The organism is Mucilaginibacter corticis, from assembly GCF_007558865.1.
Taxonomy (GTDB): Bacteria; Bacteroidota; Bacteroidia; order Sphingobacteriales; family Sphingobacteriaceae; genus Mucilaginibacter; species Mucilaginibacter corticis.
Window position 1 is genome coordinate 1,208,291 of sequence record NZ_VLPK01000001.1, and the last position, 115,343, is coordinate 1,323,633.

General features: G+C 43.1%; 100 protein-coding genes (2 of these 100 running past the window's edge). 54 read left to right on the top strand and 46 right to left on the bottom strand.

Annotated elements, in window-relative coordinates:
* Positions 1–2,019, top strand: the 3' portion of a protein-coding gene (gene carB / locus FO440_RS05245) for a carbamoyl-phosphate synthase large subunit (RefSeq protein WP_144247164.1). It extends 801 nt beyond the left edge of the window; only the last 2,019 of its 2,820 coding nucleotides appear in the window; its start codon lies beyond the left edge, outside the window; its stop codon occupies positions 2,017–2,019.
* A 91-nt stretch (positions 2,020–2,110) separates the two neighbouring features.
* Here carB and FO440_RS05250 read toward each other — a convergent pair whose 3' ends face one another.
* Complete coding sequence (locus FO440_RS05250; RefSeq protein WP_144247165.1) at positions 2,111–2,524, bottom strand: single-stranded DNA-binding protein; 414 nt, start codon at positions 2,522–2,524, stop codon at positions 2,111–2,113.
* A gap of 55 nt (positions 2,525–2,579) precedes the next feature.
* Positions 2,580–3,623 carry an A/G-specific adenine glycosylase gene (gene mutY / locus FO440_RS05255; RefSeq protein ID WP_144247166.1) on the bottom strand — a complete coding sequence of 348 codons (1,044 nt, stop codon included), beginning with the start codon at positions 3,621–3,623 and terminating at the stop codon, positions 2,580–2,582.
* A 177-nt stretch (positions 3,624–3,800) separates the two neighbouring features.
* Between mutY and FO440_RS05260 the strand changes: the two genes are divergently transcribed.
* From FO440_RS05260 to FO440_RS05270, 3 genes are all read left to right on the top strand, one after another.
* Positions 3,801–4,100, top strand: a complete 300-nt coding sequence (locus FO440_RS05260; RefSeq protein WP_144247167.1) for an HU family DNA-binding protein — start codon at positions 3,801–3,803, stop codon at positions 4,098–4,100.
* Positions 4,101–4,106: 6 nt separating this feature from the next.
* Positions 4,107–4,964, top strand: coding sequence for a tetratricopeptide repeat protein (locus FO440_RS05265; protein ID WP_144247168.1), 858 nt, complete (start codon positions 4,107–4,109; stop codon positions 4,962–4,964).
* Positions 4,965–5,209: 245 nt separating this feature from the next.
* Positions 5,210–6,763 carry an Rne/Rng family ribonuclease gene (locus tag FO440_RS05270; protein WP_144247169.1) on the top strand — a complete coding sequence of 518 codons (1,554 nt, stop codon included), beginning with the start codon at positions 5,210–5,212 and terminating at the stop codon, positions 6,761–6,763.
* A gap of 418 nt (positions 6,764–7,181) precedes the next feature.
* Here FO440_RS05270 and FO440_RS24300 read toward each other — a convergent pair whose 3' ends face one another.
* The gene (locus FO440_RS24300; RefSeq protein WP_186292569.1) at positions 7,182–7,343 is read right to left on the bottom strand and encodes a hypothetical protein; all 162 of its coding nucleotides are present in this window, start codon (positions 7,341–7,343) and stop codon (positions 7,182–7,184) included.
* Between the two features lie 9 nt (positions 7,344–7,352).
* The gene (locus FO440_RS05275) at positions 7,353–8,135 is read right to left on the bottom strand and encodes a DUF6438 domain-containing protein (protein WP_144247170.1); all 783 of its coding nucleotides are present in this window, start codon (positions 8,133–8,135) and stop codon (positions 7,353–7,355) included.
* Between the two features lie 203 nt (positions 8,136–8,338).
* Between FO440_RS05275 and radA the strand changes: the two genes are divergently transcribed.
* On the top strand, positions 8,339–9,799 hold the full coding sequence (radA, locus tag FO440_RS05280; protein WP_144247171.1) for a DNA repair protein RadA: 1,461 nt from the start codon (positions 8,339–8,341) through the stop codon (positions 9,797–9,799).
* Positions 9,800–9,863: 64 nt separating this feature from the next.
* Here the strand turns inward: radA and FO440_RS05285 are convergent, their stop codons facing one another.
* Positions 9,864–11,249, bottom strand: coding sequence for a hypothetical protein (locus FO440_RS05285; RefSeq protein ID WP_144247172.1), 1,386 nt, complete (start codon positions 11,247–11,249; stop codon positions 9,864–9,866).
* A 316-nt stretch (positions 11,250–11,565) separates the two neighbouring features.
* Between FO440_RS05285 and FO440_RS05290 the strand changes: the two genes are divergently transcribed.
* On the top strand, positions 11,566–12,027 hold the full coding sequence (locus FO440_RS05290; RefSeq protein ID WP_144247173.1) for a DUF4920 domain-containing protein: 462 nt from the start codon (positions 11,566–11,568) through the stop codon (positions 12,025–12,027).
* Between the two features lie 110 nt (positions 12,028–12,137).
* Entirely contained in the window at positions 12,138–13,670 is a 1,533-nt protein-coding gene (locus FO440_RS05295; RefSeq protein WP_144247174.1) for a serine hydrolase, read from the top strand.
* A 5-nt stretch (positions 13,671–13,675) separates the two neighbouring features.
* Here the strand turns inward: FO440_RS05295 and FO440_RS05300 are convergent, their stop codons facing one another.
* The 5 genes from FO440_RS05300 to FO440_RS05320 form a co-directional block, all read right to left on the bottom strand.
* A complete protein-coding gene (locus FO440_RS05300; protein WP_186292570.1) occupies positions 13,676–14,149 on the bottom strand; it encodes an FKBP-type peptidyl-prolyl cis-trans isomerase in 474 nt (157 codons plus the stop codon).
* 33 nt (positions 14,150–14,182) lie between these two features.
* Entirely contained in the window at positions 14,183–14,653 is a 471-nt protein-coding gene (locus FO440_RS05305) for an FKBP-type peptidyl-prolyl cis-trans isomerase (protein ID WP_144247176.1), read from the bottom strand.
* Between the two features lie 145 nt (positions 14,654–14,798).
* A complete protein-coding gene (gene aspS, locus FO440_RS05310) occupies positions 14,799–16,544 on the bottom strand; it encodes an aspartate--tRNA ligase (protein WP_144247177.1) in 1,746 nt (581 codons plus the stop codon).
* Between the two features lie 129 nt (positions 16,545–16,673).
* On the bottom strand, positions 16,674–16,967 hold the full coding sequence (locus tag FO440_RS05315) for a type II toxin-antitoxin system RelE/ParE family toxin (protein ID WP_144247178.1): 294 nt from the start codon (positions 16,965–16,967) through the stop codon (positions 16,674–16,676).
* The gene (locus FO440_RS05320; RefSeq protein ID WP_144247179.1) at positions 16,940–17,191 is read right to left on the bottom strand and encodes a hypothetical protein; all 252 of its coding nucleotides are present in this window, start codon (positions 17,189–17,191) and stop codon (positions 16,940–16,942) included. The genes FO440_RS05315 and FO440_RS05320 overlap by 28 nt, the downstream gene beginning before the upstream one ends.
* Before the next feature lie 356 nt (positions 17,192–17,547).
* On the opposite strand from FO440_RS05320, the gene FO440_RS05325 reads away from it, so the two are divergent.
* The 7 genes from FO440_RS05325 to FO440_RS05355 all read left to right on the top strand — a co-directional run bounded on the left by FO440_RS05325 (position 17,548) and on the right by FO440_RS05355 (position 26,838).
* Complete coding sequence (locus tag FO440_RS05325; protein WP_246104175.1) at positions 17,548–19,938, top strand: TonB-dependent receptor; 2,391 nt, start codon at positions 17,548–17,550, stop codon at positions 19,936–19,938.
* 89 nt (positions 19,939–20,027) lie between these two features.
* Entirely contained in the window at positions 20,028–20,654 is a 627-nt protein-coding gene (gene pnuC, locus FO440_RS05330) for a nicotinamide riboside transporter PnuC (RefSeq protein WP_144248207.1), read from the top strand.
* 2 nt (positions 20,655–20,656) lie between these two features.
* A complete protein-coding gene (locus FO440_RS05335; RefSeq protein WP_144247180.1) occupies positions 20,657–21,766 on the top strand; it encodes an acyl-CoA dehydrogenase family protein in 1,110 nt (369 codons plus the stop codon).
* 80 nt (positions 21,767–21,846) lie between these two features.
* Positions 21,847–23,541: an alkaline phosphatase PafA gene (gene pafA / locus FO440_RS05340; protein ID WP_144247181.1), complete on the top strand. Its 1,695-nt coding sequence runs from the start codon at positions 21,847–21,849 to the stop codon at positions 23,539–23,541.
* A 167-nt stretch (positions 23,542–23,708) separates the two neighbouring features.
* Positions 23,709–24,992: a spondin domain-containing protein gene (locus FO440_RS05345; protein WP_246104176.1), complete on the top strand. Its 1,284-nt coding sequence runs from the start codon at positions 23,709–23,711 to the stop codon at positions 24,990–24,992.
* 146 nt (positions 24,993–25,138) lie between these two features.
* Positions 25,139–26,017 carry an oxidoreductase gene (locus FO440_RS05350; protein WP_144247183.1) on the top strand — a complete coding sequence of 293 codons (879 nt, stop codon included), beginning with the start codon at positions 25,139–25,141 and terminating at the stop codon, positions 26,015–26,017.
* Positions 26,018–26,034: 17 nt separating this feature from the next.
* Positions 26,035–26,838, top strand: a complete 804-nt coding sequence (locus tag FO440_RS05355) for an AraC family transcriptional regulator (protein ID WP_144247184.1) — start codon at positions 26,035–26,037, stop codon at positions 26,836–26,838.
* Positions 26,839–26,933: 95 nt separating this feature from the next.
* Here the strand turns inward: FO440_RS05355 and FO440_RS05360 are convergent, their stop codons facing one another.
* From FO440_RS05360 to rsfS, 3 genes are all read right to left on the bottom strand, one after another.
* Positions 26,934–27,572 carry a LutC/YkgG family protein gene (locus FO440_RS05360; RefSeq protein WP_144247185.1) on the bottom strand — a complete coding sequence of 213 codons (639 nt, stop codon included), beginning with the start codon at positions 27,570–27,572 and terminating at the stop codon, positions 26,934–26,936.
* Positions 27,573–27,692: 120 nt separating this feature from the next.
* Entirely contained in the window at positions 27,693–29,804 is a 2,112-nt protein-coding gene (gene ftsH, locus FO440_RS05365) for an ATP-dependent zinc metalloprotease FtsH (protein ID WP_144247186.1), read from the bottom strand.
* A 52-nt stretch (positions 29,805–29,856) separates the two neighbouring features.
* The gene (gene rsfS / locus FO440_RS05370; protein WP_144247187.1) at positions 29,857–30,231 is read right to left on the bottom strand and encodes a ribosome silencing factor; all 375 of its coding nucleotides are present in this window, start codon (positions 30,229–30,231) and stop codon (positions 29,857–29,859) included.
* Between the two features lie 48 nt (positions 30,232–30,279).
* On the opposite strand from rsfS, the gene FO440_RS05375 reads away from it, so the two are divergent.
* The 4 genes from FO440_RS05375 to pfkA all read left to right on the top strand — a co-directional run bounded on the left by FO440_RS05375 (position 30,280) and on the right by pfkA (position 34,305).
* Positions 30,280–31,059, top strand: a complete 780-nt coding sequence (locus FO440_RS05375; RefSeq protein ID WP_186292571.1) for a biotin--[acetyl-CoA-carboxylase] ligase — start codon at positions 30,280–30,282, stop codon at positions 31,057–31,059.
* Positions 31,056–31,511, top strand: a complete 456-nt coding sequence (locus FO440_RS05380) for a protein-disulfide reductase DsbD N-terminal domain-containing protein (RefSeq protein ID WP_144247188.1) — start codon at positions 31,056–31,058, stop codon at positions 31,509–31,511. The genes FO440_RS05375 and FO440_RS05380 overlap by 4 nt, the downstream gene beginning before the upstream one ends.
* Positions 31,512–31,519: 8 nt before the next feature.
* A complete protein-coding gene (locus FO440_RS05385) occupies positions 31,520–33,244 on the top strand; it encodes a protein-disulfide reductase DsbD family protein (RefSeq protein ID WP_144247189.1) in 1,725 nt (574 codons plus the stop codon).
* An 80-nt stretch (positions 33,245–33,324) separates the two neighbouring features.
* Complete coding sequence (gene pfkA, locus FO440_RS05390) at positions 33,325–34,305, top strand: 6-phosphofructokinase (RefSeq protein WP_144247190.1); 981 nt, start codon at positions 33,325–33,327, stop codon at positions 34,303–34,305.
* A gap of 75 nt (positions 34,306–34,380) precedes the next feature.
* On the opposite strand, the gene FO440_RS05395 is transcribed toward pfkA, so the two are convergent.
* Complete coding sequence (locus FO440_RS05395) at positions 34,381–34,908, bottom strand: 5' nucleotidase, NT5C type (RefSeq protein ID WP_246104177.1); 528 nt, start codon at positions 34,906–34,908, stop codon at positions 34,381–34,383.
* 136 nt (positions 34,909–35,044) lie between these two features.
* On the opposite strand from FO440_RS05395, the gene FO440_RS05400 reads away from it, so the two are divergent.
* The 7 genes from FO440_RS05400 (at position 35,045) to rplS (ending at position 39,207) form a co-directional block, all read left to right on the top strand.
* Positions 35,045–35,587 carry a 30S ribosomal protein S16 gene (locus FO440_RS05400; RefSeq protein WP_144247191.1) on the top strand — a complete coding sequence of 181 codons (543 nt, stop codon included), beginning with the start codon at positions 35,045–35,047 and terminating at the stop codon, positions 35,585–35,587.
* Between the two features lie 75 nt (positions 35,588–35,662).
* Entirely contained in the window at positions 35,663–36,187 is a 525-nt protein-coding gene (gene rimM / locus FO440_RS05405) for a ribosome maturation factor RimM (protein WP_144247192.1), read from the top strand.
* 146 nt (positions 36,188–36,333) lie between these two features.
* Positions 36,334–37,206, top strand: coding sequence for a hypothetical protein (locus FO440_RS05410; protein WP_144247193.1), 873 nt, complete (start codon positions 36,334–36,336; stop codon positions 37,204–37,206).
* Positions 37,207–37,210: 4 nt separating this feature from the next.
* Positions 37,211–37,411, top strand: a complete 201-nt coding sequence (locus tag FO440_RS05415) for a helix-turn-helix transcriptional regulator (protein ID WP_144247194.1) — start codon at positions 37,211–37,213, stop codon at positions 37,409–37,411.
* Positions 37,412–37,452: 41 nt separating this feature from the next.
* Positions 37,453–37,887, top strand: coding sequence for a VOC family protein (locus FO440_RS05420; RefSeq protein ID WP_144247195.1), 435 nt, complete (start codon positions 37,453–37,455; stop codon positions 37,885–37,887).
* Positions 37,888–37,968: 81 nt separating this feature from the next.
* Positions 37,969–38,640 carry a tRNA (guanosine(37)-N1)-methyltransferase TrmD gene (trmD, locus tag FO440_RS05425; protein ID WP_144247196.1) on the top strand — a complete coding sequence of 224 codons (672 nt, stop codon included), beginning with the start codon at positions 37,969–37,971 and terminating at the stop codon, positions 38,638–38,640.
* Between the two features lie 219 nt (positions 38,641–38,859).
* Complete coding sequence (gene rplS / locus FO440_RS05430) at positions 38,860–39,207, top strand: 50S ribosomal protein L19 (protein ID WP_144247197.1); 348 nt, start codon at positions 38,860–38,862, stop codon at positions 39,205–39,207.
* 259 nt (positions 39,208–39,466) lie between these two features.
* Here rplS and FO440_RS05435 read toward each other — a convergent pair whose 3' ends face one another.
* The 4 genes from FO440_RS05435 to FO440_RS05450 are packed head-to-tail and all read right to left on the bottom strand — an operon-like array spanning position 39,467 to position 42,093.
* Positions 39,467–40,129, bottom strand: a complete 663-nt coding sequence (locus tag FO440_RS05435) for a phosphatidylserine decarboxylase family protein (RefSeq protein WP_144248210.1) — start codon at positions 40,127–40,129, stop codon at positions 39,467–39,469.
* An 18-nt stretch (positions 40,130–40,147) separates the two neighbouring features.
* Positions 40,148–40,957 (bottom strand): phosphatidate cytidylyltransferase, encoded by an 810-nt coding sequence (locus FO440_RS05440; RefSeq protein ID WP_144247198.1) that lies wholly within the window; start codon positions 40,955–40,957, stop codon positions 40,148–40,150.
* Positions 40,954–41,166, bottom strand: coding sequence for a hypothetical protein (locus tag FO440_RS05445; RefSeq protein ID WP_144247199.1), 213 nt, complete (start codon positions 41,164–41,166; stop codon positions 40,954–40,956). Before FO440_RS05445 ends, FO440_RS05440 begins: the two co-directional genes overlap by 4 nt.
* Positions 41,167–42,093, bottom strand: coding sequence for a CPBP family intramembrane glutamic endopeptidase (locus tag FO440_RS05450; RefSeq protein WP_144247200.1), 927 nt, complete (start codon positions 42,091–42,093; stop codon positions 41,167–41,169).
* 42 nt (positions 42,094–42,135) lie between these two features.
* On the opposite strand from FO440_RS05450, the gene dusB reads away from it, so the two are divergent.
* A complete protein-coding gene (dusB, locus tag FO440_RS05455) occupies positions 42,136–43,146 on the top strand; it encodes a tRNA dihydrouridine synthase DusB (protein WP_144247201.1) in 1,011 nt (336 codons plus the stop codon).
* A 117-nt stretch (positions 43,147–43,263) separates the two neighbouring features.
* Complete coding sequence (gene apaG, locus FO440_RS05460; protein WP_144247202.1) at positions 43,264–43,650, top strand: Co2+/Mg2+ efflux protein ApaG; 387 nt, start codon at positions 43,264–43,266, stop codon at positions 43,648–43,650.
* A 74-nt stretch (positions 43,651–43,724) separates the two neighbouring features.
* Here the strand turns inward: apaG and FO440_RS05465 are convergent, their stop codons facing one another.
* Positions 43,725–44,819 carry a YXWGXW repeat-containing protein gene (locus FO440_RS05465; protein ID WP_144247203.1) on the bottom strand — a complete coding sequence of 365 codons (1,095 nt, stop codon included), beginning with the start codon at positions 44,817–44,819 and terminating at the stop codon, positions 43,725–43,727.
* An 89-nt stretch (positions 44,820–44,908) separates the two neighbouring features.
* Complete coding sequence (locus tag FO440_RS05470) at positions 44,909–45,637, bottom strand: zinc metallopeptidase (RefSeq protein WP_144247204.1); 729 nt, start codon at positions 45,635–45,637, stop codon at positions 44,909–44,911.
* A 97-nt stretch (positions 45,638–45,734) separates the two neighbouring features.
* On the opposite strand from FO440_RS05470, the gene FO440_RS05475 reads away from it, so the two are divergent.
* From FO440_RS05475 to FO440_RS05485, 3 genes are all read left to right on the top strand, one after another.
* Entirely contained in the window at positions 45,735–46,877 is a 1,143-nt protein-coding gene (locus FO440_RS05475; protein WP_144247205.1) for an NAD(P)/FAD-dependent oxidoreductase, read from the top strand.
* A 225-nt stretch (positions 46,878–47,102) separates the two neighbouring features.
* Positions 47,103–51,092: a T9SS type B sorting domain-containing protein gene (locus tag FO440_RS05480; RefSeq protein WP_186292572.1), complete on the top strand. Its 3,990-nt coding sequence runs from the start codon at positions 47,103–47,105 to the stop codon at positions 51,090–51,092.
* Between the two features lie 336 nt (positions 51,093–51,428).
* Entirely contained in the window at positions 51,429–51,671 is a 243-nt protein-coding gene (locus FO440_RS05485) for a hypothetical protein (RefSeq protein ID WP_144247207.1), read from the top strand.
* A 2-nt stretch (positions 51,672–51,673) separates the two neighbouring features.
* On the opposite strand, the gene recO is transcribed toward FO440_RS05485, so the two are convergent.
* Together recO and FO440_RS05495 are read right to left on the bottom strand one after the other, a co-directional pair.
* Positions 51,674–52,399, bottom strand: a complete 726-nt coding sequence (gene recO / locus FO440_RS05490; protein ID WP_144247208.1) for a DNA repair protein RecO — start codon at positions 52,397–52,399, stop codon at positions 51,674–51,676.
* The gene (locus tag FO440_RS05495) at positions 52,389–52,754 is read right to left on the bottom strand and encodes a diacylglycerol kinase family protein (RefSeq protein WP_144247209.1); all 366 of its coding nucleotides are present in this window, start codon (positions 52,752–52,754) and stop codon (positions 52,389–52,391) included. Before FO440_RS05495 ends, recO begins: the two co-directional genes overlap by 11 nt.
* Positions 52,755–52,846: 92 nt before the next feature.
* Here FO440_RS05495 and FO440_RS05500 point away from each other — a divergent pair, with 92 nt between their 5' ends.
* Positions 52,847–54,334 carry a peptide MFS transporter gene (locus tag FO440_RS05500; protein ID WP_144247210.1) on the top strand — a complete coding sequence of 496 codons (1,488 nt, stop codon included), beginning with the start codon at positions 52,847–52,849 and terminating at the stop codon, positions 54,332–54,334.
* Here FO440_RS05500 and FO440_RS05505 read toward each other — a convergent pair.
* A complete protein-coding gene (locus tag FO440_RS05505; protein ID WP_144247211.1) occupies positions 54,331–56,217 on the bottom strand; it encodes an alpha-amylase family protein in 1,887 nt (628 codons plus the stop codon). The two genes, FO440_RS05500 and FO440_RS05505, sit on opposite strands and share 4 nt — an antisense overlap.
* Before the next feature lie 399 nt (positions 56,218–56,616).
* Between FO440_RS05505 and ileS the strand changes: the two genes are divergently transcribed.
* The 7 genes from ileS (at position 56,617) to FO440_RS05530 (ending at position 63,878) form a co-directional block, all read left to right on the top strand.
* Positions 56,617–60,246, top strand: coding sequence for an isoleucine--tRNA ligase (ileS, locus tag FO440_RS05510; protein WP_144247212.1), 3,630 nt, complete (start codon positions 56,617–56,619; stop codon positions 60,244–60,246).
* Positions 60,247–60,630: a TraR/DksA family transcriptional regulator gene (locus FO440_RS05515; protein ID WP_144247213.1), complete on the top strand. Its 384-nt coding sequence runs from the start codon at positions 60,247–60,249 to the stop codon at positions 60,628–60,630.
* Positions 60,631–61,236, top strand: a complete 606-nt coding sequence (locus FO440_RS05520; protein ID WP_144247214.1) for a lipoprotein signal peptidase — start codon at positions 60,631–60,633, stop codon at positions 61,234–61,236.
* Positions 61,237–61,648: 412 nt separating this feature from the next.
* Positions 61,649–61,804: a hypothetical protein gene (locus tag FO440_RS24305; RefSeq protein ID WP_186292573.1), complete on the top strand. Its 156-nt coding sequence runs from the start codon at positions 61,649–61,651 to the stop codon at positions 61,802–61,804.
* Between the two features lie 43 nt (positions 61,805–61,847).
* Positions 61,848–63,146 (top strand): ammonium transporter, encoded by a 1,299-nt coding sequence (locus tag FO440_RS05525; RefSeq protein WP_144247215.1) that lies wholly within the window; start codon positions 61,848–61,850, stop codon positions 63,144–63,146.
* Positions 63,147–63,271: 125 nt separating this feature from the next.
* Positions 63,272–63,442, top strand: a complete 171-nt coding sequence (locus tag FO440_RS24310) for a hypothetical protein (protein WP_186292574.1) — start codon at positions 63,272–63,274, stop codon at positions 63,440–63,442.
* 70 nt (positions 63,443–63,512) lie between these two features.
* The gene (locus FO440_RS05530; protein ID WP_144247216.1) at positions 63,513–63,878 is read left to right on the top strand and encodes a hypothetical protein; all 366 of its coding nucleotides are present in this window, start codon (positions 63,513–63,515) and stop codon (positions 63,876–63,878) included.
* 561 nt (positions 63,879–64,439) lie between these two features.
* Here the strand turns inward: FO440_RS05530 and FO440_RS24315 are convergent.
* Together FO440_RS24315 and FO440_RS05540 are read right to left on the bottom strand one after the other, a co-directional pair.
* Entirely contained in the window at positions 64,440–66,236 is a 1,797-nt protein-coding gene (locus FO440_RS24315; protein ID WP_186292575.1) for a DUF6600 domain-containing protein, read from the bottom strand.
* Positions 66,237–66,357: 121 nt separating this feature from the next.
* Positions 66,358–67,803 (bottom strand): S41 family peptidase, encoded by a 1,446-nt coding sequence (locus FO440_RS05540; protein WP_144247217.1) that lies wholly within the window; start codon positions 67,801–67,803, stop codon positions 66,358–66,360.
* Between the two features lie 79 nt (positions 67,804–67,882).
* Between FO440_RS05540 and FO440_RS05545 the strand changes: the two genes are divergently transcribed.
* Positions 67,883–68,848: an isopenicillin N synthase family dioxygenase gene (locus tag FO440_RS05545; protein WP_144247218.1), complete on the top strand. Its 966-nt coding sequence runs from the start codon at positions 67,883–67,885 to the stop codon at positions 68,846–68,848.
* Positions 68,849–68,884: 36 nt separating this feature from the next.
* Here the strand turns inward: FO440_RS05545 and FO440_RS05550 are convergent, their stop codons facing one another.
* From FO440_RS05550 to FO440_RS05560, 3 genes are read right to left on the bottom strand one after another with little or no spacing between them, the layout of a single operon-like run.
* Positions 68,885–69,598 carry a 3-keto-disaccharide hydrolase gene (locus FO440_RS05550; protein ID WP_144247219.1) on the bottom strand — a complete coding sequence of 238 codons (714 nt, stop codon included), beginning with the start codon at positions 69,596–69,598 and terminating at the stop codon, positions 68,885–68,887.
* Positions 69,599–69,633: 35 nt separating this feature from the next.
* The gene (locus tag FO440_RS05555; protein ID WP_144247220.1) at positions 69,634–70,950 is read right to left on the bottom strand and encodes a gluconate:H+ symporter; all 1,317 of its coding nucleotides are present in this window, start codon (positions 70,948–70,950) and stop codon (positions 69,634–69,636) included.
* Positions 70,951–70,980: 30 nt separating this feature from the next.
* Entirely contained in the window at positions 70,981–72,696 is a 1,716-nt protein-coding gene (locus FO440_RS05560; protein ID WP_144247221.1) for an IlvD/Edd family dehydratase, read from the bottom strand.
* A 625-nt stretch (positions 72,697–73,321) separates the two neighbouring features.
* Here FO440_RS05560 and FO440_RS05565 point away from each other — a divergent pair.
* Positions 73,322–75,796 (top strand): glycoside hydrolase family 95 protein, encoded by a 2,475-nt coding sequence (locus FO440_RS05565; protein WP_144247222.1) that lies wholly within the window; start codon positions 73,322–73,324, stop codon positions 75,794–75,796.
* A 43-nt stretch (positions 75,797–75,839) separates the two neighbouring features.
* Here the strand turns inward: FO440_RS05565 and FO440_RS24320 are convergent, their stop codons facing one another.
* Complete coding sequence (locus FO440_RS24320; RefSeq protein WP_186292576.1) at positions 75,840–75,980, bottom strand: hypothetical protein; 141 nt, start codon at positions 75,978–75,980, stop codon at positions 75,840–75,842.
* A 217-nt stretch (positions 75,981–76,197) separates the two neighbouring features.
* Between FO440_RS24320 and FO440_RS05570 the strand changes: the two genes are divergently transcribed.
* A complete protein-coding gene (locus FO440_RS05570; RefSeq protein WP_144247223.1) occupies positions 76,198–76,473 on the top strand; it encodes a YtxH domain-containing protein in 276 nt (91 codons plus the stop codon).
* 69 nt (positions 76,474–76,542) lie between these two features.
* Here the strand turns inward: FO440_RS05570 and FO440_RS05575 are convergent, their stop codons facing one another.
* The gene (locus tag FO440_RS05575) at positions 76,543–78,018 is read right to left on the bottom strand and encodes a lipase maturation factor family protein (RefSeq protein WP_222103929.1); all 1,476 of its coding nucleotides are present in this window, start codon (positions 78,016–78,018) and stop codon (positions 76,543–76,545) included.
* A gap of 306 nt (positions 78,019–78,324) precedes the next feature.
* On the opposite strand from FO440_RS05575, the gene FO440_RS05580 reads away from it, so the two are divergent.
* The 5 genes from FO440_RS05580 (at position 78,325) to FO440_RS05600 (ending at position 85,556) form a co-directional block, all read left to right on the top strand.
* Positions 78,325–82,290, top strand: a complete 3,966-nt coding sequence (locus FO440_RS05580) for an MBG domain-containing protein (protein ID WP_144247224.1) — start codon at positions 78,325–78,327, stop codon at positions 82,288–82,290.
* Between the two features lie 119 nt (positions 82,291–82,409).
* Positions 82,410–83,282 (top strand): SDR family NAD(P)-dependent oxidoreductase, encoded by an 873-nt coding sequence (locus FO440_RS05585; RefSeq protein ID WP_144247225.1) that lies wholly within the window; start codon positions 82,410–82,412, stop codon positions 83,280–83,282.
* Positions 83,283–84,182 carry a helix-turn-helix domain-containing protein gene (locus FO440_RS05590; RefSeq protein WP_144247226.1) on the top strand — a complete coding sequence of 300 codons (900 nt, stop codon included), beginning with the start codon at positions 83,283–83,285 and terminating at the stop codon, positions 84,180–84,182.
* Between the two features lie 78 nt (positions 84,183–84,260).
* Positions 84,261–85,013: a sulfite exporter TauE/SafE family protein gene (locus tag FO440_RS05595; RefSeq protein ID WP_144247227.1), complete on the top strand. Its 753-nt coding sequence runs from the start codon at positions 84,261–84,263 to the stop codon at positions 85,011–85,013.
* A 96-nt stretch (positions 85,014–85,109) separates the two neighbouring features.
* Positions 85,110–85,556, top strand: a complete 447-nt coding sequence (locus tag FO440_RS05600) for a DoxX family protein (protein ID WP_144247228.1) — start codon at positions 85,110–85,112, stop codon at positions 85,554–85,556.
* A gap of 54 nt (positions 85,557–85,610) precedes the next feature.
* Here FO440_RS05600 and FO440_RS05605 read toward each other — a convergent pair whose 3' ends face one another.
* A complete protein-coding gene (locus tag FO440_RS05605; RefSeq protein ID WP_144247229.1) occupies positions 85,611–88,976 on the bottom strand; it encodes a TonB-dependent receptor in 3,366 nt (1,121 codons plus the stop codon).
* 422 nt (positions 88,977–89,398) lie between these two features.
* Between FO440_RS05605 and FO440_RS05610 the strand changes: the two genes are divergently transcribed.
* Together FO440_RS05610 and FO440_RS05615 are read left to right on the top strand one after the other, a co-directional pair.
* Positions 89,399–90,724, top strand: a complete 1,326-nt coding sequence (locus tag FO440_RS05610; protein WP_144247230.1) for a glycosyl hydrolase — start codon at positions 89,399–89,401, stop codon at positions 90,722–90,724.
* Between the two features lie 104 nt (positions 90,725–90,828).
* Positions 90,829–92,433 carry a TlpA family protein disulfide reductase gene (locus FO440_RS05615; RefSeq protein ID WP_144247231.1) on the top strand — a complete coding sequence of 535 codons (1,605 nt, stop codon included), beginning with the start codon at positions 90,829–90,831 and terminating at the stop codon, positions 92,431–92,433.
* A 105-nt stretch (positions 92,434–92,538) separates the two neighbouring features.
* On the opposite strand, the gene FO440_RS05620 is transcribed toward FO440_RS05615, so the two are convergent.
* The 8 genes from FO440_RS05620 to FO440_RS05655 form a co-directional block, all read right to left on the bottom strand.
* Positions 92,539–92,982: a VOC family protein gene (locus tag FO440_RS05620; RefSeq protein ID WP_144247232.1), complete on the bottom strand. Its 444-nt coding sequence runs from the start codon at positions 92,980–92,982 to the stop codon at positions 92,539–92,541.
* Positions 92,983–93,129: 147 nt separating this feature from the next.
* Entirely contained in the window at positions 93,130–95,601 is a 2,472-nt protein-coding gene (locus tag FO440_RS05625; protein ID WP_144247233.1) for an FtsX-like permease family protein, read from the bottom strand.
* 348 nt (positions 95,602–95,949) lie between these two features.
* Positions 95,950–98,250: a GH92 family glycosyl hydrolase gene (locus FO440_RS05630; RefSeq protein ID WP_144247234.1), complete on the bottom strand. Its 2,301-nt coding sequence runs from the start codon at positions 98,248–98,250 to the stop codon at positions 95,950–95,952.
* A gap of 32 nt (positions 98,251–98,282) precedes the next feature.
* Complete coding sequence (locus FO440_RS05635) at positions 98,283–99,026, bottom strand: hypothetical protein (protein WP_144247235.1); 744 nt, start codon at positions 99,024–99,026, stop codon at positions 98,283–98,285.
* Between the two features lie 161 nt (positions 99,027–99,187).
* Entirely contained in the window at positions 99,188–99,865 is a 678-nt protein-coding gene (locus FO440_RS05640) for a peptidoglycan recognition protein family protein (protein WP_144247236.1), read from the bottom strand.
* A gap of 130 nt (positions 99,866–99,995) precedes the next feature.
* Positions 99,996–101,432 carry a DUF3863 domain-containing protein gene (locus FO440_RS05645; protein ID WP_144247237.1) on the bottom strand — a complete coding sequence of 479 codons (1,437 nt, stop codon included), beginning with the start codon at positions 101,430–101,432 and terminating at the stop codon, positions 99,996–99,998.
* Between the two features lie 153 nt (positions 101,433–101,585).
* A complete protein-coding gene (locus tag FO440_RS05650; protein WP_144247238.1) occupies positions 101,586–102,470 on the bottom strand; it encodes a dienelactone hydrolase family protein in 885 nt (294 codons plus the stop codon).
* A 155-nt stretch (positions 102,471–102,625) separates the two neighbouring features.
* Positions 102,626–103,786 (bottom strand): alpha-hydroxy acid oxidase, encoded by a 1,161-nt coding sequence (locus FO440_RS05655; protein ID WP_144247239.1) that lies wholly within the window; start codon positions 103,784–103,786, stop codon positions 102,626–102,628.
* 215 nt (positions 103,787–104,001) lie between these two features.
* Between FO440_RS05655 and FO440_RS05660 the strand changes: the two genes are divergently transcribed.
* From FO440_RS05660 to FO440_RS05685, 6 genes are all read left to right on the top strand, one after another.
* Positions 104,002–104,883, top strand: a complete 882-nt coding sequence (locus FO440_RS05660; protein ID WP_144247240.1) for a helix-turn-helix transcriptional regulator — start codon at positions 104,002–104,004, stop codon at positions 104,881–104,883.
* A gap of 45 nt (positions 104,884–104,928) precedes the next feature.
* Positions 104,929–105,351: a hypothetical protein gene (locus FO440_RS05665; protein WP_144247241.1), complete on the top strand. Its 423-nt coding sequence runs from the start codon at positions 104,929–104,931 to the stop codon at positions 105,349–105,351.
* Positions 105,332–106,831, top strand: a complete 1,500-nt coding sequence (locus FO440_RS05670; RefSeq protein WP_144247242.1) for a redoxin domain-containing protein — start codon at positions 105,332–105,334, stop codon at positions 106,829–106,831. Before FO440_RS05665 ends, FO440_RS05670 begins: the two co-directional genes overlap by 20 nt.
* A 112-nt stretch (positions 106,832–106,943) precedes the next feature.
* Positions 106,944–107,498, top strand: coding sequence for a carboxymuconolactone decarboxylase family protein (locus tag FO440_RS05675; protein WP_144247243.1), 555 nt, complete (start codon positions 106,944–106,946; stop codon positions 107,496–107,498).
* Between the two features lie 63 nt (positions 107,499–107,561).
* Complete coding sequence (locus FO440_RS05680) at positions 107,562–107,975, top strand: nuclear transport factor 2 family protein (RefSeq protein WP_144247244.1); 414 nt, start codon at positions 107,562–107,564, stop codon at positions 107,973–107,975.
* Positions 107,976–107,985: 10 nt separating this feature from the next.
* Positions 107,986–108,864 carry a helix-turn-helix domain-containing protein gene (locus FO440_RS05685; RefSeq protein ID WP_144247245.1) on the top strand — a complete coding sequence of 293 codons (879 nt, stop codon included), beginning with the start codon at positions 107,986–107,988 and terminating at the stop codon, positions 108,862–108,864.
* A 36-nt stretch (positions 108,865–108,900) separates the two neighbouring features.
* Here FO440_RS05685 and FO440_RS05690 read toward each other — a convergent pair whose 3' ends face one another.
* The 7 genes from FO440_RS05690 to FO440_RS05720 form a co-directional block, all read right to left on the bottom strand.
* Positions 108,901–110,166 (bottom strand): sialate O-acetylesterase, encoded by a 1,266-nt coding sequence (locus FO440_RS05690; protein WP_144247246.1) that lies wholly within the window; start codon positions 110,164–110,166, stop codon positions 108,901–108,903.
* Positions 110,166–111,074 carry a hypothetical protein gene (locus FO440_RS05695; RefSeq protein WP_144247247.1) on the bottom strand — a complete coding sequence of 303 codons (909 nt, stop codon included), beginning with the start codon at positions 111,072–111,074 and terminating at the stop codon, positions 110,166–110,168. Before FO440_RS05695 ends, FO440_RS05690 begins: the two co-directional genes overlap by 1 nt.
* Positions 111,075–111,079: 5 nt before the next feature.
* Positions 111,080–112,534 (bottom strand): MBOAT family O-acyltransferase, encoded by a 1,455-nt coding sequence (locus FO440_RS05700; protein ID WP_144247248.1) that lies wholly within the window; start codon positions 112,532–112,534, stop codon positions 111,080–111,082.
* Positions 112,535–112,536: 2 nt separating this feature from the next.
* Complete coding sequence (locus tag FO440_RS05705) at positions 112,537–112,944, bottom strand: VOC family protein (RefSeq protein ID WP_144247249.1); 408 nt, start codon at positions 112,942–112,944, stop codon at positions 112,537–112,539.
* A complete protein-coding gene (locus tag FO440_RS05710; RefSeq protein WP_144247250.1) occupies positions 112,944–113,183 on the bottom strand; it encodes an acyl carrier protein in 240 nt (79 codons plus the stop codon). The genes FO440_RS05705 and FO440_RS05710 overlap by 1 nt, the downstream gene beginning before the upstream one ends.
* A 13-nt stretch (positions 113,184–113,196) precedes the next feature.
* On the bottom strand, positions 113,197–114,921 hold the full coding sequence (locus tag FO440_RS05715; protein WP_144247251.1) for an HAD-IIIC family phosphatase: 1,725 nt from the start codon (positions 114,919–114,921) through the stop codon (positions 113,197–113,199).
* Between the two features lie 179 nt (positions 114,922–115,100).
* A protein-coding gene (locus FO440_RS05720; RefSeq protein WP_144247252.1) for a YeiH family protein crosses the window boundary here: on the bottom strand, positions 115,101–115,343 show its 3' end. Its footprint extends 735 nt past the window's final position; the window shows 243 of its 978 coding nt (coding positions 736–978); the start codon falls outside the window, past its right edge; the stop codon is at positions 115,101–115,103.

Genomic DNA, 115,343 nt, shown 5'->3' on the forward strand with positions numbered 1-115,343 from the left:
GCTATCAAAATGATGCGCGCCATTGGTAATTTTGCCGGCGGCTGTAACGTACAGTTCTCTGTTAACCCTGCCGACGAAGCGATCATCGCTATTGAGATCAATCCGCGGGTTTCACGCTCATCGGCACTGGCATCAAAAGCTACAGGCTACCCTATCGCCAAAATAGCTGCCAAGCTGGCCATTGGTTATAACCTTGATGAAATTGAAAACCAGATCACCAAAACAACATCTGCTTATTTTGAGCCGACGCTGGATTATGTGATCGTTAAAATACCACGCTGGAACTTTGATAAATTTAAAGGCGCTAACCGCGAGTTAGGCCTGCAAATGAAATCTGTAGGAGAAGTAATGGGTATTGGCCGCAGCTTTATCGAGGCATTGCAAAAAGCCTGTCAGAGTTTAGAGATAGGCCGCGCCGGTTTAGGTGCAGACGGCAAGCAAAGCCGCAACCTGGACGAGATCATGCACAGCCTGGAGAAACCAAGCTGGGACAGGTTATTCCACATTTATGATGCCATGAGCCTGGGTGTGCCAATGGAGTCTATCCGCAAGGCTACCAAGATTGACCGCTGGTTCCTGAACCAGATCCAGGAAATTGTTAACCTGGAGACTGAACTGCGTCGCTACTCGGTAAATAATATTCCTGAGGATTTCTTGTATACCCTGAAACAAAAAGGTTTCTCAGACGCGCAGATAGCTTACATCCTGCACAATAACACTACCGAAGAGGATGTTTACCAGCGCCGTAAAGAATTAGGCATTAAGCGTGTATATAAAATGGTTGATACCTGCGCTGCCGAGTTCCCTGCAAAAACACCTTACTATTATTCTACTTACGAGGGCGAGAACGAGTCCATCGTATCTGATAAGAAAAAAATCATTGTATTAGGCTCGGGCCCTAACCGTATTGGCCAGGGTATTGAGTTTGACTATAGCTGCGTACACGGCTTATTAGCAGCTAAACAAGCCGGTTTTGAAGCCATCATGGTTAACTGTAACCCTGAAACGGTATCTACCGACTTTAATATGGCCGATAAGCTTTACTTCGAGCCTGTTTTCTGGGAGCATGTGCGCGAGATCATCGAGCTTGAAAAACCTTACGGGGTAATTGTTCAGCTGGGTGGACAGACCGCCTTGAAGATGGCCGAGAAAATGCACGAGCATGGCATCAAGATCATCGGCACATCATTTAATGATATGGATATAGCCGAAGACCGCGGCCGTTTCTCTGACCTGCTGAAAGACCTTGACATCCCTTACCCTAAATATGGCGTTGCCGAAAGTGCCGAAGAGGCGCTTGAAGTTGCTAACCATGTAGGTTACCCGGTACTGGTTCGTCCAAGCTATGTGTTAGGCGGCCAGGGCATGAGCATTGTTATTAATGATGAGGACCTGGAGAAAGCGGTAGTGAGCCTGCTTAAAAACCTGCCGGGCAACCGTGTATTGATTGACCATTTCCTTGATCGTGCATCAGAGGCCGAGTCTGACTCGATCAGCGATGGTGATGATGTACATATAGTTGGTTTGATGGAACACATTGAGCCTGCGGGTATCCACTCAGGCGATTCGTTTGCGGTACTGCCGCCGTTCGATCTGTCGGCCAACGTGATCAATAAAATGGAAGAGTACACCAGGAAAATTGCAAAAGCATTAAACGTTCGTGGTTTATTAAATATCCAGTTTGCTATAAAAGACGAAGCTGTTTATGTGATCGAGGCTAACCCCCGCGCGTCACGTACGGTACCGTTCATTGCAAAGGCATATGATGTACCTTACATTAATATTGCAGCTAAAATTATGCTGGGCACAAATAAATTAAAAGACTTTACCATCGAGCGTAAGCTTAAAGGTTACGCTATAAAAGAGCCGGTTTTCTCTTATGACAAGTTCCCTGAAGTTGAAAAACAATTAGGCCCTGAAATGAAATCAACAGGCGAAGCTATCCGCTTTATCCCTGACCTGCAGGACCCGTATTTCAGGCACCTGTACAAAGAGAAATCAATGTATCTAAGCAAATAATCCTACGCGTCCCGAACAGGGCGCAGACGGCATATAAAACAAAAGCGACCCGCATATAGCAGGTCGCTTTTTTCGTTTAATATAATTAGGTTTAAAAAGGAATATCATCCGTATGGCCGTCCAACTCGTCGGCCATTTTTGCTCCATGGCGAGGGAAAGCCTCTTGCTCAAAATCTGTTTTGCGGCCCAGCATGGTAAAGTTTTCGGCCACTACTTCTGTAGTGTACTTTTTAACGCCTTCCTTATCCTCGAATGACCGGGTGCGCAATTTGCCTTCAATGTAAACCAGTTTGCCTTTTTGTAAAAACTTAGCTGCTACATCTGCAAGGCTACGCCATAATACTATGTTATGCCACTCGGTTTGTTCCACCTTTTTGCCGTCTTTGTTAAAGGTCTCTGAAGTAGCCAGGGGAAAGCTTGCAACAGATACACCACCCTCTAACTGGCGAATTTCGGGGTCCTTGCCTAAATGACCAACCAGTATTACTTTATTTATTCCAGACATAGTTTAAATTGCACAGGTATAAAAAATAGTGCGGTATAAAAGTAAATATTTATTTCTAATTTAAAAAATTATCTAAAAATATAAAAATAGGTTTAGACAATGGGAGATTTTTTAAATTTTCTACTTTTATGAAAACCCAGTTTGGCTTTATTGCTATAGGTTGTTTAGCTATGCTGATAAATCGGATATATAAATGCTGGTGGGTTAAAACATGCTTTTTTACTGCGGATATTGCTGCTGTTTCAGGCTTGTCGCCAAAGTATTGCTTAGTTTCAGGCAGGGCAAATAATTCTTCGGGCGATAATAGTGTGCTTGTTTCGATCAATGGCAGATCATACATATTGGCCCATATATCGTTTTCTACACGTTTGTTCATCAGGATCTTATCGCCATCAACAAACAGGAAATAGTTAAAATAGCGCTGCTTTATTTTAAGCTTACTTAGTTTTACAGGTAGGCTGGTGGTAGCATTATGTGTGAAAGCGTAACAGCCTGTCCGCACCGGGCAAATGCCGCATGCCGGATTTTTGGGCTTGCATAACATGGCGCCAAACTCCATCATGGCCTGGTTGTGCAGCGCCGGGTTTTTCTTATTAAGAAATTCATTTGCCGTAGCCTGGAAAAGTTTTTTACCTGCGGTGCTATTAATAGGCTCGCTGATGCCGAGGTATCTTGCAAGCACCCGGTACACATTGCCATCAACCACGGCCTTCGGTTCATTTCTCGAAAAAGACGCTATTGCCGCCGCCGTATATTCGCCTATTCCTTTCAGTTTGATCAGGTCGTCGTATCTTTCAGGGAACTTTCCGCCATATTCATCGCGCACCATTTGTGCAGTTTTAAGCATGTTGCGGCCGCGCGAATAATAGCCCAGGCCTTGCCATAATTTTAATATCTCGCTTTCGGCGGCAGCGGCAAAATGGTTTACCGTTGGGTAATTTTCGGCAAAGCGATAAAAGTAAGGCAAGCCCTGTTCTACGCGGGTTTGCTGTAAAATCACTTCAGATAGCCAAATCATGTAGGCATCAGTGGTATGTCGCCAGGGCAGGTCACGCTTGTTTTGGTTATACCATTTTACAAGCTCGTCAGAAAAAATCATGTAGTACAAAAATAGCTTATTAAGCGCTTAACCTGATGACGATTGTAACCCTTATGTAGTACTTTTTACCATCGATAAAAAAAAACTGCCAATTATTTCGCTCTTTAGTAATAAAGCAATACTTTTGCAACCCCAAATAAGTTAAGTAATTACAAATTAAATAAAGGAAAATCAGATATGACTAAAGCAGAAATTATAACTGAAATCTCATCTAAGACTGGAATTGAGAAGGTTGATGTACAAGAAACAGTTGAGGCGTTTTTTAAAGTTATTAAAAATTCAATGGTTGGCGGCGAGAACGTTTACGTGAGAGGATTCGGAAGTTTTGTTGTGAAGAAGAGAGCCAAAAAAACTGCACGTAATATCTCAAAAAACACTGCTATAATTATACCTGAACATTTTGTACCAAGCTTTAAACCGGCTAAAACATTTGTTGAGAAAGTAAAAACAGGAAACAAAACAGCTAAAGCTAAATAAGACAATATGAATAAAAAACAAATAGTTGTAGGCGTGGCCATTGTGGCTATCATGGGCTATTTGTATTCATTGCCTGTTAAGGGCCTTATAAAAGCAGGTGCTGCGCGCGATAAAGCCCAGTCTGCCCCGCCACAGGCGATGGCAGCCAAAGCGGCATCAAACGTAACTGTCGAGATGGTGTCTGAGCCGGCTAAAACTGCCATAGGTGCAGGCTTGTCGGCTAAGATCACTGATCTTGAAGGACAATTAAAGAACGCGTCGGGCGATGCTGAAAAGTTATCGATCGACAAAAAATTAGCTGCCAGCTGGGACGATGTAAATCAGCCCGCGCCGGCAGCATTTTATTACCAGGCTGTTGCCCGCAAAGACAACAGCTATACAGCATGGTTAAACTCGGGCAACCGCTTTAACGACGCTTTAAAAATAACGCAGGATACAGCATTAACCCCGGCATATATTACCGGCGCCGTAGAAGCCTTTACAAATGCTTTAAAACTTAAACCCCAAAGCCTTGAGGCTAAAACGGGTTTAGGTGTTGCTTATGTAAACGGCGGTGCAAGCCCTATGCAGGGTATAGCTTTATTGCGCGAAGTTGTTGCACAAGATCCTAATAACATTAGCGCAAACCTTAACTTAGGTTTGTTCTCGATGAAATCAGGACAGTTTAACAAGGCCGTGCAGCGTTTTAAAACCGTTATTGCGCACAACCCCGGCTTTGAGCCATATTTTTACCTGGCCGAAACCTATAAACAGTTAGGCCAGAAACCTGAAGCAATTGCGGCTTATCAAAAATGCAAAGAAATGATGCCTGACCCTGCATTTGGTCAGCGTATCGATCAATATATTAAGGAATTAAAAAATTAACACATTAAAAAATTATTATTATGCCGAGCGGTAAAAAACGTAAAAGACACAAAATGGCTACCCACAAACGCAAAAAGCGTTTAAGAAAAAACAGGCACAAAAAGAAATAAGGGTTGCTTTTTAGCACCCTATTTTCCTGATTTTTTGCGCTGTGATGGCGCGCGTACAGTATTGTTTTTTACCCCTATAGTAAAAATTCAGTTTCCGTTATTTATCGGGATACTGTTAAAGAAATGGAGTAGCAGTTGATAAAAGAATTAATTATCGATTCATCCCCCAACGGGGCTACCATTGCATTATTACAGGATAAACAACTTGTAGAACTACACAAAGAGCAGATCAGCAACAATTATACTGTTGGTGATATATACTTGGGCCGTATTAAAAAAATAATGCCCGGGTTAAATGCTGCGTTTGTTGATGTAGGTTATGAGAAGGATGCATTTTTGCATTATCTTGATCTTGGTCCGCAGGTGCAAACGCTCCTTAAACTGACCAAGCAAGTGCGTGGTGGAAGTTACCAATCTAAGCTGTTAGATAATTTTAAGCTGGAGGAAGATATAAGCAAGGGAGGAAAGATCTCTGATATATTGACCAAAAACCAGCTTATCCCTGTGCAGATAGCAAAGGAGCCTATATCTACAAAAGGCCCCCGCTTAAGCTCAGACCTGTCTATTGCCGGTAGGTACGTAGTATTAGTACCCTTCTCTGAGGTTATATCTATATCTAAAAAGATAAAGAGTAACACAGAGCGTAACCGCTTGCGCAAGATCGTAGAGAGTATAAAGCCCAAAAACTTTGGTGTAATTATCCGTACCGTATCAGAAGGTAAAGGTGTTGCAGAAATGCAAAAAGACCTGCTTGACCTGATCTCGAAATGGGAAGCTTTCATGACCCGCCTGCCATCTGTAGAGCCGGCCAAGAAAGTTTTAGGCGAGATAGGCCGTACGTCTACCATTCTGCGGGATATATTGAATCCCGACTTCCAGAATATTTATCTTAACGATAACGCCTTGTATGAGGAAGTTAAGCAATATGTAAGGGATATCTCTCCGGACCTGGAAAACATTGTAAAGCTGCACAAACACAAGGAACCGTTGTTTGAGCACTTTGGTGTTGATAAGCAAATAAAAGGCGCCTTTGGCAAAACGGTTAATTTAGCCGGCGGCGCATACCTGGTTATTGAGCATACCGAGGCGCTGCACGTTATTGACGTAAACAGTGGTAACCGTACGGCCAATAAAGAGAACCAGGAAGAGAACGCGTACCAGGTAAACCGCGAAGCGGCAAAAGAAATTGCCCGTCAGCTGCGCCTGCGCGATATGGGTGGTATTGTGGTGATCGACTTTATTGACATGCACAAGCCAACCAACCGTAAGGATCTGTTTGACTACCTGCGTGCCGAGATGGCGCTTGACCGCGCGAAGCACACTATTTTACCGCCAAGCAAATTTGGGCTGGTACAAATTACCCGCCAGCGTGTAAGGCCCGAAATGAACATTGTTACCACCGAGGTTTGCCCTGCCTGCCACGGAACAGGTACCATACGCCCGAGCATTTTGCTGCTTGACGATATTGAAAACAACTTTAACTACGTTTTAACCGAGCAAAACGAAAAAGGCATTACCCTTTGCGTACACCCTTACATTGAGGCTTACATACGCCAGGGCTTTATCATGACACGCCAGGTAAAATGGTTCTTTAAATATGGCCAATGGATAAAGGTTAAAAGCAACCCGGCCTACCAACTTACAGAATTTCACTTTTTCTCATCAAAGGATGAAGAGATAAAATTATAATGTGCAGATATACGGATTTGTAAATGTGCAGATTCAAGAAGAGCAGTTATCTATAGGATGGCTGCTCTTTTTGTTTTTGGCCCGGTTTTACCGCTCCCAATCCACACCGGCATAACGAATATAACTGGTAGTAAAAGTAGCGTTTATCGGGTGTCGGGCAGTATGCCGGTAGTAAAAAATAGCGTTTATCGGGCATCGGCTCTTATGCCGGTAGTAAAAAGCACCATTTATCGGGTATGAGACAATATGCCGGTAGTAATAATTTTAGTTAATTAGTTGATTATCAATAAAATATCAGAAAATACACTCAAAGAACGCTTAAAAAAGATATTAGAGAAATTTAATTATTGGAGAGTTGATATCAAGGCAGGCAACTGATCAAATATACAAAAAATTGGCGGGAGCGGCAACAGTAAACTTATCTAACTAGCTTGCGGCCTGTCCTTTTGTTTTGATATAAGGTTGTTGATCTTACAATGGGGTGATCGCCTTTTACTGGTTCTGCTATTTTATTTTTAGGCGTGACCTTTTCAGTTGCTGTATAGGCATTGGGAATCCATTCTAAAGTTAATTTTTTCATGTTGTAAGTTTAATGATATTTCATCCCGTCATCTTCGTTGAACTCATGCTTTTCTTTATCCGGTAATAAGGTTATTTTTTCATAGGACGATGTCAAAAACTTTAATAGATTCTCTATAACCATTGGAGGCCAATTGGTTTGTACAATAAGCTTTTTGTTATTGTAATACAATGTTAAGTTATACGGAGGAGTATCATTTACATCTACTTTTTGTTTCCACCCCTGCATTTTTTCAATCAGGCTGTTCTGTATCAAATCATTAAGCGTGTCTAATTGCTTTGTATTAAGGCGTCCTTTAAAATATCCTTGATAGCGACCTGCATATTGTCCCCCTTTCAAGTAATATGTGCCATTATTATTTATATCTATGCTAAGCACAGGGCATGTACCAAAGCACTCGCCGGTATTAAGATGAATGCGCGTAAACCTTATAGCTGTATCTCTCAAAAACTTAATATTAGTAAAATGATAAGAGTTATTGTGCGACATTAATTTTGCTATAGTATCAGCAGGGCTTAATATAAAAGATTTATTGTCCTGATCTGATATCAGGAACTTAGCGCCCGAATGTTGTTTCGAAATAGGATCGCCAATAAATACAGTGTCTTTATTAATTTGATAGCTGTAAGTATGTAAATAACCATTCCAATCGGTGGCCATCCGATTTTCGTAGAACCTAATCCCGTCCAAATGTTCAGAAATCCATAAGGATGAGTCTATTTGGATATTTTGACTAAATGATATGGTGGCGTAACTCAAAAAGGCGAAGATGATAAGGAAGGTTTTTCTCATAACTAAAATTAGTTATTTCGCTGTATTTATATGCTGATTTAACAATAATTAACCAAATAGTTCATGTTACAGTTAGTAAACGAGTGTGCAATCATTTCACAGCAGGCACGCACACTTTTACTAAATTATTTAGCAAATATCTTTGCCAATCTCAATTTAATCTGCACATTTGCATATCTGCACATCCGCAGATCATCAACACCATGGCTAAAACCAAAATTGCTTATTTCTGTCAAAGCTGCGGCTTCGAGTCGGCCAAGTGGCTGGGTAAATGCCCCTCATGTCAGCAATGGAACACCTTTGTAGAAGAAGTAATTGAAAAGGACCCAAAATCTGTCCCTACCTGGAAAGTAAGCAGCACCACACAACAACGCGCCAACAAACCGGTTGAGGTGGCTGATATTACTTTTACCGAAGAGGACCGACTGCTTACGCCCGACAAAGAATTTAACCGTGTACTGGGCGGTGGCATTGTAGCAGGGTCACTGGTACTGATAGGCGGCGAGCCGGGCATCGGCAAATCAACCCTGATGCTGCAACTGGCGCTGAATATGCCCAACATTAAAGTACTTTATGTATCGGGCGAAGAAAGCGAGAAACAGATCAAAATGCGGGCGGAACGGTTGACCCCCCAGCCCCCTGAAGGGGGAGCTTTTGTTCAAAGTGGCGTAATTTCTCCCCCTTTAGGGGGTCGGGGGGGCGGAGCTTGCTATATCCTTACAGAAACATCCACCCAAAACATATTTAAACAGATAGAAGAACTGGAGCCCGATCTGGTGGTTGTAGATTCGATCCAGACGCTGCATTCGTCGCATATTGAATCAACGCCGGGTAGTGTGTCGCAGGTACGTGAATGTACGGCCGAGCTGCTGCGCTTTGCCAAGGAGAGTGCTACGCCGGTATTCCTGATAGGCCATATTACCAAAGACGGCGCCATTGCAGGGCCCAAGATCCTGGAACACATGGTTGATACCGTTTTGCAATTTGAGGGCGACAGGCACCATGTTTACCGCATATTACGCACGGTGAAGAACAGGTTTGGGTCGGCATCTGAATTGGGGATCTATGAAATGTTAGGCGAAGGCCTGCGTGAGGTATCCAACCCGTCAGAGATCCTGCTATCGCAACGAGATGAGCCATTAAGCGGGATCACCATATCGGCCACTTTAGAGGGCATGAGGCCCATGCTGATAGAAACCCAGGCGCTGGTAAGCACATCAGCCTATGGCACGCCCCAGCGTAACGCAAACGGCTTTGATGCCAAGCGCATGAGCATGCTGCTTGCCGTGTTAGAGAAACGCTGCGGTTTTAAACTGGGCGCACAGGATGTTTTCCTGAACATCACCGGTGGTATTAAGGTAGAAGACCCGGCTATAGACCTGGGCCTTGCCGCGGCTATTATATCATCTTACCAAAATATCCCCATCCCTTTTAAAACCTGTTTTGCCGGCGAGATAGGCTTATCGGGCGAGATCAGGGCGGTTAACCGGGTTGAACAGCGCATTGCCGAAGCGCAAAAACTGGGCTTCGAGCAGATCTATATCTCAAAATATAATATGCCATCGGCAGCGCAGGATAAAAAACGCATTGACCTGTCGCGCTATACCATCGATATAAAAATGGTGGCCAATATTGAAGAAGTGTTTGAGCTGCTTTTTGGCTGATACTACACAAAAAAGGCCGGACTATAGATCATAACCCGGCCTTCCTTGAACAGCTTTTCTTGTACTATTGGTTCGCTATAGTGATCTTGCGGATAACATTATTATTAAAATCGGCCACGTATAAATTGCCTTGCCCATCAAGCGTTAATGATTGCGGGTTGCTAAAACGTGCCGCAGCACCTACGCCATCGGTATAGCCTGACGCGTTTGCGCCGGCAAGTACATATAAGACCTTATTTTTTGTAATTTCAAGGATCCGGCCGTTATTGTCAGATATAAACATATTTCCCTGTGCATCCATAACAATACCATTTGGGCTACCCAGGAAAGCCGGGAAAACTAACCCACCCGCATAAGTAGTTACGTTACCTGCGGGTGTAACCATCCTTATGGCATTATTTCTGTAATCGGCTACATATAAATTGCCCGCCGCGTCTATGGTTAACGCTGCCGGGAAGTTAAATGCAGCGGTAGTAGCATCTCCGTCTACATAACCGGGTACTGTTGCCTGCGAGTAGCCGGTTGTAGCACGATAACCCACAAATGTGCTTACCACACCTGCCGGGGTTATTTTACGGATCAGGTTATTGCTTCTGTCTGCAACGTATACGTTTCCGGTTGCATCCTCAACGGTTGCAGTAGGGTTATAAAATTCGGCTTTAGCTGCCGCACCATCTAAATAACCTATTATAGTGTTACCTGCAATGGTGCTTACAACGCCTGCAGGGGTAATTTTACGGATAATGTTGCTGCCCAGATCGGCCACATAAGTATTTCCCTGCGCGTCAAAAGAAATTCCTCTGGGGCCGTAAAACTTGGCTACAGATATATCTCCGTCCATGTAACCTAAATCGTTGTTAATATGAGTGCTTGTTTGCCCGTCGGTAGTTATGTTGCGGATAGCGTTATTAAACGAATCGCTAACGTATAACAAGCCTGTAGCCGCATTAAAAGCAATATTTTGAGGTCCGTCAAACAATGCAGCGGTACCTACACCTTCTGCATAGCCGCCGGTGCCTGCTGTGCTGCCTGCAAAAGTGGTAACCGTACCCGTCGGTACAGCGTCGGTAGCCAGCGTCTTAAATGTTATTGTACTGCTGTAACCGGTACCTGCTTGATTAGTAACCCATGCCCTTATATAATAAGTAGTATTAGGTGTTAAGCCGGTTATTGTATTTTGCCAGCGTGCACCTACCGTATCGCTAATTGATATATCGCTGGTGGTTGGGGCTGAATTTGTAGAACTGTAACAAAGCCCGTTTGCCGTAACATAAACAGACCCGCCGGTACGCGCGCCTACAATTACCGAGGTTGATGTCAGCGAGCTTATTATCGGGTTTATTGCCGGGATAGGTAATGGCAATGGGTTATTGTTATTTTTATTACATCCTGATACAATAACAGCTATAAAAAGTATAAATAAAAAAGAGCCTTGTAGCGATTTTTTCATGTGTGTAAATGGGTTATTTCAATTTCGTTTAGTCCGTCCCGGCCTTTTATACACCGTCAAGATCCTGTTTTATGCGGATGCAAAGATAGTTGTTTATTACGGCTTTAAAACTAAACTGTTATTTATGCCTTTTCGTGCTTTAAATAATTTTTTAAATATAAATCATTCATGGATATTTAAGTACAAAGCTGTTATTAGGGGCCGATTTTTAACAAATATTAACATTCGGCGCTTTTCCTAAGGTGCCTATCAGCCACTTTATGTTATTTAAAACCAAGCCTAAGCCTTACTGTTGTTTACATAAACAGTAAATATTATGAAAAACTTATTGTTAATGATTGCTCTATGCGCCTGCTTGCCTGTTATCGCCCAACAAAAAGCAGCCTTACCACACGGGACAGTTTATGGTGTAAAACCCGGTGGATCGGCACCCATAGCGGCCGAAAATTTGGAAACTTACATGGACAAAAAAACACGGATCAGCACTATCATAAAGGGCCGGATTATTCGTGTAACAAAATCAAAAGACGGTTGGTTTGATATTGACGGGGGTAAGGGCAAGGTTATAGCAGCACATTTTAAAAACATGGGTATTAATTTACCGGTAGGCCTTAAAGGAAAAACCGTTTTGGTTGAAGGCGTAGCCGAAAAACAATTTATAGCCGACGATCTGCAACACTTTGCAGGCGATACGGTAAAGGGCAAAAAACAACATACCGTTAAGACCAACCCGAAGCACGGCCTAACGTTTGAAGCAACAGGCTTGATGGTGGAGTAAACATTTTATGGCATATTATTAAATAATGAGGCTTCCTGTTTTGCGTTAAATTAGTACTTTAGAAACATTAGTGAATTAGTACTATCTGTATACCCATAATTTAATACGCCATGAAAAAGTCCCTTGTTTTATTGCTGAGCTGTGTTGCATTTATAACGATAACCCACGCGCAGAACGTTGACAGGACCTCATTTATAAAAGACAGCATTGATGTATATGTAAACCGGGCGCTAACAAACTGGCGCATCCCCGGCGTGGCCGTTTGCATTGTAAAAGATAATAAGGTAGTGTTGATGCGAGGGTATGGCATTAAGGAACTTGGCTTGCCAGACAAGGTTGACGAGAATACCCTGTTTATGATAGGCAGTAATACCAAAGCGTTCACGGCTACCGCTATTGCCATGCTGCAAGAGCAAAAAAAACTATCATTAGATGATGATGTGACCAAGTACCTGCCATGGTTTAAGCTGGAGAGCAAACCAGCGACAGAATTACTTACCGTTCGCGATCTGTTATGTCACAGGCTGGGTTTTAAAACTTTTCAGGGTGATTTTACTTTTTATAACAGTGATTTATCACGGGTACAAGTAATGGAAAGGCTGGCCCAGATGAAAGCTACTTACCCTTTCAGGACTAAATGGGGTTATACCAATTCAGCTTTTTTAACCGCAGGCGAGATCGTTGCTAAAGTATCCGGTAAGCCCTGGGAGGCTTATTTGAGAGATAATATCTTCTCTCCGCTTGGTATGTACAATACGCTGGCACTTACTACAGAAATGCCAAAGTCATTAAACCGTACCGTTCCGCATACGCTGATAGATGAACGGCTGAGCGCTATCCCCTACGGGCAATTAGATAATATGGCGCCGGCAATGAGCATATCATCGTCAGTAAATGATATGAGTAAATGGGTGCTTGCCTTATTAAATAATGGTAAGGTTGGAGCCAGGCAGGTTATACCCGAGGCAGCCATTATGGCAACCAGGCAAGCACAGGATATTGTTGGCCCGGTACATCATTTAAACGGCGAAAATAATTTTGAGCTTTATGGATTGGGCTGGTTCCTGCAGGATTATGGCGGCCACCGCATCGTAATGCATGACGGCGGTGTAAGCGGCTATGTATCGTCAGTCACACTTGTACCGCAGGATAACCTGGGCATTATTATATTGACCAATACCGACGAAAATTCGTTTTTTGAAGCATTGCGCTGGGAGATAATGGATGCTTATTTTAAACTGCCTTTTCATAATTACAGCCAGGCCTATTTAACCGCTTATAAAAACAATGCCGGTGCACAGCAAAAAGTATTGAAAAAGCTGCGCGATTCGGTAGCGTTAAATTTAATGCCCGCTCAACCTGTGGCTAACTATACCGGCAAATATCATAATGAGTTATATGGCGATATGACTATTACAAACGGCACAAACAATGATTTGGAGGCACGATTTGAACATCATCCAAAAATGTTCGCTAAACTACAGCCCTTGGGTGGAAACCGTTTCTTCGCCACTTTTTCTGATCCGATATATGGGAGATCTGTTATTCCATTCACCTTTCAGAACGGGCGGATAACAGGCGTAAAAATAAAAGTGGCCGACTTTGTTGAAGCCGACCCTTATGATTTTAAGAAAATAAATTAACGCCTTTAATTATTAAAGCCCTGCAGGGTGATATTGAATATCAATGGGGTGTTTGCCTCTATATTGGTAGTTCCGGAAGTACCAAAAGCCAATCCTGATGGCACATATAAGGTAATTGAACCTCCTGTGCCTATAAGGGGTATACCTACCTGCCAGCCTTTTATATAACTGCTTAAAGGTGCAAAATACCGGCTGCTTTGCGACTCAACAAAAGAGGTATCAAAAAGATAGATAGAATATCCAACCGTTACATTTGAGTTAATTGTGGGGTGCGGACCTGTACCAGGGTTAGTGATTATATAATAAACCCCTGACGGATCTTTTGTAGCATTTGTTATACCGTTTGAAAGAAAATAATCCTGGATAGCATTATCGTCGGCAATTGCCTGTTGTGTGTCGCTAAAAGGGCTTTGAACAACTTTTCTGCATGAAGAGAAAGCTACAGTAACAAGGCAGATAAGTAAAAAATATTTTTTCATTTGTATAACTTTCATTTAAATATTAAATATCGCTTATTGGGCGGCAATGCCGTTCAAATCAACCGTGTAAACTAATACAGAGTTGCCAGGTATGCCATTTTGTGTAGCTGTACCATAAGCATAGCCTGATGGTATAATTAATAATATACGGCCCTTATCGCCAATTTTTGGTATACCTTTTTGCAGTCCCGGTATAAATGTGTTTAATCTGCCCAAAGCGCCATCAACAGTGCCGATAACAACTCCGTTAAGATATTTATACGTATAGGTAAGTTGTACTGTTGATTCTAATGTTACCTTACTTGTATCATTCCCCGGCAAAATAATTTGGTAATAAATTCCCGATGGATCACGCTGCGCGGAAATGTTATTTGCTTTTATGTAGTCCTGTATTTTTTGCTCATCAACAGCCGCTTGTTTTGGAATAATGCTGTCTGACTGGATCTTTTTGCAGGCAGTTAAGCCGATAAGCAAAATGCTAAATAGTATAAGGTGTTTTTTCATGCGGATTTTCTATGCAACTATACTTAAAAATATAACAGGGCTTTAAAATTTAACATTTTTTAGCATTTGGCCAAAACTACAAAATATTATTCGCCGTTATTGTAGCCATAACGGCAAAGCGTAAAAACTATTATACCCGTTAAAACTAAAGCGCTGTTTTAATTTTCAATTCGTTTAACTGCGCGTCGGCTATGGTTGACGGCGAATCGATCATCACATCACGGCCTGAATTGTTTTTAGGGAATGCTATTACGTCGCGAATTGAATCAAGCCCTGCGAAAATAGAGCATAACCTGTCAAACCCGAAGGCTATACCACCATGCGGCGGCGCACCATACTCGAACGCGTCCATCAAAAATCCAAACTGTTTTTGTGCCTCTTCTGTACTGAACCCTAAGTGCTTAAACATTAATGCCTGCAAGGCACGGTCATGGATCCGGATAGAACCACCGCCAATTTCAGTCCCATTAATAACCAGGTCATAGGCATTTGCCCTAACGTCACCCGGATTGGTATCCAACAGTTCAATGTCTTCAGGTTTTGGAGAAGTGAAAGGATGGTGCATGGCATGATAGCGCTCTGTATCTTCGTCCCACTCCAATAGTGGAAAATCTAATACCCAAAGCGGCGCATAAGTATTTTTATCGCGTAAACCTAAGCGCGAACCCATTTCAAGACGAAGTTCATTAAGCTGCTTGCGTGCTTTATCAGCGTTGCCGGCCAAAACCAGGATCAAATCACCTGGCTCTGCTTCAAATGCTGCTGCCCAGTTGGTCAGGTCATCCTCGCTGTAAAATTTATCTACCGACGATTTTAAAGTACCATCAGTATTATAACGGCAATAGATCATGCCTGTAGCGCCAATTTGCGGGCGTTTTAACCATTCGGTCAGCTCATCTATTTGTTTACGGGTATAATCGGCGCAACCTTTAGCGTTGATACCAACCACCAGTTCGGCATTGTCAAATATGCCCAGGCCTTTGCCTTTTACTATATCATTCAGTTCAACAAATTGCATCCCGAAACGGATATCCGGTTTATCTGAACCATATAAACGCATCGCGTCGGCATACTGCATCCGCGGGAAATCATTAAACTCAATACCTTTAACCGCTTTAAACAAGTGGCGGGTAAGGCCTTCAAAAATATTCAGGATATCTTCCTGGGTGATGAAGGCCATCTCGCAATCTATCTGCGTAAATTCCGGCTGGCGGTCGGCACGCAGGTCTTCATCCCTAAAGCATTTAACGATCTGGAAATAACGGTCGAAACCGCTTACCATCAACAACTGCTTAAAGGTTTGCGGCGATTGCGGCAAAGCGTAAAATTCGCCCGGGTTCATGCGGCTTGGTACAACAAAATCACGCGCGCCCTCAGGTGTTGATTTGATCAATACCGGGGTTTCAACCTCGATAAAGTTCAGCATATCCAGGTACTTGCGGATCTCCTGCGCCATTTTATGGCGCAACACCAGGTTGTTACGGATAGGGTTACGGCGCAGGTCAAGGTAACGGTATTTTGCCCTTAATTCTTCACCGCCGTCAGTTTCATCCTCGATCAAAAACGGCGGGATTTTAGCCGCGTTCAATATCTCTATATCACTAACAGCAATTTCGATCTCGCCGGTTGGTATTTTAGCGTTTTTATTGGTACGTTCAATTACTTTACCATTCACTTTAATAACAAACTCACGGCCCAGCGTACGGCTAAGTTCGCGCAGGGTAGCGTCAGATTCTGTGTTCAATACCAGTTGGGTTAATCCGTAACGGTCGCGCACGTCAATAAAAGTTGTGCCGCCCAGGTCGCGCGATTTTTGTACCCATCCGCATAAAGTTACTGTTTGGCCTAAATTATTGATATTTAGTTCGCCGCAAGTATGTGTTCTTAACATGGTAACGTATTTTATAAAGTTTGCAAAAGTAGTGTTTTGATTTCGAAATTCGGATTTTCGATTTCGAATTTCATTAGGTAGGATATGATATAGTCAATATTCAGATGAGACTACGTTTTTGATTATACGTTATAATTTGAGTTTTTGAGGATTACGACGACTATCCCAAATAGTTAAGATTTTTATATGATCTTCGGCAATCTGGTAATAAATAAGATAGGGCTTAGCTATTTTTATTTTAATGGTAGGATCATTGGTTGGAATTCCAAGATCAGGATACAGAGCAATATGTTCTGTCCTTTCTGAAAATAATTTAGCAAGCTTTATACTGTAAGATGCGGATTTATTCCTGTTAAGCCAGTAGTCGAAGATATCAAGCCTATCTTGGTCGGCCTTTACTGACCATCGTACTTCTTTAACCATTCGTCGACACGCCTGTTTGATTCTTCATTAGTAATCCATTGTCCGTTTTTAAACTGCTCCAGCCCTTCGTTAACAGCATCAATCTCTCCCTGGCTCAATATGTAAGGTTCGTTATTAATCTCTAATTCAAATTCTAAATTACGCGCGATACTATCTAACAACATTTCGTCATCAATGCTGTTGATTTGCGCGATTAATTTTTCCTTTAATTCAACTACTGTCATAACCGTGTGCTTTACCCAAATTTACAAACTAATCGGTCAAATCCGAAAACAAACACCCGATATCCAAAATAATAAATACCTTTGCCCCATAATTCTCAAGGGGTGCCTTGTTTTGGGATAGCAAAATATCGCTGCAGCATATTTTACCAAACTGAAAGACAGGCTGAGATCAAACCCAGCCCCCCGACCCCCTGAAGGGGGAGTAAATGGTTAAATGTCGTTTATTCCCCCCCTTTAGAGGGCCGGGGGGCGCACCTGATCCGGGTAATGCCGGCGTAGGGAGAGGTAATAAGTTAAGTGTACTGCATGTTCAACCCTGGCGTGCAGATGGTTTAACGTTTTTTATTAACACATAATTGAAAAATTTATTCACGGCATTATTTGCCCTGCTGTTGCCTGTCCTGGCATCGGCCCAATTCCTGGTATCCGGGAAAATTACTGACCAGCAAACCGGCGAAATACTGCCCGGCGCTACCGTCACCATTCAAAATTTAGCCATCAGCACCATGAGTAATGCTGCCGGCAAATACACTTTTAAAAACATAAAAAGCGGCAATTATACCGTAGCCGTAAGTTATCTGGGCTATAAAACCGGGCAGAAAGAAATAACGGTATCGTCAAACGCCCGGCTTGATTTTGCGCTTATCCGTAGCACAAATGTAACCGAAGAAGTTACCGTAAGCGCTACCCGCGCATCGGCCAACTCGCCCACGGCATTTACGAATCTTACAAAAAAAGATATCGACAAAAATAACTCGGGCCGCGGCTTTGAGTACCTGCTGGAACAAACACCATCAACTGTGGTAACCTCAAACGCGGGTGCCGGCGTGGGTTATACCAGTATCCGCATCCGCGGATCGGACCCTACCCGCATTAATGTTACCCTGAATGGCATCCCGATGAATGATGCCGAGGATCAAGGCGTTTATTTTGTCGACCTGCCGGACCTGGCTTCATCTGTGGATAATATCCAGGTACAGCGCGGTGTAGGCACATCAACCAATGGCGCGGGAGCTTTCGGCGCAAGTATCAATATCCAAACTACTACCCGGCGTGATAGCGCTTATACCGAATATAATGGCTCGGCTGGTTCGTACGGAACCGTAAAAAACACCATTAACCTGGGTACGGGTTTATTGGACGGCCATTTCAGCTTTGACGGGCGCTTATCAAACATGACATCAGATGGTTATATTGATCGCTCGGCATCAACCTTAAGATCTTACTTTTTAAGCGGGGCATACTATGGTAAAAACAGCGTATTGCGGTTAAACGTGTTTGGTGGCTATGAACAAACCCACCAGGCATGGGATGGCGTGCCCGAGGATAGCGTGAAGTTTGGTAACCGTAAATATAACGAGCTGGGATATATCGAGTCGACCGGACAGAACTATAAAAATCAGACCGATAACTATAATCAAAACTATTACCAGTTGTTGTATAATAAGCAGATCAGCCCGCAATTGTCATTTAGCGGGGCGTTGCACTATACCCATGGCTACGGTTATTATGAAGAGTATAGAAATAATGATGCCCTGAGCGATTATCAAATTACCCCCGTAACCGTTGGCGGTACTGTGATCAGCTCGACAGACCTGGTGCGCCGCTTATGGCTGAATAACGATTTTTATGGCGCTACCTATAACTTTAATTATAAGCCTGACAATAAACTTGACCTGACCGTTGGCGGTGCATATAATGAGTACAAAGGGCGTCATTATAATAATATCGAGTGGACACAGCAAAGCACCGATATCCCGCCCGATTACGAATACTCGCGTAACAGCGCCAAAAAAACCGACTTTAACCTATTTAGCCGTGCCGAATACCGTTTAGGCGACGTATTGTTATACGGCGATGTGCAATACCGCCACATCGGCTATTCATTTTTGGGTTATGATGAGGCCCTGCGCAATGTGCAGCAACAGGTAGGCCTTAATTTTTTTAACCCCAAAGCCGGTATCACCTACCAGGTTACCGATAACAGTAATGTTTACGCTTCAATAGCCATAGGTAACCATGAACCCAACCGCAGCGATTTTGTAAACTCATCGCCATCAAGCAGGCCAAAAGCCGAGAACCTGAAAGATTTGGAACTGGGCTATCGTACCAGTCAATCAAATTTCAGCGCGGGCATTAACGGTTTTTACATGCTTTACAAAAACCAACTGGTGTTAACAGGCGCACTGGACGATGTGGGCGAAGCTATCCGTACCAATATAAAAGACAGCTATCGTGCGGGTGTTGAAGGTAACGCACGGGTGAACATTACACAACAATTATACTGGCTGATTAATGCTACCATAAGCACCAATAAGGTTAAAAACTTTAACCAGGTATTGTTTGATGAGAACTATAACCCGGTAAACTTTCCGTATCAAAAAACAGATATCGCTTACTCGCCCAACTTTACGGGGGCAAGCACCATTAGTTATCAGCCGATAAAGAATGCCGAGATTGCTTTTATTAGTAAATATGTGAGCCAGCAATATTTAGATAATACATCATCAAAGGATAGGGCTTTGCCTAAATATTTTGTAAACGATGTGCGGCTGAACTATAATTTCAGCATTAAAGGCGTTAAAAATATTGGTATAGGATTGTTAATTAATAACGTGTTCAGCGCCAAATACCAATCAGACGGTGCGACATACCCCGATGTTGAAGGCGGCAAAGTTGCCAACTACAATTACTGGTTTGTGCAGGCCCCTATCAATTTCCTGGCATCGTTAAATCTTAAATTCTAAATAATGAACAAGCGATACCTACAGGATTGGTATCCCGTCGGTATCGCTTTTTTAATTCCACTTATTAAATCATAGCCAAAATGATAAACATGCATCAATGTCTGCAGCTGTTTATTTCGCAGGTTGAACAAACCGGCTTTTGGGAATGGGTTGCCGTAATATTAGGCGTAGCCGAAGTGTTGCTGGCTAAAGTAAACAACATAGCCTTATATCCAACAGGTATAGCTGGCACCATTGTCAGCATTTATATTTTAATGATAGCCGGGCTTTATGCCGAATCGGCCTTGAGTATTTATTATATTGTGATGAGTGTGTACGGCTGGGTGCACTGGATAAAACGGCGGAACGCGCCGCCGGTAAAAATTACCTGGGCTACAAACAAAGAGTGGGTAATTACCCTGCTGATTGTATTTGTTGGCTGGGCCGTCTTTTATGTACTGCTAAAAAAGTTCACTACGTCAAATGTGCCTGTTTGGGATGCCTGGGTATCGTCGACAGCATGGGCCGGCATGTGGCTGTTGGCCCGGCGTAAGATGGAGAACTGGATCCTGCTGAACATCTCAAACCTGTTTGCCATACCGCTGCTTTGTTACAAGCACCTGATCTTATTTGCAGCGCTTACCTTGTTTTTGTTTATCGTAGCCATATTTGGCTTTTTTGACTGGCGCACTATATGGAAACAAGATAAAATGGCAGGCGCCGCCTTAACCAATTAAACATGGAAAATACAGTACCACATCCCTCGGCTTTTATTAGCGGGGATGATATCAATACCATTAGAAATTCAGCAGCCGAAGCCGAACAATTGGGCATACTGCATCCTCGGCAACTGGAAATAATTTACAGGCAGCAATGGTTCAAACTTTTAGTTCCTAAGATTTATACAGGCCTGCAAATATCACTCTCAGAACTGGTGCGGTTACAGGAAGCGATCAGCTGGACAGACGGCAGCACCGGATGGGTGGTAACCCTTTGCAGCGGCGCGGGCTGGTTTGGCGGATTTATTGATCCGGAAATTGCCGGACCGGTTTTTAATAATAGCCAGGTTTGCCTGGCAGGCAGCGGCGCGGTATGCGGAACGGCCGAACTGACAGAAGCAGGTTATATCATTAATGGCAGCTGGAAATACGCCAGCGGGGCGCACCATGCTACACAGATCACGGCCAATTGCGCGATAAAGAAAAATGGTGAGCCGGTGCTCAACGCCAATGGTAAACAACTGGTGCTGCCGTTTATTTTTGATAAAAAAGATGTGCAGATACTGCCCGCCTGGAAATATATCGGTATGATAGCCACGGGCAGCGATGCATTTGAGGTGAAAGACCTGGCCGTTCCGCATAACCGGCAGTTTAAAATTGAACCGGAGGCGGTAGTTGTGGACGAACCTTTATATCGCTATCCTTTTTTGCAGTTGGCAGAAGCTACGCTGGCTGTTAATATATCGGGCATAGCCATTCATTTTATTGACCTTTGCGGCGACGTTTTTAAAGAACGCATGAACCACCCGCGGCTTACCGATCAGCAAAAAACATATCTTATTGAAACCCTGGCATTGGCTAATAAAGAAATGAACCAACTACGGTCTGCTTTTTTTGACGCGGTAGATAATTCATGGGAATCAATAGCAAATGAAAACATGGTGCCTGATGCCCAATTAAGCAAGGTAAGTGCCACAAGCCGCAAACTGGCCATTACCGCACGAGAGATAGTTGACCAGCTCTACCCTTTATGCGGGTTAACCGCTGCGAGCACATCTACCGAAATTAACCGCGCCTGGCGTAATCTGCATACTGCCAGTCAGCACACTTTGTTAACTTTTGCCATATAGCGGTTAATATTATTTAATATTAACTTTATATACGGTTGTGATTGTATTTGGATATTTGGCTTTTTAATATTTTAAGCTGTATGAAAATTAAATACCTGTTGTTATTGGTGGGCGTATGCCTTTTTGTTGATGCTAACGCGCAGACTAAAACTAAAAAGAAAAAGCCGGTAACAGCAGATATTGCCCCTTCTACAGACCTGCCCCGCCCTAAACTGGTTATAGGCATTGTAGTTGATCAAATGCGTTGGGATTATCTTTACCGGTTTTATTCGCGCTACGGCAATACCGGCTTTAAACGCCTGCTTAATGAAGGCTTTAGCTGCGAGAATACCAATATCGATTATATCCCTACCGTAACAGCTGCAGGCCATACCGCAATTTATACAGGGTCGGTTCCCGCCCTGCATGGTATTGCCGGTAATGATTTTATTATACAGGCTACCGGTAAGTCCATGTATTGTACAGATGATACTACGGTGCAAACGGTAGGTGCCCCAGCGTCTAAAACAGGCCAAATGTCGCCGCGTAATTTGCTGACCACAACAGTTACCGACGAATTAAGGCTGGCTACCAACTTTAAATCAAAAGTGATAGGCATCGCGTTAAAAGACCGTGGCGGCATTTTACCTGCCGGGCACACGGCTAATGCGGCTTATTGGTTTGACGATAAAAGCGGTAACTGGATCTCCAGTACTTACTACATGAAGGAACTTCCGCAATGGGTAAAAGATTTTAACGACCAAAAACTGCCGGAAACTTATTTAAAGCTTGATTGGAATACGCTTTATCCTATAGACACTTACACTCAAAGTACCGCGGATAACAACAGTTATGAAGGCGCATTTAAAGGTGCCGATTCGCCTACGTTCCCGGTTAAAACGTCGGCTATGTATAAGGGTAACTTGGGCCTTATCCGCAGTGTGCCTTATGGCAATACATTTACGCTTGACCTGGCTATATCGGCCATTAACTTTGAACAGTTGGGTACGCGTGACGCGACAGACTTTTTGGCTGTAAGCTTATCATCTACCGATTATGTTGGCCACCAGTTTGGTATCAACGCGGTTGAGATTGAAGACACTTATTTGCGTTTAGACCGCGACCTGGGATCATTCCTGACCTTTCTTGATGCCAAAATAGGAAAAGACAAATATACCGTATTTTTAACTGCTGACCATGGCGCAGCGCATAACCCCGGATTTTTGAAGGATCAAAACATCCCGGCAGGCGTATGGGATGACGCGGTATCGTTAAAGGATATCAACGCTTATTTATTAGACAAATACAAAATTGATGGACTGGTATTGAGCTTCAATAATTACCAGGTTAACTTAAACTATTCTATCATCAATTATTTAAGGCTGAATGAAGACGAGGTAAAGAAAGACTGTATAGCTTTTTTACAAAAGCTGCCATATGTTGCTTACGCGGTTGATATGCAGAAGATCCAAACTACCAATATTCCTGAAGAATTGCGTACCCGGATCATTAATGGCTACAACATCGAGCATAGTGGCGTTATCCAGATCATTTTAAAACCGGGATGGTTTACCGGCCACGGCACTAATGATAAGGGCCCGACAGGTACCACCCACGGCACCTGGAACCCATACGACGCGCATATTCCGTTGGTATTTATGGGATGGGGTATTAATCATGGTACTACCACCAAAGAAACCCATATGACAGACATAGCGCCTACTATTTCGTCCCTGTTGCATATCCAGGCACCAAATGGCTCGATAGGCCATGCTGTGAGCGAAGTGTTGAAATAATTATTTTCTACTCATCATATTTTGGCGTTGGTCCGGATTTATAAATCCGGACCAATTTGTTTTAAGGCTATTCTGGCATTTACGGATCATCATAAATGTTCTTTTTTCTTGTAAGGTATTTTATTGTACGCCGACTAACCGGGAAAACAACATTTATGAAATCAATTATGAAAATCAATAAGTGGTCGGCAGTAGCTTTATTACCACTTCTTTTAGCGGCTTGTAAAAAAAGCAATAATCCGCCTACTACGTTACCTGAGCAGGCAACAATAACCGTCGAAAATGTTTTGCAATCACAACCGTTGGTTGAATCGGGCACCTTCCAGGGTACAGGCACTCCTGCATTGATCCTGCCGGGACAGACCACAACTATCCAGTTTTCTGCTGCAAAAGGTGAGGCAATAACATTCGCTACCATGTACGGCTGGTCAAATGATCTGTTCTTTGCACCGGCCAATCCGGGAATACAGGTTTATGATGCCAGTGGTAACCCTATTGAAGGCGACGTATCTTCACAGGTTAAGCTATGGGATAACGGCACCCGGATCAATCAAAAACCCGGTGCTACAGTTAACCACCCCGGCATAGCGGATAACAAAAACATTACCGAAGTTGTTGGCACCGACGCGCAGGGTAACGCTTACCTGCCCGCATCTAAATTGGTAAAAGCTACTTTAAAGTATAACGGCAACTCTGTGTTTACACTTACGCTTACAAATATTTCGGGCGGTACGGCAAATGAAACCCCGTTAAGCCCCGGCGTATGGGCCATTTCTTATATTGTAGGCGGCACACTCCAAAATGCGGCACCACTTTATACCAACGGCCAGTCTACCGCAAATGGCTTGACCAAGATTGCCGAAATGGGGGATAACAGTACATTAAGTTCTTATGTGAAATCAATTACAGGGATCTTCACACCGCTTTCACCGGTATTGGTAGTTGTTTATAATGGCATAGACAACCCTATTTTTAAGAATGGCGAGCTTGACCGTGGGCAGGGTCTGAAACCATTGGCACAGCAAGGGAATGCCGATACCCTGGCCGCGTATTTAAAAGGCAAACCGGGTATTAAAGCAGTTTATGTTTTGCCGGCGCCGACTACCAAAGTTTTATTGCCAAAAATCGGGGCGCAGACTGGTGGTATTGTTTCGCAACAATTAACAGTAGCCAAAGGCGACAGGATAGCGGTTGCTACGATGTACGGATTCTCAAACGACTGGTTCTTTGCATCTGCGGATAATGGCGTTGATGCCGCGACAAAAGGCGATATCTCTGCAACTGTTAAATTATATGATGATGGTACTGCTATTAATCAGTTCCCTGGTGCAGGTATTACCCAGTTTAACCTGGCCGGAACCCCGTTAAAAACAAGTCAACCGATAGCGCTTGTGCCAAACCCCAACCCGTTCACTACGTTGCCAAATATTATAAAAGTAACATTGAAGTAGAAGCTGTAAAGTAAAATAAATGGGCGGCATTATGCCGCCCATTTATTTTTTGAATTGAGCCGCTCAACAAAACAGATTGAGCTTTACAACACAACGCCGCCTGCTGCCTTGCCATACCTTTGTCTTAACAAAAAAATAAAAAGACAATGACAAAAGTATGGTTTATAACAGGCAGCTCCCGCGGATTAGGGCGCAGCCTTACAGAAGCGGTTTTAGCATCAGGCGATAAAGTAGCCGCTACTGCCCGCAATACAGATGCACTGGCCGACCTGGTTGAGAAATATCCACTACAAATATTCCCGGTTCAATTAGATGTTACCGATTATAATGAGGTCCGCAAAGCAGTAGCCGATACGGTTGCCCACTTCGGACGAATAGACGTTTTGGTAAATAATGCCGGCTTTGGTATCATCGGCGCAGCCGAGGCTTACAGCGAAGAACAGGTACGCAGCCAGTTGGAAACCAATTTGTACGCCCCTATTGAAATAACACGCGCCGTATTGCCATACATGCGCAAACAACGCTCGGGCCGCATTTTGCAGATCAGTTCGATAGGCGGCCGTGTAGGTAATGCGGGGTTGACCATGTACCAGGCAGCCAAATTTGGTTTAGGCGGATTTAGCGAAGCTTTGGCTAAAGAAGTAGCCCCGCTGGGTATTTATGTAACCTGCGTTGAGCCGGGTGGTTTCCGTACCGATTGGGCCGGTGCTTCCATGACCTACGCACCCACTATCGAAGGGTATGAAGATACCGTAGGCATGCGGACTGATTTCTTTAAAAGCGGAAAGTTTGTCCCGGTAGGTGATCCGGAGAAAGCAGCTAAAGCTATGGTAGACCTGGCTGAAAACCCTGAGCCACCGGTACATTTGGTATTGGGCAGCGAGGCCATTAACCTATTAAAGCATGCCGACGAAGCAAGGCAAGCCGAATTGGAAAAATGGCTGCCGGTTAGCTTATCTACAGATCATGATGAATCTGAGAACTTTCTGAACAGCGATTTTGGTAAGACCTATTTAAAAAGATAAGTAAATTAGCTTTATCAATGGCCGATAAACAAGATATCAGATCGCAACGGATCCTTTACTCCTGCTACGCCCACGTAAGCAGGGAAGGCGAGCAATTTATACCCGAACATGTGTTTGGGTATATCTTGTCCGGCAACCAGGTTATGTATGTTGGCGATAAGACGTATCACTTTAAGGCGGGCGATTTCAGGTTTTTTAAAAAGAACCAGCTTTGCAAATTTATAAAGCAGCCCCCGCCGGGTGGCGAGTTTATTTCTTTATCCACCCGTTTAGATAGAGAAACACTGTGGGCCATGAGCGAAGAGCTTAACCTGCATGCCGACGCGCCTTATACCGGCGATGGTATTTTATTGCTTGAGCCTAATGATCTGTTAAAAAATTATGTTGCCTCGTTAAAGCCGTACCTCAATGCTACTTCTGATATAGACAAGGCGCTTACCGAATTAAAGATCAAAGAAGTGATCATGTTATTACTTCAAACCAATCCCGAGCTTAAAAATGTACTGTTTGATTTTGCCGAACCGGGCAAGATAGACCTGGAGGCTTATATGAACGAGAACTACAAATACAACGTAAGCATCAGCCGGTTTGCCTACCTGACGGGTAGGAGCCTGGCAACCTTTAAACGTGATTTTGAGCGGATCTTTCACACTTCGCCCAATCGCTGGCTACAGCAAAAACGGCTGACTGACGCGCATTTTCTCATCAAAGAAAAAGGCTGGCGGTCTTCAGATGTTTATATGGAAGTTGGCTTTAAAGATTTTTCGCATTTCTCGTTCGCTTTCAAGAAAGCTTACGGGGTTTCGCCATCTCAGGTGTAATGATTTCCAAGTTGTCATCCTGAGCATAGCGAAGGATCTGCCAAGCGGCGATTGCATGGTTTGCAGATGCTTCGTCCCTCAGCATGACAAGTTATTTACCCCTCCAACAAAAACACAAACAACTCTTTAGGTCCGTGCGCGCCTAATACCAGCGTTTTTTCAATATCAGCAGTGCGGCTTGGGCCTGTAATATTGGTGATCATGGATGGGATATTTGCGCCATACTTTTTCTTGATCAGCGCAAAGCCGTCTTTCAGATCAGCAACCAATTGCGAGGTATAGGCCAGCACAATATGTACGCCAGGATAAATACTTAACCTGCGGCCCGCAGCTCCGGCGTTTGACAGCATAATGCTGCCATTGCGTGCAATCAAAGCTTCGCATAAGGTGAAGCCAACCTCGGCTTGTTCAAAATCTTTGTCGGTTTCAAAGTAAGGGTATTCGTAACGGGCCAAGATCTCCTGCAGCGCAGGTTCCCAGCAATAGATCTTATGCCAGTCGCGCTGTTCGGCTAATTCTAATAAGGTTTCGATAAATTGTACTTCATCTTCGCAAAAGGCAAATTGCCCCTGTACGGTCATAAACTCCTCGGCAAATGTCAGGTCGAGATGTTCAATCACCGGAGGGTATAGCGGCAGGTTCTCCAGATTAGGGTATGGGTTATCCCTTTTCTCAAGCAATGCCTGTCGTATCTTTTTAAGCAGCTTTTCTTTTGATGTAGTGTTATCTTTCATTCAGTCCTAAGTCTTGAGTCGGAAGTCTTAAGTCAACTATTTTCAACAATAATAAATAAAAAAGTCCGAAGCCTTAAATCAATTGATTTAAGGCTTCGGACTTAATAGTAATACTAAATATTATTCGCCAGACTGGGCTTCGGTTTCTTCTGGGTTTCTTTCAAAAGTACCTGAATGATCAACCACCCCTTCATGTGCTATTCCTTGCGCCGCAGGTTCTTGGTTTGAGTCATCAATACCGTTTACAAATTCATCGTAAGTGGTGCGGTGTTCAAACGGACGTTTACCCAGGATCTCTTCCAGATCTGATTGGAACAGGATCTCTTTTTCCAGCAACTTGTCTGCCAGTTTGATCAGGCCTTCGCGTTTATCTAACAACAGTTGTTTGGTACGGGCATAAACCTGGTTTATCTGGTTACGCACTTCGTTATCTATCAGCTCTGATGTTTTTTCAGAATATGGTTTGTTAAACTGGTATTCGCCTTGCGTATCGTTGAAGGATACGTTACCAACTTTATCATTCATACCATAAATGGTAACCATGGCGTATGATAGTTTAGTGATACGCTCCAAATCATTTTGTGCGCCGGTAGAGATCTTACCAAAAGTGATATCCTCTGCAACGCGGCCACCCATGGTCATACACATACCATCTTCTAACTGCTCGATGGTATATAAGAACTGCTCTTTAGGCAGGTATTGCGCGTAACCCAACGCGGCAACACCACGCGGAACGATAGATACCTTAACCAAAGGATCAGCATGTTCCAGGAACCAGCCCGCAATGGCGTGGCCTGCTTCGTGATACGCAACAATGCGTTTTTCTTCCGGTGATATGATTTTATTCTTTTTCTCTAAACCGCCAATTACACGGTCAATAGCATCCTGGAAATCCTGCATGTCAACAGCTTCTTTGTTACGGCGGGCAGCTATTAGAGCGGCCTCGTTACAAACGTTGGCTATTTCTGCACCGGCAAAACCCGGAGTTTGTGCCGATAATTTTTTAGCGTCAACACCATCAGCCAGTTTAACCGGTTTAAGGTGAACCTTGAAGATCTGCTCACGGCCAATCAGGTCGGGTTTGTCGATAGATACCTGCCTGTCAAAACGTCCGGGGCGTAATAAAGCCGAGTCCAGTACGTCAGGGCGGTTGGTAGCGGCAAGGATAATGATACCAGAGTCGGTACCGAAACCATCCATCTCAACCAATAACTGGTTCAGCGTGTTTTCGCGCTCATCATTACCGCCAACAATATTATTTTTACCACGGGCACGGCCAATGGCATCGATCTCGTCAATAAATATGATACATGGCGCTTTGTCTTTTGCCTGGCGGAACAAGTCACGTACACGTGAAGCGCCCACACCTACAAACATCTCCACAAAGTCAGATCCTGACAGGGAGAAAAAAGGCACCTGCGCCTCGCCGGCAACGGCTTTGGCCAATAAGGTTTTACCGGTACCCGGCGAACCTACTAATAAAGCGCCCTTAGGTATTTTACCACCCAGGTTAGTATATTTTTTAGGGTTTTTAAGGAAATCAACAATTTCCATTACCTCCTGTTTTGCTTCTTCAAGGCCGGCAACGTCATTAAAGGTTACAGATACCTGTGCTTCCTTATCGAACAAAGTAGCCTTTGATTTGCCGATGTTAAAGATCTGGCCACCCGGGCCGCCACCGCCGCCACCGCTCATGCGGCGCATAATAAACATCAGTACAGCTGCAAATAATACGATCATGATCACGCTTTGCACCAATCCGTTTGACAGCAGGCTGTCATGCGGTACATATTTGATGCTGGCCTTTTTTGCATCAGGCACATCTTTTTGCGCAGCGTCTATTGATTGCTTTAAGCTCTCGTACGAAGCATCGGTAAAAGTAAACTGCGGGTCGTTAGTTGTTACACCAAATGAATGCTGTGTTTTATTTACTTCTGCGTATTGCGGTTTCCTTAAACTGTCTTTTTTAATGTGAACTTCGGCAACCACATAGTCGCCGCTTTTGTAGGCCTCAACATAATCCACGTCGCCCGGCTTAAGCATTTCTGTTTCAAAACGCTTAAAATCAATCAGTGTGCCGCCACTACCGCCAGAAAAATAGGCTACGCCTAAAAAAGTAGCTATCGCAACGGCGTATAACCACATAAAGTTAAATTTAGGAGGTTTAGGGGCTATGCGTTTATTAGGTATTTTGCGTATTGGCTTTGGCTTCTGCAATTTTTTATCTTCCATTTTTATTTAAATCTCACTTATAATTAATCATTATAAGTTTTAAGGTGCATGATTAGGCGCTTTTATAACTTTTTACTTCGGCATCGCCCCATAGGTCTTCTACGCCATAATACTCACGCTTATCCGTACGGAATACGTGTACAACAACATTTATATAATCCAGCAATATCCACTCGCCGTACTCAAGCCCCTCTTTGCGCCAGGGGTCCTGCTTTAAGGCTTTGTAAATTTCTTCTTCGATACTATTGGCAATTGCTTTAACTTGTGTGGCTGAGTCGGCATGACATACTACAAAATAATCTGTCACCGAACTGTTTATATTACGGAGGTCTAACCTGACAATATCGTTTCCTTTTTTTTCCTGTATGCCATGAATGGCTAATTCAGAAATGTAATCCGATTCACTTATCGTTTTATTTTTTACCATCAAAAAGAATTAGTTTTGAACGTTTTTGGTTTTAGCATTATTATAACATTGCAAAATAACATATTTTCAGGATTATTTGTTGGACAAAATTTACTGTCACTAAAAGAAGTTGACTCAACTAACAATTTCCTTAAAAACTTATTGACAAATTCCAAGCCAGTGCCTGAAGGAACGGTCATTATGGCAGAAACGCAGTTTGCCGGCCGGGGGCAGCAAAACAATAAATGGCATGCCGAACCAGGCAAAAACCTAACATTCAGCATATTATTAAAACCCACTTTTTTGTCTGTTACCGAACAGTTTGATCTTACCCGCGCTGTAAGTTTGGGCGTTTATGATACACTGTGTCCGATATTGGGCAGTGCGCTTAAAATAAAATGGCCTAATGACATTTATTATGGCGATAAAAAACTGGGCGGTATGCTGATAGAGAATATATTGCAGGGCAACCAGATAAAAAGTGCCATAATTGGCATAGGGTTAAACATTAACCAGGACGTTTTCCCTGATGAGGCCAGTAATGCGACATCTGTTAAGCAGATATTGCATAAGGATTACGATTTACGGCTTATTTTAGCAGAAATTTGCAACAATGTTGAAGCATATTACCTTAGTTTAAAAGCGGGTAAGATAAATGATGTAAGGAATGCTTATTTAAACCGACTATACTGGTTTAATGAACAAAAGCGTTTTAAGGCAGGCGATGATGTGTTTGAAGGCATCATCACCGGCGTAAAAGACAACGGTTTGTTGGTGGTACAACAAAACGATAACGAGAACACATATAATCTTAAAGAGATAGAATTTTTAAACAACATCAAACCATGAAAAAACTATTTGCAATAATTGCAGCAGTATTAATAAGCGCCGGCGCCTACGCGCAGATTGAGCATCCGGTAACCTGGGCCTACGCCGCAAAAAAAACAAGCGCTACAGAGGCTACCTTATTATTAAAAGCCACTATACAACCCGGCTGGCACATTTATTCACTAAATGTAAAAGAGGGTGGCCCGATAAAGACTGCATTCACATTTGCGAAATCTAAAGATTATGAATTGGTTGGTAAACCGGTTGAACCAAAGCCTGTAACCAAATATGAAGAATCCTTTAAAATGGATGTAAGCTATTTTGAAAAGGAAGTTATATTTCAGCAAAAGATAAAATTAAAGCCCGGCGCAAAACTAACAGCAATTAAGGGCCAGTTGGAATACATGACCTGTAATGATAAAAAATGCCTTCCGCCGGAGGATGTTGATTTTTCTATCCCGGTTGGTAAATAATACAGTATATGATACCAGCCATCAAAAGCATTCCTGTTAAACAATTATTGGGTGTTTTATTTTTTGCCGCAGTGTTTTTTGTGGCAGGTACAAATACCGTAAAAGCCCAAACCGCAGATACCAGCGGCGTTACTTTTACCAGCATCCCCACTGCGGCCGATAGCATTGCATCGGCAAAAAAGGCGCAGCAAACTACCGTCGCGAAAGCAAAAACAACTATATCCGCGCCTGCGACAGAAAAACCAAAAACGCTTTGGCAGATCTTTATCGAAGGCTTTTTAGGCGGATTTGCAGCTGTGATCATGCCCTGTATTTATCCCTTGCTGCCATTAACCGTAAGCTTTTTTACAAAAAAATCAGGGTCGCGGGCAAAAGGTGTGGGGCAATCGTTGCTATATGGCTTATCTATTATCATTATATATGTTGGCTTAGGGGTAATTATATCGGCGGTTTTTGGGTCAGACGCGCTTAACTCATTGGCCACTAACGGCATCTTCAATATATTTTTCTTTTTATTGCTGGTGGTGTTCGGCATCTCCTTTTTGGGTGCGTTCGAAATCACGCTGCCAAGTTCGCTGGGTAATAAGCTTGACGCAAATGCCGATAAAGGCGGCGTTGCGGGTATCTTTTTTATGGCCGCTACCCTGGTTGTAGTTTCCTTTTCATGTACAGGGCCAATTATCGGTACCCTGCTTGTTGAAGCAGCCTCAAAAGGCGACAGGCTGGGCCCGGCTATAGGCATGCTTGGCTTCTCGTCAGCATTGGCATTGCCGTTTACGGCATTCGCTTTATTTCCTTCTGCATTAAAATCATTGCCGAAATCGGGCGGCTGGTTAAATACCGTAAAAGTTGTTTTAGGTTTTTTAGAGATCGGTTTCGCATTGAAATTTCTTTCGAATGTTGATCTGGCCTATCACTGGAACTGGTTTGACCGCGAAGTCTTTTTATCGCTTTGGATAGCATTAGGATTTTTATTGGGCCTTTATCTTTTAGGCAAGATCAGGTTTTCGCATGACAGCGAAACTGATCATGTTTCTATCCCAAGGTTCTTTTTCTCTGTTATTGTATTCGCATTTGTTGTTTATATGATCCCGGGATTATGGGGAGCGCCATTAAAATCCATCAGCGCGTTTTTACCCCCTATGGCTACGCAGGATTTTGACCTTTCGCAAATACCGGGTGGTGGAAGTTCAAATGCTGCTCCTGCCAAACAATCAACTTTGGTAAAAAAATATGAGGCTAATTACACACGTATAAAAACACGTGGTTTAGATGCATGGTATGATTATGATCAGGCCCTGCAGGTGTCAAAAGATCTGCATAAGCCTATAATGATCGACTTTACCGGCTTTAACTGTGTTAATTGCCGTAAAATGGAAGCCGATGTCTGGACAGATCCACGCGTGTTCAATCATTTAAAAAACGACTTTGTATTGCTGCAACTGGTGGTTGACGATAAAGCGGCGTTAGAACCTGCCGAGCAATTTACATCAACCTATAGCGGTAAAAAAATAACTAACCTTGGCGGTAAATGGAGCGATCTGGAAGCTTCGAGATTTAATGCCAATTCACAGCCGTTTTACGTTTTGCTTGACAGCGATGGAAACATGCTTACTGACAAAAATGGTAAAACTATAGCCCCCTCACCGGCTGATTATGACGTGAATAGCTATTTAAAATTTTTAGAAAGCGGAATTACAGCATATCAAAGTACACAACAAGGCAAAAAATAATGTAAATTTGCGGCAAAATCGGCAGGCTGGTCAAGTAAGCCTGCTGAATTAAGACTAAAACTCTCTGCCCAAATATTATAATGAGCCCGATAAAAAAAATAGGACTTTTTACGTCCGGTAGTGACTCTCCAGGAATGAATGCCGCGATCAGGGCGGTAGTACGTACAGCTGTTTTTTATGATATTGAAGTTGCCGGTATCCGCCGGGGATTTGAGGGGATGATAAACGGTGATATAGAACTTATGGGTACCAAATCGGTATCAAATATTATACAACGCGGCGGTACCATGTTAAAGACCGGTCGCAGCGAACAGTTTAAAACCTCCGCAGGGCGTAAACTGGCTTATGATCAGCTTAAAAAAAATGGTATTGAAGCCTTGGTAGCACTTGGTGGTAATGGCACTATTAAAGGTATGCGCGAGTTTGGTGATGAATACCCGGATATCGCTATCATGGCTGTTCCGTGTACTATTGATAATGACCTGCGCGGATCTGACTTTACCATAGGTTATGACACTGCCATAAATACAGTTATTGAGGCAGTTGACAAAATCCGTGAAACAGCCGAATCGCACGATAGGTTGTTTATTGTGGAAGTAATGGGTCGTGATTCTGGTATGATCGCTTTACGCACCGGTATGGGCGTGGGTGCTGAAGCTATTATGGTGCCTGAAACAAAGTCTGACATAAATGCCTTGTTTGATCGCCTGCAAAGGGGGCGCAAAGATAAAACCTCGAAAATAGTAATGGTTGCCGAGGGCGATGAACCGGGCGGGGCTTTTGAAATTGGCCGGGCTATTATGGAGAAATTCCCGCATTATGATACCCGTGTATCTATACTGGGTCACATACAACGTGGTGGTAAACCTACCTGCATGGACAGGGTATTGGCCAGCCGCTTAGGCGTTGCAGCTGTTGAGGCAATAAAAGAGGGCCACACCGGCGAAATGGCAGGCCTGATCCACAATGATATTGTCTTTACTCCTTTTGATCAATCGGTTAAACATCATAATGATGTAAACGCCGAATTTATCAGGATAGTTGAAATGCTTTCTTTATAGTCGAAAGGTTTGAGTCCTTAGTCTATAGTCACAAAACGTTAAATGACCTTGGACTAAGGACTTCAAACTAAAGACTTACAATAATTTTTCTGCAGCTTCTTTCCAGTTATTTACACGCTCATATTCTGTAAGCATTACATTATGCGGTGATGTAAATAATAATTTGCGACCGTTAAAACGGGTGAAGTTTTTGGTACGGTCGTCTATCATGATATCGGTATTCACAATTTTATACCCGCAAAACATAATATTGGTCCATGATATAAATGGGAAATAATCAGCCAGCCATGCCTGTTTATCTTCTAACGAGTTAGGGAACTCGGTAGCTGCCGATACAATAAATACATCATACTTTTTATTCAGCTCTGCTAAAACTTCCTGGCTGTCTTTAATCACTTTCAGGTCTCTGAAAAACCCTTTGCGGTTAATGTATTCGCGCAGGGTATGGTCAAGTTCAGGCGGCAACAATTCTCTGAACTCCTTGCCGTGCATTTGATCAAGGGTATAATTATAGCCATGTTCCTGTTGATAAATGGTGATGAATTTGTCAATCGGATCGGCAATAACCTCATCCATATCTATGGCGATGCTTAGTTTATTCATGGCGGTAAATTTCAAAAATTTACACCGCAAAAGCCTTTTGAATTTTGAATTTTTTATTTTGAATTATATTGCTACCTTTGCGTCCCCGCTGAAATAAACTCCGGGGGAATGTTGAACACATAATTAAAAACAAAAAATGGCAACTAAAATCAGATTGCAAAGACATGGTAAAAAGGGAAGACCTTTTTATTACATTGTAGTAGCTGACGCTCGTGCTCCGCGTGACGGACGCTTTATTGAGCGTATTGGGTCTTATAACCCTAACACCAATCCTGCAACTATCGATATCAACTTCGATAAAACTTTAGAGTGGGTTAACAATGGTGCACAACCAACCGATACCTGCCGTGCTATATTGGCATACAAAGGTGTTTTATACAAAAAACACTTAGAAGGCGGTGTTAAAAAAGGCGCGTTTACTGCCGAAGAAGCAGAAACTAAATTTGCTGCCTGGTTAGATCAGAAAGAAAGCAAGATCTCTGGTAAAAAATCAGACTTACACTCAGCTAAAGATGCTGCACGTAAAGAGGCATTGGTTGCAGAAGCTAAAAAGAAGGAAGATAAAGCTGCCGCTATCGCTGCAAAATACACTCCTCCTGCCGAAGAAGTTGAAGAAGAAGCTCCGGTTGCTGAAGCTACAGAAGAAACTCCTGCTGCTGAAGCTGATAGCGCTGAATAATTTCAGCAAACAATATTTATACAATGGCGAAGCAACCCAAAGGTTCTTCGCCATTGTTATTTAAACGCGTTTATAATGAAGATTGAAGACTGTTTCCGGATAGGTAGTATTTTAAAAACCAAGGGCCTTAAAGGCGAGATGCAGCTGTATGTTGATTTTGACGGCCTGGAGGATATTGATTTTGATGCGCTGTTTATACAGATAGCAGGTAAACTGGCGCCTTTTTTTGTGGAGTCGGTTAAATATAGCCATAACGGGCATGCGTTTTTATATTTAGAAGATGTAGATACCATTGAGAAAGCGGCTGCACTGGTAAAAAAAGACGTTTATTTACCCAACAAATTGAAGCCTGTAAAAGGCGAAGAAGATTTTACCTTGTTCGACCTGGTAGGTTTTACCGCCATTGACGACAATGAAGGCGAGCTTGGCGAAATAACCGACGTGCAGGAATATCCTCAGCAACTAATTGCCACAATTGATTTTAACGGCAAAGAAGTACTTTTCCCACTAAATGAAGAAACCATAACAGGGATTGATGTTGTGAAAGAGATCATAAACATTGATCTGCCGGAAGGATTGCTGGATATTTATTTGGATTAAGCCCCTAACTCTCCATAGGAGTCCTTCGGACCCTAAAGGGGAAATATGAGTTTAAGGAAAACCAACCGATTGATAAAACAAATGTCAGATATATTTGACATTTGTGTAAAGTTTGTTTTACATTTGGTAAATCAAACTTTACACAAATGACTTCACGTTTTTTATTTCCACACTATTGTAAACGTATTGGATGGGCTATACTTATTCCCGGGCTTGTTTTGGGGTATTTCTCGTTCTTTAGAAATTATAACATACCCGGTTTTTCCACTTCCAGAATTCGGGCTAACAATCCAAACGTTATCGATGTTCAACAATTCACCAATTCATTAGCATTGGCATTGGTTATTGCAGGCGCCATGCTTGTAGCTTTTGCGAAAGAAAAAATAGAAGATGAATTGACCACCCGGATAAGGCATAATGCGCTATATTGGTCTATTTTGATCAATTATTCGCTTTGTACAGTTCTAATTATCGCAGCAATTATTAAAGGCGATGTGTTTTACGACTATCATAATATTCTTGGTTCTTTCGGTTATATAGCGGTTATAGCCATATATAATCTTTTTAGTGTTCTGATTATTTTTTTACTTCGATATCATTATTTGCTGTACAGTAAAATGGGCCAGTATAAATTAGGAGGACTTTCTTTTTTACCATATTACCCCTATCGTGTAGTTAGTAAATGGGCCACAAGAATTTTGTTCGTGCCCGCTGCCTTAACTTATACTAATTGGCCTCTTCCATACTCGTCTGAAATCATAGCTGTTTTATCGCTTTCATTATTAGTCTGGGTTTTCAGCCGGCAAAAGCGCGAGGACGAAATGATAAGCACTATCCGCATGGAATCTATGCAACTGGCTATTTATTTTGTTTATGGTTTTTTATTGCTGAGCGATTTTTTTATATATGGCAACGCGTTCTTTTACATAATGATGTTTAATCTTGTTGGCGCGGAAGCCTTCTTTTTAATCAGGTTTCATTTCGCTTACAATAAACTATTAAAAGATACGAGGGAGTAATATCATGAAAAACACACTCCGCATAGAGCGCGCTATAAAAAATATCACCCAGGGTGATCTTGCCGAGCTTATTGGTGTATCACGCCAAACCATAAATACTATCGAGAGCAATAAATATGTGCCATCCACCGTGCTTGCACTGAAAATTGCGCGCGTTTTTGGCAAACAAGTTGAAGAAATATTTATTTTAGAAGAAGGGGATTAACAACCTAATCCCTAAGGGGAATGGTAAGCGCTCATAGATTTATGGAATCAAAAAATACATCTTCGAAAGACACCCCCTTTAGGGAGCCGGGGGGCACTTCCTTTGCACCGGTATTGGCTATTGTTAACGGCACTACTGATATCAGTTTTTACCAAAAGGCATTTAACGCCACCGAAAACTTTTGCTTAAGGAACGATGACGGCAGCATCCACGTGGCCGAACTGGTTATTGACGGCGCTGTGTTTCACATCCATGAAATAACCCAATTCAGCCACACTATACCGGCCATGGCAGGGGGCACTGTTAATATAGGTTTGTTTGTCAATGATGTTTATGCCGTATTTAACCAGGCCATTGAAGCGGGCGCCACGCTTATAGTACCCGTAACCGATTATGATTACGGTTACCGTCAAGGCGAGTTTATAGACCCCTTCGGGCACAAATGGATTATTCAGAAGAGATTAGAGATTAATTAATTAAAGGTTGGGCAGATCGCTTTAAACACACTAAAACAACTAATCACTAATCTTTAATCACTAATCTCTACCTTTGCCCCCATGCGTTTTGACATCATCACTGTATTGCCTGGATTATTAGAAAGCCCTTTTGCACATTCTATTTTGCAGCGCGCGCAAAAGAAAGGTATTGCCGAGATCCACGTGCATAACCTGCGCGACTACGCCCCCGGCAAACAAAAAAGTGTAGATGATTATCCCTACGGCGGCGGTAGCGGCATGGTAATGACCATTGGCCCATTTGCCAAATGTATTGAAGCGTTAAAAGCTGAGCGTGAGTATGATGAGGTGATCTTTATGTCGCCAGATGGCGAAACGCTTAATCAGGCTATGGCCAACCAGCTATCCATCAAAAAAAATATCATTATACTTTGCGGTCATTATAAAGGGATCGACCAGCGGATCCGTGATATCTTTGTTACCCGTGAGATCTCTGTTGGCGACTATGTACTGTCGGGCGGCGAATTACCGGCAGCTATAGTGGTTGATGCAGTAGTACGTTTGATACCCGGTGTGCTGTCTGACGAAACATCGGCCCTTTCAGACTCTTTCCAGGATGGTTTGCTGGACGCGCCGGTATATACGCGCCCTGCAGACTGGAACGGCCATAAAGTGCCTGATATATTATTAAGCGGCAACACGCCCGAAATAGAAAAATGGCGTTTTGACCAGGCGGTAGAACGTACCAAATCCCGCCGGCCCGATATTATGTAAAAATACTGTAGAGGCACAATACTTTGTGTCTCGCTGGTATTATTTAACCATATAAGATGAGATAAAAAGTATTGTACCTCTACAATGTTAATTACCCCATTGTGTTAACAAAAAACAAATTGTGGAAATTTTTAAAATGCTCTTTTAATTTCAAAAAATAATCCCTATAATTGCAATCCGATTTTTACGGGTTAAAAATCGCATTTAGAGCTTAAAATCATGGATTTAGTAAAATTTGTAGAAGAGCAAACAGTAACAATTAACAAGTTTCCGTCTTTCAAAGCCGGTGATACTGTAAGCGTTCATTATAAAATTAAAGAAGGAACCAAGGAACGTATCCAGGTTTACCAAGGTGTAGTTATCCAACGTAACAGTGTTGGTGTGTCTGAAACATTTACCGTACGTAAAGTTTCAAACGGAATAGGTGTTGAGCGTATCTTCCCTGCTAACTCGCCAAACATTGAAAAAGTTGAAGTTAACAGCCACGGTAAAGTACGTCGCTCTAAACTTTATTACCTGCGTGCCCTTACCGGTAAAGCAGCTCGTATCAAGTCAAAAAGAGTTTAATCCCGCTGATTTCCTGAATAGGGAATTAAGAGGCAAGTATATTAAAAATGCCTTCTTTCATTTGAGAGAAGGCATTTTTTGTGGGCAATTTTTAAATAAACTTGTTATTTCAATAGAGCCGAAAAAGCGTTGCGACTGGCGCGAAGGAGGGGTCTATACACACAAGTATAGCGCATTACCTGCGGTGTAGTGATTTCTCACTAACGTTCAAATGAATATCGCTTTATCCATTTCTCCCCCTTTAAGGGGGCTGGGGGGATTACGCAGGTAATTCCGCTATTACAGTACGGCCACCCTTTACAACCTCGCCGATCTCTACGTTTATCTTTGAACCCAATGGTAAAAACAGATCGACACGCGAGCCGAATTTAATAAAGCCGAACTGATCGCCCTGCTCAACCTTGTCGCCCTCTTTTACATACCACACAATACGACGTGCCAGCGCGCCGGCAATTTGCCTGAACAGTACAGGTGTACCCGTGCTATTTTCGGTAACAACAGTGGTGCGCTCATTTTCTGTTGATGACTTTGGATGCCAGGCTACCAGGTATTTACCCGGGTGATATTTAAAATATTTAACAACCCCGCTTATTGGGTTACGGTTAACGTGCACATTTACCGGCGACATAAATACCGAAACCTGGATGCGTTTATCTTTTAAAAACTCAGTTTCGGTAGCTTCTTCAATTACTACAACTTTACCGTCTGCAGGGCAAAGCACTACCTTTTCGTCTTGGGTAATATCGAAATGAGGGTTGCGGAAAAACTGCACTATAATGATAAACAGCACTGCTGAAAGGATATAAAAGATCCATTTTAAAGCAGTTGCTTCCGGTTTGTAAAATTGTATACCGGCATTTAAAATAAAGATAAACAAGATACATAGCGCAAGGGATGTGTATCCTTCTTTGTGAAAAGTCATTTTCTTCATGGGGCAAAATTAAGCATTTGTAATGAAGTACAGATAAGTATATACAATTGGCGCGGCAATCAGCAAACCGTCAAAGCGGTCGAGCAGGCCGCCATGGCCCGGCAATATGCCACCCGAGTCTTTTACATCAATACTGCGTTTAAACATAGATTCTATCAGGTCGCCGGTAGTGCCAAAGCAGCTGATGATTACCCCGCTGATGATCCATTGCTGCGCGGTTAACTCGGTATAATATATGCTGATAATATAAGCGGCTATCCCGGTGATAATAATACCGCCGATAAGCCCCTCCCAGGTTTTTTTAGGCGAATGCCGCTCAAATAACTTATTGCGCCCCATTTGGCTGCCTACTAAATAGGCCCCGGTATCGTTAGCCCAAAGCATTAGCAAAAATCCCAGCGGGAAATGAAAATTAAATGAACCATTCACATAAGCCAATCCGTGGAAAAATGTAAAAGGCATAATGGTGAATATCAATCCTAAATAAGTATAGCCAATGTTGGTAAAGGGGGCTTTGTTCTTTTTAAAAAGCTCCTGGATAAATATGGCACTGACCGGTACCGGCAATAAAAATAATAGCTTGTGCGCGCCTTCCGACTGGTAAGCTGCCAATGCGAACGCAGCGTAAATAAAAATACCATTCAATAACCCGGTAGTAACATCGGGTTTAAAGCCGGCTTTTTTAACCAGCCCGTAAAACTCCCAAAGGCAAAAACAGCTTAGTAATAAATAAAATGCACCGAATACATAATGCCCCAGTAAAACAGAGGCCACCATCACAATAATAAAGAAGAAGCCTGTTATGGCACGAATTTTCATAGGTTAATTTGGTTCAGGATCATTACCTCAATAGCGTGGCTAAAATCCTGTTGGTGTATATAAACTTCAACATCACCAAAATCGCGGTGTGACGAAGCTTGTTTGTTTAGTAAAACTGCATCTATCTGGTGCTCGCAAAGCACCTGTTTAATAATTTCCGACCGGTAAAAATCAGTCGACGTAAAAATTTTGATCCAGTTTTTTTCCATTTAAAGTACAGGCATTTTTACTTTGCCCATTGCGATTGTACGATATAGATATAGCAAAAATAAAACAATTATAAGGCTAAAAACATAGCTGCCATAATTAAATATATGCTGATCGTCCGGGTTAACTTTGATCCGTTGATTTTGATATAAATAAGTAACGATTACTACAGTACCATTATTGATAAAATGTGCCCATACTGATGTCCAGATGCTGCCGCTCCAAACCACAAAATAGCCAAATAATACCCCAAGGAACATGCGCGGTAAAAAGCCAAAAAACTCCATGTGGAAGGCGCTGAATAACGCCGCCGTTATCCAGATGGCCGCGTGCGGGTTTTTAGTCCATTTGGTAAAGATGGTTTGTATTACACCTCTGAACATAAATTCTTCAACTATGGCGGTGAGTAAGCCAACTACCAATAATTTAAGTAGCATACTGCTGATGGTTTTCATTTGCAGCAATACGTCAGTCAGTTTTTTGGCCTGGTCTTCAGATTGGCGCATCCAGCGTTGCACGCCATCTAAAAAATGTGGCAGCACCATTTTTTGGTTAATGTTGCTCAATATTTCGATTAATGGCGATGATGTCAGCATCACAAAAAAAACAATAACGGGCAACAGTAGCGGAAATTTAAAAGCTTGCTTTAAATATTCTTGCGGGCTTTTAACTATCCAATAAGCAAATATCAGCGATGATACGATGATGGGGATAGTAGTACTTACTATCTGCAGGATCCACAAACCGGTAACAGCATTAGGGTTGGCCAGGTTAAGTTGCGCGAGGTCAACCACGGTGTTTACGCCATACAAAATCATAACTATTGCTGCACCAATAAGATACCCGGCAAAAATAATCCCGAAAGTTAGGGCAATAAAGACAAGAAATTGTAAAGAAGGATGCTGTTGTTTATCGGGGTTTGTGCTCATTAATTTTAAAATGCGTATTTTTGCAGCGCTTAAAGATAAGCCATGTCTGTACAAATAGGAAATATTGATTTAGGAGAATTCCCGCTGCTGCTGGCACCGATGGAAGATGTGAGCGATCCGCCTTTCCGTTACGTATGCAAACAACATGGCGCGGATATGATGTACACAGAGTTTATCTCGTCCGAAGGATTAATTCGTGATGCGGCCAAAAGCCTTAAAAAGCTGGACATTTTTGAATATGAAAGGCCCATCGGCATCCAGATCTTTGGCAGCGATATTGAGCATATGCGTGAAGCGTCGGCTATTTCATCGCAGGCAGGCCCTGATCTGATTGATATTAACTACGGCTGCCCTGTAAAAAACGTGGCTTGCCGTGGTGCGGGCGCAAGCCTGTTGCAGGATATTGATAAAATGGTAGCCATGACCAAAGCGGTTGTTGAGGCTACACACTTGCCGGTAACGGTGAAAACCCGCTTAGGCTGGGACGATAACACCAAGAACGTACAAGAAGTTGCCATGCGCCTGCAAGACGTAGGAATAAAAGCTTTGACCATACATGGCCGTACCCGTGCGCAAATGTATAAGGGTTCTGCCGATTGGACATTGATCCGCGAGATCAAGAAAAATCCGCTGATAAATATCCCCATTTTTGGGAATGGCGACATCGACTCGCCTGAAAAAGCGGCAGCCTGGCGTATGGAATATGGCGTAGATGGCATGATGATTGGCAGGGCTGCCATTGGCTACCCATGGATTTTCCGCGAAATAAAACATTACTTTAAAACTGGGCAGCACCTGGATAAACCCACGTTTGCAGAACGTATTGATGCCTGCCGTACCCACCTGGTAAAATCAATTGAGTGGAAAGGCCCCAAAACAGGCGTTTTTGAGATGCGCAGGCACTATTCTAACTATTTTAAGGGGATAGACAATTTTAAAGAATACCGCATGAAACTGGTTACTGCCGGTACTTTTGAGGAGCTGGAAGAGATCTTACATGAAATTGAACACAACCCAAAGTTCGAAAATTACGTACATAGTGTAGAGATTTAACACTTTAGTTTTCTCTCTTTTTCATTAAAAAATATATATTGCTGAAAATTAGGCCATTGGTATGGCGTGGTTTTTGAACAACTGATCTTAATATTTGAATTAAACGTTACTATCAACATGGTTACATTCATAACTGACGGTGTTAAGGTTTCTGTAGAAACTATATATCAGCCCGAGTATTCAAACCCGGCAAACGACCATTTTATGTTTGCCTATAAAGTTTCTATTGAAAATATGGGCAGTTATGCGGTACGCCTGATGAGCCGTCACTGGTATATTTTTGATTCGAACGGTGCTAAGCGCGAGGTTGAGGGCGAAGGTGTTGTAGGACAACAACCTGTTATAGAGCCTGGTACTTCGCACGAATATGTGTCAGGCTGTAACCTTAAAACTGATATGGGCAGCATGAAAGGCGAATACCAAATGGTACGCCTGATGGATAACGCCGTGTTTGATGTACAGATTCCTGAATTTTATCTGATAGCGCCTTACAGGATGAATTAAGTTTTTAAAAAATCATATACAGAGAAACCCCGGTTGAAATTTCAGCCGGGGTTTCTCTTTGGATTTTAATGCGATCAATGATGGTGTCCGCCGCCGCCACCGCCGCCCATGTGGCCTCCGCCGCCGCCACCACCCATATGCGGTTGTCCGCCACCGCCACCCATGTGTTGGGGTTGCATATGCGGTTGTTCCATATGTTGAGGCTGCATGCGTGGTTGTTCAACATGTTGCTGCTGCATACGTTGCGGTTGCATATGCTGGGCCTGCATGTGTTGTTGCTGCATGCGGGGCTCTTGCATATGTTGTGGTTGTGAAATATGGGCTTGCGGTGCACGTTGTTGCACATGCTGTTCCATATTTGACTGCCTGGCCCTGTTAATTTCAGGCGATGTACGTGTATGATTATTGATCGCCGCATGTGTAGCCGGCGATGGGTTATGCTGTACCCCGGCATGATTTGCCATATGCCCCGGCGAACTGATAGAATGCGTATTGATACGGTTCATAGCAGCTGTGCCGGGCCTGCCATGATTGGCTGACAACCTTTGTGCCGGATTTCTGCCTGCCATTTGCTGGTGCGATAGCTGGGTATGCGTAGGCTGGATGTGGTGTTCGTTCATGGCCCTGCGTTCTTCAGGGCGTGGTTGTGCCATTATACCGCCGCGGCCATTAAAGCTGGCCCGGCTGTTGGTTGTATGTATCACCGTACGGTTAACGTAAGTGTTATGTATCACCGTTCTGTTTACATGAAAAACGGCTGTGTTGTAACGGAATGATCGGCCACTCCATACGCCGCCGTAAAAACCTGAACCCGGGTAGCCATAACCATAATTTATACCGCCGTAAAAGCCAACGTGCGGACCCCAGTATCCGGCGTGATATAAGTAAACGCCGTTGTCAAATCCCCAATAACATGGGGTCCATAATAATCCCGGAGTTGGCGGGGCAACCCATACGCCGGGTACCCAGTAATACCCGTCGGTATTATCATAAGCCCAGTAGCCGGGCTCCCAAAGGTAACCGTCAACAGGGCATGGAGGTTGTGTATAAACCGGTAGCGGTGGTGGCCCTATCCTTACGGATAAACCAACACTTACTTGTGCATCTGCCGCAGGCGAAACAATAACCATCGCCCCAAGCAGTATAAAAATTTTAGCTATATTTTTCATAACAGAGGCATTTTGTACCCTAATAGACAGTTATGAACTTAAATTGTTTAGCACGCTAATTAAAAATTAGCCGGCAGGATAGCGATGTATTAATTCCGACGGTTTAACAAAAACGAAGCATAATATAATAACGTGGCTAATGAGCCCAATGCAGCAACTACATAGGTCATAGCGGCCCACCATAAAGCATCTTTAGCTTGTTCATGCTCATCGTTGGTTTGCATTACGCTGTAATTATTGTTTAACCATGCTAAAGCACGGCTGCTGGCATCAAACTCTACCGGAAGCGTAATAAAGCTAAAAAGCGTTACTACCGCCAAGGCTGCTACACCAATTGCCAACACCAAAGGGTTGTGCATAAAAAATAATAGCATTACACCTATAAACAGGGTGAATTGTACCAATGTTGATGCTGCATTGGTAACAGGCACCAGGGTGGTACGCAGGCTCAACCAGCTATATCCTACGGCATGCTGTACCGCGTGCCCGCACTCGTGCGCAGCAACAGCTGCAGATGCTACACTGCGGCTATAAAATACGTCTGGGCTTAAATTAACAGTTTTTGTTTCGGGATTGTAATGATCGGTTAACTGCCCTTCGACAGATATTACCTGCACATCATAAATGCCATTATCGCGCAGCATACGTTCTGCAACCTCCTGGCCTGACATGCCTGATAGTAGTGCAACCTCTGAATATTGCTTAAATTTACTTCTGAAACGCCATTGCACGATTGAGCTTATCAGCAAGATGACGATCATTAAAAACCAGGCCGAGCCTGTACCTATATATCCTAAAATGAATGTTAAGTGATCCATATTGTTTTTTCTTTATAGATTGGTGTATTCAAAAAGTATTCCATTAAGTTAAAAATCAGGATGATTTGGTTTTTGAATTTTTACTTTTGACTTAACCATGCTGCACAACTATTCATATTGGGAGCAAACCGAATTTGTTAATAATGCCGATGTAATCATTATCGGCAGTGGCATTGTTGGCTTAAGCGCGGCGCTGTATTTAAAAAAACAGCAGCCTTCTTTGAAAGTACTGGTGCTTGAACGCGGCTTTTTGCCAAGCGGCGCAAGTACAAAAAACGCGGGATTTGCCTGTTTTGGCACTGTATCAGAACAAATTGCTTACCTGAAAAGATCGTCAGAACAGGAAGTACTGCGGATGGTTGATTATAAATGGCGCGGACTACAACGCATGCGCCAAAACCTGGGCGACGAAAATATCGACTTTCATCAATATGGCGGGTATGAACTGTTCGTGAATAATGAGCAGGCGCAGGCAGAAGAAAGCTTGGATAACTTAACATACTTTAACAATTTGTTAAAGCAAACCATTGGCTCGCCTGACATTTATGCAGTCGCCAATGATAAAATTGCAGATTTTGGGTTTGAAGGTGTTGGCCAAATGATAGTTAACCAGTATGAAGGCCAGATAAATACCGGCAAAATGATGCGTGCATTGTTGCATAAAGTTTATGCGATGGGCACACTAATTTTAAATGAGTGCGACGTAACCCAAATTGATAGGAGTGGTTCTCAAATTCATCTGCAGACATCGAAGGGAAATTTTAAAGCCGCCAAAGTGATCCTTGCTACCAATGCATTCGCGGCACAGCTCTATCCTGGACTTGAAGTAGTACCCGGGCGCGGGCAGGTATTAGTTACCAAACCTGTTGCGGGCTTAAAACTTAAAGGAACCTATCATTTTAACGAAGGCTATTATTATTTCAGAAACATTGACGGCCGCATACTATTTGGCGGCGGCCGCAACCTGGATTATAAAGCCGAGCAAACCTTTGATTTTGGGCATACCGAAATGGTAAAACAGCAATTGACCTGCTATTTAAGTGAAATGATCTTGCCCGGCCAAACAGCCGAAATTGATTACTGGTGGAGCGGCATCATGGGCTTTGGAGAGGATATAAACCCGATAGTGAAAGAAGTAAAGCCCGATATTTATTGCGCCGTAAGGTGTAACGGCATGGGGGTAGCAATGGGAAGCCTGGTTGGCGAAGAAGTTGCACAATTGTTATTGGATACTTTATAGTGCTATATACTATAGCCCATCTTATCTTATACTCCACAGTTTTGCCAGCCAGTTTCGCTCTTTATAAAACTGGCCCAAACCACTGTACATGCACAATATTTATCCTATTTATAAGCCATTAACATTCAGCTTATTTTCGTTATTTTTGATTAACCAATGTACCTGTTTGCCGGTTTTCAGAATATATTACCTTGCTGCTTTAGTCAAAACTTTAGCAGACGGCTATTGCTTTTTTTATTTTTTATAAAAGGATTTTATACCAATGCGCAGGCGCCAAATATTACATATGAAACGCCGCAGATTTATAAAATAAACACCACTATTTCACCATTAAAGCCCGCTAACACCGGGGGGGCGGTGCCTGCCGCAATTTACGGACAGGTAGGTACATTTGCCGGAGGCAGGGCGCCAGTGACATATGATTCCGAGGGAACTGATGCAGGGTTTAACTTTCCGTCAGGAATTACTGTAAGCGGTGCAAACATTTATGTTTCTGATTATGGTAGCGGGGCTATAAGAAAAATAACCCCTGATGCAAATGTTACCACAATAGCAGGCAATAACAATAATTCTCAACCCTCAGGTATTGTTGCTGATAGCCACGGCAATTTATTTATTACAAATTTTAATGCAAACACTATCCTAAAAACAACGATAAATGGAGGCCCCATATCTGTTTTTGCGGGAAATGGCTCATCAGGGAGCTTAAATGGGTTGGGTACCGGTGCAAGTTTTAACTCACCCGGAGGCATAGCTATTGATGCATCAGATAATTTATATGTTGCCGACCAGCAAGGTAACCTGATCAGGAAAATATCTCCGGCCGGCTCAGTAACAACATTTGCCGGTAGCGGAAATGAAGGTTCTCTTAATGGCCCTAATTTAATATCAAGATTCCTTAACCCGGATGGTTTGGCAATTGATAAAGCAGGAAATATATTTGTAGCAGATACTAAAAATAATTTAATAAGAAAGATTTCAGCCGGGTCGGTAACAACATTTGCCGGTAACGGCACAGCAGGTAGCCTGGATGGCGTTGGTACAGCAGCAAGCTTTAATTATCCTACATCTTTAACTATTGATGGCTCGGGTAATCTGTACGTTGCAGACTATAAAAGCAATTTAATACGCAGAATTACGCCATCCGGAGTAGTATCTACTGTTGCAGGGTCCGGCTCTCCGGGCAGGACAAATGGCATTGGTACGGCTGCCAGTTTTAACGCCCCATTAGGTTTAGCCATTGACGGCTTGGGTAATTTATTCATAACGGATGCCGGCAATTACCTTATCCGCAAAATTAATGTAACGGGTTATATTATTGATAAACCGCTGCCTGCGGGCTTAATATTCGATCAAACTACGGGTATAATCAGCGGCACACCTACTGCTGCGTCCGGGGCAAGGGATTATACAATTACCGCATTTAATGGCGCTGGCAGCAGTAGTACTATCGTAAATATTGCTGTAAATACGCCACCGCCACCGGTAATTGCACCGCCAAATATTACTTATCAAACCCCGCAAACATATGACCCCGGCGAAACCATTACACCATTAGTACCTGCTAACACAGGAGGTGCTGTACCTGCGGTAGTATATGGCACAACCAATATGTTGCCTCAAGCCTTCGAGGATAATTTTAGCGCAAGTACAGCTGTTGTAACCGATGCCCAGGGCAATTTATACGTTTGTGATTTTAATAAAAATCAAATAAAAGAAATAAATGTGAGCACCAATGCGGTCACGCTCATTGCAGGTACTACGGCAAACGGTGCGCAAAACGGGCCCGGTCAACAGGCCAGCTTTTTTGAACCCAACGGCATAGCTATGGACGCCAATGGTAATTTATTTGTGTCGGATCAGAATAATAACCTGATCAGGAAAATTGGACCCGGCCCTGATTATGTAGTATCAACTTTTGTGGGTAGCGGTAATGCTGCATTGAGTGATGGTTCAGGCGCTAATGCGAGTTTTAATGCTCCTAAAGGAATGACCATTGATGGATCAGGAAACATTTATGTTGCTGATTATGGGAATAATGTAATAAGAAAAATTACTTTAGGCGGTTTTGTTTCCACAATTTATGGCACCTCATTAAAAAACCCATCAGGTGTATGTATAGATGCTTCAGGTAATTTGTATGTTGCCGATGCCGGCCATGGCTCCATAGTTAAAATAGAACCGGGCGGATATGTATCCACTTTTGTTACGGGTTTAAAGACGCCACGGGATATAGTAATTGACAAAACCGGTAATTTCTACGTTACAGATCAGGGCAGTAATACGGTAAAAAGAATTTCGCCGAATGGGGTGATCACCACGCTGCCTGGTACGTTTAACTCACCTATAGGGTTGACGCTTGATGGCTTGGGGAACCTGTACGTGGCGGATAATTTGAGCGGTACGGTAAAACAGATAATAGTGTGCGGATATATTATAGATAAACCTTTGCCGCCAGGCTTAATTTTTGATCAAAAAACCGGTACCATCAGCGGTACGCCAACTACACCAACAGCCAGGGCAGATTATACCATAACCGCCTTTAATAGTAGCGGGAGTAGTAGCACTGTTGTTAGTATAGAGGTTACAAATACGTCGCGTCAGCCATCTGTTATTACATTTCCGGCTATAACCGCGTCACATTATGATGGTAATATTATTACCCCAAACGCAACAAGCCCCAATACCAATCCACAAACCCCAATAACCTATACCAGCAGCGACCCCACGGTAGCAACTGTCACAGCCGATGGCAAGTTGCAAATACACGGACCGGGAAACAGCCAGATCACCGCCACGCAGGCAGGAAATGGCACCTATTTACCTGCCACGCCTGTATCAGTAACGCTTACAGTGATGCTTGACCAGGTTATTGATTTTGCACCCATCTCGGCAAAAAGCGTTTGTTCGACCGATTTTTCAGTGTCAGCTACAGATCATGACGAAGGCTTTGGTTTTCCTCCTTCAGGTATACCAATAACTTACAGCAGTAGCAATCCGGCAGTAGCCACCGTATCAAGCACGGGGGTAGTTCATGTTTTATCGGCCGGGACTACAACTATAACTGCCAGCCAGGCCGGCAATACTTCGTACAATGCGGGCAGCGCGCAACAAGTTTTAACAGTTTCAACACCGCCATCGCCTGATATTAGTGTTTCTGTCAGTAACAGAAACGTATGCCAGGGCACGCCTGTTACCTATACCGTTAATGTGAATAATTTAAGTGAATTAACTAATCCGACTTATAAATGGGAAGTTAACCTTAAAGACGTTGGTGTGAGTACTACAACTTATACCGTTGCCGGCCTAACCAATACGGACGTAGTTACTTGTTTAGTTACCAATGGCGACCCTTGTAGTATACCTACAGGTAGCCCGGCCCCTTCTCTTGACTTGATCCCTTCGGGGTCGGTGCAGACTGTAAGTCTTACATCTTCTGCAACAGCCGCTGTTTGCAGCGGTACACCTGTTACATTTACGGCAACACCCAACTACAGCGGTAACAGCACCACTTATCAATGGCATGTAAACGGTATGGACGTGGGCGACAACAGTCCTCAATATACCAATAACGATTTTACAGATGGGGATAAAGTGACTTGTACAGTCACTAATAACGCGCTGACATGTTTAGCAAACCCGTCTGTTACGTCCGACCCGTTAACAATTAATATTACCTCAATTACGGGCGCACCGCCATCTGTGACTATAACGGCATCTGCGGATAACGTTTATGCAGGCCTGCCAATTACATTTACTGCCACTGCTATCAATGCCGGCAGTAGCGTTACTTATCAATGGCAGGTAAATGGTGCTAATGCAGGTACAAACAGCAGTACTTTTACAACTACAACTTTGGCTAACGGCGATATTGTAACCTGTACGATAACACCATCAATAAATTGCGCTACACCGGTAACCAGTATACCGGTAACGGTAACAATTTTGCCTCCGTTAACAATTACCCCGCCCAATACATTTACGCCAAACGGCGACGGGATCAATGATCTGTGGGAAATAGCCGGGCTTACCACTTATCCAGATTGTAAAGTAAAAACCTATAACCGTTACGGAAAGCTGGTATTTCAATCGATAGGGTACAGCAAACCCTGGGATGGTTTGTATAACGGCGCACACTTACCTGTTGGCACCTATTACTACGTTATCGATTATAATAAATCGAAAATAAGCGGCTATGTTGAGCTTATTAGATAAATTCACGCTGTTTATCTGCCTCATTATTAGAATTATAATAAATTTAAGCCGATAAAGTCAAATTTTGTTAATTACTCAACATTGTGTGCAAAAGTTATATGTTAAAAAAATGTTAAAGCTTACCTGATTAAATCTATCGGCTTTATATTTGTGTAATTGTTATTTTATCGAACTAAACCAATTGTTCTTTATGGTAAGTTAATGAGTCAGTTAATACAAAGAGAGAGCCCCCTAAAAAGTTCTCTCTTTTTGCTTTAAGGGATTTGGCTTTGACTAAACTTACCAATTAAATAAACATCCCGCGGGTTATGGTGTTGTATAATAAAACTACAAGCCATGATCGAGACCAAAGACACCATACCGGCAGAAAAAGATGGGAAATATCAGTTTCAGCTAAATTACTCGGGCCGAGAAGTAACCTGCCAGGTAGAAAAAGAACAGCAAACACTGCATGTTAAGATAGACGATAACCTGGAAGCCGAATTAAAAATAAATAATGACGGTACCGTAACCCAAACCGGCGGCGCACAACTTCCGGATTCATCTATCGATTTTATTAAGAAACATATTTTGGGCTGACCTTAACTCAACACTTCTTCGAGGATCTCGTGCGAGTGGATATTGCCGAAACCCTCTATGTGTAAGGCATAATATTCAAGCAGCTTGGCTATCAGGTACCGGCGTTCGTCAGTTGATAGTTTTAGTGAGGCCAGGTTTTCAAAATTGCTTTGTAGCAGGCGGCCAAAGTTTTGTGTATGCGGCGGCGAGAGATATAACAATGTATCAGGTTTGTATTTAATAAATACACCGTTCTTCAGATCAAAATAGTCGGCTTCATTAGCCTGGTATCTGTCGGGGTAAAAACCCAAATGACGTGTAAGTTTGACCATGAACAGCAAGTGAAAATTAGCCAGTCCTGTGTTTTGATGATCCAGCCACTCGATGGCATTGAATACAAAGTCAAATAGATTCTCATCAGCCGATTGCTGCCTGATGGATTTATACAACACCTCGTTTAAAAACAAGGCCATGCTGCTTTTTATCACATCGTAAGGGATACTTTGCAATACCGGCGAGGTCTTCAATTCGGCTATGCGTTGCACGTTACCTGCCGATTTATGATACACCACCATATCCAGCAAATGCAGGGGCTGCAGCATGTTACGGCTTATTTTAGCCTTTGGTTTCTTTACTCCGTTAATGATGTATGATTGCAGGCCAAGCTTTTCTGTAAACACCTGCACGATAACGCTGGACTCGCCATAGTCGGTAGTTTTAAGAACGATGCCCCTTGTTTTATGCAGCATGGATCAACAACAGCAGTTTGGGTAAAAAAATAACAGCACCTGTGATCAGGGCAAACAGCGCTGCAATTACCACTGCCCCGGCGCTGATGTCTTTAACATGGCCGGCTATTTTGTTGTAATCCGGCGATACCAGGTCTACCAGTGCCTCTAAGGCTGTATTAAACAGCTCGGCCATTAAAACTATCGCTATGCAAAGAATGATCCATTGCCACTCGTTTACCGAGATATGCAAGGCAAAACCCAAAGAAACCGCCAATATGGATGCCACCAGGTGGATCCTGAAATTAAGCTGCGTTTTAGCCGCGTAGCCCAAGCCGTTAAATGCATACCCAAAACTGCGGATGAGTTTTTTCATTGCTCAAATTTACTGAAAAGAACCCAAGGAATAATTTATCGCCAAAAATCATTATATTACAGCAAGTTAACTAATCGCTGTTTTATTATTTGATGGATACCCCTGCTGTTGATACCCCTACTATTGATCTGCCCGGAAAGATCAAGCACCCTAAAGACCTTTATTGGTTTTCGCATGCCATAAGCTGGCATATGTTTTCTTATTACGGCACAACATCGCTTTTGCTGGCCTACATGGTTACCCAGCTGCATTTTGCTGATAATAAGGGTTATGCCATATTCGGCACCTTCTCTGCGCTTGCATTTGGCATGCCTCTTTTTTGCGGTGTTATTGCCGACAAAGTTTTGGGCAAACGCAAGTCGTTGATTTTTGGGAGTGTGCTGCAAACTATCGGGCTGATTTGCGTGGCTGTACCTTATCAGTTTACTTTTTTTACTGGATTATCATTTTTTGTAGCCGGCAACGGGTTTATTGCCGGCATGTTCAAAGCCTTACCCGGCGATTTTTATCACCCCGAGGACTTGGAAAGTAAGGATGCGGGCTATACCATTATGTATGGCTTGTTCAATATCGGGGTAGCCTTGGGGGCTATGATCTGCGGCTATGTAGGGCCCGAGATCAACTGGCACGCCGGTTTTGCAATTGCCGCTGCGGGTAGCTTTATTTCTTACCTGGGCATGGTGTTCGGTGTTAAGAAATCGCACGGAATACCCGCGGCACTGGCGGCCAAAAAAATATTGCCTGGTATCAATATGGAAATGTTGGTTTACCTTTTGAGCTTGCCTTGTATTGCTATAATTACCCTGGTATTTTTATACCCCGGCATCATGGATATGGTCCTGTTCCCTTTGGCAGGCATATCTTTTATTTACGTTATTTACATATCCTTTAAATACACCAAAGCCGAGCGTTTTAAAATATTCGCGGCGCTGATAGCCTTTACCTTATATGCATTGTTTTTAGCCTTGTATGAACAGAGCGGCGGCTCGTTCAACCTGTTTGTCATTCGTAATATGGATATGCACGTAGGTAGCGTATTGTTGCCGGGCCTGGCCATCAACAATTTTCTAACTGGGTTTTTGCCGGCCATTATGATGCCGCTGATGTTGTGGATCTGGCGTGTGCTTAACAAGGCGGGATTTGAGCCGGGTACCGTCATGAAATTTGTGATCGGCTTTTTGTTTATGGGCGCTTTCTTCGGTTCGTTTTGGTGGGGATGTGTGCTGTACAAAGATACCGGGCTGGTACCGGTTTACTTTTTGTTTGGCGGCTATGTGTTAATGGAGTTTAGCGAATTGTGTATAGGGCCTATCATCTATTCGGTCAGTTACAAATTATCGCCTGCAAATATTGTGGGTACCATGATGGGCGTATTGGGTGTTGCCGCGGCTTTGGGCGAATACCTTGCCGCAAAAATAGGCAGCCTGGCCACAGTGCCCGAAAACATTCACGACCCCGTAAAGTCATTACCCTATTACACCAAAATTTATGGCGGGCTGGCGCTGTTTAGTCTTGGCGCGGCGGTATTATTTGCCCTGCTGCTTCCCCTGCTCAAAAAGCTAATGCAGGATGTGATTTAATTTGTTAGCTGCACTATCGAATACACATCAACTCCCGGGATATTAAATTTGACAAACCCATTTTCATAACTGAACGGCACATCAATATCGCCGGGCTGGATCTTAACCGTACGTGGCTTTGGCGCGTTTACGGTAATGCTTAGCTGATCTGTAATGGCCGGCAGTTTAAATTCAAGCCGGTTGTCTGCCAGGGTATCAAAATGATCATCCACGTTAATTAGATGGATCAAAGTTGATTTGTCTTTAGTATTAATGGTAACGTGGATCTTTGAAGAACCGCTAACGGTTACCTTGGGTTCCGGGAACAATCCTTTGACTATCCCGGCAACGATTTGCCGCAAGGTGTCGTTTTGGGTGTTCAGGTATTTTAAGGAGATATTGTCGTCAATGTTGGTAACGGTGCCTTTGCCGTAACGGGCCGTGCGTACAGGCAAACCGGCAGGATTGGTTTTATCAACCGCCGCGCCTGACAGCATCCCGCTGAACAAGTGGCCATCGCCAATGGTTAAAACCTTGCCGCCTTTGCCTGCATAATCTTCAACCATGGTGATCACCTCTGATGGCAGAGATCTCCATTCGGTTATCACCAGCAGCGGGTATTTTGCCAGGCTGTTTTTAAGCGAATGTTCCTGCAAAACCTGTACGCTGTATTGCAAATTTAGCAGCATGGCCAAAGTGCCCTTTACGTTATTATTGCCGCCCTGCCCGTTCTCAAACACGCCCGGCGACTCATTATTATGCCCATATTCAGACAGCAACAAAGCCACCTGCGGTACGGGCGTTGTATTAAAACTATAAGCTTTACGTTCATGGCAAAAGGCAGAAACTGCTGTAAGCATAGGTATAGTTTCCAACTGCAGCGAAGCGTCCCTTTTTTGCGGGATATAAACCTGGTAACCGCCGTCTTGCGATAATACCAGCGCGGCCTTTTGTTCAAGGTGCCGGGCGGTTTTCCAGAAGAAACCTTTACCATTCTTATCGCTCATAAAGCCCCAGCACATCAGGTCCCACGGCTTCCCCTGCGGCGCCAATGTCCTTGCTTCAAAATCTACATCTGGCACAGCATCACTTGTAAAATCGCCGGATAGGTAATCAACCGGTGCGTCAACCTTACCCGGCATAAATGATGAAAAGGACCAGTTGCTGGTAACAATAAGGTTGGGATTAAATTTATGAACGGCATTGATATAATGGGTCAGGTATTGATGGAAGGCATCACGCGTAAACTGGACATACTTTGGCCAGTCGGCATCTTTGCGTGAACGCGGTGCATCTGCCTTGCCGCTAAATTTTTTATAGGCTTCAATAGCAGCGGGCGAGTAGTCGGGCTGCAGCGCCCAGCACTCGCCATCCACCCAAATGCCGTTGATATGGTATTTGCTGCTCAGCTCGTTGATCTGCGGGATAAAATAATTGTCCGCATATTTACCAAATATGGATGTCGCCCCGGCGTCGGGCTTGCCATCGCCGTTTATCCGCACCCAGTCCGGGTGGTCCTTAATGGCCTGCGCGTCCAATATCCCCGAGAAATGCGAGAATAGGCCGATGTTTCGCTTACCGGTCTCTTCACGGAAAAGCCTTAGCGGGTCCTGCACTATGTTAGGCGCGGCTACGCCAACGGCGGTCGGGTAGCTCGATATACCCGGGTGTCCTTTGGTATCAACCTGGATAAAATCAGGCTTTACCATGTCAAGCATACTGTCAACTCCTGCTACGGTAAGCGTTTTGCCAATGCCCCGGGTGTCCGGGTTGGCATGAAAATCAAAGTGTACGCCAAAGAAGCGGTCGGTTACTTTAAAGTTTGAGCTGTTTTGTGCCGATGCGAATAAGGGCGCAGAAATAACTAACGCGATTAGATAGCGGTTTGCTTTAAGGCTTTTCATAAACGGTTTATTTGGTATGGGTAAATTTAATGAAAAAATTACAGCGGCGTATAATGCTGTAACGTAGCGCGTAATAGCGATGGGTTTTAAACCCATCGTTACGGAAACCCATCTCTACGGAAAGATATCGTCTACAACTCACCCCGACTTCGTTTCACTTGTCGGCCCTCTCTTCCGCAAGCGGGAAAGAGGGCAAATGGTCCATTAATTGAAAAAACTAAAACCCTCTTTCCGCCGAAGGCGGAGAGAGGGTGGTCCAGCGAAGCGCAGACCGGGTGAGTAATTAGCACATTACTCATCGCATTACCTCACACATAGAATTTCATTCTTTTAAAATATGCTTTTTCAACCTAAATTCCGTATTTTTGCCACCTCTAAAATTTTAGGTGTAATAGATTAATGTACAAGGAATACAAGCAGTTAAATTTATCGCAAACAGGCAAAGACGTACTGGAGTTTTGGAAGAAAAACAACATCTTCGAAAAAAGTATCAGTACCCGTCCGGCCGATAATCCATATACGTTTTACGAGGGGCCGCCAAGTGCTAACGGCATGCCCGGCATCCACCACGTAATGGCCCGCGCAATTAAGGATATTTTTTGCCGCTATAAAACACTAAAAGGCTACCAGGTTAAACGTAAAGGCGGCTGGGATACCCATGGCCTGCCTATCGAACTGGCTGTAGAGAAAGCATTGGGCATTACAAAAGACGATATCGGTAAAAAGATCTCGGTAAAAGAATATAACGACGCCTGCCGCAAAGAGGTAATGCGCTATACCGATATCTGGAATGACCTTACCGAAAAAATGGGTTACTGGGTAGATCTTGAAAACCCATACATCACTTACAAGAACGAATACATAGAATCGCTTTGGTGGATACTGAAACAGCTGCACGAAAAGGGATTTTTATATAAAGGATATACCATCCAGCCTTATTCGCCAAAATCGGGTACCGGCTTAAGCTCGCACGAGCTGAACCAGCCGGGTACCTATAAAATGGTGAAAGATACCACTGTAACTGCGCAGTTTAAGGTTAAACGCGATGGGGCTTCGGAGTTTTTATTTAAAGGTGTTAATACAGACATTTATATTTTAGCTTGGACTACTACTCCTTGGACGTTGCCGTCGAACTCTGCATTGGCGGTAGGTCCGAATGTTAGATATGTTAAATTAAAAACGTTTAATCAGTACACTGGCGAACCTGTTACAATTATTTTGGCTGATGCTTTAGTTTCAAAAGTTGCTGGTCCAAATGTTGTTTCTTCTTTGGATGGTTTAACTTTTGACTCCAAGAATAAGGCTCAGCCTTATTCCTATGATAGAGAAGGATTACCGACCGGATATATTTCTGGATCTGAATTAGTCGGCATCCATTATGAGCAATTATTGCCGTACGTAACCAATACCGATCTTCAGCAAAATGGTTTCCGTGTTATTGCGGGCGATTTTGTGACTACCGAAGACGGTACAGGTATAGTACACATTGCGCCAACCTTTGGTGCGGACGACTTTAGGGTGGCCAAAGATGCAGGTGTGCCTGCCGTAATGGTAAAAGACGAAGCCGGTAAAGACGTTCCGCTGGTTAACAAGCAGGGTAAGTTTGTTGACGAGGTTACCGATTTTGCAGGCTATTACGTTAAAGAAGAATACTACACTGCCGAAGAACGCGCCGCCGAAGGGTTTAAACCTACGGATGTGCTCATCTCCATAAAATTAAAAACCGAGAACAAAGCGTTCGACGTTAAGAAATACGAACACAGCTACCCACACTCATGGCGCAGCGACGAACCTATTTTATATTATCCGCTGGATAGCTGGTTCATCAAAACCACTGCCGTTAAGGACAAAATGGTGGAGCTGAACAAAACCATCAACTGGAAACCTGAGTCGACCGGTACCGGTCGCTTTGGTAACTGGCTGGAAAATTTGGTGGACTGGAACCTGTCGCGTTCACGCTATTGGGGTACCCCGTTGCCTATCTGGCGTTGCGATGCTAACAATGTTCCTGTACCTGAGATCTGCATCGGTAGTATTGAAAAATTAAAGAGCGAGGGCGTTTATTTTTACTTTGAAAAGGCAAAAGCCTATTTCCTTGAACATACAGCGGCCCAAATAATGGAGTTTCTGTCTATCCCTAATGATGAAGACGGACAGGAAGATCTTGCTACCATCCAACAGCTTCAGGCCGGCCTGAAAAAAGGCGTTCTTGAATTAAGGAACCTAATTGATTCATGCCCAAATAGGGATGTTCTTGTAAAAGCGTTTTCAACCTCTGTCGACGAGTTTTTTGAAAAAGAAAATATCCCGATGGACCTGCACAGGCCTTATGTAGACAATATTATCCTTACAAAATATTATCATAGCCAAGCCTATTATTATTACAGGGAGTCTGACCTGATAGATGTTTGGTTTGACAGCGGCGCCATGCCTTACGCGCAATGGCATTTCCCGTTTGATAATAAAGAAGAGTTTGTAAATGCTTACCCGGCCGATTTTATTGCAGAGGGTGTTGACCAAACCCGCGGCTGGTTCTTTACCCTGCACGCCATTGCGGTGATGCTGAGCGAAGCCAGCGACGAGATCAAAGAGATCAACGAATCCATTGGTAACAAAGGCATTTCGTTTAAAAACGTCATATCAAACGGTTTGGTGCTGGATAAAAACGGCAACAAAATGTCTAAACGTTTAGGCAATGGTGTTGATCCGTTTGCTACTATCGAGCAATTTGGTGCCGATGCCCCGCGCTGGTACATGATCAGCAATGCCGCGCCCTGGGATAACCTTAAATTTAATGTGGATGGTATTGACGAGGTGCGCCGTAAATTCTTCGGTACGCTTTATAATACCTATACGTTCTTTGTAATGTATGCCAACATCGACAAGTTTACCTACAGTGAATCCGAAATAGCCATAAATGAGCGCCCAGAAATTGACCAGTGGATCATATCGCTGTTAAATACCCTGAGCAAAGAGGTGGATGGTTTTTATGCCGATTTTGAGCCTACCAAAGCCGCCCGCGCTATACAGGACTTTGTGGACATTAACCTGAGCAACTGGTTTGTGCGCTTAAGCCGCCGCCGTTTCTGGAAATCAGACGACTCGGCTGATAAACTATCTGCTTACCAAACATTATATACCTGTTTGATATCGATAGCCAAGTTGATGTCGCCTATTGCGCCATTCTTTGCCGAACGTTTATATACCGACCTGAACAACGTTACCAAAAAAGAAGCATTCGAGTCAGTACACCTGGCTTATTTCCCGGAGTATGACGCGTCGCTGGTAAACAAAAAGCTGGAAGAGCGGATGCAGTTGGCGCAGGATATCTCGTCATTGGTATTGTCGCTGCGTAAAAAGGTAGGCATCAATGTGCGTCAGCCGTTAAGCAAGATCTTATTGCCGATACTGGATAAAGGTTTTGAAAAACAGGTTGACCAGGTAAAAGAATTGATCCTTTCTGAAACTAATATTAAAGGAATTGAGTATATAACCGATACAGCGGGCTTTATAAAAAAGAAAATCAAACCAAACTTTAAAGCCCTGGGCGCCAAAGTGGGTAAGGATATGAAGGTTGTGGCCGATGCGATAAATAATTTCACGCAGGAAGAGATCGCTGAACTGGAAGAAAAGGGTTCGATCTTGATACTTGATGCTAAATACTCGATACTAAATACCGATGTTGAGATCATCGCCGAGGACGTACCCGGCTGGCAGGTTGCAAATTTAGGCAAACTAACCGTGGCTTTAGATGTTACCCTAACCGATGAATTGAAAGAAGAAGGTATATCACGCGAATTGATAAACCGCATACAGAATCTGCGCAAAACTAAAGGGTTTGAAGTAACCGACAGGATAACAGTAAGGCTTACAGACCATCCGTTTATTAGCCGTGCCCTGAATAATAATTTATCATATATTTGCGCCGAAATTTTGGCTGATAGCGTAACGCTTGATAATCAGTTAAATGAGGGTGAAACAACCACTATTGAAGATAACGAAATAATAATTGCTATTAATAAAGTATAAATGAAAGTAGAAAACGAAAAAACCAGGTATAGTGACTCTGAGTTAAAAGAATTTAAAGAACTGCTATTAGATAAACTGGCAAGTGCGAAAGAAGAACTAAATGCTTTGGCAACTTCACTAAGCTCGCCAAATGCAAACGGAACTGATGATACCGCGGGTACTTACAAAACATTAGAAGACGGATCGGCTACTTTAGAGAAAGAGCAGATCAACCAGCTTGCTGCCCGTCAGAAAAAATTTATTGAACAGTTAGAGGCCGCTTTAGTGCGCATTGAAAATAAAACTTACGGTATTTGCCGCGAAACCGGTAAACTGATCCCTAAAGAGCGTTTACGTGCCGTACCGCACACCACGCTTACTATGGAAGCTAAATTAAAGCAGTAAATGAAGGCGGCTTATACCAAACCTTTTTTAGTTGCTTTATTAATTATCATTGCCGACCAGCTTATTAAGATCTGGGTGCATAGCCATATGTACCAGGGCCAGGAGATCAAATTTTTAGGCGACAGGGGCATGCTGCACTATACCGAGAACAATGGTATGGCCTTTGGCATGGAACTGGGCGGCGACTTTGGTAAGCTTGCCTTAACCTTGTTTCGCATTTTCGCGGTAATTGGTATTGGGTATGGTATTGTTTACCTCATCATCCATAAATACCACCGCGGGCTCATTATGAATGGCGCGCTGATACTGGCCGGCGCTGTAGGCAATATTATCGACTCGACCTTTTACGGCGTGGTATATCATTACGCGCCATTATTTCATGGCCGTGTGGTTGATATGTTTTATTTCCCGCTTATTTCGGGCAATTTCCCGTCATGGGTGCCGGTTTGGGGTGGCGAAGATTTTATATTCTTCCGCCCGGTATTTAACCTTGCAGATGCGTCAATCTCTGTCGGGGTTATTTTGATCCTGATATTTCAGAAACACTATTTTAAGCATGAAGTGCCCGAACCAAGTTCTCCAAACAGCGAAATGGTGGAGGATTAACTCCCATTCTAACATAAAAACTAATAAAAAAGCCGCATTTAGCGGCTTTTTTCATTTATAATGAATTTATTGGATTTATAAAAACTGTTTTGTTTTAATTTATAGTTTATTAAAGGGTAAAATAAATAAAAATAGAATTAAGTACACATAATTACTTCTTTAATTACAAATCATTCAATTTATTATCTTTTATTGCGATATTTTTTAATAAATCAGCTTAAAAAGATAATATTTTAATGTTTTTTATAATTTTTTTATCGATTTATATGCGATAATTAAAATATATTATTACTTTAGCAAAAGCAATCGATCAAATCATAGCGTTCTTTATAGTTTTTTAACATTTTGTTAAATAATTACGTGCAAATCCGCACATAATTCATTTCAACTCAATTTACTTAACCTAACAACTATGATTGTCAAAAATTTATTCAAGCAACCCTCATTGGGCCTGTTTTCGGGCGCGGTACCTACGGTACTATCGATCTCATTTGGACATTTTCATGTTTTAGCAGCTGATGCAAGCGAAAGCCGCAAGCATCTCACTTTGCTATTGCCGCAATCATAGCTCCAGTCCTGCATCTTATTTAATCACTTTTAACCATTTCAACATGAAAAAATTCGTACCATTTGGCATTCTCATTATTGTAGTTATCCTGGCGTTTGCCTTCCCGGGGGCTGTAGTAACCCCATCAAAAACACCTATCGACAAAGCAGATACCGCGTGGCTGCTAATCTCAACCGCATTGGTATTATTAATGACCCCAGGCCTTGCTTTCTTTTACGGTGGTATGGTTCAAAAAAAGAACGTTATCTCAACCATGCTGCAAAGCTTCGTTTGTATGGGTCTGATCACCATTATATGGGTAGTATTTGGCTTTAGCCTTGCCTTTGGCGAAGACGTTGGCGGCATGGGCCTGATTGGTAACCCTAAATCATTCTTCATGATGCAAAACACCCTGGGTGTAAGCTGGGGCACTATCCCGGTAATTTTGTTTGCCATGTTCCAGTTAAAATTCGCGGTTATTACCCCGGCATTAATTACCGGCGCGTTTGCAGAACGTATCCGCTTTAACTCTTACCTGATCTTTATCACCCTGTTCATCATCATTATTTATACACCGCTTGCGCACGCTACCTGGCATTCAGATGGTTTGTTCTTTAAAATGGGCGTACTTGATTTTGCAGGTGGTACCGTAGTACACATGTCTGCAGGCTGGGCTGCTTTGGCATCAGCATTATACCTTAAAAAACGTAACGCTATACCAGAATCTCACACACCTGCGCGTATCAGCTACGTAATATTAGGTACCGGTCTATTATGGTTCGGTTGGTTTGGCTTTAACGCGGGTTCTGCGTTAGGCGCAAATGAATTAGCTTCAACCGCTTTGGCTACCACCACTACAGCATCAGCTGCAGCAGCTATGGCATGGGTATTCTTTGATATATTACGCGGTAAAAAACCATCTGCAATGGGTGCTTGTATAGGTGCGGTTGTAGGTTTAGTAGCTATTACTCCGGCTGCTGGTTTCGTAACTGTTTCAAGCTCATTAATAGTAGGTATTGTTGCAGCGGTAGTTAGTAACCTGGTAGTGATCTGGAGAAGCAAAACCAATATCGACGATACTTTGGACGTGTTTCCTTGCCACGGTGTTGGCGGTATGATGGGCATGTTGCTTACCGGCATATTTGCAACCAAAAGCGTTAACAGCGCCGGTGCCGAAGGTTTATTTTACGGCGAAACCGCTTTATTTGTTAAACACCTTATCGCCTTGGTTGCGGTATCGGCATTTGCATTTGTAGGTGCATATATATTATTAAAAGTAACAGACATGATAAGCCCGCTGCGTGTTACCGAAGCAGAAGAGCTTGCCGGTCTGGATATCACTCAGCACGACGAGGAACTTTAATATACAGATAATGGCCGGCTGCGAATGGTAGCGGCCGGCCTTATCAAAATTTATTGCTGTACTGTAAACAGCCCCCTCAGAACCGATTGTTCTGGTTTGTTTGATTAAAATTAAAAGGAGGTATTATGGCAATAACGATCATTAAAATAGCCGGGCTATTGTGCTTTTTGATACTTCCGCTAATGGGCCCTTCAAAAAGACGACCGAAAAAGTATAAACGCCCTGATAAAACATTTATCAGCGCACATTACGGAATAAATAAAGATGGCGAGCTTGAAGAATTATTCAGTAAATAAGATAAAAAAGAAGATTTTTAACAACTAAGACAAATATTTTTCTTATTTTTATATAAAGCATTGTTTTTTAATGAAATTGAATTTTAATCATTTCTTAAAAGTATCTATATTCTTGCTGTTTTGCTGCTCGTTCTTCGTAGGCAAAGGCAAGCCCAATGCTGCTGCCTATCAAAATAATCAGCATACCACTTTATCTAAAGCATTCAGGGGCGAAGGTATCCCGATTAACCCATTCATTAAGTTTAACATTATAGGCGGTAACCAGGAAGCTATACGCCAGGTTCATAAAGTAAATAACCCTGTTTACACAGCTTATTTATTACCGCAAAACACAACTACCTGTTTAAGGTATTTCAATTTTTTCTCCGGATATAACGATCAGAGATATACGCTCAAAAACGCAGATTTTCTCTTTCCCTTCCACGTCTTTTGGTAGCACCAAAAGGTACTTGTCCATTAGTTAATTAAGCATTAGTACAATTTATTGTACCAATAATGGCATGCTGTTTTTAAGCATCAACGTTAGCTTTTGTACGCAGGTATCGCCCTAATCTTACGGTTGCTTTTATAAGCTTTACGGCACTTTAAATAATCAAGCCTCTTGACCATCTTTATCGGGCCAGCCTTACAAGCACACATTTTTAGATTTGATTGATTGCTACAACAACACTAATACTCGTGTGCACAAATTGTAAATGCTGACCCCTCGGGTTGAATCACGTCCCGATTAATAAAGATTTCCTTATAGACGGAAAGGCTGGTCCTCGGGGGATCAGCCTTTATTTAAAAGCCAAAGCCCTTCCGTAACTGCCGGTAAGTTATAAAAATAACAAAATTATGCTTCGGTTGCACTATGCCATCCGCAAAAATTGCGGGGCTGGCGGGCAGCATATTTTAAATAAAGAGTTTTAATCGTTTGTTGTTGATCGGTTAAATGTGAGAGCCTGCATCCTGTGTAACAGGTGCAGGCTTTTTTGCTTAACACTATGTCGTACTATTAATTTTGCCGCTGTTGTTCAGGCGGCCTGCGTTGCTGCTGTTGCTGGGCATGTTGTTGTTGCCTGGCCTGTTGCTGCTGCTGGCGTTGCTGTTGTTGCGCCTGTTGCCTTTGTTGCTGCTGCGCCTGCTGCTGTTGTTGTCTTTGTTGCTGTTGCGCCTGTTGCTGGGCTTGCTGCTGTTGTTGTCTTTGCTGTTGTTGCGCTTGTTGCTGGGCCTGCTGTTGCTGCCTTTGCTGTTGTTGAGCCTGCTGCTGCGCTTGTTGTTGTTGCTCCTGTTGCTGCTGAGCCTGCTGCTGCTGTCTTTGTTGTTGTTGAGCCTGCTGTTGGGCTTGTTGCCTTGCCTCCCTTTGTTGTTCGCGTTGCTGGCTCCTGGCCTGTTCTTGCTGTGCCTGGTTTGCTTGCTGTTGCTGTACCTGCTGCTGCGGCTGTTGTTGATTTTGTTGCACTTGCTGATGTGCCCGTCCGCGTTGGTGTTGGGCCTGCTGGTTTAATTGCTGCTGTTGTTGCGCGCGCTGCTGATCATTTTGCTGTGCTTGCTGCTGGCGTTGCGCCTGCTGACGTTGTTGATCCTGCTGCTGTTGGCGTTGCGCCTGCTGGCGTTGTTGATCCTGCTGCTGTTGGCGTTGCTGTTCCTGTGCCTGGTTAGCCTGTTGCTGCTGTTGTGCAGCGTTGCCGTTTTGACGGTTTGGCGGCGCAATGTTAGGCCGGTTTTCAGGGCGACCACGATGCTGTTGTTGTGTAACAGCAGGTTTGTTATTCTGCTGCCCCGCATTAGGCTGGCTACCCTGCTGCGCAGGATTGGGTTTGTTTTCCTGCTGATCGGGCCTGCGGTTTACCTGTGTTGCAGGGCGCTGTCCCGGTTGTGCAGTTGTTGGCCTGTTAACATGCACTACTGTATTGTTGGTATTTGCGCCGCGCGCTACCGTAGCCAGTTTAGCGGCATTGGCGTGGTTAAAACCTGCCGCCCCACCCGGCCCGCGATGCGCTATACCTGCTGTAGGATTTTGTTTTTTATAGGCGTTGGCGTCAACCACCCTTGCCGGGCGCGCATCAGGCACACGTTTAATGGCCGGCCTGAAAATATTTACCGTGTTGTTCTGCACCCTGATAGCGCCGGGCCTGCTTGAGTTACTTATAGTGTACACAGCTGGGCGCCTGTGCGTATAACGCTGGATATCTACCGCCCTCGGCCCGGCAATATACCTGCGCCCGCCGCTTACATAAGTATTATTAATTATAGTTGTTTGATGAATAATATTTACCACCCTGGTATGCGGCACATAATAATTATAGATAGTCGGGCTGTTAATATAGCCTTGCGGCGCAAAGCACCAGTAATTATCAGGCACGTTGTAACCGCTGCCAAATGACAGGCTGATGCTGATACCCGGTGTTAGCGGTGCCCAGCCATAATAACCACCGCCATGGCGCCAGTTAACCCACGCAGGTGCCCATTCATAACCCGGTACCCATTCCCAACCATAATAATCATCATAGCGCCAGCGGCCATAATGGAAGGTCGCCCATCCCCATGGGTAATCCGACACCCAGGTATTGCCATATTCTGTTAATACCCAGTGCCCCTGTGTGGCGTACGGCCTGAAATCCTCATCCACATCGGGTACCCAAACATCGCCATATTGCGGATCGCTCACCCAAGTTCCGTAAGGGTCTAAGTTGTCGTAAAAGTCCTGTTCGGTTATGTTGTCGTCCTGGGCTATACTCTTTACCGGGGCTGCTGCTGTAAGCAATAATGCCAGCAAACCAATGCCCCATATTTTATTTAAGATCTTCATAGTAGTAGTCTTTAAAGGTAGGTTTAAGGTTTATTTATTATTTCTATATCACAATTTATTATTATGACGTAACAAAATATAAAACGTTTAGCGCGTTAATTGTTTTAAATTAATAATTGTGCTATTGTAGTTTTTGGCTGGTTTGGATGATCGCTTTTTTCGCAACCTCCATTATCGGGTCAACATCGCCATGGGCAGAATGAGGCATACCGGGCGGGTAAGAAAATTCGATATCGGGCTTTAGTCCTTCTCCTGTATTTTGGTCTTTACTTGCCGAATAGGTCCATAAGGTTGGTATATACAAACAAATGCGCGTTTCAGGTAAAATAACTTTCATAATCTCACCGCCATCACAACCTGCCTTACCTCCTCCGGTTTCTTCACCAATTACAGTGCATTCTCTTTGTGCTTTTACAGCCACTGCAAATAAAGAGGCAGCTGAAAAAGTGCCCCTGTTTACAAGGATATAGATATTGCCCTTAAAGCGTTTGCCCGAAATAAGTTGCTGTTCATTGCCCGAATTTGTTACCCGGAAAAAACTTCGCTCATTCTGTAATGAAGTTAGATTGGCTGAACCGGGGGATTTATTAGATCGATCTGCAAAGTATTTAAGATCTTCGGCGTTAAGTACACCTTCCTGGGCAATGTGGTAATAAAACCTATTGTCCATTAAATATTGCATCAGGTCAATACAAACGTCTTCACTCCCGCCGGTGTTATCGCGCAGATCTACGATCAGATTTTTAATATTATTTTTTTCAAGTTCTTTAAAATAAGAGCGATGGACAGAGCTATAATCTTTATAGGTAAAATTTGCGATCTTCAAAACAGCAGTAGCAGGGATATCGGTAGGATAAGTGAGTTTGATCTGGTCGGGGTCGGATTTAGGAGGAGCTGTTCTGTTCCCCAATCTAAGCGTAAGTGCCCGCACCATTTGTTTTTTTACCTGGTTGCCGTGTTTATAAAATATCAGAAAATGGTACTGATCGCCATGCAGCAAATTGAAAATACCGGGAAATGATTTTTGTATTTTAAAATCCTTAAAGCTGTCTGAATATCCATCACCCGTTACCAGCCCGCGCATTTGCTCTAAAATGGATGCTGCATATTCGTTATTAATAACCAGGATCTCATCGCCCACCTTAAATGTGGTATCTGCCTTACGATAAAGCTGACTTATAAATAACCGGTTGTCTTGTACCTGTACCGAAAAAGGTAGTATATCGTGCATGTCGTTGTTAAAGGCTAAACTATTCTCTAACGTAAGGGTTGTATGCCCGGAGCCTACTTTAGCCAATATGTTTTGCAATAGTTTACAGTATGCCACATCTGTAAGTGGCTGATCTATTTTATTGGATGTGGTATCGAAATACCGGTTTATAGAATCTTTGGGTAAGTACCTGTACAGACTGGGATGCGCGTTTTCCATTACCGTCCTGAAAAAAACAAAATCAGACTTTAGCTGGTTTATTGAAAAGGTTTTTGGCGCCTTACTTTTCAAGGTGTCCTGCGCTTTGGATACAAAGCACGACAGCACAATAAGGGTTAACATATATAAGCGTTTCATAGGTAACTTAATATTATAGGTTTTATCTTAAATAAACTACTTTTAATTAAATATTTTTGCATTAGATTTTCTACATACTATGAGCACAGCAATAAATATCCCACGCCTTGATCTCAATACTTATATTAACGGCTCGGAGGCAGAGCGCAAGCAATTTTCTGACCAGATTGGTAAAGCATTTAACGAAACCGGTTTTGTTACCATAACCAATCACGGCTTAAGCAAAGCGCTGATAGATGATCTGTACGAGCAGGTAAAAGCATTGTTTGCACTGCCTGACAGCGTAAAATCAAGCTATGAGATACCGGGACTTGCAGGGCAGCGTGGTTATACCGGTAAAGGAAAAGAAACCGCCAAAGGCTTTAAAACGCCCGACCTGAAAGAGTTTTGGCAGATAGGACAAACCGTAACTGACGATGCCAAACTAAAAGAAGAATACCCGGAGAACCTGCAGGTTAAAGAACTGCCCAAATTTAACCCGGTAACTTTAGAGGTTTACCAAAAGTTGGAAGCAGCAGGTAAGCAATTGCTGCGCGCCATAGCCATATACCTGGGTTTAGACGAGCATTATTTTGATAACAAGGTGCATAACGGTAACTCTATATTACGTACGCTACATTATTTCCCGATAGAAGACCCGGATTCTGTACCTGCGGATGCCGTACGTGCCGGTGCGCATGAGGATATCAACTTGATTACCTTATTGATAGGCGCAAGCGCCGATGGCCTTGAGTTATTAACCCGCGATGGCGAATGGTTCCCGGTTAAGGCGCATGGCGAAGACCTGGTGGTTAACGTAGGTGATATGTTACAGCGTTTAACCAATAACAAGCTAAAATCAACCACGCACCGTGTGGTTAATCCGCCGCGCGAGCTGATGAAAAATTCGCGCTACTCGGTGCCGTTCTTTTTACACCCGGTATCGGGCATGGATCTTACATCGCTGCCATCAACCATTGATGCTAATCACCCTAAATTATACACAGACATTACAGCCGGCGAATACCTGGATGAGCGTTTACGCGAAATAGGTCTGAAGAAATAGGGCTTAGTTTCAATCAAATAAGACATTAAAGTACGGCTATAACACTCGTACTTTAATGTTTTTAAAGGCAACCGGCCCGTGATGGTCCTGCAGCTGGATGCGGCCTTTATCAACCATGCCAAATACCGGCTCTACTTTGCTGAATTTACTTTTTGCTACACCGTCAAGATATTCCTTACTGCCGCGGGTATATTCTAATACCTTAACACCGTTTACCCAGTGCTGTACATTTTTGCCTTTGGCTACAATGCGGATAGTGTTCCATTTGCCCGGAGGGTTTACTTTTTTGTTGGCTTCAACAGGTGGCAATACATCGTATAATGAGCCCAGCAAGTGGTTAGCCTGTTTGTTGTCCTCGCCCAATACATCATCAATGATCTGGAACTCGCAGCCCAGGTTGCCGCCTTTATCGTATTTATAATAGAAGTATTTTATACCGGTGTTGGTGCCCGGTTCAATATTAAAATCGGCAGAAAATTCAAAATCGCCGTATTCATCAGCAGTATAAATGTCACCGCCTTTGGCGTCTTTTTTAAGCGTAAGCGCGCCATCAGCAATTACCCATCCGCCCGGCGCGGCTGTAACTTGTGATCCATCGCCGTTTATCCAGCCGGTGGTGGTCAACCCGTCAAACAGTAACTTCCAGTGCTGGTTTGTTTCTTTTTTAGTCAAGGTATTGTCCTTGGCTTTCTGGCTAAATGCCGGCGACAGCGCGATCCCCATCAGCGCTATTAAAAGTAATTTTTTCATGGTTTTATGTTGATGTGATCAAAAATAAATAAAATTTATCGCACTAATGTGTTCAGTATCAATACGCCAATCAGCCCTATTACCGATACCAGTGTTTCCATCAATGACCATGACAGGAACGTTTGCTTCATGCTTAAACCAAAGTATTCTTTGGTAACCCAAAAAGAGGTGTCGTTAACATGCGAGCAGAACAAACTGCCCGCGCCTATTGATAATACCATCAGGTTTGGGTCGACAGCCGTATGTTGCATTACCGGGTAAATGATGCCGGCGGCGGTTAACCCCGCTACTGTAGCTGATCCTAAGCATAATCTTAATATGGCGGCAATGATCCAGCCTAACATCAGCGGTGGCAAATTAAGGCCTTGTAAGGTTGCTGCTATCTGCGCGTTTGCGCCGCTGTCTAAAAAGATCTGCTTTAAAATACCTGCGCTGCCAATGATCAGCAGTACCATGGCTATTTCTTTTATGGCCTCTGCATAAAGGTTCATCACATCTGTCAGCTTCATCCCCATTCTTATCCCCAGCGTATAAGTAGCAATCGCGATGGTTTCCATCATGGCAATAGTAGGGTCGCCAATAAAACCGAGGATGTTTTTTAAAACGATGTTATTACCTGCAAACCTGATGAACACCGAACTTAAGCCGATCAGCAACACAGGCAAAAGTGAAGACAATATACTGTTTGCCAGGCCGGGTAATTTATCGTCGCGCATATCCTGTACAGACATGGCAATAACCGAGGTGGTTTTCATGTTGCGTAAGGTAGTGGCAAACAAGGGCCCCGCTATGATAATGGCCGGTATCGCGACAGCCAAACCGTAAACAAAAACCTTAATAATATCAGCATGAAACTGGATCTGCAATGCCGTTGGGGATGGATGCGGCGGTAAAAACCCGTGCATAACAGATAGCGCGGCCAGCATGGGTATGCCTACATAAACCAGGGGCAATTTATAGCGGTTTGATACTGAAAAGATCATTGGGACCATTATAAAAAACCCAACGTTGTAAAACAGGGGGATGCCCACAATAAAGCCGGTAAAGCACATGGCCCAGGTAATGTATTTTTCGCCAAAAACGTTGCGCATGGATGTAGCCACTTTTTGCGCCGCGCCGCTAACCCCAACCAGTTTGCCCAACATGGTACCAAGCGCTATGATAATAACCAACGAGCCCAGCATATCGCCCAGCCCCTTATTGATGGACTGTACGATATGCGGCAAAGGCATGCCCAACAGCAAGGCTGCCATCAGCGATATGATCAAAAACGTAAGGAACACATTCAGTTTTGCCCAGGTAATGAGCAATATCAGCGTTATGATGCAAGCGACAAGGATGAGTATTGCCATATATTACTATAAGTACTTGTTATTTTGGGCTTAATGTGAATCCCTCAAAACTTCTGATCCCGAGCCGCCCACCAGGAAATCAAGGTCCGCGCCTTTGTCTGCCTGTTGAACGTGGTTAACGTACAGGTTAACATAACCCCGGTTTGAGGCCGGTGCCGGTGCTGTCCATTTGCTTCTGCGGATGGCCAGTTCTTCATCAGATACCTCTAAATGCAGTGATTTATTGGGAACATCCAGTTTGATCATGTCTCCATTCTGCACCAATCCTAAATTGCCACCGATGGCCGATTCTGGTGATACATGCAGGATCACCGTACCAAAGGCCGTCCCGCTCATGCGCCCGTCAGAGATGCGTACCATATCGGTTACGCCTTTATCCAACAGTTTTTTTGGCAGCGTCATGTTACCCACCTCGGGCATGCCGGGATAACCAACCGGTCCAACTGATTTTAAAACCATTACACATGTTTCGTCAATATCCAGGTTGGGGTCGTCAACACGGTCGTGGTAATCTTCAATGTTTTCAAACACCACGGCCCGGCCACGGTGCTGCATCAATGCCGGTGTAGCGGCCGATGGTTTGATCACCGCCCCGTTTAAGGCTAAATTGCCTTTAACCACAACAATACCGGCCTCGTCTATCAGCGGTTTTTCAAATTGATGAATTACATCTTCATTATATATAGTGCCAACGGCTTCAATATTTTCTTTATGCGATTTGCCTGTTACCGTTATGGCATCCATATCCAGCACCGGGCTCATTTGTTTAATAATGGCCGGTAAGCCGCCCGCATAATAAAAGTCTTCCATCAGGAACTTGCCCGACGGCATCAGGTCTAACAGTAAAGGCATTTTACTGCCGATGTTGTCAAAATCTTCCAGCTTTAAGTCTACACCAATACGGCCCGCGATAGCGGTCAGGTGGATGACAAAGTTGGATGAACCGCCAATGGCCGCGTTAACTTTTATGGCATTTTCAAAAGCGGCGCGGGTTAAGATCTTTGACATTTTAAGATCTTCCTTCACCATTTCAACAATACGCCTGCCTGATAGCTGTGCGATCCTTTTTCTGCGTGAATCGACCGCCGGAATAGCCGCGCCGCCGCTTAACGACATACCCAGCGACTCGACCATACAAGCCATGGTTGACGCGGTGCCCATGGTCATACAATGGCCGGGGCTTCTTGACATACAGCTTTCGGCCTCGGCAAACTCGGCGTAAGAGATCTTGCCAGTTTTCAAGTCGTCGGTAAAGGTCCATACGTTAGTGCCCGACCCGATATCATGGCCTTTATACTTGCCATTCAGCATAGGGCCGCCCTGCACAACAATGGTAGGCAGATCTACACTTGCCGCGCCCATCAAAGTTGAGGGGGTTGTTTTATCGCAACCGGTTAGCAGCACAACGCCGTCAATAGGATTGCCCCTTATGGATTCTTCGGTATCCATACTGGCCAGGTTCCTGAACAGCATGGCGGTAGGTTTAAGCAAAGTTTCGCCTAAGGACATAATGGGAAACTCTAACGGGAAACCGCCTGCCTCAAATACGCCGCGCTTTACGCTTTCGGCAATATCACGCAGGTGCGCGTTGCATGGGGTAAGCTCAGACCAGGTATTGCAAATGCCAATAACCGGCCGGCCGTCAAACATATCTTCGGGCATGCCCTGGTTTTTCATCCAGCTACGGTAGATGAACCCCATTTTATCTTTTTTGCCAAACCAGTCTGAACTGCGAAATGTAGACATTGCTTATTATGATTTATAGGATAACAAAGGCCGGCTATCCTATGAAAAAGATAATGGCAGGCCTTATAATAATTAGTGTTTTATTAAATTGGTAATACTGTATGCAAAGTAAGAAAACTTTAAAACAAATGCGTTTAATATGTTAAAGTGTTCAGTTATGCACAACTGTTCAGCTTACTGAACAGGCAAAAAGCAAAAACAGCCCTCACGTATCCTTAAACCTTGTTTTTGGACTAAAACACCTTAAAAAAATGTGAACAAAATGAACAGCAAATTATTCTGAGTTATTTTTTACCTTCAAATATTCTAAGCCTTATCATTTAGAAAATAACTGTTTGGCGGAGGCCTATTAGGGGGTTGGCATTCGTTCATTTAGTTGAAGTTGGTTAATTGACCGGCGTAGCTGCAAAGCTACGCCGGTATAATTACCACAAAACAGGTTATTTTTCATCACGCATTGGTTCAAAGCAACATTTTGTTTCTTTCTTATGATGTCTGCCGTATGGAGTCATAAGCATTCGCATGGTTTATAGTCATCTGATACGCAATTGTTACCTTGATCATCAGTAAGCGATTATGCATTTAAAATAAAAAATCAATAGCTTTAGGGCTGTAAACCAATATTATGATCCCTAAGAAAACGCTATTGACGGTTGCGCTGCTAAGTGCCGCCATCAACCTTTTTGCCCAAAAAAATGATTTAAAGTTATGGTACGATAAGCCGTCGGGCCATGTGTGGGAAAAGGCTATGCCCATAGGCAATGGCCGTTTGGCCGGCATGGTATATGGTAATCCCGAACGCGAAACCATCCAGTTAAATGAAGCAACCTTATGGAGCGGCGGACCAAGCCGCAATGACGATGAGCAAGCGCTATCTGTACTAAAGGATGTGCAGCGCCTCATTTTTGAGAATAAACGCAAAGAAGCTGCCGATCTGGCCAGTAAAAAAATGATGACCAGTAAAGATAATGGGATGTGCTATCAGCCGGTGGGCAATCTATATTTGAACTTTCCGGGGCATGAGCATTATCAAAATTATCATCGCGAGCTTGATCTGTCTAAAGCTATTACAACTACTACTTATACTGTTGGCGATGTTACTTATAAACGAGAGGCTTTTGCCTCAAACGCCGACCAGGTTATTGTGGTGCATCTTTCTGCCAGCAAACCGGGCAGCCTGAATTTTTCGGCAGCCATGGCAAGTCCGCAAAAATCCAATGTGGTTACCAGGGGAAAAGACGAGTTGGTTTTGCTGGGCATATCAGGTGATAGGGACGGCATAAAAGGGCTGGACAAATTCCAGGCTTTGGTAAAGATAAAGCCGGATGGTGGCGAAATATCAGTTTCTGACACGTCTGTAAACGTAACTAAAGCAAATTCGGCAACCCTGTTCATTTCTATCGCCACAAACTTTGTAAAGTACGATGATATAAGCGGCGATGAGTCGGCCCGGGCCAATAGTTACCTGAATAAAGCATGGCCCATACCGTATGCCACCCTGGTGAGCAATCACATAGCGGCCTATCAAAAATATTTTAACCGGGTTAAATTAGACCTCGGCACCAGCGATGCGGCGAAGAACCCCACCGATCAGCGCATCAACGATTTTGCAAGCGGCAATGACCCGCAACTGGTGGAGCTTTATTTTCAGTTTGGCAGGTATTTGCTGATCTCATCTTCGCAACCCGGCGGACAGCCGGCCAATTTGCAGGGTATCTGGAATAAAGAGATGAGCCCGCCATGGGGCAGTAAATATACCATCAACATCAATACAGAAATGAACTACTGGCCGGCCGAGGAAACCAATCTTGCCGAAATGCATGAGCCATTGGTGCAGATGGTGAAAGACCTGTCGGTTACCGGTAAGCAGACGGCTAAAACCATGTACGGAGTTGGCGGCTGGATGGCACACCACAATACCGATCTGTGGCGTATTACCGGCCCTGTTGATTATATCTATTCAGGTTTATGGCCGTCGGGCGGGGCATGGTTAAGTACCCAGCTTTGGGACAGGTATATGTACAATGCCGATAAAAATTACCTTAAATCTGTTTACAGCGCCCTACGTGGCGCGGCGCAATTTTACCTGGAGTTTTTGGTAGAAGAGCCCGAACATAAATGGCTGGTGATCTCGCCATCGGTATCACCCGAAAATAATCCGCAGGTTTATGGCGATGGTATAGCTATAGATGCCGGTGTTACCATGGATAACCAGTTGGTGTTTGATATTTTCAGCGAGGTTATAGCGGCATCAAAAATTTTAAATGTCGACCAGGATTTTGCGGCTAAATTAAAAGCCGCGCGCGACAGGCTGCCGCCGATGCAAATAGGCCAGTACAGCCAGCTGCAGGAGTGGCTGCATGACCTGGACAGTCCAACTGATCATAACCGCCACGTATCGCATTTGTACGGGCTGTACCCAAGCAACCAGATATCGGCATACCGTACGCCCGAACTGTTTGACGCTGCGCGCACCTCGTTAATTTACCGTACGGATGTATCTACCGGCTGGTCGATGGGTTGGAAAGTTAATTTATGGGCTCGCTTGCTTGATGGCAACCACGCGTTCAAACTGATCCAAAATCAACTGACACCTACCGGTAAAAATCACGGAAGCTCAAACAATGGCGGCGGTACCTACCCTAATATGTTTGACGCGCACCCGCCGTTCCAGATAGACGGAAACTTTGGCTGTGCCGCCGGCATTACCGAAATGCTGATGCAAAGTGCAGACGGCGCTTTAAATTTATTGCCTGCCTTACCTGATGCCTGGCCTGCCGGTTCTGTAAGCGGCCTGCGTGCCCGCGGCGGATTTGAAATTGTGAGCCTGAAATGGGACAACGGTAAAATAAGCGAGCTTAAAATAAGATCGACCGTTGGCGGTAATTGCCGCCTGCGTGTGCCTAATAGTATAAAATTACAAGGCGGCACATTAAAGACAGCTAAAGGTGCAAATCCTAACTTCTTTTATCAGAATGAGGAAACTGCAAAGCCTATCATATCGCCAAAGGCGCAATTAAAACCTACAGGCGAAAAACCAACCTTGCTGTATGACTTTGCTACGGTTGCTGGTAAAACTTATACGTTGGTGGGTAACTAAATTTATAATAAACCAAAGCTATGTTATGAAAGAGGGATACCTGTTATTCCTCTTTCTTGTTTTCCTGCTCTTCTTTGATCTTAGCGGTGTCGTTAGCAATTTCGTCAATGATCTCGCCATTGGCCTTTACGTCAGCAATAACTTTGTCTAATTGCTGTTCAATTGATTCGTCGGGGGTGTTCATATTCGTTTTTTAGTTATTGTTCAGATCTTGATGGTTACAAAAAACCCGTACTTAAACGGGCAGGCATCGGCAATAACAGCTTAGGTAGTGCGTTTTAAAAACAAAGCCAATATCGACAGCAATATTTCTGCGGACAATTAAAACCTCAAAAATTAACTTAAACATATCTCTAAACCAAACTGGAACGAAAGTTGTTAATTATTAAAAAACATCGATTATGAAAAATCCATTTGTAAAGAAAAATAACCACAACACACTGATCGCCTTAGGCGTAACCGGAGCGGCGGCAGCAGGCGCCATAGCTTATTTATATTTTACCGAGAACGGAACCAATACGCGTTCAAAATTATCTGACGCGGTAAGCGGCGAGTTTGACAAATTCAGCAAGGTGCTGAAAGACGGCTTCAAAGATCTTACAGCCAACATCATCAGCGATAAAACCAATGTGTCAAAAAAGACCGTGCGTAAAGTGGCTGATCATGTAATTGATTAATCAGCGGATCCATTGCTGATAGCGCAGGTATTTTATTAATTGCTGGTCGCCGGCAGATAAAACCGGCAGTCAGAGTCCAAGTGGTTCGCGTGTCCAGTATAATCCTTGTGGATTACCCGGACGCGCGAATTTATACCGGTATATCGTCGCACGGATAAACCGGGGCGGTTTGTTCGGGAACGGATTTTCTGCAAAAAGGCAGGTAGCATCCGCATCATTATGTAAAAGTTTCCAGGCTAAATTATACACCCAGGGATACTGATCTGAGGTGGACATAGCCGCGAACCACATTTGCCAGTCGAGCCTTAATTGGTAAGGTGCAATCTGCGGCGGTCGCTGATCTAACAACACAGGCAGGCCTTTGTAAATGTAGGGCTTCCATCTAGCGTTACTATTAGTAGTGTCGTCCATCGTGCCTTCAAAAACCACGTTAAGCCGTTCCTGCCCTACACTGCCAAAAGTGCCATAAGTATTTACCAGGTCGAACGGATCGAAAGAGCGGTTCATAGTCTGGTTGGGCGATAAGATGTTCCATACCGGTTGGATGCTGAGTATGGCGACCAACGCGGTTACCACCCACGATGTGATATTCATTGGTTTTGATTCTTCTGCTATATCGGCAGCGGCTTGTGCTTTGGCTACCAGTTTTTGGGGCAGTATCATTGCCCAAAAACCATCGTCAAAACAGGCGAGGGCAGGCACAACAGTAAGCCAGTTTAAGAAAGATAAATTGCCGCTGACAATAATAAAAAGCTGGAAAAATATAATAATAGTCCCCGCGATATGCCGCCCCAACCGCGGGCCGAACACAAACCATGGCGCAACCAGTTCGGCCAGCCAGTTAAACCAAACACCAATTTTTAATAAAAGCCGGGGTAAAAAATGGAACCAGCGTGTAAAGGGCCCGGGGATAGGCTGCGTTTCAAAATAATAGTACAGGGCGGTATCGTCACGCCAGACCTTGTCACCGCGGTATTTGATCATGCCGGCACCCAGCATGATCCGAAATGCCAGCCAGCGGAACAGGATGATAATTAATAATGGAGGCGGTCGTTTAGGGAAGGGGCGCAGGTCAAACAGCGGGCAAAGAAATATCGCTAAAAAGCCGGTTTCAGTTAATTGCATTTCCCATCCATAGCCGTACCAATCTTGCCCGGCGTGTGCTATGGATAAGTAAAGCGCCCACAGCACCGTCAGCATTGGCGCATTGGCAAAGCCCGCCACAACGATCAATGATATTATAAACCCAAGCCATGACACGGTTAACAGCGCGGTATCCGAATGCCTGAACCAAAAGATTGATGGTAGCCTTATAAACCCTGCCCCTGTAGATCCTAACGCGCTGCCCAGCTGCTCAAAGTAATTGCCGACTGGCAGTAAGCCATTAGCGCCGATCAGCGGGACAAGCTGGTTAATAGCCACTAAAAACGCTATGGCATAAACAAAGCCCAGCAAACGCAGTATGACAAAGCGGGTAAGCCAGTAAGTTGGCTTAATAGCTACGCTATCTGTTTGGTATACCGGTTCTGTTTGCAACGTTGCCATTCCATTTTAATGGTTGCTCTTCACCTACGTCTTGTTATTCTTGATCGCAGGCCGCCAATAAGTGCGCCGCCCAACTTTGGTATTCATTGGCTTAATTATAGATAATTTATTGATCATTAATACAATGATAAGGGCGATATGTTTAGGGTCTAAGTAATAATAGCATAGCGTTTGCGCTTAAAAGCGATTGTTGTAATAAGCCCCCTGATATTAAAATATAAACGCTGTTTTTTATAACAATTTATTAAAGAAAGTTTATCAAAATGCGCGGTTAAATATTTCAGAAAAAATAATATTTTTAGGGCAATGCGCAAATTTTTACTTGCAACAAGCCTTATCCTGTTTTTTTGCCTTTTTTATAATAAAATAAAAGCGCAGGTTATAACAACCGGAACAATGGCCGGCGGTATCTCATCCTGCATAGGGAATGCGGCTTCTGATCCAAATCTTCAACACTTTACCGTTTCAGGGAATCATCTTGTAGGGGATGTAACAGCGACAGCCCCTGCCAACTTTGAGATCTCGCTAAATGCAAATGGTAGCTACAGCAATACTTTAACCCTTACACAAACCGGTGGCGTTGTAAATAGTATTATTTATGTGCGTTCAGCGGCTTCAGCAGGTGTTGGGAATATATCCGGAAATGTTACTTTAACGTCACCCAATGCAGGGCAGGTAACCATTGGAGTAAAGGGTGTTATAAATGCTTTACCAGTTGTAAATGCAATAGATAATCAGACTGTAAATAGCGGGGAGGCTACAACTGACGTAAAGTTTACAGGTACAGCACAGATATACAGCTGGACAAATGACAACACCAATATTGGTTTAGCAGCAAACGGTACAGGCAATATCTCATCGTTTACCGCTATTAATAATACCAATTCGCCCCAAACTGCTAAGATTACGGTTACACCTAAGCCGGCCGGGTTTATTTATGTTGTTAACGCTATCGGTAATAGTGTATCTGTTATCAACGCGGTTAATAACTTACCGGTAGTGACTATTCCTATTAAAGATGCCCTACGACTCGTTGTAAGCCCCGACGCTTTACATGTATATGTGCTTACTACAACAGGCTATAATTCAAGTGTTGCTGTAATTGATGCTGCAACAAATACTGTCACAGCTACCATTGATGTAGGTAAAGCATCTTCAAATATTTTGATATCACACGACGGCACAAGACTATATCTGATAAATACATTTCCTAATACGGTGACAGTTGTAAACACATCCAACAATAGTGTAATTGCGACTGTTAGTGTCGGCCAATACGCGATGCAGCAGACATTAAGCCCGAACGGGAATTATTTATATGTTAGTTTAGGCACAGATTTAGCCGTTATAAATACTGCTAACAATAAAGTCGAAAAAAAAATTTACGGTTTGGTCTATGAGCCTAATTCTTTTCTTTTTAACAAGGATGGATCCATATTATATGCAGCAAATTTCACAAATACGGTAAGCGTAATTAATACCAGTAATGGCGAGCTCATTGCATCTATACCTACTAACGATAATTATCCTGCTTATTTAATATTTAGTAAGGATGAAAAACTATTATATGTATCTAATATTGACGGGAAAACTATAACTGTCATTAACACTAATACAAATAAAGTAACAGCAAATATTCCTTTAGGCTCATCTCCTGACAGATTAATTATGTCTCCTGACGGTAAATACCTGTATACTACAGGTCCGGGTTCGCAAAATATATTCGTAATAAGTACTTTAACCAATACCGTTGTTAGTAAAATACAGGTTCCGGGTATACCAGTCACTTTGGCATTGAATAATGATGGTAGTTTGCTGTATGTAGCCGATCAAGCTTATTTGGATAATAAATTGTATGTTATAAATACCACTACTAATACCGTGGTTGCAGATATACCCGTGGGGCCAACCCCCATAATAGACAATACTGATTTTACCCCGGGCAAAGGCTGCGATGGCCTGCCTGTTTCGTTTAACATCACGGTTAACCCGACGCCACCACTTATTAATACCGTAGGTTTGCCAAACCCTGTCAGCACCACCTATGGTACTGCTTCGGTATCCAGCAGTTTCACGGTGTCAGGATCAAATTTATCCGGACCAGTTACCGTCACCCCGCCGCCTGGTTTTGAAGTGAGTACAGATAATATAAACTTTAGCCCTACACTTACCATCGGCAATACAGGTAATATCGCATCTACGCTTGTTTATATGCGGTTAGCCGCCACAACCAACGCGGCGACCTATTCGGGTAACGTTGTGCTAAGCAGTCCTGGAGCTTCTGTTGTTAATGTGCCTATTGGCAACAGCATTGTTAAACCCGCGCCATTAAATATTACGGGCACTTATGCAAAAATATATGGTGATGTTTTAACCAATACCACCATTTATTATAATACGCCTAACGTTACATTTACCAATCCTGATCTTAAAAACGGTAACAGTTTTAATTCTATCGATATTTCTTTCGGGGCAGGATCACACGCTACAGATGGCGCAGGTACTTACAATGGCACTGTAACACTATCCGGCTTTACCGGGCGCAACGGGTATTTAAGCAGCAATTATATTGTAAGCTATAGCCTTGTTAATTTGGTGGTACTGCCGGCAACGTTAACCATTACTGCAAATAATATAGATAAACCTTACGGCACAACCCTTGCAGACGTAACCAATTCGAACCGTTTTACCGCAACCGGATTAAAAAACGGTGAAACTATTAGTAGTGTAGCCATTAATTACGGAACGGGGGCTGAAGCCACAGCAACAGCGGGGATTTACACTGGTTCTGTGGTTGCAGTTAATGCCACAGGCGGCACTTTTGCAGCCGGTAACTATAGCGTTATATACGTTCCCGGTAATATTAATGTAATAGTCCCCCCGCCGCCTGATATTACAACGGTAGGTACGCCTCAATCAGTAAACACTACTTACGGCACGGCATCTCCATCAAGCAGTTTTACCGTATCCGGCGTAAATCTATTAGCCGGTATAACGGTTACGCCGCCGGCAGGTTTCGAGGTAAGTACAGACGGTGTGCATTTTAGCAATACCGTAACGGTTGGCGCTGCGGGTACAGTTGCTGCCGTACCGGTTTATATTAGGTTAGCATCTATAACCAATGCAGGGGCATATAGCGGCGATATTAACTTAAGCAGCGGTTCAGGATCAGGAATTGTAACTGTGCCGATGCCAAACAGCACCGTAGATAAGGCACCTTTAACCATTTTTGCTATAGACAAGTCAAAAACTTATGGCGATGTTTTAAGTGGTTTTACTAATTCCGAAGATTTTGCCATTACAGCCGGTAGTTTAAAAAATGGTAATATCATTACTTTGGTATCTGTTATTTACGGGCAAGGCGGGGCAGCCACAGATCCTGTTGGTTATTATGCCGGATCAGTAAAGATAATTGCAGTTACGGGTGCTAATGGGTATGATGAAGATAATTATATTGTCACCTTTATGCCGGCCGACATCGCGGTTAAAGCGGCCCCGTTAATTGTAGCAGCAGGTAATTATTCTAAAACATACGGCACCGTGATTAGTGAAGATCAGCCTAATAGCTTCGCAGTAGGCGGCTTAAAAAATAATGAAACAATAGAAAATGTTAAATCTACCTATGGCTTGGGGCGTAATGCAACTGATCCTGTTGGAATTTACAAAGGTTCAATCATACCGTCTGATCCAAGTGAAGGTACATTTACAGCATCTAATTATGCCATAACTTATAAGCCGGGTGATATAGAGGTAACCCCTGCAATATTAACGGTAACCGCCGATGATAAAACTAAGAATTACGGCGCCGCTAATCCAACGTTAACTTTTACCTACAGCGGGTTTGTAAATAATGAAACCGAAGCGCAGTTAACAGAACAGCCAACTATTACCACTACTGCAACTACAAAATCTGACGGCGGGGTATATCCTATCACAATATCCGGCGGATCGGCAGTAAACTACACTTTCAACTACATTAGCGCCACGCTTACCATTAACGCGCCGACAGTTCTGGTTATTCCAAATACGTTCACGCCAAATAATGACGGCGTAAATGATAGCTGGAAAATACCGGCATTGGCTTCATATCCTGATTGCCTGGTGCAAATATTCAACCGTTACGGTTCAAAAGTATACTCATCCGTTGGCTACCCCGTGCCCTGGGACGGCACATACGAAGGTTTGAAAGTGCCTGACGGTGTATATTATTACATTATAGATACTAAGGTATTACCCGGTAAAGCATCAGGGTACGTGAATGTGATCAGGTAATATATTTCATGACTGGCGGGATCCCGACTGCCTTAAAGCTTTAAAATTGTTTGAATTTGACAATAAACGGTTTGATATCAACAAACACATGCCCTGGTTTTTGACAGACCTTTGTAACAATGAAAACAAAGGAAAACAAAGTTTGGTACATAACCGGTGCGTCAAAAGGGTTAGGGCTGTCGCTGGTTAAAAGATTACTACTGGCCGGGAATAAAGTTGCCGCTACTTCCAGGACAATAGACGCGTTAAAAACCGCGGTTGGCGATGTTGCCGCCGATCTGTTTTTACCGCTGGCGGTTGATCTTTCTAATGACGAATCTATCCACGCGTCTATCCAAAAAGCGGTAGAAACATTCGGTAAAATTGATGTCGTGGTGAATAATGCCGGCTATGGCATTGGCGGCAGTGTAGAAGAGCTTTCAGGAAATGAAGTGGTAGATTGCTTTAATATCAACGTATTTGCCGCTGTAAACGTAATAAAATATGTATTGCCGGTAATGCGCGCGCAGCGGTCTGGTCATATTATAAATATCTCATCAATAGCCGGTTTTGCCCCCGCTACCGGCTGGTCATTGTACGCGGCTACCAAGTATGCTCTTATCGGCATATCAGAGGTACTGGCACAGGATGTTAAAGAGTTTGGTATTAAAGTAACCGTAGCCGCGCCCGGCGCATTCAGAACGGAGTTTTTAACTGAACAATCGTTGGTATTGGCAAAAAACCAGATAGCCGATTACAAAGCGATCAGGGAATCGCAGGAGCGCATGTTGGCCATGGACGGCAAACAAGCCGGCGACCCTGATAAAGCTGCTGATATTTTTATTCAACTGGCCGAAATGGATGAGCCGCCCGTCCGTTTGTTTATGGGGACTGATGCGTATAACCGCGCGTCGCAAAAGATCGAAGCATTAGCTACCGACCTTGAAAAATGGAAAGAACTATCTTTTGCAACCGACTACAGGCAACAGCCTAATGTGTTAAATTTGCAATAGATGGAGCCAACAGAAACGTTAGAAGAATTTTATCAGCATAAATTTAGCTGGATGCCTGATGACCTTAAAAAGGACATCGGGCATTTTAATGTGTTTAGCTATGACGAGATCTATACCCAGGCAAAGCACGAAGTAAAATATACCCGCCGCGAGTTTTATAAGATCTCGATCATTAAGGGCCGGCACGTTTTTCATTATGCCCATAAAAGCCTTGAAGTAAATGGCTGCAACCTGATATTTTTTAATCCGCTGGTGCCTTACCAGTTTGAGCGGATGACCATTGACCCGTCGGGCTACTTTTGCATATTTAAAGAGGCTTTTTTTGCAGGGCAGGCGCATAGCAACATTAAGGATATCCCGGTATTTATTCCCGGCGCGCGGGCTGTGTTCCCGCTTAATGACGAGCAGGAAACACAGGTGCTCAATATCTTTAAGAAAATGCACCAGGAGATCAAGTCGGACTACTTATATAAATATGACCTGATAAGAGGGTATGTAATGGAGATGGTGCACCTGGCCTTAAAAATGGAACCTAACGAAACGCTGTACCACCATGTAGATGCCAATACGCGGCTTACATCCGTTTTTATGGATCTGCTGGAGCGCCAGTTTCCCATAGAATCACTATCACAGCAATTTAAAATGCGGTCGGCAAAGTTATTTGCCGAGCAGTTGAATGTGCATGTTAACCACCTTAACCGCGCAATAACCAATACGGTTGGCAAAACTACAACCCAGCTCATCTTTGAACGCATGATCGCCGAAGCAAAGGCCCTGCTTAAACACACCAATTGGAATATATCTGAAATTGGTTACAGCCTGGGCTTTGAAGACAGCGCCCATTTTAACCATTTCTTTAAAAAGCTTACCGGCGGCACACCCACATCTTTCAGGCAATAACAGGCTGAGCAGATACCATTATGACTAAAAATACGTTAAATAATATAACCTTTTCGCGGTCATAATTTCATATAATTAATGCTCTTTACACCTGTTCTTGTTCAAATTGTCCTCATCATTTTTGCTGCCACAATCTTTCGTTCTGCGTTTGGCTTTGGCGAGTCGTTAATAGCCGTGCCGTTATTAGCGTTGTTTATTCCCCTTAACGTCGGGGTGCCGCTTTCTGTATTGATATCGGTTACCATAGCCGGTTTTGTTGTTGTGCAGGATCATAAAAAGATCCATATAAAAAGCGCCGGGGGGCTCATTATTTATTCCCTTATCGGGATACCTATGGGCCTGTGGCTACTGGTACATGTTGGCGAATATTGGGTAAAACTGATACTTGGCTTTATCATTATTGCTTTTTCCGGTTATTTGTTAAGCGGCAGTTGCCTGGAAGAATTGAAGCAGGATAGTCAGAAATGGCTTTTCGTTTGCGGATTGCTCTCCGGCATTTTGGGCGGAGCATACGGTATAAACGGGCCGCCACTGGTTATTTATGGTGCCAAACGACGGTGGACAGCGCAGCACTTCAGGGCTACATTACAAGCTTATTTTTTGATAGCAAGCCTTACGGGAGTGATTGGTTATTGGATAAGCGGTTTACTCATCCCTAAATTATTTGTTTATTACCTGGTTTCATTGCCGGTACTTATACCTGCCATCCTTATCGGCAGGGCAATTAATGCCCGCATGCAGGGCGAGCGCTTTTTTAAATATAGCTACCTGATGCTGTTAATGCTGGGTATTTTGCTGATAGTTAATGCCATTGTGCCAATTCATAAATAATTGTAAGGTTGCTGCTGTTTTTTCGACTAAGCTGTGGTTATAGTTATGCCTTACTATAACTCAAAGCAAATGACAACCTTTAATTAAAACATCAACATGAAAACAAACAATCAACAGCTCGCGCCTTTATTTTTACGGTTAATAATAGGTTACGGGTTTATTGCACATGGATTTGTAAAGCTAAGCCGAGGCCCGGCCGGGTTTGAAAAACTATTAACACAAACGGGGGTGCCGCTGCCTCATCTTACCTCGTGGGTGGTTCCTTTTATTGAACTCATTGGCGGGCTTATGATCGTTGCCGGCGCGTTCACCTTTTTTGTCGCTATCCCGCTGATAGGTACTATGTTGGTTGCTATGCTAACTATCCAGCTAAAATTTGGTTTTAGCTCGGTCAATACAATTGGCCTTACGCCAAACGGACCTAAATTTGGGCCGCCGGGTTATGAAATTAACTTGCTATATATTGCCGGGCTGATTTCATTAATGCTATCAGGTGCCGGTAAATTTTCTGTAGATAACCGGCTTATAAACCGGCAGAAGTAAAAATAACAAAGCCCCTTTAGCAACGCTAAAGGGGCTTTGTCGTATCAGATAAAATTAGTTAAAGATATATCTTATACCAATTTGTGCCTGCCAGCGTGATAACTGGTTGGTATCTGTTTTGTATGAGTTGGTTAAAGGGATCAGGTTCTTACTGTCAGCATACGGGAAAGAGTATGTTGGTTTACCTGAAGCATCTAAACCTTTGTAGTTAAGAATAGTAACTAAACCGCCTGAGCCAATAGGGTTTACAGTAGTTTGGTATAATCCCCAGTTTCTGTTTAGCAGGTTACCTACGTTAATGATATCTATTGATAACCTTAAAGTGTTTTTAACCTTGCCAGACTGTACATACAGATCTTGTGTAAAGTTAAAATCGGCTCTTTTAAATGTAGGCAGTATTACAGCATTACGTTGTGCAAACTGGCCGCGGTGTTTACTTAAATATGGGTCTTGCTTAATGAAGGCATCCAATTGTGCCCATTCCTGTGCGGCGGTACGTGTATCACCGTTAAAATCCGGAACCAGTGTGATCTCAGACGCGCTTCTTGGTATGTACATCAAATCATTGCTAACACCGTCGTTGTTTACGTCGCCTGCTGTTATGTAAGATACATTACCGTTACCGCTACCGTTAGCAAATGACGCTGAAGCAGTATTTGCTGCAGCTTCAAATATTAAACCGAATGACGATTTGGTGTTTTTGATGAACGAGTGATTATAAGCAAACGAAGCTATTAAACGATTAGGCTGAACAAAGTTTGTGTTTGAAATATTGTCAGCATTTGGGTTGCCCGAAACGGCGCGTGTGCCCCAGATAGTGCTGGCAGTGCTACCGCCATCGTTAACATCTTTTGCTTTGGTGTAAGTATAAGCAACGTTAGCATAAAACCCGCTGGTGAAGCTTTTTTGCAATTGGCCGGTAATAAAATATGAATAACCCGCGCTGGTATTGGTCATGTAATACAAAGCGGTTATAGCAGGGTTATTGATGGTTGGCACTGTGCCCGCCGGGCCGGCAGGTGTGGTGTTTTTTTGTTTATATCGTATTTGACCATAACTGTCTTTTAATACATCGTAAGCATCAGATAAAACTAAATTCTGGTGATAAATAGCGTTGATATCTTTGGTGTAAGCAGCCTCGATGGTACCTATAATGCCACCAGGCAATTGCTGATCAATGGCAAGGTTTGTTCTCCAGATCTTAGGGTTCTTCAGTTTAGGATTGGCAATATCTAACTCGTACGAAGTGTTTGCAGCACCGCCGCCTGTAGGGTGGTAAGCATCTACGTTAGGGTTAAATATCAACTGAGCCTTTTGTGCGTCGGTATTAGCCGCGTTGCTTTTAAGTACGGTATATGAACCAAACAACAAACCATTGTTTGATGCCTGGTTAGAGATCCAAACAAACGGTACGCCGCCTGAGAATAAACCTGAACCACCACGAACCTGGGTTGATTTATCACCGTTTACATCCCAGTTAAAACCTAAACGCGGAGAAATAGCTACGCGGTTTTCTGGCAGTTTTGACGGATCAACATGCATACCACCCTGGAAAGTTAATAGCGTAGCAGGCCCGTTTGCACCTAAGCTGGTAGGGTAAACGTTATAATCAGCCCTTACACCGTATGATAGTTTAAAATTATCGGTAACCTGGTATTTGTCCTGAACATACGCGCTGAAGGTAGATGCAGATATTTTAGCGAATGGAAAACCGCCGCTTATAGCTGAATAACGTGTAGAAAAAGCAGCTGCAGGCAAGCCATTGATAAAGTCTGAAGCGGAGTTGTAGCTGTATAAGCCATTATAATTAGGTGCGAAACCGTTTTTATAGCTTTGCAACTGATCATTGGTACCAATGGTTATCTCATGCTTGCCGGCATAAATGCTGTAATCATCAGAGAACTGCCAGATATTGGTATTTAACAGGTTATTGGCAGTAAATACTTCATAACCAAAGCTGGTAGCAACACCTGTTGGAGCTGTTACTACGTTGCCAGAAGCATCAGATGTACCGTTACCGATATCAACAAAAGGAATTGAGGTGTTACCTAACGATGCACGGTAATCACGCAGAGCCGAATAGCCCAATGTCAATTTGTTAGACATGGTGCTTGATATACGTGTAGCTAACTCAATGATGCCGATGTTAAAGTTATTATTAATGCGATAACCTGCGCCATAAAACGGAAGACTGATGGTACTTGCATTCCTGGCTGTAGCACCAAACAAAGCATTTGCGCCTGTACCGCTTGGCGGTTGGTCTTTGTATGATTTAAAGTAAAAATACTTGGCGCTTAAAACGTTGTTTTTGTTGATGTTCCAGTCTAACTTAACAGTAGCTTTATCACTATAGGTATCATAGTTAAAGTTCTCGTACGGTCCAGGAACATAACCGTATTTTTTTAGCGCTAAAGTTAAAGCATCTAAAGTGGCAGCTGTAGTTTGTGAAACGTTAGCACCGCTTACACCATCTTTTGTAGCGACAAATGAGTTTGCCGCAGCGCTTATACGCTCTTGCTCGCCCGATACAAAGAAGAATAATTTATTCTTAATGATCGGTCCGCCTACGCTTACACCTGTTTGCCTGTAAGTGTTTTTGGTTTGAGGCACATCGATAGTACCTGCGTGAAAGCCGGTAAGCCCGTTACCACGGAAATAATCATAAACACTGCCTTTAAATTCGTTAGTACCTGATTTTACTACGGTATTGATACCTGCACCGGTAAAGTTACCCTGGCGCACATCGTACGGAGCAATATCAACCTGGATCTGGTCTATAGCCTCTAAAGATATTGGCTGTGAGCTGGTTTGACCACCTAACGTACCTGATAAACCGAATGAGTTGTTAAACAAAGCACCGTCAACAGTAATGTTGTTATAAGTACTGCTTCTGCCGCCAATGTTTAATCCGTTTGATGATGAAGACGGCGTTAACCTGGTGTAATCAGTTAATGAACGGTTAAGTGAAGGTAATGCTTCGATCTGTGCGCGGTTTACCGTTTCGCGGGCGCCTGTGCGTGATGAGTTGATAACCTTGCCGCCGTTACCTCTTACAGTAACCTCTTTTAACTGTGCCATGTTATCTTCAAGCTTAACGTCAACGCGTTGATCCTGGCCTATGGTTAAGTTAATGTTTTCTTCAGTATATTCTTTATAGCCTACGAAAGTAACCTTAAAAGTGTACGGACCGCCAACCCTTAAGTTGGGGATGTTGAAACGGCCATCGGCACGTGTAGCGGTCGAATAAACTGTTCCTGTTGGAAGGTGGGTAATGCTAACGGTAGCACCGGGAATAATACCCTTGGCATCGGTTACAATACCATGCACACTGGCGGTTGTTACACCCTGGGCGTTTACATTATTGCTTAATGTAAAAAGCACACCCGACACCAGTAAGAATAAAAGTAAAATTTTTTTCATACTTGTTTTTGATGAGTTTAATGAATATCAATTAATTTGTTACAAATATAAATGGCTCAAACAGGTATAATGTTAATTTATTATTAACAATTCAAATATTATATTAAACACTTTATTAACATTTTAGACAAAAAATAGGATTATTGATAATGTTAATTTAATATTTGATTAAAAAAGTTAATAAAATACACATTTTGATGGTATTTTTGGCAATTTATGCCTTTAAATTGTTTACATTAAGGTAATAATGGCCGTTTTGTGGAAAAAATCGCACGAAAGGGCATTTTCTGTCGATATTATGGCTGTTTTGTGGTTTTTTATCTTGTTTTCAACAAATCGGCCCAAAAACGAAAATATGGACAAATTATTATCTGTTTCTTGACAGGCGTATTTTGTATCTTGTCCACACCTGTCAGATCTATATGAAATTTACTATCCTGCAAATAGGTTTTATAACCGCGGCGCTGCCTTTAGCATTGTTTTTTCAGGCGCCTAAACCGGCGCCTGTAACCGCAATAAGCACTAATGATTTTTTAAACAGCATCGGCGTTAACTCGGCCATTTCAAGCCGGGGCGAATCGCTCGATAAAACTATTGCCGCCATAAAATATACGGGCATAAGATGGATCAGGTCGGGCTATGAGGGTAATGCTACCGACCAGGATTATCAAACCCTGCACCGCGAAACGGGCATTAAATTCAGCTACGGTTTAATGAGCGGCGGAACAGATCTGAAACGTTTACTGGCCGGTGGCCGGATGCTGGCCAGGGCCGGAGCTTTGCTGGCTTTTGAAGGGGTTAACGAACCCAATAACTGGCCCATTGATTACAAAGGCGAAAAAGGCGGCAAGGACCTAAGCTGGCAGGCTGTAGCCAAACTGCAAAGTGATCTATATAAATCCGTGAAAGCAGACGCGGTGTTAAACAAATACCCTGTGTGGAGTATCAGCGAAGGCGGGGCGCAAAAAGACAATGTGGGCCTGCAATACCTGCAGATCCCGGCAGGCGCCGGCCTGACAATGCCTGACGATACCCGCTGTGCAGATTATGCTACCTGCCATAATTATTTCCTGCACCCCTCGCACCCCGGGTTATATGATAACCAAACCTGGAACGCTGCCGACCCGGGTCTGCTTTGTAAGGTGGATGGCTTATATGGCAATTATGGTAAAACCTGGCGGTCGAAATTTAAAGGCTATACAGAGGATCAGCTAAAAGATCTGCCCAAAGTAACCACCGAAACCGGTGCCACGCTTGATGGCGCGTTGACCGAAGAAAAACAAGCCCGCCTGTATCTGAACCTTTACCTTGCGCAATTTAAACTTAAGTGGAGCTATACATCCATTTACTTGTTAAGGGATCGCTCGGACGAGGACGGGAACCAAACCTTTGGTTTTTACCAAAAGGATTACACCCCGCGAAAAGCTGCCGTTTACCTGCATAACTTCACCACTATCTTGGCTGATAAAGGCGCAGCCAAAAAAACGGGAATTTTGGCTTACACCATACCCAACTGCCCCGAAACCGTGCATGACCTGCTGCTGCAAAACAGCAACGGCAAATTTCAGTTGGTGATATGGGACGAGAAAGCCAATGGCAGCGATGAAGTGAAAGTAACCTTAGGCAAAAAGGCCGTGAATGTAAAAGTTTATGATCCTATTATAGGTGTAGATCCTGTTAATACGTATAAAAATAGTAACGAGGTAACATTAACTCTAAATGATCATCCTGTAGTTATTGAATTATAGGCGGAAAACAACAAGCATTCAGGGAAGCTGCATGGAAAAATATTAATAAGGGTAAAGTCTTATTAAACCAATCACTATATTCGTTACCTGCCTAATACCTTGTTATGATGAAAAAAATATTAGTTTTCGTTTGTATGCTCTTGTCGATTTATAGGACATCCGCTCAATCTCAAAATACCACTTATTCAGGTACAATAAAAGGCTACTCGGCCAGCATTGGTTTTAAAAATGCACAATTACTTGTAGATAACGTGGTAACCGGTTTGCATGATATGTATTTGATCGATATTAAGCCGGACGGAACGTTTTATGCAAATTTCCCCTTAGTACATAAACAGGGTTGTTGGATAACCTTCCCTTTTTTTAATAGCGTGGTATATTTTGAACCCGGCAAAAAACTGGTTCAGGATTTTGATGTTACAGATGTCCGGAAAGTATCTTCGGTATTTAAGGGTGATGCTAAAATGGCATTGATTAATAATGATATCAATAAGGTTAGGCCAATTTTAATGGATTACAACTGGAACGCCATATACTCAGACATATATCAGCTAACGCCTGAGCAATTCAAAGCTTATTTCTTAAAGATCAGAAATCATAAGTTAGCCTTAATTGATAGTGTTGCAAAAGCTTCAAATATTAACATTCATACTTATGAATTAGCCAGGCGAAGCGTACAATACAATATTGCCGCCGTACTTATACAATATAACAGCTTGCGGGAAAATGCTTATCGTATAAGAAATAAGCTGCCGTTTGATAGCAAGAAGCCTGTATTAAGCCCCGTAAAACTTAATACCGCCTATTACTATTTTTTGAAAGAAATAAAATATAATGATGTTGCAGCGATGGAAGTGTACGATTATTATCAATTTATGAACTGGTTAATGTTCATAGAACCAATTTATGACAAAGCAGGGCGGATAGATTATACCAATGAGATCAATTTGCTTAAAACTAAAGACACCTCTAACAAAGATGTTAAAGCTACCATAGCATATTATGAAAACATGGCCTGGCGTAACCCAACTGCCCCGGGAGCATTAGAAAAAGCAAGGCCGGCTGTGTTGAAAAGCCTTTTAAATACAAATATTTCGCTTGAGTTTGAGCTGATGGATCTCCAGGTAGTATCGCAGCGCATGGATGATGAAAAAGATACTTTATCAGATGCGGAGTTTGCCCGTGTAAAGGCGAGAATTAAAAATAAATTTCTTTTGGCTGATGTGGCAGCGCTAAACAATAAGATCAAACAAAATATCCGCGATAGTAAAACTTCAAAAGGTTATACCTATAATCAAATTCAAGCAAACGCCCCGGCCGATAGCTTTTTTGTAAAGATGATGGATAAGTATAAGGGCAAGGCAGTTTTTATTGATTTTTGGGCCACATGGTGTGCGCCTTGTATGATAAGCCTTAAAGAAATTGCCCCGTTGAAAGAAGATCTGGCACAAAACAAAGACATTGTATTTTTGTACATCACCAATACTTCTTCGCCCGAAAAAAGCTACAAAACCGTAATGCCGGGCATTAAAGGCGAGCATTACCGTGTAACCCAAGATCAATATAATTTACTGGCTAAGCAGTTTCAGGTAACCGGCATACCCCATTATGCGCTGGTTAATAAGCGCGGCAACATAGTTGACAGGGATTTTAAATGGAACCAGACCGATCAAATCAAAAAGCAATTATTGGCTTTGGCTAATGAGTGATTGTAAGGACGAACTACTCGATTACTACATTTTTGTCCTCTCAGTCTCTCGGAGATTTTATGGGTTAATCTTAAACTCGATAGAGGATCCTGCGAAGACTTAAAATTAAAGCTGTTGTGCCAGCCCTACAAGCAAACCCTCGGTTCCGCGGATATAGCAGAGCCGGTACGAATTTTCATACTGTACTATTTCGCCAACCAACTGCGCGCCCTGCTTAATAAGCCGGCTTACCAGTTCGTCAATGTCTGTTACAGCAAACATGGCGCGCAAATAACCAAGCGAATTTACCGGGGCTGTGCGGTGGTCAGAAACCGTAGGCGGATCAATAAACCGTGAAAGCTCCAGCCTGCTATGCCCGTCGGGCGTAACCATCATTGCTATCTCTACACGCTGATTTTCCAATCCGGTAACGCGGCCTGCCCATTCGCCTTCAATAACCATCCGCCCTTCCAGCTTCAGGCCTATCTCTGTAAAAAAGGCTACAGCATTATCGAGCGATTTCACCACAATGCCTACATTATCCATCCTGAGTAACTTACTTTCTGCCATGGTAGTTTTAGTTCATAACCTATAATACCGTCAAAGGTTTTATGAAAATAAACCTGAAGAAATATTGGCTGTTTTCTATCCCCACAGGGACTCCCGATAGAAAGGCCTTGCGGAAACGGAAAGGTGCTTTTATATATCTGCCATAATTTATTCGCTTTTCAAACTTCTCACGGGATTAATCAAGGCTGCGCGGACGGTTTGTGCTGCTGAAGTTAAAAGGCCAACCAGTAGCATGCCCACACCGCTTAATACAAATATCCACCAGCTTACCGTTGTGCGGTCTGCAAAATTCTGGATCCATTTATTCATGGCTAACCAGGCCAGCGGGGTTGCAATTACGAACGAGATCAAGATCAATGATACAAGTTCTGTTGACAATAAACGTACTACCTGGGTAACCGAAGCGCCCAGTACTTTGCGTACACCAATCTCTTTTTTTCGCTGGTTAGTAGTATACACGGTTAAACCCAACAAGCCAAGGCAACTAATCAATACCGAAAGAGCAGTTGCCCAGCTAAGCAGTTTGGATGTATTTTGTTCGCTGGTGTAAATTTTGGCAATGCTTTCATCAAAAAACCTGTAATCAAAGTCGTCATCAGGGTATATCTGTTTCCATGCATCCTGCATTGCTGCGATGGCCGATTTCCAGTTTTCGCCGTCTCCGGTCCGCGGTTTCAAAGCAATATGGAAAGTGCCATTAAAATACGGGTTAGTGCTGGTGAAAAGAACCAGTGGCATAATTGGAGCATGAATGGATTCCTGTTGAAAGTCTGCCATTACACCGATGATCTGCGTTTGCGGCTGACCATTAAAGCCGGACAGCGATTTGCCTACTGCTTGTTTAGGGTTTTTAAATCCTAATAAGGTGGCAAGTTTTTGATTGATCAATACGGTATTAACCGTGTCACGGGCTTCAAGGTTTCGGCCCGCCAGTAATTGAATATGGTAAACGTTTATATAATTTTCGTCGCCAAACTTTTCTGCGATCTTATCTACCTTGATCTCTTTTTTATCATCTCGATAGATGGCCGAGGCTGTGTGCGGATCATTTGACAAAGGAGCATCGCGGCCTGCGCTCACCTGTACCACCTGCGGCATAGTACGAAGTTTGTTCATAAAGATATGGTTCAGTCCGGGCTGGCGATTTTTCCAGGGCGAGTTAATGATCAGTACTGCTTCTTTACGGAAGCCCAGGTCTTTATTTAGGGCATAATATATTTGCTTGCTCACCAGTACCGTTGCCATAATGAAAAACTGGGCTATCACAAATTGGGTAACACTTAAGGTTTTGCGCAAACGGGTATTGCGGGTGTTGCTGCTATCGCTTTGCGACTGTCCTTTCAGAACTGAAACCGGGTCGAAGGATGACAAAATCATAGCCGGATAAAAACCTGCTGCTAAGGCAACAGCTATCGCTAAAAGCAGTAAAAATGCTAATATAGCAGGTTGCCAGATCATGTTGGCTGTAATGCCTGCAGGAATAAAGGCTGCAAATTCATGCAATAATAAAGGAGCTGTCACAAAAGCAATCACCAGGGCTGCAAATGTGGTCAGCAATGTTTCTGTCATGAACTGCGCCATCAACTGCCCACGGCTGCTGCCCATGGTTTTTCGAATACCGATCTCTTTTGCATGCCTGACCGATTGTGCTGTTGTTAGATTAATAAAATTGATACAGCCAAGTGTTAGCAAAAAAAGTGCGATGGCCAGCAACTCATAAAGTGTAGTTTTATCGGCTGTCCGACCATTTCCAAAGGTGCCGTAATTAGCATTAAAATGCATATCGGCCAATGGCTGAAAATAAAAGGACGGCGCGTCATTTTTAGATGCACTTGTTGCGGGCAACGTCTTTTTAAAAGCGGTATTTAATTGTTTGGTTAACCGGGTGACAACTGTTGGCATGGCCAGTTTGATAAATAGTTGCTGTTCGGGGCTTGTACCATTCCAGTTGTTAACCACAACCCGGGCTTTCAGTGCCGGCGTAGTTTCAACAGTTGAAAAAGAGATGAAATCATGAAAAGTCAGGTCTGTATTTTCTTTGATATCCGCCACAATACCGGATACTGTGGTAATGAGGGTATCATACAATACTTTACGCCCGATCATTTGATCATAAGTTAACGACGGGAAATATTTTTTGGCTTGACTTGCCATTAAAACTACCTGGTTAGGCCGCGATAGCGCACCGGCGGACGAGCCTGCAAGCCAGTGATAAGAAAACAGGCGAAAATAGCTGTCATCAGCCAGGATAACATTATCCTGAGCTTTGAACACCGCCTGATTTGCATTTGTTGTTTGCGTAGATACGTTTGGCTGGTAGAGGGTGAAAATTTGTGCAGCTGTTTCAACACCGGTTAATTGGCGCTTCACCACGTCTATAGCAGCGCCGCAAATACCGGCATTACAAGTTTGCGAACCAGGGGTCGTAAAGTTGGTAACAACACGGTAGATCCTGTTTTCGTCACGGTGGAAACGGTCAAAACTAAAATCAAAATGTACGATCAGGTAAATAACAAGCGAGGCAGCTATCCCGACGGACAAACCGATCACATTGATCAGCGTAAACATTTTGTTTTTCCAAAAACCACGGAGAGTTGTCTTTAAATAATTTTTGATCATGACGTTCAACTTAAAACTTAATAATATCTCCCGATAATTTTCATGCCATGATGCAACTAATTGATTTATTGACTTTTATATCAAAAATCAATTCAGAATTGTATCAAAAGCGAACAAGAGGAGTCCGCTTTTAGACCATCGCCGCGTTGGGGTGACTGAATTATCAATTCCGTGACACCACAGAATTAAAGGGCTGGATGCCTGGCCGGTAAGCGCATAAAAAAGGTGCAGAACAAAAATTCTGCACCGTATTATTATCAGTTATTTAGCCGATTTTGAACCCAAATTTCACTTACTTATAAGTTGGCTCACTTGGCTCATGTAGCTCACACTCGCGTGAGACAAACGCTATTTATTGTAACCCCAGGCAAGCGGTACATCGCCTGCTTTGGTGCCCCAGCTTTTGTTAGGTTTTGCACCCATCACAAAGTCAAGCGTACCGCCGTTCATAATATCCTGTTGCGTTATGTATGCTTTGTTGTAAGCAACGCCGTTAAGTTTTACTGATTGGATATAGCAATTGGCCGGCGAAGCGTTCTTTACGCTCACACTAAAGGTTTTGCCATTGCTTAGCTGCATAGCCGCGCTCTTCAATATCGGCGAGCCGATAGCGTAAACGCCATTAGCCGGGTTTACCGGGTAAAAGCCCATAGAGCTAAAGGTATACCATGACGACATTTGCCCGCAATCTTCATTACCCTGGTAGCCTGATGACGAGTTGTTGTATAACTCGTTTAGCACCTTTGCTACATAAAATTGGGTTTTCCATGGCTGTCCTGCATAATCATACAGGTAAGCAATATGGTGACTTGGCTCATTACCATGCGCGTACTGACCTATAAAGCCCGAGGCATTTCCGTTAACGTCGCCCGGCTTGTTAGCCAAAGTGAAGAAGGTATCCAGCTTGGCAGTGAATTTCTGATTGCCACCCATCAAATTAACCAGGTCGGGTACGTTCTGTGGTACATACCATGAGTATTGCCAGGCGTTAGCTTCGGTATAAGGGCTGCCTCCATTGCCGCCATAATCAAGCGGGTTAAATGGCGTTACCCATTTGCCATCTTTGTTACGGGCCTGGAAGAAACCGGTTTTAGGATTGTACAGGTTCTTGTAAAAGGCCGACCGTTTCATAAAATGCTCATAATCGTCTGTCTTGCCCAGCTTTTTAGCCAACTGCGCCACGCACCAATCGTCATAAGCTTGCTCGACAGTTATAGATACCGATTGCGATTCAACATCCTCAGGGATATAGCCATATTTCTCCCATGCCGTAAACGGCGAGCCGGGGTGATCTGTTGTTGAAGAACCTTTTACTGCCTGGTAGGCTTTCTCCGCGTCAATACCTGGGATGCCTTTCAATATGGCATCCGTAATAACCGGGATAGCGTGATTACCTATCATACAGTAATTTTCATCGCCCCATAGTTGCCATATGGGCAGGTAACCATAGGTATCATACTGCCTGATCATGCTGTTGATAAAAGCAGCAGTTTTTTCAGGCTGAATAAAGGTGTATAACGGGTGGGCGGCCCTGTAAGTATCCCACAAAGAAAAAGTAGAATAATGTGCTTTATCAGGCGCGTTACCAACGGTAAGGTCTGATGCCTGGTAGTCGCCGTTTACGTCGGCTACGTTATTGGGCTGGGTAAAGGCGTGGTATAAACCAGTATAAAAGATTTGCTTTTGTTGCAGCGTGCCGTCAATTTTGATCTTTTCCAACTCGGTTTCCCATTGGGCCGCACTTTGCTGACTTACCTTGTCAAAGTTCCAGTCGCTTAGCTCTGCCTGCATATTTTTGCGGGCATTCTCAACACTTACCGGCGACAGGGCCACTTTTACCAATACCTGCTCATTAGCAGTGGTATTAAAGTTTAGCGCCGCCCTTATCGATGTGCCGTTAATTACTGGCATGTTTTCAATGCGCCTGCCGCCATTAGCCAATACGGTACTGGTAAACGGTTTTGAAAACTCGGCATGGAAATAAACCTTACGCAGTTTTGCCCAGCCTGTCAATATCCGGTAACCCTCGATGGTGGTATTGTTTACCACTCTGATCTCGGCGCCTATTATACGGCATTCCCAATAGTTTCTTTTCTTATCCAACGAGTGGTTCAGATCAATGATGATATGCGCGCTATCGCTCTTAGGGAAAGTATAGCGGTGCACACCCACGTGCGATGTTGAGGTCAACTCGGCGTTGATGCCGTAATCCTGCAGCATAACCTGGTAATATCCCGGCTTGGCTGATTCCTGCTTATGTGAGAAAGCTGAGCGGTAACCGCTGCCTTTAACGCTATCCTTACCCGGATCTAATTTTATTTTACCTGTAGTTGGCATCAACAAAACATCAAACAGATCTGCCACGCCGGTACCGCTTAAGTGTGTATGGCTAAAGCCGACGATGGTCTTATCGTTATAGTCATAGCCTGATGCCGGATCGTCCGGTGCATCGCGCGTATCCGGGCTTAATTGTACAAACGCGAACGGGGTAGTCGGTCCCGGGAAATTACTGCCCGAAAGGCTGTTCTTATCTACCGCGCCCGTACCTATGAACGGGTTTACATATTGAATTAAATTAGCCGGTTTGTTAGTCTGTGCGAAGAGGGATTGCGCCGATAGTACTAAGGCCGCAAGGAGAGCTTTTTTCATGATACAATATTACTTAATTATTTCAAATCGGCTTACTTAGCGGGTGCGCTTTGTACATTGAAATCATTAAATGCCGCTATAATTGCGGTGGCTTCCTCCTCTTTAAATGTGGCCTTTTTTGCCATGGCGATCATCTTTGCTGCAAGCCCCTTATGTGCTACCACCGGTTGGTTCCCGTAACCCCCGGATTGGAATTTTTCTTGCACCGATGGTACGTCTTCCAAAAGTTTAAGCAGATCTATATCAAACGCGTTTTGCTGCTTGCCCTCGCCATCTTTCACACAAAGAATTTTATAGCCCTTTAACAGATCATTTTTGCGTTGAGCTTCGTCACGTTCAATTTTTTCTTCGGTACCCGAATCACCATAAGTATCCGGCGGATAATCATAAAAACGATGTGAGGTTATACGCCCGATCGTCAGCCTTTCCATCATATGATCGTTACTGCCAAGACTTTTCAATTGTAAATTTTCGGTATTAACATAGTGCACTTTATCAAAAATGACATTGCCTATTTGATAGGTCTGCATGTCGTCTGCCCTATATTTTTTACCTTTTACATTGGGATTGGCGGCGTATGAGGCCGAATCAATAAACCAAATATAGCGTTGGTTGTACCATGGCATAGTATCAAACGTGCGTATCAGCCCGTTAACCCTGGTGCCATCTGCAAATGTAACTGTACCGGGGCGATAGGAACGTGTTTCCTGTTGTGCATTACAAATTGACACACCGGAAATAATAAACAAGACAAATAAAATACAAAATTTCTTCATTGCGATAAGGTTAAAAGCTCAAAGATACTTAAACGCCCGGCTTGCCAATATTATATTTGTGTTATATATCATGATATTTATAGACTAATTAATGAATACAAAGACGCCTCAAACTTTTAGGTTCGAGGCGTCTTTGTATTCAAGCAATAAAAGTTTATAGTTTAAACCGCAGGTGTCGAAACAGTACTCAACGATTGCAGCAGCGCTATTAATTCGGGCTGCGGATGGCAATCCTGTTTATCACTGGCTATGCGGTAAGAAGTATGCGTCCAGATGCCCGGCACGCCCCCAATAGCATCTTTGCTAATATCCCACATGCCCGGATGGTAGGTTGTTGGTATCTTATATTTATTGCAGAGGTATAATATTAATTCTTTTACAGCAGTTAATTGCTCAGCAGAATATTTCTCAAACCCTGCAAATCCCCTAAAAGGGGGCGAATAGGTTTGTACATTGGCATCAGGTATGGCCTGGCTCAGGTAATTTAGCCATTTGCCATTTTTTTGTGTTAGGCCGCCCCAGCAGGTAAGCTCAATACCTATGCTTTGTTTGTGCAGGGTATCGCAACGGGTGCTATAATCATTAAAACCAAGCCCATGAATAAATGCAGCAGGGATGCCTAAATGTGCGGCATAATATTTTGAGGCGAAAGCCTGCTGGATAATACCGTCTTTACCAATAACAAAAGCGGTTGCCACCGCTACCGGGTCGGTTTTCCAATAGTCGATATTGCCTTTTGCTGATGGGCCGCTGGCAGTATGATGAATAACGATCTGTGTTTTGGGAAACTCCTGCGCATGGTACTGGTTTTCAGGCAGGGGATATTGCTGTATGTTCATGATATGATTGGTTTGTATAAAAGTAATATTTTTTATACATCAATGCATAAAAAAATAACCTGCTAATTATTGAAAATAAGCAGATTAAGACCTTGTATTATATTAAATATTATTGTGTGCTCAATTTATATTATTTAAAAAAATCAGGATAATATTTAGCGATCAATTGCTTTTCATCATTCTTTAATTCGGATGGCAAAATCGGAGCATCTTGCAGGCGTAAGCCTTTTTGATTAATGCGGTTCATTAAGCTCCAGTCTTTCACGGGCTTTTCAGGCGATGGGTCAGCAGGCTCTTTGGCCGGGAGATCATAGCGGGTAAAATCGACTATCCTTGCGGGCGTGTTTTTATGCCAGTTTCGCAATGTCGCCAGGCGAAACTCTTTATTCATATACCATTTGATCTCTTCGTCACCCCACGAGTTACCAATGCCCAGTCCTTTTTCTTCAAACCTGTAATTCCATTTTTCATTGTCAGGGAAATGGCTGCGCCATAATTCGCCGTATTCGCCAAAGGTTACAAATTTCACGTCGGGCCATTTTTGTACGGTAGCGCCTACCCATTTCTCAAGCGCTCTTAATGCAAAGGTTTCGTCCCAATTGTTACGTTCAGGGATCTTTACCAATGCTGCCTCCCATATATTGGGGATCCAGCCAAATCCATTTAGTTCAAATCCCCTGTCAAAATGGATTGATTGCGTGTGCATTACCGATTGGTGGCCGATATCCAGCCCCCAGTCGCCATAGCTTTCAATAGGGCCTACGCCACGGCGGCTTGCCGCGCCATTAAAGGGGGTGGTTCCATAAATATTACCGCTTTGTAACGCACAAAGAAAATCAACACTCCAGCCGTCCAGGTTCACGCAGTCAATAAAATCGCTTTTGCCCTGTGCGGGTTTGCAAAAATGTTCTTTAGACGGATAAAAAGGATATGATGGCGACCCATCAGCTCCGCCGCCATCCGTTTCATGCTGACTCCAGATCACAGCATGTGCAACATGGATCTTTTCTTTTTCGGCAAGATAGGCCAGGTTATCTGCTGATAAAAATCCGCCCATAATTGCTTTAGGGCGATAGCCGCCGCCAACCATATCGGTTATGCGCTGGATAGCCTCTGTCATTTCCACATTTATGCGGTGGCGCGACAGGTACATCGCCGGGAAATACCCGGGGAAGTAAGATACCTCGTCGCCATATTTATGCTGGCATTCGGCCACATATTTCCTGATATCTACGTAATTGGAACGTTTATCTTCTAAAGCGTTCAATGTAAAACCCCAGGTTAAGCGGCCGTTGGGATTATTTTTTGCAAAAGTTTCACGCATATCCTGCACCACCTTCAACGTGTGCGCGTACCCCTCATCCCGTTTGATCAGTTTAACATCCCGTGACACCTCCCACGGCGAAGTGCGGATCATGATACAAAAGGTGACAAACCTATTGCCCATTAGTGTAGTTGGTGCGTTTGCCGCAGGCATATCAAAAGGACTAATTTTTTTAATTAAAGGATTGGCCATAATAGCGGCGCCTCCCACTAAAGAGTTTTTACAAAATATTCTTCTTTCCATCCGGTTATAATTTAGGATGCATAAAGCTATAATTTATCGTGAATTGTTGCTATTTAAAATTAAGATGTGAAATGGGTTGATAGGATTGTAAAGCAATAAAAAAACCAGCTACGGTTCGAGCAGCTGGCTTAAAAATCAAACTGATCAAAATGCTTATTTCAAATACTCATTAAAAAAGTCAATGGTGCGTTTCCAGGCAAGTTCTGCCGCGGCTTTGTCGTAACGCGGAGTGGTATCGTTGTGAAAACCGTGGTTTGCATTTTCATAGATATAGGCCTGGTATTTTTTGCCATTGGCTTTTAATGCTGCCTCATACGCCGGCCAGCCGCCGGTAATACGGGTATCTAACGATGCGTAATGCAGCAATAAAGGCGCTTTAATTTTAGGTACATCTGCCGCGTCGGGCTGGCTGCCGTAAAATGGAACGGCCGCTGCCAGGTCAGGCAGGCGCACCGCCATCATGTTGGCAATACCACCACCGTAACAAAAACCAACAACACCTACTTTGCCGTTGCAGTCTTTGTTGTTTTTTAAATAATTGAACGCGTCTATAAAATCCTGTTCCATCTCACCTTTATCGCGTTTGGCCTGCATTTCACGGCCCGCGTCGTCATTGCCCGGGTAACCACCCAGCGGGGTCAGCGCGTCGGGCGCAAGGGTAATAAACCCTGCCAGTGCGGCGCGTCTGGCTACGTCTTCAATATACGGGTTTAAACCGCGGTTTTCGTGCACCACTATTATGCCGCCCAGTTTACCTTTGGCATCTTTTGGCTTTGATAGCAGGGCTTTAATGCTACCGCCACCTTTGGGCGAATCGTATTTGATATATTCTGATACCAGGCGCGGGTCGTCAGGCTTTACCTGGATGGCTTTATAATCAGGCATCAGGAAACTCATCAGCGCTGGCACGGTTAAACTGCCTACCGCGTAGATCGATAGTTTTTCCATAAACCCGCGGCGATCTAAGCGATTGTGCGCGTAGTCGTCGTAAAGATCAAATACTTCCTGTTTAATGTCTTCTTTGTTGATCTGGCTCATAATATAAAAAGGCTTATTCAAATTTAATTATTCCCGTTCATGCCGCTTTACCAAAGATGTAACAGTGTGGTTACCTGAAAGTTTTCTTGCGATAAACACGAAAGCCCCAAATTCAAGATTTGAGGCTTCCGCATTTTCTATCTTTAATACAAGCTTTACTTAAACGAGATCAAAGTCTCCGGCAAGGCTTCTACCTTTTCGCAGCAAAGCTGTTCCATGGCTTGTTTAAACTGTGTTTTAAGCACCGCGATGGTATGGTCGCCGCCTTTTTTTCCTAATGCAGATACCCCGTACATAAACGGACGGCCCATAAATGTAAATTTGGCACCGCAAGCCATTGCACGTGCAATGTCCGGTCCGGAACGTACGCCGCCATCCATCATAATGGTTAGTTTGTCGCTGTATTTGGCGGCAAGGGTATGCAATGAGCGCACAGACGATTCGCCTGCGTCGATCTGCCTGCCGCCGTGGTTTGATACAATGATACCATCCGCGCCAAGCGCTAAAGTTTTTTCCATATCCTGCTCGCTTACCACGCCTTTTAGCACCAGTTTACCTTTCCATTGATCGCGGATGGCGGCGATCTTGTCCACATCCACACGCTTATCAAACGACGCGTTCATGAACTGGCCCAGTTGGCCCATGTTAAGGCTTTTGTCCATGTACTTTTTTAACGTGGCAAATTCAGGGATGCCATGTTGTAGAGTAGACAAAGACCAGGCCGGCCTGATACATGACTGGAATATGTTGTTGATATTCATTTTTGGCGGCATAGATAAACCTGCCTTGATCTCGCGGTACCTGATGCCGAACGAAGGGACATCCACCAATACTACCAGCACCTTGCAATCAACGTCTCTCAACCTTTGTAAGATATCGTCGCGCATGGTGGTTTTAGCGGGGTGATACAACTGGTACCAGAATTTACCTTCAGATACTTCGGCAATGCGCTCTATGCTGCTGGTTGATACCGTGCTCAATATGTAAGGTATGTTATGCTTTAAAGCAGCTTTAGCCAGTATTTCTGGCGAGTTTGGCCACATCAGTCCCTGCAAGCCGATAGGCGCAATACCAAACGGCGCGTCATAACGGTGGCCAAATAATTCGGCACTGGTATCAACACCTTCATATTTTTTTAAATATTGCGGCATCAGGGTGATGTCATTAAAATCGGTTTCGTTCTTTAAAAGGTTCACCTCTTCGTTGCATCCGCCCTCCAAATAATCAAACGCGAATTTTGGGATCCGTTTTTTAGCTTTTTTCTTCAGATCGCCTATAGATGGATATCTTGGGTCGTAACTTAATAGATCAGACATATTATTATCCTTATTGAGTAATTATATTTAACAATTGGTTTACACGAAGGTAGGCGTACATTAATTATTTGGTTAGTATAAAACTTACCTTAATTGGTACTTTCCGTACATTCGCTTAAAAGAATAGATAAACCTACTATAAATTGATCATTAATATTAAGATTTTTTAGCAGGCAAACACAGCATTAAGTCGAAAAACATAATAAATATAGTTCATGATACCTATTTATGATATTAAAGATTTTTCGCCCTACTATGCTAAAGAACAGCAGTTTGTAATTGTTCCGTTTGAAAACCTGAACCGACCCGCGCCGTTTGTATGGCCACATAAACATAGCTTTTACGAGATACTGTGGATTCGTAAAGGTATTGCCAAACACTTTGTAGACAACCAGGAGCTCGACTTGTCAACTGATACCATTTATTTCATGTCGCCGGGGCAGGCGCATCATTTTGAAAAGTATGAAGCGGTAAAGGGTGACAGCATTATGTTTACCGAAGAGTTTTTTATCCTGAATTTTACCAATAAAGAAGCGCTACAACAGCTTTCGTTTTTAAACGATAGCTACCGCAGCCCCAATATAAAACTGGACAGCCCGACAAAAGATGTTTTGGAGCCACTGCTAAAATTGTTGTATGCAGAATTTAACCGGACCGATTATTCAAAGCTGGCCATCAGCTCTATGTTGTACGTATTTTTAAATTGCCTGCAAAGGGTTTATTTAACGCAGGATAATAACAGTCATTTACCGTCAAACCATACCGCCATTTTCAATAATTTTAAGCGGATACTGGAGCAACATTACAAAGCGCAAAAGAAACTGTCATTCTACGCGGACGAGCTTTTTATAACACCGCATTATTTAAATGAAGTTGTAAAAAACGTAGCCGGTAAAACGGCGAGCGAGTTTGTGCAGGACCGTTTACTGCTTGAAGCCAAACGAATGCTGGTGCAAAGCCACCACCAGATAGGACAAATAGCCGACGAGTTGGGATTTAAAGATTTCTCTTATTTTTCTCGCCACTTTAAAAAGCATAACAAACTAAGCCCCGAGCAATACCGGAATAAAATGCATGAGAAGCATGGATTAGGTTAGGCGATTTGTATATTTATACAACCATTGTAAGCCTATTCCAGTACTATGAAACCTATTCTTTTAGTAGTCGCAGCGTTTGCATTTTTGTCGGTTAGCGTATTTGCACAGCAGTATGACGGCATAAAATTAAGCACAGATAAACCCGAAGCAGGCCAAAAGATCAGTTTTGTATATACCGGTATTTTCGCAAAGAAAATATATCCTCAAATAACTTTATATTATGAGTGTAAGGGAGGCATCAATGGGGGCTGGAAGTGCCTTGACATAAAACATAACGGCGCACAAATTGAAGGATCATTTACTCTTCCTGACTCTACACTGGCGTTTAGTTTAAAACCTGACAATAATCTCGCGTCTAAGGAAATTTTTATTTTCAATGTTTTTAAAAATGGTAAAGAAGCAAAGGGCGCTTTAATTGCTTCAGCAATGCTCTATACCTGCGGTATATATGATAACAGAAAATTATAAAAAGGCCTATGACCTTTATAACCAGGATTTTTTAAACTACCCTGATCTTAAGCCTAAAAACCTGCTTAGTTACTATCAATCTGTTTATAGCCCTTTTCTAAATCCAATCCCGGCAATTAGTGATGAATTTGAAAAAACCTGGACAGACTCATTGGCTAATGGAAAAAGCGAACTGTTTCTCAACCACCTGGCACTGCTTAAAATGCGGCCGGGTAATTCTTCAGATCCTGAACTGATAAAAAAGGAGATAATAGCAAAATATCCTAATGGCGACTTTGCTTATAATGATGATGTTAAAGATCTATCAGCTAAAATTAAAAGCGGAGATTTTGCTACCAGGCTTACTGCTATTGAGATAAAATATGGATCGCTGGTTAAAAAAGGATCATTAGATCCTGTTTATTCCGAGCTTGGGAAAAAGCAGTTTGTGGCAAACAATATAGATGGTGCGGAGGAATATCTGTTAAAGATCCGATCTAAACAAACACAAAAACAGTTATATCTATTCGCGGCCAATCTTTATCTAAATAATAACCGGGATTTACAAAAAGCTGAAGAATTTATACAGCAAGCCATTGCATTGGTAAAATTTGATAAGCAGCCTTATTACGTTTTCGATAACAAAAGTTGGCAAAAATCAATTGGTGGTTTTCGCGGCGATTACCTGGATATTTCCGCGCAGATCCAATATCGCTTAGGGAATAAGGAGGAAGCTATTATTCGACTTAAAGAAGCGCTGCAGATCAATGATTATAACGAAAAGATCAAAGAGCATTACATTCAATATTTATCAGAAGCCGGTATGACGAAAGAGGCACTTGCAACTGCGTCAGATTATATAATTAACGAAAAAGAAACCGAGGCAATACATAGACAAACATTGCAGGAAGCATTTGTAAAAGACAAAGGAAGCTTGGCAGGTTACGATGTATATTATAATGACTTACTAAAAGAGGCTGAAAAACAATATACTATACCCGAATACAGTAAACTTAATGCACCTGCCGTTGATTTTACCTTAAAAGCACTTGATGGCAATATGGTTTCCTTGTCGTCTTTTAAAGGCAAAACTGTCGTGCTTTATTTTTTCTCTTCAGATTTTGTCGATAGCCTATTAAGTGCTTCAATTGTTGGTTTTAACCAATTTGTAAAAGCAAATAAGGATGAGAACACTGTTTTTTTGGCAATAAATGAAACTGCTGTTTCAGACGCTGACGAGGCAAACGGCAAGCCTTTACGCATACAAAAGCTTAATGAATATATGGCGGCAAATAAATTTAGTTTTAAAGTTTTGCTGGACGATTTTAAACCAAATCCAATACCTAACAGGGGCAATTATTATGTTGTGGCAGATGACTACAGCGCTAACGGCGGTGGTCAGCTTTATGTGATCGATAAAAATGGGGTGGTAAAATATAAATCATTTGTGTATCCGTCACTAACAAGGGCGTTAGCCGCCTCATCAAAATTGGTAAAGTAAATATAACCCAGCATACTTTTGTCCATGTACTGACGCCCTTTGTCCATGTTTTTACGCCGGGCTGCGATGCAATTTTGTGTTGTCAATGTCGACAAAATAAAATCATACAAAAATGCAACGCTTAATCGCACTCGATCCGGAAACAACCACCGGAAAATCTAAAGAACTTTTTAACGCTATCCAAAGCAAATTAGGGATGGTACCAAATATGATGCGCACGATGGGCAATTCGCAGGCTGTATTAAATGGTTACCTGTCATTAAATGCTGCCCTGTCTGAAAGCAGACTTGGCGCAAAGTTGGGCGAATTGATAGCGCTTACAGTTGCCAATGCAAACAGCTGCGACTACTGTAATGCTGCACACAGTTTTATAGGCGAGAAACTGGTACATATTGACGCCGAGGCTATAAATGATGCAAGATCAGGAAAATCAAATAACCCTAAAATTCAGGCAGCACTTGATTTTTCAAGGATTCTTATTGATAAAAAAGGTGAGGTTAGCCAAGCGGATATAGACGCCGTAAAAGACGCCGGTTATGATGATGGCGCAATTGCAGAGATCATTGCTCATGTAAGTCTAAATATTTTTACCAATTACTTTAACAAGGCAGCTAAGGTTTTGGTAGATTTTCCGCAAGTTGAGCTGGTTGAAGCCGCCGTTATTTGACATTATAATTAAATGATAACAGGGTGGATGAGGTATCTTTATCCATCCTTTAAATTTAAACCTATGGAACAGAAACCACCATTCCCGCCCTTTAATTTTGACACAGCCACGCAAAAAGTACAGATGGCCGAAGACGCATGGAACACACGCGACCCTGAAAAGGTGTGCCTTGCATACACAATTGATACCGAGTGGTGCAACCGTACAGAATTTATTAATGGCCGCGAAGAAGTTAAAGCTTTCCTGACCAGGAAATGGGAAAAGGAGCTTGATTACAAACTGAAAAAAGAACTCTGGGGCTTTCGTGAAAACCGTATGGCAGTTCGTTTTGAATACGAGTGGCATGATCATAACGGGCAATGGTATTGCAGCTACGGTAATGAACTTTGGGAGTTTGATGAAAATGGCCTGATGCGTAAACGCTACGCCAGTATCAACGACCTGGAGATATCTGAATCACAAAGAAAACTTTTATAATACTACTGTATTGACGGCGCAAACGGAATTTACGCTTACAAACCCGCAAACTAAAGACCTTGCCTTTAAAGTATTTGAGTTTGATGATGAAAAATACTTTAACAGACAACGGGTTTATAATTATTACTCTATACTATTGGTAACAGAAGGTAAGGGCAAATTAGAGGCCGACTTTTCTGAATATCAGTTTTTGGAAAATGCTTTAATGTGCTTTTCGGTTTACCAGCCTTTCGTAATACACCCTGAAGATGTATTTAAAGGCGTATTGATCAATTTCCATCCTGACTTTTTCTGTATCCATAAGCACCAGCAAGAAGTAGCTTGTAATGGCGTGCTTTTTAACAATATTTATGAGCCCCCGCTAATACAATTAGGCAGTCTTGAGATGGATGAACTTTTATCGGTTGTGGCGAAACTAAAAATTGAAATGCAAAACCCCGTGCTGGCGCAGTATGAATTAATGGTGGCATATTTAAAGATATTTCTCATCAATGCATCGAGATTAAAAATACAGCGACAGCCGGTTAATGAACAAAAATATGAACAGGATGAGCCGTTTATTTTAAAAACGCTCAAAGACGCTATTGAAGAGCATTATCGTACCAAACATAGTGCCGGCTATTATGCGCAGTTGTTGAATATCACTACCAAGGCCTTAAACAGGTTAAGCAAAACACACTTTAAGCGTACCCTGACGGCGCTTATTGCCGAGCGACTCATCATTGAAGCTAAAAGAGAGTTATACTTAACTTCAAAACCTGTAAAAAGAATAGCGTACGAATTAGGCTTTGAGGATGAGTTTTATTTCAGCCGCTTTTTTAAAAATAACGCAGAGGTTTCGCCTCAATTATACCGGACAACCGTTGGGTTTGCAAAAGGAGAATTGTAGGATTGCACTGCCTTGATTGAACGTAAGCAAAAGTGTTTATTTTACCAAAACGTCAAACTGGTAACACCAGTTATTTAGCGGATACACTTTTTTAAGTATGGTCACTTTTAGCGTATCGCCCTGCGAGTCGCGAAGATTACCTCTCGGGCCATGTTTGTAACCGCTTTTGTTAATCATACCATTTACAGCGTATCTTACCTTACATCCGTGCGGTGATTTTTTGCACACCAATTTAACCTCGTCATTTTTCAGGATCACTTTTTGCAGGATGTTGGTGTTTGAGGAGTCGATAACGCTAAACCCGTAATTGCCCGGATTTACCACAGCTACAGTATCAAACACCAGCGGTGGGCTGGGTACGTTGAGTTTAACAATTGCGGTATCGCCGGCTACGCTAAATTTAGTGGGAGTTACGCCATTGCTGGTTTTTGATTCAAACAACCTTACAACCGACAAACCGGCCAGGTAACCTAACCTTTTTTGGGAGATACCGTCAATATGCACCCGCTCACGGGCAAAAGAATAAGGATATGTAGGCCCACTTGCCATAAACAACGAGTCGTTTTCAATCAGTTCCAACTGTGCTTCAGGCACCTGTGTATCTTTGCTGTCAAAGCTGTTTGCGTTAAATCCTTTGGCAAGTGTTAAACAGTTGGTTTGGTAGCAAATACAAACAACGTCATGTTTTTGCCCGGTAATGGCCTTTATATCTTTGTCAATATCTGTTTGAAAAGTCTTCAGATCCTTTTTGTAGTTGGTTGATTTTTTCCAGGTGATATCGTCTTCGCCCTGCATCCAGCAAATGGCGGGTACCACAAAATCCCAGCCATTGCTTTTTGCTTTGTCATAAGCGCCTTTCAGTTCATCTAAAAACTTTTTGTAGGCAGGGTCACCCTTGTCCATGTCAACAATACTGGTAGAGCCACGGCCCCCCGGAAAAGTACAAAGTATTACGCTATCACCATATCCCTTCTTTTGGAAATAGTCAGTCACCACTTCAGCCATCCCGTAAATTGACAGTTCAAAAGCCCTGTGCCTGTCGTGTGTGACTTTCTTTAGCCATTGTTTAAACGGCGTGTCTGATAAATATCCAAACTCTTCATCAAGATTTTGAGTTACAACAAGGTGGTGTGTTTTTTTAGTTAATGAATCAAAATCTGTTATCCTGATTGCCTCTTCGCCTAAAGCCAGGCTTTGGCCGTAAACGGGTATGGCAATAACTGTTTTTTTCTTGCCTGAAGATGTACAGCCAACAAAGGCAAATACAATTAACAGAAGAATAAACCAGTTACTATTTTTCATCAGTTCTTGATATATTTTTTCAATTCGGATGCAACTATGGCTGAGTACTTTTTGGCCCCGGTTTCGTTAAGGTGGCCAAAATCATAATAGACCTCCGGATGCCCGGTAAATCCTGCCAAATTATAATGATTTATAAAAGGTATGTTATTCTTTTTTGCCATGCTATCAGGAATATCCACCATATGGTTTTTTTCGACCGCGTAGAAAGGCGAAAACAGGAAGATCAACTGGATGTGCTTCTCTTTACATTTATCAATAAATGCCTGTAGGTAGTGTACTTTTGCGGTATCAATGCCAAACGGAAATCTCTCCGGCGTGGTCTTAAAGGTGGTGTCTAATTTGCCGTATAAAGGCTTAAAACCTTTGTCAGAAGCAAGTGAACGCGTGCTTACATTACCGGCAACAATGTTGGCAAATTGGCTGTTGTAACGATATAGCTCAGAAAGCTCACTTTTATAATATAAGCCTGCCACTTTTAACATATCGTCACAACCCGGGCTTACGTTAATGTAAGGTGTAAGGCTACCCACTGTAGCTGTCTGCGAGAAAGGTGTTGCCAGGTAATCTATGGGGTGTACTTCCAGGCAAATGGTTTTGGGCGTATATCTTGCCAGGATATTGCATAAAAACCCGTATTGAAAATAAATGTTGTGCATACCCCATAACCCGGCATTGTATACGCCGGTTTTTAAAGTATCCTCAATTACAGATGGTACATAGTGATGGTGACATCTCGAACTTCCCATAAAAATCACGGGATCATTCATTTTGTAGGTTACCGTATTCAGTTTATATTCGTCTGTAGTGGTAGTGGTTTTGAAAAATATTTTTACAACAACAGAAAAGGCGCGGTCGGCAACCAGCGTTATAATTAGTATGATAAGAACTCTTGTTAAAAACTTTTTCATCCCGGTTAAAATTTAAAATAGATGAACTGATTTCCGTCAAGTACGCCGAAAAATAGAACTAATACAATATACCCGGCTACTGTTAACTCAAAACGGTAACGGTTGATGATACCTTTAGAAAACAGATGTTTGTCAGACTTGTATTCATCCCAAAAGTCTTTATAAAACATAATTACCATACAAAGCAATCCGTTGATCAAAGTCTTGTAATCAACAAATAAAGGCCCCCACTCTGTAGCTATTTTTTTCATTACCATTATGGCATCGGCAAGGGTTGCTGATCTGAACAGGATCAATCCAAATGAAACCAACAGGAAGGTCCAGATCATTTTTAAAACAACATTAAATGGCGGTAAGCCACTCTTGGTTTTTTTCACTTTGTTCTTCTTGAAGAACGCGCCCGATAACATCAGCGGAACGTATAACAAACCATGGTACAAGCCAAACAGCGCGAAGGTCCATGCCGCGCCATGCCACATACCTATTAATATAAAGGTGATGATGATAGCGAATATGGAACCCCATTTTTCCATGTTCCTGAAACTAACGTTCAGGGGCATAAACACATAATCTGTTAACCAGCCGGTAAGCGATATATGCCATTTACGCCAATACTCGGCAATGTTTTGCGAGAAGAACGGACGTTTAAAGTTCTCGGTGATCTTGATGCCCAACAGGTAACCAACACCTATGGCCATTTCAGAATATCCTGCAAAATCAGCATACATCTGGATGGGGTAAAGCAATGTTGCAAAGCCCAGCGAAACACCGTTGTGGTGTATAGCATTGCCAAACACGGCATCACCATAAATTGATAATCTGTCGGCAACGCACATCTTCATGAACATGCCCCAGAAGATCCGTTTTAAACCAATTGATGCCAGCTCATAATCTAACGTACGGCCTTTTGATAATTGGGCCAGGAACGGTTTCGGACGGTCAATAGGACCGGAAAGTATGGTTGGGAAGAATGCGATGTAAGTGGCAAAGTCTACAAAGCTGCGGCAAGGTTCCATGTTTTCACGATGTACCTCAATAACATAACTTATCAGCTTAAAGGTAAAGAAACTGATACCTATCGGCATCAAAATACTAAACAGCGTCCAATGGGTTTGCAGCCCTATCGCGTTAAAAAAATCGCTGAATGATTGGATGAAAAAGTTAAGATACTTAAAATACAAAAGCAGGCCTAAGCCAAGCACTACGCCTAAAGTAGTAAACAGCGAAGATCTTTTTTTATTACTCTCTGCATTGTTGCCTATGGCTATGCCTAAACCATAAAAAACAACCGTGGCTGTAAGCAGCAACGGTATCATTTTCCACTCGGCAAAACCGTAAAAGAAATAGCTGGCTAAAAGCAGCCAAACGTTTTGGGCTTTGGCTTTGCCGTTTAAAAGGAAATAGTATACTACAAAAACTACTAAGAAGAATATTAAAAAATTGATAGAATTTACAACCATTATTAATCTTTATTTACCAGTTCTATAAAACCGACTTCCTTTTTATAAAGATAACAAATCAGCTTGTTATCCAAAGCTATAGCCTCTACAGGACGAAAAAGCGGTATATACCCTTGTACGTCAACCAGCTCATCAACCGTTGCGTTTATGTCGTCAACTTCGTAACATACGTGGTAAGGCGCTACTCCGTTTTTCTTTAAAATTTTATTTACCGACGATTGCTCATCAATAGGCTCAATAAGCTCAACGCGGGGCATACCGTCTTTGGTTAAAAAACAGATCTTTACGCGTTGAATTTCGTCGTCAATTACAGGCGTGGCCTGGTAACCTGCCCGCACATATGGGGCAGATGTATTGGCTATGCTATCGGTTACATAGCCAATATGATGAAATCTGAAACTACTAAGCACTATAATTTACCGGCTATAGATTCGGTCATTTCTGAAACGTTGCTCCAGGAAAGGATCTCTTTTGATGTAAATTTTATTTTGAACGCTTTTTCAATAGCTACAATTAACTGGATGTGTGACAGCGAATCCCAATCTTCTACATCATCAGCGGTAGTTTGAGGGGTTAATACAATGTCCTCATTATCCAATACGTCACGAAAAATGTCCTGTACTTTAGCTAAAATTTCAGTTTGTTCCATTATTACTTCTTTTTTATTTGTTTTCGATATAAAATTCTCTGTCTGCATGATCGCCAACTTCCAGCTCAAACTGTAGCGGTTCTGAACCTTCAATGGTACTGAACCCAAGTTTAGGGAAGTGGTCGGCCACCATGTTGTTTTTTGCAGTAGGCAAGTATTCGCCAATGATGCGTTGAAAACCGTGCTCTTTTGCATAGTTAACAATAGTGCTTAACGTAAAGTCTTCCATTCCGCGTTTCAACACCCTGCAGCTCATAAACCAGGTATCAACAAAAAGCGTTGACGCATCCAATTTCTTTAAAATGATCACGCAGATCAAGCCATGGTCGCCAAATTTATCGGCAAGGGTAAATGAAAAGTTTACGTATTGGTCGTTATTTTCTAATGCTTCGATCTCAGCCTCGGTATAACGTACAGTACGCAGGTTAAACTGGTTACTGCGCTGCGAAAGCTGGGCCACGCGCACAGTGTTAAATGAGTCAAAACCTTTTACTTCTGATACCATGTTCAATGATTTCAGGAAATCGGCTTCGTTGGTAAAGCTTTGCATTAAAGAAACACGCTTGCTTTCTACCTGGTACTGCGCTGTACGCTCTGCATCGGCATTTGAGTATGAAGCGGTTTCAAAAAGATTTAATGAATAAAGATATTCCAGGTATTCTCCCGGATCTTCCGGCAATTCAGGCACCGTAACTTCAGGTACGTTTTCTCTTACGATGTTACGCTCAAAAGGGTTATCATCAAGAAACACCATCGAGTCGAACCCAATATTCAGGATGCTTTGGATAAAGCGGATATTATCGGCCTTGTTATTCCAGTTGGCAACAAAAACGGCAATGTCCTCTATTTTCAAAACCATCTCAGGATTTTTTTCAAACGGAGCTCTTGCTTTATCTTCATCATTCTTACTGCAAACAGCAATGATGATACCACGGTTCTTCAGGTTCTTAACCCATTGCTGAAACTCGGTAAATGCTTTACCTATACCCAGCCCGTGACCAACCTGGATGTTCTCCCAGCCATCGTCGCCCACAATACCACCCCAGGTAGTGTTGTCAAGATCCAGGATCAGGCACTTTTTAAACTTACCTTCAAGCGCGCAGATAATATCCAGCGTGCGCGATGCCACATAAGGCAGGATATCAAGGCTCAGCACCATTTCTGTGCTGATGTAAATATGGCTGTTAAACCCAACGTTACGCCCAAATTTGTTTTGTAAACCGGCAATGTCGCAAATAAAGAAGTTTGCATTTTCCTGCGCGATCTTCATCAGTTCGTAGTTCAGTTTACGCAACTGGAATACAAATGAAGACTCGACCTTGTTGGCGTAGCTTCCAAAAACAGTGTCTTCTATTTCCGGATAGTTATAGTAAATTATACGCCCCTTAACAGTATTGCACATCATCCTGATAAAATCAAGGCGCTCATCTGCCAAACCTATCTGGTCTAACGGCGATGTGTGGCTATACTTTTCTAACAGTTTATGGGTTGATTGAAAAACCACAGTATAATCGGCTTCAAATTCGTGCAGATCAGACGTCGGGTCCATTACCTGGCGCTCAACCTGGTTAAACTCTGCCTCAAATAAGTCAATATTGTAGTTTCTTTCATAGCCCATCCCTTTAAGAGAAACAGCTAAAAACTGGGTGGCTACATCGCCTAAAAGAGCTACCTTCCGGGTTGGAAGCGATGAATACTCTTTCTTTAAATTTTGTTTAAGTTCTTTAAAAGATATCATATCATTTATTGATGCAGTCAAAAAGCGCGACTTAAATCGCTTAGCTTTCAAATTTACAGCACGTAAACGTAATAAATTTTTGCGAAAAATAGCCTTTTTTTCTCTATCCAATAAGGAATATAAATAGCCTAATAGTTAATTAAGAATAAGTTAACGTTGGGTTAGCTTAATGAAGTTTATCAGGCCAAATGTATCACGGCGTATAAAGCGGCCAATGAAATGGTAATCCATAATGATATCCCCTGAACTAAAGGCCTGAACCCGACAGAAACTAATACCTTTCTGGATAAGCCGGCACCGATCAGAAAAAGGGTCAGAGTTAACCCGGCTTTAGCTGTCGGGATAAAATAAGGGCTAAGAAATTTCACTGCGGGGACATAGGTATTAGCGATCATGGCCAGCACAAATAGCCCGATAAAATA

Coding starts and splice junctions, on each gene's coding strand:
- FO440_RS05250 (WP_144247165.1), bottom strand. CDS start 2,524: ATGTCTGGAATAAATAAAGTAATACTGGTTGGTCATTTAGGCAAGGAC.
- mutY (WP_144247166.1), bottom strand. CDS start 3,623: ATGATTTTTTCTGACGAGCTTGTAAAATGGTATAACCAAAACAAGCGT.
- FO440_RS05260 (WP_144247167.1), top strand. CDS start 3,801: ATGACTAAAGCAGAAATTATAACTGAAATCTCATCTAAGACTGGAATT.
- FO440_RS05265 (WP_144247168.1), top strand. CDS start 4,107: ATGAATAAAAAACAAATAGTTGTAGGCGTGGCCATTGTGGCTATCATG.
- FO440_RS24300 (WP_186292569.1), bottom strand. CDS start 7,343: ATGAAAAAATTAACTTTAGAATGGATTCCCAATGCCTATACAGCAACT.
- FO440_RS05275 (WP_144247170.1), bottom strand. CDS start 8,135: ATGAGAAAAACCTTCCTTATCATCTTCGCCTTTTTGAGTTACGCCACC.
- radA (WP_144247171.1), top strand. CDS start 8,339: ATGGCTAAAACCAAAATTGCTTATTTCTGTCAAAGCTGCGGCTTCGAG.
- FO440_RS05285 (WP_144247172.1), bottom strand. CDS start 11,249: ATGAAAAAATCGCTACAAGGCTCTTTTTTATTTATACTTTTTATAGCT.
- FO440_RS05290 (WP_144247173.1), top strand. CDS start 11,566: ATGAAAAACTTATTGTTAATGATTGCTCTATGCGCCTGCTTGCCTGTT.
- FO440_RS05295 (WP_144247174.1), top strand. CDS start 12,138: ATGAAAAAGTCCCTTGTTTTATTGCTGAGCTGTGTTGCATTTATAACG.
- FO440_RS05300 (WP_186292570.1), bottom strand. CDS start 14,149: ATGAAAAAATATTTTTTACTTATCTGCCTTGTTACTGTAGCTTTCTCT.
- FO440_RS05305 (WP_144247176.1), bottom strand. CDS start 14,653: ATGAAAAAACACCTTATACTATTTAGCATTTTGCTTATCGGCTTAACT.
- aspS (WP_144247177.1), bottom strand. CDS start 16,544: ATGTTAAGAACACATACTTGCGGCGAACTAAATATCAATAATTTAGGC.
- FO440_RS05315 (WP_144247178.1), bottom strand. CDS start 16,967: ATGGTTAAAGAAGTACGATGGTCAGTAAAGGCCGACCAAGATAGGCTT.
- FO440_RS05320 (WP_144247179.1), bottom strand. CDS start 17,191: ATGACAGTAGTTGAATTAAAGGAAAAATTAATCGCGCAAATCAACAGC.
- pnuC (WP_144248207.1), top strand. CDS start 20,028: ATGCATCAATGTCTGCAGCTGTTTATTTCGCAGGTTGAACAAACCGGC.
- FO440_RS05335 (WP_144247180.1), top strand. CDS start 20,657: ATGGAAAATACAGTACCACATCCCTCGGCTTTTATTAGCGGGGATGAT.
- pafA (WP_144247181.1), top strand. CDS start 21,847: ATGAAAATTAAATACCTGTTGTTATTGGTGGGCGTATGCCTTTTTGTT.
- FO440_RS05345 (WP_246104176.1), top strand. CDS start 23,709: ATGAAAATCAATAAGTGGTCGGCAGTAGCTTTATTACCACTTCTTTTA.
- FO440_RS05350 (WP_144247183.1), top strand. CDS start 25,139: ATGACAAAAGTATGGTTTATAACAGGCAGCTCCCGCGGATTAGGGCGC.
- FO440_RS05355 (WP_144247184.1), top strand. CDS start 26,035: ATGGCCGATAAACAAGATATCAGATCGCAACGGATCCTTTACTCCTGC.
- FO440_RS05360 (WP_144247185.1), bottom strand. CDS start 27,572: ATGAAAGATAACACTACATCAAAAGAAAAGCTGCTTAAAAAGATACGA.
- ftsH (WP_144247186.1), bottom strand. CDS start 29,804: ATGGAAGATAAAAAATTGCAGAAGCCAAAGCCAATACGCAAAATACCT.
- rsfS (WP_144247187.1), bottom strand. CDS start 30,231: ATGGTAAAAAATAAAACGATAAGTGAATCGGATTACATTTCTGAATTA.
- FO440_RS05380 (WP_144247188.1), top strand. CDS start 31,056: ATGAAAAAACTATTTGCAATAATTGCAGCAGTATTAATAAGCGCCGGC.
- FO440_RS05385 (WP_144247189.1), top strand. CDS start 31,520: ATGATACCAGCCATCAAAAGCATTCCTGTTAAACAATTATTGGGTGTT.
- pfkA (WP_144247190.1), top strand. CDS start 33,325: ATGAGCCCGATAAAAAAAATAGGACTTTTTACGTCCGGTAGTGACTCT.
- FO440_RS05395 (WP_246104177.1), bottom strand. CDS start 34,908: ATGAATAAACTAAGCATCGCCATAGATATGGATGAGGTTATTGCCGAT.
- FO440_RS05400 (WP_144247191.1), top strand. CDS start 35,045: ATGGCAACTAAAATCAGATTGCAAAGACATGGTAAAAAGGGAAGACCT.
- rimM (WP_144247192.1), top strand. CDS start 35,663: ATGAAGATTGAAGACTGTTTCCGGATAGGTAGTATTTTAAAAACCAAG.
- FO440_RS05410 (WP_144247193.1), top strand. CDS start 36,334: ATGACTTCACGTTTTTTATTTCCACACTATTGTAAACGTATTGGATGG.
- FO440_RS05415 (WP_144247194.1), top strand. CDS start 37,211: ATGAAAAACACACTCCGCATAGAGCGCGCTATAAAAAATATCACCCAG.
- FO440_RS05420 (WP_144247195.1), top strand. CDS start 37,453: ATGGAATCAAAAAATACATCTTCGAAAGACACCCCCTTTAGGGAGCCG.
- trmD (WP_144247196.1), top strand. CDS start 37,969: ATGCGTTTTGACATCATCACTGTATTGCCTGGATTATTAGAAAGCCCT.
- rplS (WP_144247197.1), top strand. CDS start 38,860: ATGGATTTAGTAAAATTTGTAGAAGAGCAAACAGTAACAATTAACAAG.
- FO440_RS05435 (WP_144248210.1), bottom strand. CDS start 40,129: ATGACTTTTCACAAAGAAGGATACACATCCCTTGCGCTATGTATCTTG.
- FO440_RS05440 (WP_144247198.1), bottom strand. CDS start 40,957: ATGAAAATTCGTGCCATAACAGGCTTCTTCTTTATTATTGTGATGGTG.
- FO440_RS05445 (WP_144247199.1), bottom strand. CDS start 41,166: ATGGAAAAAAACTGGATCAAAATTTTTACGTCGACTGATTTTTACCGG.
- FO440_RS05450 (WP_144247200.1), bottom strand. CDS start 42,093: ATGAGCACAAACCCCGATAAACAACAGCATCCTTCTTTACAATTTCTT.
- dusB (WP_144247201.1), top strand. CDS start 42,136: ATGTCTGTACAAATAGGAAATATTGATTTAGGAGAATTCCCGCTGCTG.
- apaG (WP_144247202.1), top strand. CDS start 43,264: ATGGTTACATTCATAACTGACGGTGTTAAGGTTTCTGTAGAAACTATA.
- FO440_RS05465 (WP_144247203.1), bottom strand. CDS start 44,819: ATGAAAAATATAGCTAAAATTTTTATACTGCTTGGGGCGATGGTTATT.
- FO440_RS05470 (WP_144247204.1), bottom strand. CDS start 45,637: ATGGATCACTTAACATTCATTTTAGGATATATAGGTACAGGCTCGGCC.
- FO440_RS05475 (WP_144247205.1), top strand. CDS start 45,735: ATGCTGCACAACTATTCATATTGGGAGCAAACCGAATTTGTTAATAAT.
- FO440_RS05485 (WP_144247207.1), top strand. CDS start 51,429: ATGATCGAGACCAAAGACACCATACCGGCAGAAAAAGATGGGAAATAT.
- recO (WP_144247208.1), bottom strand. CDS start 52,399: ATGCTGCATAAAACAAGGGGCATCGTTCTTAAAACTACCGACTATGGC.
- FO440_RS05495 (WP_144247209.1), bottom strand. CDS start 52,754: ATGAAAAAACTCATCCGCAGTTTTGGGTATGCATTTAACGGCTTGGGC.
- FO440_RS05500 (WP_144247210.1), top strand. CDS start 52,847: ATGGATACCCCTGCTGTTGATACCCCTACTATTGATCTGCCCGGAAAG.
- FO440_RS05505 (WP_144247211.1), bottom strand. CDS start 56,217: ATGAAAAGCCTTAAAGCAAACCGCTATCTAATCGCGTTAGTTATTTCT.
- ileS (WP_144247212.1), top strand. CDS start 56,617: ATGTACAAGGAATACAAGCAGTTAAATTTATCGCAAACAGGCAAAGAC.
- FO440_RS05515 (WP_144247213.1), top strand. CDS start 60,247: ATGAAAGTAGAAAACGAAAAAACCAGGTATAGTGACTCTGAGTTAAAA.
- FO440_RS05520 (WP_144247214.1), top strand. CDS start 60,631: ATGAAGGCGGCTTATACCAAACCTTTTTTAGTTGCTTTATTAATTATC.
- FO440_RS24305 (WP_186292573.1), top strand. CDS start 61,649: ATGATTGTCAAAAATTTATTCAAGCAACCCTCATTGGGCCTGTTTTCG.
- FO440_RS05525 (WP_144247215.1), top strand. CDS start 61,848: ATGAAAAAATTCGTACCATTTGGCATTCTCATTATTGTAGTTATCCTG.
- FO440_RS24310 (WP_186292574.1), top strand. CDS start 63,272: ATGGCAATAACGATCATTAAAATAGCCGGGCTATTGTGCTTTTTGATA.
- FO440_RS05530 (WP_144247216.1), top strand. CDS start 63,513: ATGAAATTGAATTTTAATCATTTCTTAAAAGTATCTATATTCTTGCTG.
- FO440_RS24315 (WP_186292575.1), bottom strand. CDS start 66,236: ATGAAGATCTTAAATAAAATATGGGGCATTGGTTTGCTGGCATTATTG.
- FO440_RS05540 (WP_144247217.1), bottom strand. CDS start 67,803: ATGAAACGCTTATATATGTTAACCCTTATTGTGCTGTCGTGCTTTGTA.
- FO440_RS05545 (WP_144247218.1), top strand. CDS start 67,883: ATGAGCACAGCAATAAATATCCCACGCCTTGATCTCAATACTTATATT.
- FO440_RS05550 (WP_144247219.1), bottom strand. CDS start 69,598: ATGAAAAAATTACTTTTAATAGCGCTGATGGGGATCGCGCTGTCGCCG.
- FO440_RS05555 (WP_144247220.1), bottom strand. CDS start 70,950: ATGGCAATACTCATCCTTGTCGCTTGCATCATAACGCTGATATTGCTC.
- FO440_RS05560 (WP_144247221.1), bottom strand. CDS start 72,696: ATGTCTACATTTCGCAGTTCAGACTGGTTTGGCAAAAAAGATAAAATG.
- FO440_RS05565 (WP_144247222.1), top strand. CDS start 73,322: ATGATCCCTAAGAAAACGCTATTGACGGTTGCGCTGCTAAGTGCCGCC.
- FO440_RS24320 (WP_186292576.1), bottom strand. CDS start 75,980: ATGAACACCCCCGACGAATCAATTGAACAGCAATTAGACAAAGTTATT.
- FO440_RS05570 (WP_144247223.1), top strand. CDS start 76,198: ATGAAAAATCCATTTGTAAAGAAAAATAACCACAACACACTGATCGCC.
- FO440_RS05575 (WP_222103929.1), bottom strand. CDS start 78,018: ATGGCAACGTTGCAAACAGAACCGGTATACCAAACAGATAGCGTAGCT.
- FO440_RS05580 (WP_144247224.1), top strand. CDS start 78,325: ATGCGCAAATTTTTACTTGCAACAAGCCTTATCCTGTTTTTTTGCCTT.
- FO440_RS05585 (WP_144247225.1), top strand. CDS start 82,410: ATGAAAACAAAGGAAAACAAAGTTTGGTACATAACCGGTGCGTCAAAA.
- FO440_RS05590 (WP_144247226.1), top strand. CDS start 83,283: ATGGAGCCAACAGAAACGTTAGAAGAATTTTATCAGCATAAATTTAGC.
- FO440_RS05595 (WP_144247227.1), top strand. CDS start 84,261: ATGCTCTTTACACCTGTTCTTGTTCAAATTGTCCTCATCATTTTTGCT.
- FO440_RS05600 (WP_144247228.1), top strand. CDS start 85,110: ATGAAAACAAACAATCAACAGCTCGCGCCTTTATTTTTACGGTTAATA.
- FO440_RS05605 (WP_144247229.1), bottom strand. CDS start 88,976: ATGAAAAAAATTTTACTTTTATTCTTACTGGTGTCGGGTGTGCTTTTT.
- FO440_RS05610 (WP_144247230.1), top strand. CDS start 89,399: ATGAAATTTACTATCCTGCAAATAGGTTTTATAACCGCGGCGCTGCCT.
- FO440_RS05615 (WP_144247231.1), top strand. CDS start 90,829: ATGATGAAAAAAATATTAGTTTTCGTTTGTATGCTCTTGTCGATTTAT.
- FO440_RS05620 (WP_144247232.1), bottom strand. CDS start 92,982: ATGGCAGAAAGTAAGTTACTCAGGATGGATAATGTAGGCATTGTGGTG.
- FO440_RS05625 (WP_144247233.1), bottom strand. CDS start 95,601: ATGATCAAAAATTATTTAAAGACAACTCTCCGTGGTTTTTGGAAAAAC.
- FO440_RS05630 (WP_144247234.1), bottom strand. CDS start 98,250: ATGAAAAAAGCTCTCCTTGCGGCCTTAGTACTATCGGCGCAATCCCTC.
- FO440_RS05635 (WP_144247235.1), bottom strand. CDS start 99,026: ATGAAGAAATTTTGTATTTTATTTGTCTTGTTTATTATTTCCGGTGTG.
- FO440_RS05640 (WP_144247236.1), bottom strand. CDS start 99,865: ATGAACATACAGCAATATCCCCTGCCTGAAAACCAGTACCATGCGCAG.
- FO440_RS05645 (WP_144247237.1), bottom strand. CDS start 101,432: ATGGAAAGAAGAATATTTTGTAAAAACTCTTTAGTGGGAGGCGCCGCT.
- FO440_RS05650 (WP_144247238.1), bottom strand. CDS start 102,470: ATGAGCCAGATCAACAAAGAAGACATTAAACAGGAAGTATTTGATCTT.
- FO440_RS05655 (WP_144247239.1), bottom strand. CDS start 103,786: ATGTCTGATCTATTAAGTTACGACCCAAGATATCCATCTATAGGCGAT.
- FO440_RS05660 (WP_144247240.1), top strand. CDS start 104,002: ATGATACCTATTTATGATATTAAAGATTTTTCGCCCTACTATGCTAAA.
- FO440_RS05665 (WP_144247241.1), top strand. CDS start 104,929: ATGAAACCTATTCTTTTAGTAGTCGCAGCGTTTGCATTTTTGTCGGTT.
- FO440_RS05670 (WP_144247242.1), top strand. CDS start 105,332: ATGATAACAGAAAATTATAAAAAGGCCTATGACCTTTATAACCAGGAT.
- FO440_RS05675 (WP_144247243.1), top strand. CDS start 106,944: ATGCAACGCTTAATCGCACTCGATCCGGAAACAACCACCGGAAAATCT.
- FO440_RS05680 (WP_144247244.1), top strand. CDS start 107,562: ATGGAACAGAAACCACCATTCCCGCCCTTTAATTTTGACACAGCCACG.
- FO440_RS05690 (WP_144247246.1), bottom strand. CDS start 110,166: ATGAAAAATAGTAACTGGTTTATTCTTCTGTTAATTGTATTTGCCTTT.
- FO440_RS05695 (WP_144247247.1), bottom strand. CDS start 111,074: ATGAAAAAGTTTTTAACAAGAGTTCTTATCATACTAATTATAACGCTG.
- FO440_RS05700 (WP_144247248.1), bottom strand. CDS start 112,534: ATGGTTGTAAATTCTATCAATTTTTTAATATTCTTCTTAGTAGTTTTT.
- FO440_RS05710 (WP_144247250.1), bottom strand. CDS start 113,183: ATGGAACAAACTGAAATTTTAGCTAAAGTACAGGACATTTTTCGTGAC.
- FO440_RS05715 (WP_144247251.1), bottom strand. CDS start 114,921: ATGATATCTTTTAAAGAACTTAAACAAAATTTAAAGAAAGAGTATTCA.